This is a genomic window from Nocardioides sp. zg-1228 (genome assembly GCF_017086465.1).
Lineage (GTDB): Bacteria > Actinomycetota > Actinomycetes > Propionibacteriales > Nocardioidaceae > Nocardioides.
This window is the reverse complement of record NZ_CP070961.1, coordinates 3,905,266-4,016,506: the sequence shown is the minus strand read 5'-3', so window position 1 is coordinate 4,016,506 and position 111,241 is coordinate 3,905,266. Positions and strand designations below refer to the sequence as shown.

Sequence of the window (111,241 nt, the reverse complement as noted above, 5' to 3'; positions counted from 1 at the left end):
GACGTGCGGGTGCCGGACCCGCACCGCCTGCTCGCGCACGAAGCGCGCCAGCAGCGCGGAGCCGTGGCGCCCCAGCACCTTGAGCGCCACGTCGTGCCCGGTGCGCAGGTCACGCGCGCGCCACACCGAGCCCATCCCGCCGGCGCCGACCTGGTCGAGCAGCTGGTAGCGGCCCGCCACCACCGCGGGGGTGCGCGATCGGGTGCGGGAGGGGATGCGGGAGCGCGTCGGGACGGGCGTCATCGAGGAGGGGGTCGACGAGGGGGTCGCGGCCACCCGCCGACGCTAGCCCGGAGCGACGGCGCGTGGACCGTCCTCCACAGGCCGGTGCGACGATTCCAGCCGCCGGGGCGGTCGCTGATAATCTGCTCCGGTTGCCTTCGGGTGACCGTGCCGTGCGACCGATGTCGCCAGCCACGAACGCACAGTCCTCCTGCCACGGAGAGCCCGTGGCCGCTCTAGCCCAGAGGAGGTGGAGACCGCTATGCGTGCCTATGAAGTGATGGTCATCCTCGACCCGAGTCTCGACGAGCGCACCATCGAGCCGTCGCTCGACAAGTACCTCAACGTGATCCGCAAGGACGGTGGCTCGATCGAGTCGCTCGACGTGTGGGGTCGTCGCCGGATGGCGTACGAGATCAAGAAGAACGCCGAGGGCATCTACGCCGTCATCACGCTGACGGCCGAGCCCGCGACGGTCAAGGAGTTCGACCGCCAGCTCACGCTGAACGAGTCGATCCTGCGCACGAAGGTCATGCGTCCCGACGCCCACTGATCGCCCCGACGGGCGTCTGTGGATAGACCCTTCCCGCTGTCGGTGAGTGCCTGTTTGATGGGCGCAGCACCGGGAGCACCCGGATCAACCGGCACAGCAGCAGGACTTTCTGAGGAGACCTGACATGGCAGGCGAGACCACCATCACCGTGATCGGCAACCTCGTCGACGACCCGGAGCTGCGGTTCACCCCCTCGGGGGCCCCCGTGGCCAACTTCCGGATCGCGTCGACGCCGCGCACCTTCGACCGCCAGACCAACGAGTGGAAGGACGGCGACACGCTGTTCCTCTCCTGCGCGGTCTGGCGCCAGGCCGCGGAGAACGTCGCCGAGTCCCTCCAGCGGGGCATGCGTGTGATCGTCCAGGGTCGCCTCAAGTCCCGTCAGTACGAGACCCGCGAGGGTGAGAAGCGCACCGTCTTCGAGATCGACGTCGAGGAGGTCGGTCCGTCACTGCGCAGTGCATCGGCCAAGGTCACCAAGACGACGCGACAGGGCGGCGGTGGCGGCTACTCCGGCGGCGGCGGTGGCGGCGGCGGCTACTCGGGTGGTGGCGGGCAGCAGTCCGCGCCGGCCGACGACCCGTGGTCCACCCCGGCGCCCGCCCAGGGCGGCGGCGGTTGGGGCGGCCAGCCCCAGGGCGGGCAGCCCCAGGGTGGCCAGCCCCAGGGTGGTCAGTCCGCTCCGCCCAAGGACCCGTGGGCCACGCCCGGGGTCAGCGGCGGCAACGACGAGCCCCCGTTCTGAACCGGTTCCTGATCCGGACCACCTGCACCACGTTCACATTCCATTCCGTCCCTGATTGCCTTCAGGGCCGGGCTCACTGAAAGGGAGCACCACAATGGCCAAGGCAATTCTGCGCAAGCCCAAGAAGAAGGTCTGCCAGTTCTGCAAGGAGAAGGCGACCGGTGTCGACTACAAGGACACCACGCTGCTCCGCAAGTTCATCTCCGACCGCGGCAAGATCCGCGCCCGCCGCGTGACCGGCAACTGCGTCCAGCACCAGCGCGACGTGGCCATCGCCGTCAAGAACGCGCGCGAGCTCGCCCTGCTGCCCTACACGTCCACCGGTCGCTGAGAGGAGCACGGATCATGAAGCTCATCCTGACCCAGGAGGTCGACGGACTCGGCGCTCCCGGCGACGTGGTCGAGGTCAAGGACGGCTACGGCCGCAACTACCTCGTGCCCCGTGGTCTCGGCATCCGCTGGACCCGCGGTGGTGAGAAGACCATCGAGTCGATCAAGGCCGCCCGCACCGCCCGCGCGGTGCGCGACGAGGACCACGCCAAGGACGTCAAGGCCAAGCTCGAGGCCAACGCGGTCAACGTGAAGGTCCGCTCCGGTGAGGGTGGCCGCCTGTTCGGCGCCGTCACCACCACCGAGATCGCCGACGCGATCACGGCCGTCTCGGGCGAGAAGGTCGACCGCCGCACCATCGTGGTGGCCAACCCGATCAAGTCGCTCGGCGCCCACGAGGTGTCGGTCAAGCTGCACGACGAGGTGTCCGCCGCGGTGGCCCTCAACGTCGTTCCCGCCTGACCCGGCGCACGACACGACCACGGCCCGCCGCCCCTTCGGGGGTGGCGGGCCGTGGTGCGTCCGCGACCCGGGCGACGCGGGGCGCGGTGGGTCACTGCGTGGGGTGGTCGCAACGCGTGGGGCGTCCGCTCGTGCCTGCGTGGTAGGCGTAGGTCCGGGAGCCGACGCGCAGCGTGATGCGTGAGCCCTCGACCACCGCCTGCGTGTAGGCCATCTCGGGCTCGGCGCAGCCGCGACTGCCGTCTCGCCACGTCACGCCCTCGACCGCGACCACCTCGACCGTGTCGGGGTCGACGCCGAGGGAGGCGGCGAGGTCGGCGACCGCGTGCGTGACGGCCGCCCCGGCCGGCAGGGAGGACGAGGGGGAGGACGAGGGGGAGGACGAAGGGCTGGCCGAGGGGGCCGGGTCCACGGCTGTCTGCTCGGGATCGGGCGATCCGCCCGGCGTCCCGCACGCGGTGAGGACCCAGGCCGCCGCGAGCAGGGTGAGGCGTCGGGGCGCGGTTGTCATGGCGGTGTGACGGGCGACCCGCTGGGAGTGTTCCGCGTGACCCCAGACGTCACCGGGGGAAGGTGGAGGCGGTCTCGGAGGCCCGGGGCGGAGGTCGTCCGCCGGGGTCGCCGGCCCTCAGCGGGCGGCGGCGCCGGTGACGAGCCAGTGGTCGCCGCGGGCCCGCCAGCCGAGCAGCAGCCCGCGCGCGCCCATGAACACGACCGTCATCGCCACCCAGACGGCGACCAGGCCGTGGGGGAGGGTGGCCGCCCACAGCGCCGCGGGGGCGTACGCCGCCAGCACCACCAGGCCGGCCCACGCGAGGTAGGCGCCGTCGCCGGCCCCGATCAGGACGCCGTCGAGGACGAAGACCACGCCCGCGACCGGCTGGCCGAGCGCCGCCACGAGCAGCACGGGCACCAGCAGGTCGCGCACCGCCGGGTCGGGGGTGAAGAGGACGCCGACGAACGGGGCGAGCGCCGCGAGCGCCAGCCCGGCGACGACGCCGCTGCCCCAGCCCCACCGCACCATGCGCCGGGTGAGGCGGCGGGTGCTCTCGACGTCGCCGCTGCCGAGTGCCCGGCCGGTGAGGGCCTGGGCCGCGATCGCGATGGCGTCGAGGCCGAAGGCGAGGAAGGTCCACAGCGTGATGGCGATCTGGTGGGTGGCGACGTTGACGTCGCCCGCCCCGGTGCCCACCCGCGTGACCGCGTAGGTGCCGACGAGCAGGCACGCCCGCAGCGCCAGGGTGCGGACGACCAGCGCGACGGCGGCGTGCGCGGCCGCGAGGATGCCGGCGCGGTCGGGGGCCAGGGGCGCCTCGTGCTCGCGGGCGGCGCGGACGACGACGACCAGGAACCACGCCGCGCTGAGCACCTGCGCGAGCACCGAGCCGATCGCCGACCCGGCGATGCCGAGGTCGAGGCCGTAGACGAGGACGAGGTTGAGGACGATGTTGAGCCCGTTGCCGACGACGGCGACGAGCAGGGGCGTACGCGTGTCCTGCAGGCCGCGGAGCACCCCGGTCGCGGCCAGCATCACCAGCAGCGGCGTGGTGCCGAGGAAGGCGATGCGCAGGTAGGTCTCGGCGTGCCCGGCCACCTCGGCGCCGGTGTCGAAGGCGCCCACGAGGGCCGGGGTGAGCGCGACGCCCCCGACGGTGGCGAGCACCCCGATCAGCACCGCGAGCCAGATCCCGTCGACCCCCTGGGCGAGGGCGGCACGGAGGTCGCCGGCCCCGAGGTGGCGCGCGACGCTCGCGGTCGTGCCGTAGGCGAGGAAGACGCACAGCCCGACGACCGTCTGCAGGACCACCGCCGCGACGCCGAGCCCGGCGAGCTCGGGGGTGCCGAGGTGTCCCACGATCGCGGCGTCGGAGAGCAGGAACATCGGCTCGGCCACGAGCGCGAGGAAGGCGGGGACAGCGAGTCGCAGGATCTCCCGGTCGGTCCTGCGGGCGGTCTCCCGGGCGGTCTCCGGGGCCGTCTCCGGTGCCGCGCCGGGATCCGACCCGGGGGTGGGGTGGGTGGTCGACCCCGGGGCTGGGTCCGGGGCTGACTCCGGGGGGCGGGCCGTCACGGACCCAGCCTAGGAACCTCCCGGCGCGGTGGCGGGGCGGGGACCCGGGCACCTCGCGGTCGCGTCGTCCATAGTCCATTGGGACTACCTGTGCATGGCCGTGTGGATGACGGCCGGAGGCGGTCGTCGGGGTAGGGGGACGACCGGGCCGGCGGGCATCTTCCAGATGGCGGACAGATGAACGGTCCCGACGGCAACATATTTTCCCTCCACAGGGTGTGGGGCCCATCGGTGCAGGTCAGCGCGCTGAGCGGGGCTGATTCTCCACCTGTCTCCACAGCCTGTTCCACTGGCCGCCCGCGTGCTCACGCGTGTCGTCCACGGCGTTGCTCAGCTTGTCCACATGCCCTGTGGATAACTCGGCGTCGTCGGCTTCCCCCGGGACGCCGTGAGGACGTACGGTCCTGCGCGGGCCAGTGAGGAGACGACTGGTGGACCCGGGGGCGAGCGCGCCCTCGGCGACGAGGTCGTCGATGTCGGAGGTCGTCCCTACCGTCATGGTCGGCGGACCCGAGCGAGATGGAGGGAGCACCGGTGAGCGTCACCTTCGAGGGGGACACGGACGAGGCCTGGGGCGACGGCCCGGCGGCCTACGAGCCGGGCGCCTCGCCCCGCTCGCCGGGCAACCGGACGCCCCCGCAGGACAACGCCGCCGAGCAGAGCGTCCTCGGCTCGATGCTGCTGTCCAAGGACGCCATCGCCGACGTCGTCGACGTGATCAAGGGCGTCGACTACTACCGCCCCGCCCACGAGGTGATCCACGACGCGATCATCGACCTCTACGGCCGCGGCGAGCCGGCCGACCCGATCACCGTGGCGGCCGAGCTGGTCAAGCGCGGCGAGCTGCAGCGCATCGGCGGCGCCCCCTACCTCCACACCTTGTCGGCCAACGTGCCGATCGCGGCCAACGCCGGCTACTACGCCGAGATCGTGCGCGACAAGGCGATCCTGCGCCGCCTGGTCGAGGCCGGCACCCGCATCGCCGCCCTGGGCTACGCCGGCGAGGGGGAGATCGACGACGTCGTGGACCACGCGCAGGCCGAGGTCTACAAGGTCACCGACCGCCGGGCGAGCGTCGACTACGCCCCGCTGAGCGACATCATGAGCGGCGTCCTCGACGAGATCGAGGCCATCGGCAACCGCGAGGCCGGCCTCTACGGCGTGCCCACCGGCTTCGCCGACCTCGACGACCTGACCAACGGCCTGCACTCCGGCCAGATGATCATCGTCGCGGCCCGCCCGGCCATGGGCAAGTCGACCCTGGCCCTCGACTTCTGCCGTGCCGCGTCGATCCACAACAACCTGACCAGCTGCTTCTTCAGCCTCGAGATGACGCGCTCGGAGATCATGATGCGCCTGCTCTCAGCGGAGGCGAAGGTGCCGCTCAACCACATCCGCAACGGCACGATGCGCGACGACGACTGGGAGAAGCTCGCCCGCAAGATGGGCCAGGTCTCCGGTGCGCCGATGTTCATCGACGACAGCCCCAACATGACGATGATGGAGATCCGGGCCAAGGCGCGTCGGCTCAAGCAGCGCCACGACCTCAAGCTGATCGTGATCGACTACATGCAGCTGATGAGCTCGGGCAAGAAGGTCGAGTCGCGCCAGCTCGAGGTCTCGGAGTTCTCCCGCAACATCAAGCTCCTCGCCAAGGAGCTCGAGCTGCCGATCATCGCGCTGTCCCAGCTCAACCGTGGCCCCGAGCAGCGTGGTGACAAGCGCCCGATGATGAGCGACCTGCGTGAGTCGGGCTCGCTGGAGCAGGACGCCGACATGGTCATCCTGCTCCACCGCGACGACGTCTACGAGAAGGAGTCGACCCGCCCCGGCGAGGCCGACCTCATCGTGGCCAAGCACCGCAACGGCCCCACCCGCGACCTCACCGTCGCGTTCCAGGGCCACTACTCCCGCTTCGTGGACATGGCCCAGGGCTGATGCAGGCGCCGACGATGGTGTCACCGGGCGCGGACGGTCACCATCGACCGGCCCCGTCCCATGCGCGCGTCCCACGTCACGGAGGTTCCTCCGCGGTCGGCGTAGCGGCCGCGAACGCCCACGTCGGGTCGCCGCCCGCTCTCCGTCGCGTCATCGGGAGCGCGGCCGTGTCGCGCTCTGGGGCGCCCGTGCCCATGCACGCCGGCCACCGCGCGTAGTCCCTGCCGCCCGTCTCGACGGGTGTCTCGACCCGGATTGCGTGGAATCCCCCACGTCCGCGCTCTGAGTCCCCGTCGCGACCTGTGACCGGCCCCGTCCGCGGATCCGGAGGCCGGGCCCGATCCCATGTCCCTGCGGCCGCGACGGGAGGGTGGCTCGACGGGTCGTCGGGCGGGCGGAATCTCGCCCGAAAGAAAAGATGGCAATGAATGCATAGATGGCATAGTGTGACGTCCGTCGCTCGCGCCGCTCCAGACGATCGGCCCGCGCCGCTCACAGCCCCAGGGAGGCACCCATGAACCGCGTCAGGATCACTTCGCTCGCTCTCGCACCGTCACTCGCCCTCGCCCTCGCTGCCTGCGGAGGCACGGGGGGCGACGACGCGTCCGCCGACTTCCCCAGCAAGGAGATCACCTGGGTCGTCCCGTACGACGCGGGCGGCAACACCGACTCGATCACGCGCACCGTGGCGGAGGCGATGTCCAAGGAGCTGGGCGAGGACATCGTGGTCGAGAACCGTCCCGGCGGATCGGGCGCCATCGGCATGCAGCACGTCCAGAACGCCGACCCCGACGGGCACACCATCGGGCTCTACACGACCGGGACGATGGTCGTCACCCCGCTGGTCAGCGACCTCGGCTACAGCGAGGAGGACTTCGACAACGTCGGCCTCATGCTCACCCAGCCCGTCGTCTTCCTGGCCATGCCCGACTCGGACTACTCCTCGATCGACGACCTCGTCGCCGCCGCGAAGGACGCGCCCGGCGACATCTCGATCGGCGTTCCGGGAGCGACCACGCCGCAGGGCTACGAGCTCGCCCGCATGGCCGAGGACTACGGCGTCGAGTTCACGCCGGTCCCGTTCGACTCCAACGCCGAGGTCGTGGCCGCGCTGCGCGGCGACAACGTCGACGCCATCGCGCTCAACGCCTCGCAGGACGTGGTGACCCAGATCGAGGCCGGCGACCTGACGCCGCTGGCGGTCGGTGAGCCCGAGCGGGTCACCTGGCTGCCCGACGTGCCGACGCTGAAGGAGTCCGGCTTCGAGGACCTCACGGTCTCGGGCACCCTGATCGGCCTCACCGCGCCCGCCGGGCTCGACGAGGACGTCCTGGCGGCTCTCGAGGATGCCCTCGAGGTCGCGCTGGAGGACGAGGCCGTCCAGGAGTTCCTCGGTGCGGACAACGTCCCGGACGAGTTCGTCGGGTCCGAGGCCGTGACCGAGCAGCTGGGCGAGCGCCGCGCGATCTACGAAGCGCTGATCGACAACTGAGCACAGAGCCCGGCTGGGTGAGGGCGGACCTCACCCAGCCGTGCCCCTGGGAGGGAGCAGGTGATGGTCCAGTCCGACGATGCGCCCGGCGACACCGCCGCGGCGGCGCCCGGGGCGGACGCGGGCGCTCGCTCGCCCCGCTCGTGGCGGCGGGAGCAGGCACACCGCCTGGCTCCGCTCCTGCTGACGGTCCTGGGCGGGCTCTGGGTCTGGCAGGCCTCGACGCTCGCCTTCGGTGAGGTCACCCGACCCGGTCCGGGGATGTGGCCGATGATCAACGCGGTCATCTTCACCGCCATCTGCGCGGCGCTGGTCCTGGTGGACCGGCGAGCCGACTACGAGAAGTGGTCGAAGCGCAGCCTGCAGGTGCTGGCCATGCTCGGGAGCCTGGTCGTCTACGTGGTCCTCTTCCAGGTGCTCGGCTTCCTGCTCGCCTCCACCCTGATGCTCGCGGTCTGGCTGCGGGTCTTCGGCCGGGAGTCGTGGCGGTGGACGCTCACGCTCTCGGTCGGCGGAGCCGTCGTGTTCTGGATCATCTTCGACCGGCTCCTCGGGGTGCCCTTCCCCGCCGGTGTGTTGCTCGAACGGATCGGTGGCTGAGTCATGAGCGGTCTTCTCGACGGCTTCGCGCAGATGATGGACCCGCAGACGCTCCTCTTCGTCTTCGTCGGTGTCACGATCGGCACCCTGGTGGGCGTCCTGCCGGGGCTCGGGCCCACGGCCACGATCGCGCTGCTCCTCCCGCTGACCTACACGATGGAGCCCACGCAGGCGATCGTGATGCTCGCGGGGATCTACTACGGCTCGATGTACGGCGGGACCATCACGTCGGTCCTGCTCAGGCTCCCCGGCGAGGCGGCCTCGGTCGTGACCACGTTCGACGGGTATGCCATGACGCGTGCCGGCCGGGCCGGCCCCGCTCTCGGGATCGCCGCGATCGGGTCGTTCATCGGCGGGACCATCGCCGTGGTGGGGCTCACCCTGCTGGCACAGCCCATGGCCGAGCTGGCCGTGAAGTTCGGGCCGCCGGAGTACGTCGCCCTCACGGTCGTCGGCATCACGCTGGTCACCTACCTGGGCAGCTCCTCGACGTGGAAGGCCCTCGCCATGGCGGCGCTCGGCCTCCTGCTGGCCACCGTCGGCTCGGACTCCATCACAGGCAGCTCCCGTTTCACGTTCGGTGAGGTCTCGCTCCTCAGCGGACTGGACTTCGTGGCCATCGCCATGGGCCTGTTCGGCGTCAGCGAGATCCTCTACTCCCTGGAGCAGACCGAGACCGCGCAGACCGTGAAGGCGAAGGTCAAGGGCGTGTGGCCCAAGCGCCAGGACCTCCGCGACTCCAGCGGGGCCATCGCTCGCGGCTCCGTCCTGGGCTTCTTCATCGGCATCCTGCCCGGCGGCGGCGGAGTCATCTCCTCGATGGCGTCGTACGCCCTGGAGAAGCGCCGGGCCAAGGACCCGAGCAGGTTCGGCCGCGGGGCCATCGAGGGCGTCGCCGGACCGGAGACCGCGAACAACGCGTCGTCCACGTCGGCGTTCATCCCCCTGCTGACCCTCGGCCTGCCGCCGAACGTCGTCCTGGCGCTGATCTACGGCGCGCTGCTGATCCAGGGGGTCACGCCGAGTCCCCGCCTGATCGAGGAGCACCCCGACGTATTCTGGGCCGTCATCGCGTCGATGTACGTCGGCAACCTGATGCTGCTCCTGCTGAACATCCCCCTCGTCGGGGTGTTCATCCGCGTGCTCCAGGTGCGGCCCGGGATCCTTGCGGCGTTCACCCTGCTGGTGACGATGGCCGGCGTCTACTCGGTCAACAACGAGGTCTTCGACATGTGGGTCGTCATCGGCTTCGGCGTGCTCGGCTGGCTGATGAAGAAGACCGGCTTCGAACCGGGTCCGCTCGTGCTCGCCTTCGTGCTCGGCCCGATCATGGAGCAGGCCTTCCGCCAGTCGCTGCTGATGTCCGGGGGCGACCTGGGCATCTTCGTCAGCCGGCCGCTCTCCGGCGGCATCCTCGTGACGCTCGTCGTGGCCATGGTCGTCATGGGCGTCCTGCGCACCCGTCTCCTGCGGCGCGCCGAGGAAGACGTCGAGGAGATCCTCGCGAACGAGAACGAGGTGTCGTCCGTGACGCCCACGAAGGAGGGGTGACGGGCATGGCCACCGTGCCTTCCTTCGATCCGGCCGCGATCACCGTGGCCGACGAGCTGCTGACCACCACGCGCGCGGTCCGCAAGCGGCTGGACCTCGAGCACGACGTCGACGACGCCCTTCTCCGCGAAGCGCTGGCCGCTGCCCGCCAGGCCCCCAGCGGGGGTGCGGAGGAGCCGCTGCGCTGGCTCGTGGTGAAGGACCCCGGCACCCGGGCGGCGGTGGGCGAGCTCTACCAGGCGGCGTACGCCGAGCTCGATCGCGCCCGGCCGGCCCCGTCGGGGGAGGCGGCCGGTCAGCTGACCAAGGTCCGGCAGAGCTCGGCCCACCTGGCCCAGGTGATGGGGAAGGTGCCCCGGATCATCGTCGTCTGCTCGACCGCGCCCGCGCCGCAGGCGGCCGTCGGCGCCGAGGCGGCGAAGTTCTACGGCTCGGTGTACCCAGCGGTCTGGTCGTTCCAGCTCGCCGCCCGCGCCCGCGGTCTGGGCACCTGCCTGACCACGATCGGTCTGCGGAGGTCCGGCGAGCTCGCCGGGGTCCTCGGGCTGCCCGACGACTGGACCCTGTGCGCGCTGCTGCCCGTCGCGCGCATCACCGGCACCACCCTGGGGGCGGCCCCCCGGCGCAACGGCGAGGAGGTCGTTCGATGGATCTGAGGTACACCGACCAGGAGGATGCCTTCCGCGCGGAGGTGCGCGGCTGGCTCGCCGAGAACGTCCCCCGGACGCCCCTGCCCTCGGGTGACACCGAGGAGGGATTCGCCGCCCACGTGGGCTGGGAGCGGACGCTCTTCCAGGCGGGGTGGTCGGCCGTGTCGTGGCCGCGGGAGTACGGCGGACGCGACGCCTCGCTGTGGGAGTGGCTGATCTTCGAGGAGGAGTACGCCCGTGCCGACGCGCCGGCGCGCGTCACCCAGAACGGCATCTTCCTGCTCGCCCCGACCGTCTTCGAGTTCGGCACCCCCGAGCAGCAGCGGCGCATCCTGCCGCGGATGGCCGCGGCGGAGGACCTCTGGGCGCAGGGCTGGTCCGAGCCGGGCGCGGGCAGCGACCTGGCCTCCGTGCGGAGCCGGGCGGTCCGCGACGACGACGCCCAGGGCTGGCGGGTGAGCGGCCAGAAGACCTGGAGCACCCGCGGCGGCTTCTGCACGCACCTCTTCGGGTTGTTCCGCACGGACCCCGAGTCCGCCCGCCACCGCGGGCTGACCTACCTGCTGGTGCCGCTGGACGCGCCCGGTGTGACGGTCCGCCCCTTCCCGCGCCTGGACGGCGACCCCGGCTTCGCGGACGTCTTCTTCGACGACGTCCTCGTACCCGACCGCGACGTGCTGGGCGGCGTCGGGGAGGGGTGGCGCGTCGCGATGTCGACCACCGGCTCCGAGCGCGGCCTCACCCTGAGGTCGCCGGGACGGTTCCGGCGCACGGTCGCCCGGCTCCTCGAGCTGGCCGAGCAGCACCCCGAGCGGGTCTCCGGAAGCCTGCACGACCGCCTCGTCGAGGCGTGGATGGACGCCGAGGCCTACCAGCTGTTCACCCTCAGGCAGGTCACCCAGATCACGGAGGGCCACCAGGTGGGGGCCGAGTCGAGCCTGAACAAGGTCTTCTGGTCGGAGATGGACGTCCGGCTCCACGAGATCGCGATGGAGCTCCTCGGGGCCGAGGCGCAGGTCGACTCGGTGTGGCCGCGGGGCTTCCAGTTCGCGCTCGGCGGAACGATCTACGCGGGGACCAACGAGATCCAGCGCAACATCATCAGCGAACGCATCTTGAAGCTGCCACGGAAGTAGGAGCGGTGGGAAACACATGAGATTCGATCTGACCGAGGAGCACCGGGCGCTGGCCGAGGTGACCGCGTCCCTCCTCGCCGAGCTCTGCCCGCCCGAGCTGCTGGCGCGTGCGTGGGAGTCGGACCCGGGCGGATCCCCGGAGCCGGAGGTCGAGCGGCTCTGGGACGCCCTCGCCGAGCTCGGTGTCCACCGGCTCCTGCTCGACGAGGCGTCGGACGGGCTCGGCCTGGACGAGGTGGCGCTCGCCGTCGTGTGCGAGGAGCTGGGCCACAGCGCCGTTCCGCTCCCGGTCGCCGAGACCATCTGCGCCATGCCCGTCCTCGCCGCGGCCGGTCGCGACGACCTGGTCGATCCCGCACGCGACCGCGCGCCGCTCGTGGCGTGGTGGCCGGAGCCCGCCGCGCTCGCCGCGTGGGGTCACCAGGCCACCGTCGGGCTGGTCGGGGAGGACGGCGAGAGCCCCGCGCTCCGGCTGCTCGACCCGCCCGCGGCCCGCGTGGTCGACGTGCCGCTCGACAGGTGTCGGCCGCTCGCCCGGCTCGGAGACGATCCGACCGGCGGACAGCCGTTGGAGCTCGCCGCGTCCGACATCGCCGCCCTCCGCCTCCGCCTCCAGCTGGCCGCGGCGGCACAGCTGGTCGGCCTGGCGCGCCGGATGCTGGCGATGACCCTGGACTACGTCCGCGGTCGCGAGCAGTTCGGCGTCCCCGTCGGCAGCTTCCAGGCCATCAAGCACGCTCTCGCCGACGTCCACCTCCGCGTCGAGTTCGCGCGTCCCGCCGTGTGGCGGGCGGCGTGGTCGATGTCGAGCGGGGACTCGGCGGCCGAGTCGCACGTCTCGATGGCCGTGCTGGCCTCGGTGCGGGCGGCCAAGGAGGCGGCGCGGGTCACCATCCAGGCGCACGGCGCCATGGGCTACTCCGCGGAGTATCCGCTGCACATGTTCGCCAAACGCGTGTGGGCGCTGGAGGCCTCGGTGGCGCCCGCCGACCACCGCCGGATGCTCGGCCGAGCACTCGGCGTACCCACCACCACGAGAAGGGCAAGCGCCTGATGACTTCCGATGCGACCGTGCTGCACGAGCGGCTCGGGCAGGTCTCCATGATCACCATCAACCGCCCGGAACGGCGCAACGCGCTCGATCCCGCCACCCACCTGGAGCTGCGACGCGCGCTCCAGGAGGCGGACCTGGACCCGGCGACCAGGGTGATCGTGCTCACCGGCGCGGGCCAGGGCTTCTGCGCCGGGGGCGACGTCAAGGAGATGGCGGGCAAGGACAGCTACGGCTCCAAGGACCGGGTGCTGTCGGTGGGGCGGGACCTCATCGACATCCTGCTCCGGCTCGAGAAGCCGATCGTCGCGATGGTGAACGGCGCCGCCGTGGGACTCGGGGCGACGATCGCGCTGATGTGCGACATCGTCTACATGGCCGACGACGCGCGGATCGGCGACCGCCACGTCAACGTCGGGCTGGTCGCCGGCGACGGTGGCGCGGTCGTGTGGCCGCTGCTGATCGGTCCGGGCCGGGCCAAGGAGCACCTGCTCACCGGCCGCCTCATCGACGGGCGTGAGGCCGCGGCCATGGGCCTGGTCTCGCGCGCGGTCCCCGCCGCGGAGCTCCGTGCCGAGGTGCTCGCGCTCGCCGAGGAGCTCGCGGCCCAGCCCCCGTACGCCCTGCGCGCGACGAAGGCCTCCATCAACAAGGCCATCCAGGCCACGGCCAACCAGGTGCTGGACCTGTCCTTGGCCTACGAGCACCTCTCGATGCGCACGGCGGACCACCAGGAGGCGCTGAGCGCCCGTGCGGAAGGGCGTCCTGGTGTCTACACCGGTCAGTGAGGCACGCGAGGAGCTGGTGCCGCGCCTGTTCGACCCGCGCAGCATCGCGGTCGTCGGCGCGTCGTCGGACCCGGTGAAGGCGGCGGGGCGGACGCTGCGCTACCTCCAGCGGTACGGCTTCGCCGGACCGATCTACCCGATCAACCCCGCCCGCACGGAGGTGCAGGGCCTGCCGTGCTACCCCAGCCTCGAGGCCCTGCCGGAGGTCCCCGACCTGGCGGTGATCGTGCTCCCCAGCACGGCCGTCGTCGAGGCCGTCGAGAGGTGCGCCGTCGCCGGGGTAGCGGTGGCGGTGGTGTTCGCGTCCGGGTTCAGCGAGACCGGCGAGGAGGGCCGCCTGCTCGAGGAGCAGCTGGCTCGGGTCACCCGCGAGCACCCGATCCGGGTCGTCGGACCCAACTGCAACGGCGTCATCGGCGTGGCGTCGGGTGCGACGACCACCTTCATGTCCGGCATCGACGACCCCGACCTCACCCTGCGCGACGACGGGGTCGCCTTCGTCTCGCAGAGCGGTGCGATGGGTGCCTTCATCCTCACCGAGGCGCAGTACTCGGCCCTCGGTGTCGGGCGGTTCGTCAGCACCGGCAACGAGGTCGACGTGAGCCTGGCCGAGGTCGTCGGCGCCCTGGCGGAGGACCCCGCGACGCGCGTGGTCCTCGGCTACGTCGAGGGCGTCCGGGAGCCGGGACGGTTCCGCGACGCGCTGGCCACGGCGCAGCGCCGTGGCGTGCCGGTGTGCCTGATGAAGGTCGGCCGCTCCGCCGCAGGCGCGGAGGCGGCCGCCTCCCACACCGGCGCCCTCGCCGGTGAGGACGTCGTCTTCGACGGTCTCCTCACCCAGCACGGGGTCATCCGCGCGCACAGCGTCGACGAGCTGCTCGACCTCGGGAGGGTCTTCGCCTTCACCCCGCGCCCCGCGGGGCGGCGGCTGTCGATCCTGACCCTGTCGGGCGGAGCGGGAGTGCTGATGACCGACGCCGCCGCGGACCACGGACTGGAGGTCGCGCCCTGGACCGGCAGCTGGGCGCAGGACATGCGGGAGGTCCTCCCGGCGTTCGCCAGCGTGCGGAACCCGATCGACCTCACCGGGGCCCTGGTCAGCGACACCGAGCTGCTGCGCCCGGCGCTGGAGCTGGCGGTCGAGCACCCGGACACCGACGTCGTGATGGTGATGCTCGGCAACATGCAGAACCAGGAGGCGGACGCCTGCCGGCTGATCGCCGAGGTGGCCGCCACGACCCACAAGCCGGTCGTGACCGTCTGGGTCGGTGGCACCGGGAGTGCGGTACGCCGCCTCGCCGAGGCCGGGCTCCCCGCGTTCACCGACCCGGTCCGTGCCGTTCGCGCCGTGGCCCGGCTGGTGGACCACTTCTGCGAGCCGGCCACCTCGTCGACCCCGGTCGGTGGCGACGGGGACGGCGGGTCCGCGCACGCCGCCCCGGCGCCCAGCTCGGGCACGACCTCCTCGGCCCTCGACGAGGTCGCGGCCAAGGAGCTGGTCCGGCGGCACGGCGTGCAGACCGTCGCCGAGCGGGCGGTGCACACCTCGGCCGAGGCGGCCGAGGCGGCGGAGGCGCTCGGCTTCCCGGTCGTCGTCAAGCTGCTCTCCACCGAGGTCCCGCACAAGTCCGACCACGGACTGGTCGCGGTCGGCCTGCGCGACAGTGGGTCGGTGGCGACGACCGCCGAGGAGATCCTCGCCCGGGCCGGTGCCATGGGGGTGGCGGACCGGCGGCTGGTCGTCCAGGAGATGGTGGCGGGTGAGACTGAGCTGATCCTCGGAATGCGCCGGGACGCTATCTTTGGCCCCGTGGTGGTCCTCGGCGTCGGCGGCGTCCTCACCGAGCTGGCATCGGACGTCCAGGTCCGTCTCCCACCGCTCGAGGAGCGTGACGCGATCTCGATGATGGACGGCCTGCAGTACAGCGAGCTGCTCAAGGGCCCCCGCGGCCGGGTGCCGGTCGACCGCGACGCGCTCACCAGGACGATCCTGGCCTTCGGCGAGTTCGTCCTCCAGGAGGGCGACGCACTGGAGACCGCCGAGCTCAACCCACTGGTCGTCGACAGCGACGGGATCCCGGTCGCGGTGGATGCGCTGGTGGTGAGGGCGACCACCGACGTCCCGTGACGCCGCGCTGCGCCGGCCACCGGGGCCGAGAGAAGAGGATGAGGCATGGGCACGCGTAGACCTCGCATCCCCAAGGCCTCGGACATCGTGGTCTCGGCGGTCCGCGAGCGCATCATCGTCCACCGTCTCGCCGAGGGCACGGCGCTTCCCACGGAGACCGAGATGATGGCCGAGTACGGCGTGGGTCGGGTGACCGTTCGGGAGGCGCTCCGCCTGCTCGAGCACGACGGGCTCATCGAGGTCCGGCGGGGGGTGCACGGGGGTGTCTTCGTGCGCCACCCGCAGGTGCGGCAGGTGAGCGACGTGGTCTCGCTGGTCTTCGCGATGCGGAACACGACGCTGCGCGAGTTCGCCGAGTACCGCCAGCTCGTGGAGCCGGCGGCGGCCGAGCTGGCCGCACGCAACATCTCCGAGGAGCAGCGGACCGCCCTCCGCGGCCTGGTCGAGCAGGAGTCGGGCCTGGGGCAGGTGCAGGACCTGCACCAGCTGGTGGCCGAGGCCACGGGCAACGGTGTGCTCGGCACGGCGCTCAACGCCCTGCACCACCCGTTCCAGGAGCACTTCCGGCCCGGCAAGATCCACGCCAGCCACCTCGCCGAGACCGCGGCCTCCCACCGCAAGATCGCCGAGCGCATCCTGGCCGGCGACGGTGCGGCGGCCCGGCGCGCCATGGCTGTGCACCTGGAGGCCTACCGCGCCTACCTCGAGCGCGAGGACCTGCTCGAGGAGCCGATCATCCCTCGTGAGGTGTGGCGGGTCCCGGGGTAGGCAGGCCCGTCGGCACCCATCACGACCTCGAGACACAACCACCTGGTGGGGCGTCGATCTCGAACGCGGTCCAGCACCGCCCGAATCAGGTCGGCCGGCTCGGCTGCCTCCGGGTCACTGATCGTGGTGCGCTTGCCTGCATCGCCCCGTGCAGAACCGGAAGGACCGCCCATGGCGACCAGGCCATCCAGCACGATCCGGTCCGGCCCCATCAGGGGGCTCGCGCCGCTCGTGCCGCCGAACCCCACATCACCCGGGGCGCGGGGAACGTGGACTTCGCGTCGCGCACGGTGCCTGTTCCGGGGCGGCGTGACGGACCGGCCGTCGACCGGGCCCCGGTCGGCTCAGAGCTCGGCATCCCGGCCGAGCTGCGTGAGCGCGGCGAGCTTCGCCGGCAGTCACTCACCGACGTCGACGGAGCACGGTTCGACGAGCCGCTGTGCGGGTCGGGCAGGAGCGATCCGTTCACCGAGATCATCACGACTGTCGAGACGGGGCGCAGCGGTGCCTACATCGACCGCGTGGACGTGAGCTACGACGTCGGGGGTCGTCTGTTCACGCTCTCGACCAGCTGGTCCTACGTCGTGTGCGGAGATGCCATCACCGAGCAGGACATCTGCTGAGCGGGGTCGTCGCGCCGGCTCAGGCGGCGAGGTCGCGGCGGGTGACGGCGGCCAGGGCCGCGACGACAGCTGATGCGGCCACCGCGGCCAGCACCAGCTGGGCGGCGACTCCGGTGCTCGTTGCGAGGCCCGCCGAGGTATGGCCGAACATGCTCAGGTCGACCACCCCCGAGGGGAGCTGCAGCTGCTTGCCGAGCAGCGTCACCCCGCCGCCGACCAGGAGGGGCACCCAGGCGATCCAGCTGATCCGCGGCGCAGCGGCGACGGCGAGGGCGGCCAGCCCGATCACCACCGCCACGGCGGGCCACTGCTGGACTGCCTGCCAGAACGCGTCGCGCGTGACGTCGGGGCCGCTGACGATCGCGCGGGCGATCAATCCGGAAGCGACGCCGCACAGCAGCAGCGTGGCGAGCGAGGTGAGGGCTGCGACGCCCACGTACGCGCGCAGCAGAGCGGAGCGGGTGGCACCGGCGGCGCGTACGTGCTCGGCGAGGCCGGAGCGTTCGGCGGCGGCGACCTGGGTGATCAGGGTGATGCAGACGGCGGAGGCCACGAGGGCCGCGATCGTGCCGCTGAAGGCGAAGTACGCCTCTGCAGGGTCGCGCCCCGACAGCTGGGCGCCGAGGAAGCCGCCGTCGATGCGGCCCCGGCGCAGGTTGTCGATCACCCCAGCGCCGAGGACGGCGAACAGCGCTGCGCCAGCGGCGATGAGCAGGGTCGACCACAGCGCCCGCCGCCGGTCGAGCCGCCACGCCAGGCCGTGGGGGGAGTCGATCCGAAGCCGGGCGGACTGTCGTTGGGGCAGCCTGACGATGCTGGCGCCGAGCTCGTTGGCCGTGGCGAGGCGCACGAAGACCCCGCAGAGCACCGCCGCCTCGATGACTGCGGGCACCAGCCACAGCACCCGGTCGGAGGCGAACGGCAGCGCCAGCGCTCGCAGCGACATCGGTGCCACCCACTGCAGCGCCGGCGTCTGCCCGACGTCGGCGATCGCGCGGACGCCGATGGCGAGCGCGACCGCCAGGGCGCCCGCGGCCCGGGCGGCGCGTGCGGTCGGCAGGGCCATCGCCAGCACAGCGGTGACCAACCCGACCAGCAGGAAGGTGAGCACGACGACCAGCCCGAGCGTCGCGGCTCCGGCGACGTCGACGCCGTCGATGCGACCGGAGTACGCCGCGGTCGCCGTGAAGCAGACCAGCCCGAGCCCGACGGCGACAGCGCCGAGCAGGATCAGCGCCGCCCAGGCCGCGTCGCGGCGCTGCGGGCCGGTGGTGAGCAGCAGCTCGAGCGAGCCGTCCTCGTCCAGGGCGCGGCTGAGCCGGACGGCGAGCAGCACGGCCATGAACGCGGCGATCAGGGTCAGGAACGTCCCCATCTCCCACGCGTAGATCTGCGCCGGCGTCCCCAGCTCGCCGAGTCGGCCGTAGAGGAACTGTGTCGCCGGGTCGGCACGGGCCTCGTCGAGCGCGGCTCTGGCGGTGGCCGCGTCGGCATAGGTCGAGGAGTAGCCGGGCACCGTGGCCGCCGCGACCACGCCGGTCGCGCCGAGCCAGGCCAGCGTCCAGGCCCGGTTGTGCCGCCACAGCGGAGCGGCCACGGACAAGGGACCGATCATCGGGCGGCCACCTCGTAGTGGCGCAGGAAGAGCTCCTCGAGAGTGGCGGGTTCGCAGGTGATCGAGGTCGCGCCGACGTCCATCAGGGCGCGCAACACGTCGTTGACCTCGTGTCCGGCGACGCGTACGGAGACCCGGTCGCCGGCCCAGGCAGCCTCGACGCCGGAGATCGAGAGCCTGTGGCCAGCACCAGACGGGACCACCGCACTGACGGTCGAGGAGGCCAGATGGCGCATCTCGTCGACCCGCCCGGTCTCCACCAACCGACCGTCCTTGACGATCGTCACCCGCCCACACAGGCGCTCCACCTCGCTGAGGATGTGACTGGAGAGCAGCACTGTCCGCCCCGCCGCGGCGGCCTCGCGCACGCACGAGGCGAACACCTCCTCCATCAGCGGGTCGAGGCCGGAGGTCGGTTCGTCGAGGACGAGCAGGTCGGTTCGCGCGGCGAACGCGGCGACCAGCATCACCTTCTGCCGGTTGCCCTTGGAGTAGGTGCGCACCCGGCGCGACGGGTCGAGCGCGAAGGCGTCGACCAATCGGCGTTCGGCGTCCGCGTCGTACGCACCGCGGAGCCCGGCCAGCGCGTCCAGCACCTCCTGCCCCGTGAAGCTGGGCCACAGCGCCACCTCGCCCGGTACGTAGGACGCTCGCCGGCACACCGCGCCGGGGTCCATCTCAGGGTCCAGTCCGAGGACGCGGACCTGCCCCGCAGTCGGTCGATAGAGGCCGAGCAGGATCCGGATGGCGGTGCTCTTGCCGGCGCCGTTGGGGCCGAGGAACCCGTGCACCTCGCCCGTGGTGACCGTCAGGTCCAGGCCGTCCAGGGCGAGGAAGTCGCCGAAGGTCTTGACCAGTCCCTGGGCCAGAACTGCCGGCTCGCTCACTGCTTCCTCCCGGTCTCGATCTCGCGGGTCAGGTGTCGCTGCATGGCCGTGCCGAGCCGTCGGCCGCGCTCGTCGTTGGTCGCGTCGAAGAGCGCATAGAGTCGTGCCACGACGTCGAGGTCGATCGAGGCCGCGATCTCGGGAAACCGTTCGCCGACCCGCCGCTTCATCCGCTCGACGTTGGCCGAAGCGAACGCGTCGAGCTCCTCGTCGCTGAGCTCGTCGGCGGTGTGGAGAGCGGCGAACGCCGCCAGGCCCTCGCGGACCAGCTCCGGTGTCGAGCCGAGGAAGAGTGCCTCGGCCTCCGGCGGTACGTCCCCGCGGAAGTACGCCAGCTCGAGGAACTCCCGTTCCTCGCACATCGCCCGACGAGAGGACTCGTCGGGGGCGTGGGCCTCCAGCTCGTCGTAGAAGTCGACGACGACCTGCGGCAGGGGCGTCAGTGAGCCACCGGCGACGATCGAGTCGAGCAGCCGCGCGAGCCGCTCGCGCTGACCGGTGAGCTGGGCCAGACGCGCATCGAGCGTGGCCAGCGCCTCGCGCAGGTCGCTCGCCCCGGCGCCGTCGTGCTCGCCCGAGAGCAGCTCGGCGATATGGGTGAGGCTCAGCCCCGACTCGACCAGCCACCGGATCCGGATCAACCGCGCCACGTGGCTCAGCCCGTAGTCGCGCACGCCGGCCACCGTCGCAGGCACAGGTATCAGTCCGCGCGCGTGGTAGTGCCGCACGGTCCGCACGCTCACCCCGGCCAGATCGGCCGCGTCCTTGACCCGCATGGCACCAGCATGGCGGTGCGACGTGACGTCACGGCAAGTGTCGGCGCGGTTTCTCGGAGACGTACATCCCGGCTGCGCCCACGACGGCGAGTGCGCACCTCGTCGTGGACACCCACCTGTTCCTCGCCGATGACCTCAAGACCCTCCAGGAGCGCGCGCCGGGAATCGTCGACGACAGCGAGAGCGCCCGCCTGGCCGATGCCTCCCGCCGAGCCGCGTGCCCGGGGGGCTCAGGCGTTGTACCGGTCGGCCACCGCGTCGAAGCGCTCGCGCGACGTCTCCACGATCTCGTGGTAGGCGCGGTCGTCGAGCTGCAGGACCTGCAGCAGCGGCGCCACCTCGTGGTGCCGGGTCACCTGGCTCTCGAGCTCCTCCGGGTCCTCGTCGCGCGTGGTGATCTCGTGCGACATCGCACACGCCAGCGCCACGGCCGCACTCACGGCGGACAGGTCCTCGTGTGCCTCGTGGTGCTCGCGGATGCCGTCGACGATCGTCAGCGGGAGTCCCCACGCCTCGGCGACCGCGGCGCCGATGTCGGCGTGGGTGAGCCCGAGGACCCGCCGCTCGGTCTCGACCAGGTCGAGGCCGTCGGTGGCGGCGGCCAGGGCGAGCATGTCCAGGATCTGGTTGCCGAAGTGCCGGGCCAGCACGACCATGCCGAAGTCGTGCAGCAGCGCGGCGGTGCCTGCCTCCGCCGGGACCGGGACGCGGGCTCGGGAGCGGATCACCTCGGCCGCGATCGACGCGGCCACCGAGCGCTCCCAGAGCGCTCCCGGCTTGAGGCCGTACGCCGGCAGCGCCGCCAGCATCCTGCCGCCGACACGTGAGGCCATGGTCAGCGACAGCAGGGTGCTGGACCCGAGCCGGACGACGGCGTCGCGCACCGACGTGATGTTGGCGCGGTGGCCGAGCGCCACCGAGTTGGCCCGGCGCAGCACGTCCGCGGCCAGCGAGACGTCGAGGGCCACGGTCTCGCTGATCTCGCGGATGTCGGAGTCGGGGTCCGCGACCAGCGTGGCGAGTCGGGCGATGGTGTGGGGAAGGGGTTCGACGGACTCGGCGGCGGCCAACAGGTCCGCCTGGTCCACGAGCGGTGCGGTGGTCACGTCGTCCCGATCGGCACGACGGCGCGAGACCTGAGGGATTGGTGGGGTCGGGAGCCGGTCGGGCGCTCAGGGTCCCACCGGGCGGAACGGACGCACCTCCTCCACGCCGTCGCGCACCACCAGGAGCGTGGACTCCGGGACCTCCTGCCACATCCCGACCAGCGTGCCGAGCGGCTCGGAGGCCACGATCCGGGAGCCGGCGGAGAGGTCGTGGAGCACGGGGTGGTCGGGGTGCTGCCTCTTGATCGTGTCGACGTCGGTGCTGTGGAACAGCGACCGGGCGTGCCCGTCGCTGGCGTAGCGGAACGCCCACGTGGTCTCGCCGTCGGTGGTGGCCACCGTCATCTGGAGCGGGTGCTCGACGCCGTGGCGACGCCCCGTCTGCTCGATCAGCGCGACGGCCCGGGAGACCGCGGCGGGCGGATCGTCCTCGAGGCCGAAGGTCAGCGCGAGGTAGAAGAAGATCTCGCTGTCGCTCGACCCGGCGATCAGCGGGAAGAGGTCGGGAGCCACCGCCAGTGTCAGGTCGCGCTTGACCCGCGAGAAGGAGGCGATGGCGCCGTTGTGCATCCATAACCAGCGGTCGTGGCGGAAGGGATGGCAGTTCGTCTGCTGCACCGGGGTGCCCGAGGTCGCGCGGACATGAGCGAAGAACCGGTGCGACCGGACCTCCGCGGCGACCTCGCGCAGGTTGAGGTCGTTCCAGGCCGGCTCGGTGCTGCGGTAGCGACCGGGCGTGCCCGTCGCGCCAAACCAGCCGACGCCGAACCCGTCGCCGTTGACGGCCTCGGCACCCATCTCGGATCGCTTGCTCTGCACCACGAGGGAGTTGGTGGGCCTGAAGAGGAGGTCCTCCAGCAGCAACGGCGAGCCGGAGTAGGCGAGCCAGCGACACATGGGCCCCTCCTCCTCGTCCCTCTCCCGCACGATACGCCGGTGCCGCCGCGCCGCCCAGAGTCGTGGGGCCAGCCCTCCTGCGGTCGCCGTCCGCCTCGACGTACGACCCCGCGGCGCGCACCGGGCGCCCGCGTCACGTGCCCGGTGGCACCGCCCCGGTCGGCTCGGGGCTCCACGACTCCAGCCACGCAGGCCGCGGCCCGGGTGTCATCCCGGCGAGCAGGGTGGCGAGCAGTCGGGGGACCAGGTCGGGTGCCGCATCCCGGATGGCCTCCGGCAGCGGTCGGGTGACGAGCCCCAGGGCGAGCACCAGCTCCAGCGCTGCCACGTCGTCGCGGACCAGCCCGGCCCGCCGGCCCGCCGCGAGCACCCCCTCGACCCCGGCGAGCGTCTGCTCCTGGGCCTCTCGTACGGGGGCGGCGAGGTCGCGGGTCACGTGCTCGGTGAGGGCGGCGGAGACCGCGCCGAGGTCGAGGTCGGCGAGCCTGCCGACATAGCGCGTCCACGCCTGCGCCGGGTCGGTCTCGAGGTCGGCCAGGGCCTCGGCCGCGGCCGCGCGCATGTCGAGCAGGATCGCGAGGACCACCTCGTCGGCCAGCGCCGACCTGGACGCGAAGTTGCGGTAGAGCGTGGCGATCCCGACCCCGGCGGCGTCGGCGACGGCCTCCAGGGCGACCTCGCCGCCCTCGGCCGCGAAGAGGTGCCGGGCCGCTCGGATGATCCGGGCGCGCCGCTCGGCTGCGTCCGATCGCATGGGGGTCTCCTGGTGCCGGGCGGGTCGGTGATTTGACTCGACCAGCATAAGCGGAGGATTGTTCTCCACATAAGCGGAGGAAAAGCCTCCGGCCGGCTTCTCCGCGAGGACCCCCGTGACCACCCCCACGCCCGTCTCCATCCCCACCGCACCCACCGTTACCGGGGAGGGCGTGGACGACGACGGCTCACGGCCGAGCACGCCGGCACGCCGGACGCCTCCGCCGCTGGTGGCCGCCATCGGGATGACGGCCGGGCTGGGGGCGCTCCTGGTGCTCCTCCTCGCGCTCTTCATCCTCCCCTCGCTCAAGAGCGGCGCGCACGACCTGCCGGTCGGCGTGGTGGGATCCGCGGCGATGACCACGCAGGTCGAGCACGACCTCGCCGCGACGGCGCCCGAGGCCTACCGCCTCGAGCGCTTCGACTCCGCCCGCGCACTGGCCGACGCCGTGCGGGACCGGGAGGTGGCCGGCGGCTTCGTCGTCGGCAGCGGCGAGGTCCACGCCGTCGTCGCGAGCGCCGGCTCGGCCGCGATCTCCTCCGCCGTCACCGCCACGGCCCAGAGCCTCGGCCAGGCCCTCGGCGCCGAGGTCAGCACCAGCGACGTCGTCGCGCTGCCCGAGTCGGACCCCACGGGCATCGGCATCGGCGGGCTCGCGTTCCCGCTGGTCTTCGGCGGCATCGTCCCGGCGGTCGCCTTCCGCACGCTCTTCCCCCGCCGCCCGACGTGGCGGCTCGCCGGCGTCCTCGGCTTCTCCGTCGCGGGCGGCCTGATCGTCTCGGGGGTCCTGCGCTTCTGGTTCGGCAGCATCGAGACCGCGTTCTGGCCCGTCGCCGGCGCCATGGCACTGGGCATCGCAGCACTGGCGTTCCTGCTCAGCGGGCTCCAGCAGGCCTTCGGCGGCAAGGGCTTCACGATCGGCGCGATGACCATGATGTTCCTCGGCAACCCGCTCGCCGGCATCGCCACCACCGGGGCCTGGCTGCCCGCGGGCCTGGGCACCATCGGCCAGGTCCTCCCGCCCGGCGCCGCCGGCACCCTCGTGCGCTCCGCCGCCTACTTCGGCGGCGCGGGCGGACTGACCGCCGCTCTCACCCTCGCCGCCTGGGTGATCGCCGGCCTCGCTCTCCACGCGTACGGCGTCGCTCGCCAGGCGCCCGAGCCCGCCTGAGCCCGCCTGAGCCCGCCTGATCCCGCCTGATCCCGCCTGATCCGACGGGGGCAGCAGGCGTGCACCGCACCTGGCATGACCTGACCAGCTGACCAGACCAGCGACCAACGGCTTGCCCACCGGCAACCCACGCGAGGGTAAAACGGACACCCTGCTGCGGGGTGGCCGCAAGGGTGGACGTCTCGTCAGCTGATCCTCGTGGGGAGAACTCGATGGGCCAGATCCCGGTCGCACGCGCCCCGGCGCTGCCGGGTCGCGCGACCGCGCCTGCCCGGTGGTCCCCGTGGCGCTCGCTGGCGCACCTGGCCACGGAGCGTCCCCACGACGTCGCCTTCGTCCTGACGTCCGGGGCCGGCGCGACGCGCACCTGGGCTGAGGTGGCCGAGACGGTCGAGCGCGCCGCCGCGGGCCTGGTCCGCAGCGGGCTGCGGGTGGACCAGGTCGTCGTGTCGCTGCTGCCGGCGGACCACGCCCACCCCGAGCTCGACCTCGCGCTGCGGGTCGTCGGCGCCGTGGTGGTGCACGTCGCCCCCGGTGCCCCCGCGGGCGACCTCGCCCGCGAGCTCGGCGACGCCGACGTACGCCTCGTGGTGGCCGAGGACTCCGACGACCTGTCGCGCCTCGACGGGGTCACCCTCCCGCGGGCGGAGCTGTTCGCCGTCGACGGTGGCCGCGGGTGGGACCGCCTGCTCGAGCTCGGCGCGGAGCGCCTGGTGATGGACCCCACGCTGGTGGAGCGCTCGGACGACATCGTCGACCCGGACGACGCCGACCCCCGGATGATCTCGGAGCGGGCGCCCCTGGGCCGCGTCCCGGTGGCCGGGCTGCGCGACGGCCTGGTGGAGGCCCGGTCGAGTGCCCTCGTCGTCGCCGACGCCGCCGACGCGCTGCTCCAGGTGGTGCGGCGCACGCAGCTCGACCTCGGGTTCGCCCTCTGCGTGGTCGAGGACCCCGCTCGCCTGCCGGGCGTCATGGCCGCCGTGCGCCCCTCGGTCGTCGTCGTGCCCGAGCGGCACGCCGGGGCCGTCCTCGACTCCCTCGGCGACCTCGGTGGGGCGGTCGAGGTCGTCGAGCTCGCCGACCTGCGCGCCGCGGACCTGCCCCAGCCGCCGCCGCTCGTCCTCGGTGATGCCGCCGACCTGCCGCGTCGTTCGCGCCGGGCGCGCGGGGACGACTTCGACCTCCGGCTCCCCCCTGAGCCGGGCGCCTCGGCCTTCCTGCCGGCGTTGCCGACCCGGACGTGAACCTTCGACGACGCCCTCGGCATCGAGGGCCCGGTGGCCACGCTGCTCGTCGACCACCAGCCGCCGGCTGACTCGCCCGAGCAGTGCCGTGACCGGTGCCGTGACGGCGCCCCGTCCGGAGCCCGGACGCACGAGGGGCCGCCGGTGTCGCCACCGACGGCCCCTCGTCACTCACGATCGCGTCAGCTGGCGCGACCCCGGTCGACCACCGAGAACCGGATCGTCTTCGTGCCGGCCCGGACCTGGTCGTCGCCGCGGTAGCGCACGACGAGCCTGACCTTGCCGGTGCGCGCGAAGCGGGGCAGCTTCACGATGGCGCGGCCGCCGGCGTCGAGCGTCTTCGTCCAGGCCTTCGACCGGCCCGCGCCCTTCACCGTCACCGTCACCTTGCCCGACGGCGTGACGTCGTGGGCGGCCACGGCCACCCGCAGCTTCACCCGGCTGCCCAGCTCCACCGGCTTGACCATCTTGGTCGAGACCCGCGCCGCGACCTTGTCGGCACTCGGCGTGGTGGGGGTGGGGGTCGGCGTCGGGGTCGGGGTCGGCGTCGGGGTGGTGGTGCCACCATCACTCGGCACGTTGTCGGACAGGATCGTGATGTCCGCGTCGTTGACGTCGAAGAAGTAGTTCTCCACCGCCTCGACCTTGATCCGCGCCGTGGTGCTGGGCACGTCGGGCCACGTCACCTGGGCGTTGCCGTCGTTGGGCGTGCTCTCGGCGAGCACCGTCGGGAACGTCTTGCCACCGTCGAGCGAGAGGCTGATCCTCACGTTGGGCGACAGGGCCGCGGTGTTGGCGGTCCAGTAGACGGTCTCCGTGCGACCACCCACCGCGGCGGCGCTGGCGGCGCTCTTCGACGTCACGCGGAACGGGCCGGTGGTCTTGTCGATGAGCAGCTTGACGTCGCTGTAGGCGTAGCCGCCGCCCTCGGGGGCGAGGTCACGGGCGGTGAAGCGGAAGTTGAGCGACGGCTCGGCGTTGCCGTCCCACCCGACGCCGGGCTGCGCGGCGGAACCCACGTAGTCGGCGGTCGGCAGCCACTCCGCGAAGCACTCGGTGACGGGGACCGTCGGGAGCGGGACGGGGGTCGGGCTGCCCACCGGCGGCTTGGTCGGCATGGCCGGGCAGGTGCCGTCGATCGCGTTGGTGTTGTTGGCCAGGATCTGCGCCATGTCCGGGAACACCCGCGTGGGGCTGGACGTGGCGAGGTTCTCGCCGGGGGAGTTGATCTGCAGCGCGCCGGCCGGGGTCACCGGGGCGTGCACCCCGAAGATCCGGAACAGCGGGCCGTCGACCTTGGTCTGGTTGCCCAGCGCGGTGCCGGCGGCGCCGCCGCGGTCGTTCTGCTCCCAGATGTGGACCAGCGGGTCGCCGTCGGGGTCGCTGGCCTCGCCGGTCAGCGCGAACGGCGTCCGGATCGGGATCGTCTTCGTCACCGGGGCCTGCACCTCCGGAGCGTGGTTGCCCGACGGCGTGACGGTGAAGCCGCCGTTGCGCTGCGGGCCGCCCTGGGCGGTCTCGCCGACGAAGCCCGTGACGTCACCGGAGGCCGGCGCGAAGCCGAGCGCGGCGACGTCGGTGCCGGCGTACGGGGCACCGGTGAAGCGCACCTCGAAGCCGGTGTCGTCGAGCGTCGGGACGTTGCCGGGCGCGGGCGCAACCACCCGCAAGTCACCGAAACCTCGCACCTCCACGCTCCCGACGCCGGTCACGGCCTCGATGGCGGCGTCGATCCCGTCGAGGGTGTAGTTGGTGCCGCGCACGATCGGCGGGGTCTGCTGGGCGTTGAAGCTCAGCGTGAACGACTCGGCGTCGCTGAAGCCGCGCAGGGACACCGTCTGGACCTCGTTGATCGGCGCGCGGTTGGCGGTCATGGTGGTCGTCATGTCCGTGATGCTGCGCTGCGAGAAGTACGGGTCGCTGTGCGGCTGGAGGTTGTCCTGCTGGCAGATGCCGGCGTAGGCCATGACCGAGCTGCCCGAGCCCGGCTCGTACGGCGATCCGCCGCGGTTGCCGGAGCAGTTGAGCTCGGTGCCGTTGAAGGTGTGCGGACCGCCGAACTGGTGGCCGATCTCGTGGGCGACGTAGTCGACCGCGAAGTAGTCGCCCTCGGGGGCGGGGAGGCCGGTGCAGCCGCGGGCCTTGCCGTCGCCGCCGATGACGCCCAGGCCGGCGACGCCGCCCCCGTTGACGCCGAGCGCGATGTGGCCCACGTCGTAGGCCGACGCGCCGACGAGCTGGCCGAGCACGATGCGGTTGCGGTTGAGCAGACCGCCGGTGCAGCCGCCGGCGAGCGTGGCGGGCGGGAAGCACGGTGCCGAGCCACACGGGCCGTTGGCCTCGGTCGCCTTGGCGGCGGTGTCGAGGTTGAGCTTGTCGGTGTCGTTGATCAGCAGCATCCGCACGGCGAGGTCGTCGTTGTAGATCTGGTTGACCCGGTTCATCAGGGTGACCTTCTCGGCCAGCACGTTGGCGGTGCCGAAGTAGGTCGCGTAGGACGGGTCGGTCACCAGCGCGAGGCGGAAGGTCCGCAGCGAGACCTCGGTGCCGGGGGCCTCGCCCGCGGACTTGTCGCCGAGACTCTTGACGAGGTCGTCGTCGAGCTCGGGCTCGACGAGTCCCCGCTCGCTCGCGGGAAGGTCGCCGTGGCGGTAGGAGAGGTAGAGGCTGTCGTCGCCGTTCCAGGCGGGGTCGACGTACCAGGCGGCACGCTCACCGGAGCCGCGCACCGAGGCGTGGAAGCCCATCGGCGTGAGGTCGAGGCGGATGGTCGCGGTCGGGTCGCCGACGGCGCGGCCGGCGTAGGTCGCGATCTCGGGGTGACGGGCGGCGAGCTCGGCCTCCATGACGGCGACCTCGTGCACGCGGAAGTCGACCAGCTCGCCGTTGGGAGCCGGAACGCTCACCACGGTGCCGGTGCTGTCGGAGCGGGCGGCGTCCTCGGCGGGGGCCCGGTCGAGCGCGGCGCTGATGGCGTCGCGGTCGAGGGTGAAGGCGGCGTAGCGGGTGGGCTCGACGCGGCGTTCGGCGTCGCCGCGGTCACCGCCGGGACGCTGCTGGCTGGCGGTCCAGTAGCCGTCGTCGGGCGGTGGGGCGGCGGTGCCGGACAGGGCCAGGGCCTGGAGCCCGACGAGGGCGAGGGCGACGGAGACGAGCAGGGACAGGTAGCGGAGCGGACGGGACATGCAGCCTCTGATCTCACGGGGGGTGGAAGTCCGAAACGTAAGGCAGGTCGCCCCCGAAAGGGTGCACCCCGAGGGGGGTGTCCTCCCCCCTCCCGCATCGTGGGACGGCGCGCCCGGAGCGGCCGTCGTGTGCCGGGTGATGAGTTCCGGGTCCGGCAGCGGTCACACGGGTGTCAGGCAACGATGGACGAAAGGTTGGACGATGACGCTCGAGACGATCACCCAGGAGGTCGACATGGACGCGTGGCAGGCCATGGACCAGACGGAGTTCGCGGCGCTCGCCGAGCGGCACCGCCGCGAGCTCCACGTGCACTGCTACCGGATGCTCGGGTCGTTCCAGGACGCCGAGGACGCCGTGCAGGAGGCCTACCTCCGGGCCTGGCGCGCCCGGGCGACCTACGAGGGGCGCTCCCCGGTGCGGGCCTGGCTCTACCGGATCGCCACCAACGTGTGCCTCGACCTGCTCGCCCGGCGCCGCCCCGAGCCGGCCTCCGGGGGCGAGGTGCCGTGGCTGCAGCCCTACCCCGACCGGCTGCTCGACGAGCTGAGCGCCGACGGCGCCGACGAGCCCGAGGCGCTGGCCGTCGCCCGGGAGACCATCGAGCTCGCCTACCTCGTCGCGGTGCAGCACCTGGCTCCGCGTCCGCGGGCCGTGCTGATCCTCCGTGACGTGCTCGGCTGGCCCGCCAAGGAGGTCGCCGAGCTGCTCGGCGACTCGGTCAACTCCGTCAACAGCGCCCTCCAGCGTGCCCGCGCGGGCATGCGGCAGCACCTGCCGGCCGAGCGCCAGGACTGGACCGGCGAGGACGACGACACCGCGACGCGCGACCTGGTCCGACGCTTCACCGAGGCCAGCATCGCCACCGACATCGACGCGCTCGCCACGATGCTGCGCGACGACGTCCGGTTCGCGATGCCGCCCTCGCAGGGGCTGCTGGTGGGTCGCGAGGCGGTCGTGGCGGACTGGGTCGCCCAGGGCTACCCGCAGATGAGCGGCTTCCGCGCGCTGCCGACCGCGGTCAACCGGCAGCCGGCCGTCGCCCACTACCTGTGGAACGAGCAGGAGGCGGCCCATCTCCCGCTGACCCTCGACGTGCTCCGCATCTCCGGCGGGGCGGTGACCGAGGTGACCATCTTCGACGCCGACCGCTTCGCCTCCCTCGGCCTGCCCGACCGGCTCCCCGGCGAGGGAGTGCAGCGGTGAGCGGGCTCGCCCGGACCGCCCTGGTCGGGCTCGGGGCGGCCGCCGCGGCCGCGGCCGTCAACGCCGCAGTCGCCGCCGCCGCCCGCGGCGCGGGCGTCACCCTCGAGGTCGACGGGGGCGAGGCGATCCCGGTCTCGGGCATCGCCTTCGTCACCCTGGTCCTCGCTGCCGCCGGGGTGCCGATCGCGGCGGCACTGTCGCGGTGGAGCACCCGCCCGGTGGCGTGGTGGCTGCGTACGACGACCGCGCTGACCGCGTTGTCGCTCATCGCGCCGTTCGTGGCGGCCGCCGACGCCGCCACCGCGGTGACGCTCGTCGTGCTGCACCTGCTCGCCGCCGCGGTCGTCGTCCCGGTCGTCGCACGCACCCTGCGCACGCCGGCCCGCGCGGCCTCGGCCTGACGGGCGTCGGCCCCTGGCCTCCGGCAGCAGGCCGAGGTCCCGGCCCAGGGGCGTGGCGAGGGAGCGTGCGTAGACCGTCCCTCACTACCGCGCCGCCGCGCCCCGCTGCGGCCCCTCGAGCTCCTCGAGCTCCTCGAGCTCCTCGAGGCGCTCGGGCCCCGGCGGCTCACCCAGCGGCTCACCCAGCGGCTCACCCGGCGGCTCAGGCGGTCGACCGTAGGGTCGGGACATGAAGACGCGCACTCTCGGCAACCAGCAGGTCGGCGCCGTCGGCCTCGGCCTGATGACCTTCGACCAGACCGGCACGCAGCCGCGCCAGCAGCTGCTCGACACCGTCTCGGCGGCCCTCGACGCCGGTGTCACCCTCTTCGACAGCGCCGACGCCTACGGGCCCGGCGACGAGCTGGGTGCGGACGCCCAGGGTGAGAACGAGCGCCTGATCGCCTCGATCCTCGACGAGCTCGGCGTACGTGACCGCGTCCTCCTCGCCACCAAGGGCGGCCACGTCCGCACCGACGGCGGCGGCTGGGACACCGACAGCTCCGCGACCCACCTCCGCGAGGCTGTCGACGCCAGCCTGCAGCGCCTCGGCGTGGAGCAGATCGCGCTGTGGCAGCACCACCGCCCCGACCCGAAGGTCCCCTACGAGGAGGTCATCGGCACGCTCAAGGAGATCGCCGACAGCGGCAAGGTCGCGCACATCGGCCTCTCCAACGCCGACCCGCAGCAGATCCGCGACGCCCACGCCGTGCTGGGTGACGCGCTGGTGAGCGTGCAGAACCAGTTCAGCCCCAAGTTCCGCTCCAGCCGGCCCGAGATCGACGTCTGCGACGAGCTCGGCCTGGCCTTCCTCCCGTGGAGCCCGCTGGGCGGGCTGTCCGACGCCAAGGAGCTCGCCGACAAGCACCCCGCCTTCGCCGAGGTCGCCCGCGAGCGCGGCATCAGCGCGCAGCAGGTCGCGCTGGCCTGGGAGCTCGCCCAGTCGCCGGTCGTGATCCCCATCCCCGGAGCCAAGCGGCCCGCCTCGATCGTCGACTCCGCCGCCGCGGCAGACATCGAGCTCACCGCCGACGAGCTCGCGCGCCTCGACGCGAGCTGACCTGCGCGGGCCGGCCCGGCGCGCGCGAGGCGTCGCCGGGCGGCCCTAGGGTGGCGCGCGTGCTGAGCCTGCAGATCGACGACGCCCGCCTGTGTGACCTCGAGCCCTGGCACGCCGAGCAGCTCGCCGGCCTGTTCCGCGCGCACGGCGCCGACTTCTACGAGTGGCTGCCGTGGGAGGGCTTCGAGGACGTCGACGCCGCCCGCGGGTTCATCGAGGGCTTCGCCAAGGCCCGCGGGGAGGGCACCCGGCGTCTCCTCGGCATCTGGGTCGGGGACGAGCTCGTCGGCGGCACGCTGTTCCCGAGCATCAACGCCCGCTCCCGCACGGCCGAGGCGGGCGTCTTCCTCGCCTCGCCGGCGCGCGGGCGGGGCATCGTCACCCGGGCGGTCGCCGCGATGCTCGACTGGGCCTTCACCGAGCGGGGGATGCACCGCGTCGAGTGGCGCTGCGCCCCGGGCAACCACGCCAGCCGGCGGGTGGCGCAGCGGCTCGGATTCACCCACGAGGGCACCCTGCGCGAGGCGTTCTGGGTCCGCGACCAGCGCCAGGACCTCGAGGTCTGGTCGCTCCTGGCCCGCGAGTGGGCCGGCCCGCCCCCGCGCGACTGAGGCGTCGCCACAAACTTGACTCGTTCAAGAAAACGGGGCAGGGTGGGCGCGATGGACGACGTCGACTTCGAGCACCTCCTGCGCAGTGCTGACCTCCGGGTCACCCGGCCGCGTCTGGCCGTGCTCCGCGCCGTACGCCGTCACCCGCACGCCGACACCGGCAACCTGCTCGCCGCCGTGCGCACCGAGGAGCCGACCGTCTCCCACCAAGCGGTCTACGACGTCCTCGGCGCGCTCGCCGACTCCGGGCTGGTGCGCCGCATCCAGCCGGCCGGCTCCACCGCGCGCTACGAGCTGCGCGTCGGCGACAACCACCACCACGCCGTGTGCCGCTCGTGCGGCGTCGTCGCCGACGTCGACTGCGCGATCGGTGCCCGCCCCTGCCTCGACGCCTCCGGCACCGGCGGCTTCGTCGTCGACGAGGCCGAGGTCACCTACTGGGGCCTGTGCGCCGACTGCTCCACCGACCGGGCCGTCGTCACCTGACGCCTCCCCGCCGCATCCCCCGTCCCACCCCACGCCACGCACCGATCCCCTCTCGAAAGGTTTCACCATGACCGACAGCCAGGACACCACCCCCGAGAGCCCCCAGGGGGTCGACCGGAAGGCCGAGGCCGGGTGTCCGGTCATGCACGACTCCGCCACCGCCCAGGGCAGCGAGAGCGAGAACCCGGCGATCGACTCGCCGCAGCCCAAGACCGGCGGCCGTCCCCACAGCCTCCAGGACTGGTGGCCCGACATGCTCGACCTCTCGGTCCTGCACGCGCGCTCGCCGAAGGGCAACCCGCTCGGCGCCGACTTCGACTACAAGAGCGAGTTCGAGAAGCTCGACGTCGAGGCGCTCAAGGCCGACCTGGTCGAGCTGATGCACTCCTCGCAGGACTGGTGGCCCGCCGACTTCGGCCACTACGGCGGCCTGTTCGTGCGGATGAGCTGGCACGCCGCCGGCACCTACCGCATCTACGACGGCCGCGGGGGCGCGGGCGACGGCGGCCAGCGCTTCGCCCCGCTCAACTCCTGGCCCGACAACGCCAACCTCGACAAGGCGCGGCGCCTGCTGTGGCCGGTCAAGCAGAAGTACGGCCAGAAGATCTCCTGGGCCGACCTGATCGTCCTGGCCGGCACGGTCGCCATGGAGGACATGGGCTTCGAGAACTTCGGCTTCGCCTTCGGCCGCGAGGACGTCTGGGAGCCGGAGGAGATCTTCTGGGGCCCCGAGGACACCTGGCTCGGCGACGAGCGCTACTCCGGCGAGCGCGAGCTCGACGAGGTCCTCGGCGCGGTCCAGATGGGCCTGATCTACGTCAACCCCGAGGGCCCCAACGGCAACCCCGACCCGATCGCGTCCGCGCGCGACATCCGCACCACGTTCGCGCGGATGGCGATGAACGACGAGGAGACCGTCGCGCTGATCGCCGGCGGCCACACGTTCGGCAAGACCCACGGCGCCGGCGACGCCTCCCTCGTGGGCCCCGAGCCCGAGGGCGCGCCGCTCGAGCAGCAGGGCCTGGGCTGGAAGAGCGAGTTCGGCAGCGGCAAGGCCGGCGACACGATCACCTCCGGCCTCGAGGTCACCTGGACCTACCACCCGACCCGGTGGGACAACGAGTTCTTCCACATCCTCTACGCCTACGACTGGGAGCTGATGGAGTCCCCGTCGGGCGCCCACCAGTGGCGCCCGAAGAACGGCGCCGGCGCCGACATGGTGCCGGGTGCCCACGAGGGCGACCCGCGTCGCGAGCCCCGCATGCTCACCTCCGACCTGGCGCTGCGCATGGACCCCGAGTACGACAAGATCTCGCGTCGCTTCAAGGACAACCCCGAGGAGTTCCGCCTGGCCTTCGCCAAGGCCTGGTACAAGCTGCTCCACCGCGACATGGGCCCGGTCAGCCGCTTCCTCGGCCCCTGGGTGCCCGAGGCGCAGCTCTGGCAGGACCCGGTCCCGCCGGTCGAGGGCGAGCTCGTCGGCGACGCCGACATCGAGACCCTCAAGGCCGCCGTGCTCGACTCCGGCCTCTCGGTCTCCGAGCTGGTCTCGACCGCGTGGGCCTCGGCCGCGAGCTTCCGCTTCACCGACAAGCGCGGCGGCGCCAACGGCGCCCGCATCCGCCTCGAGCCGCAGCGCACCTGGGAGATCAACCAGCCCGAGCAGCTCTCCCGCGTGCTCGACACGCTCGAGTCCATCCGGTCCGACTTCAACGCCAAGGGCGGGGCGCAGGTCTCGCTCGCCGACCTGATCGTGCTCGCGGGCAACGCCGCGGTCGAGAAGGCCGCCCGCGACGCGGGCGTCGAGGTCACGGTGCCGTTCCACGCCGGTCGCACCGACGCGACCCAGGAGCAGACCGACGTCGACTCCTTCCGGGTGCTCGAGCCGCGCGCCGACGGGTTCCGCAACTACGTGCGTCCCGGCGCCAAGCTGCGGCCCGAGACGCTCCTGGTCGACCGCGCCTACATGCTCGACCTCACGGCGCCCGAGATGACCGTGCTCGTCGGCGGCCTGCGGGCCCTGGGCAACAACGTCGGCGGCGTCCAGCACGGCGTCCTCACCGACCGCCCGGGCGTGCTCACCAACGACTTCTTCGCCAACCTGCTCGCCCCCGGCGCGCAGTGGAAGGCCTCGGAGTCCGAGGAGGGCGTCTACGACATCCGCGACGCCGCGACCGGCGAGCTGAAGTGGACCGCCACCGCGGTCGACCTGATCTTCGGCTCCAACTCGCAGCTGCGGGCGCTGGCCGAGGTCTACGCGAGCGACGACGCCCGCGAGAAGTTCGTGGCCGACTTCGCCGCGGCCTGGGCCAAGGTCATGGAGCTGGACCGCTTCGACCTGCGCTGACCCGCCTGCGACGGCCCGGACCCCTCTGCGGGGTCCGGGCCGTCGTCGCGTCCGGGCGGCTCCCCGCCCGGAGAGCGGGGCCGGAAGTCGGAGGCGCGGTGTCGGTGGGGGCGCCTAGGGTCGCGGTGTGTCCAAGGACGACCTCGACCCGGTGCCGGCGGCCCCCGCGGCCCCGCTCGTCGAGGCACATCTCCCGCCGGGGGTGACCCGCGGCCAGGAGACCCTGCGCACGTTCCGCCACGTGCTCGTCAACACGCTGGTCGCCAACGTCACCTCGAGCTATCTCTGGTTCGCCCTCACGTTCTGGGCCTACCTCGAGACGCGCTCGGTCATGGCCACCGCGATCATCGGCGGCGGCTACATGCTGTTCACCGCCGTCTGCGGCACCTACTTCGGCACCCTGGTCGACCACCACCGCAAGAAGCGGGTGATGGTCGCCTCCTCGACGGTCACGCTCGTCGCCTACGCGGCGTCGGGCGGGCTGTGGGTGCTGCTGGGCGAGGAGCGCCTGGCCGACTGGGGCAGCGCGTGGTTCTGGCTGTTCGCCGCCGTCGTGCTGGTCGGCGGCGTCGTGGAGAGCCTGCGCAACATCGCCCTCTCCACCACCGTGACGCTCCTCGTCCCCGAGGACGGCCGCGACAAGGCCAACGGCCTGGTGGGCACCGTCCAGGGCGTCGCGTTCATGATCACCAGCGTCTTCAGCGGGCTCAGCGTCGGCCTGCTCGGCATGGGCTGGACGCTCGCCGTCGCGATCGCGCTCACCGCGGCCTCGCTGCTCCACCTGCTGCCGATCCCGATCCCCGAGCTCGACCCGGTGCCCGAGGCGGGTGCCTCCCGCTTCGACGTGCGCGGCGCGGTCGCCGCCATCCGAGCCGTGCCCGGACTGGTCGCGCTGATCCTCTTCTCGACGTTCAACAACCTCGTCAACGGCGTCTACATCGCGCTGATGGACCCCTACGGCCTCACGCTGTTCAGCGTGGAGGCCTGGGGCGTCGTGCTCGGGGTCACGGGCATCGGATTCGTCGTCGGCGGCGGTCTGGTCGCCCGCTTCGGTCTCGGCGCCAACCCCGTGCGCACCCTGCTGCTGGTCAACGTCGCCGTCGCCGTCCTCGGGATGACGTTCACGCTGCGGGAGTCGGCGTGGCTCTACGTCGTGGGCCTCTTCGTGTTCATGTGCATCATCCCGGCCGCCGAGTCGGCCGAGCAGACGATCCTCCAGCGCGTCGTCCCGTTCCGCACCCAGGGACGGGTGTTCGGGTTCGCCCAGAGCGTCGAGCTGGCCGCCAGCCCGATCTCGGCGTTCCTCATCGGTCCGGTCGCCGAGTTCGCCCTCATCCCCTACATGGAGTCGCCGGAGGGCCGCGACACCTGGCGGTGGCTGCTCGGCGACGGCGACGCGCGTGGGATCGCGCTGGTGTTCCTGATCGCCGGCGCGATCATGTTCGTCACCGTGCTCGCCGCGCTGGCCTCCGCGCCCTACCGACGCCTCTCGGACGCCTACGCCTCGGCGCCTCCCCAGGAGCTCGAGGCGCCCCCCATGCACTGACCGATCGGTCAGTTTCCCCAAGGTTGGCCCTGTTCAAGACCCCGCCTCCGCGCTTAGTGTCCGCAGGGCAGGGAGTTGTCGTGGCCGATCCCGCCCGCCTTCCTGCCTCTCGGAAAGGAAGTCTCGTGAGATCCACGACCCTTGGGCTGTCCCTGGCCCTGATCACCGGGGCCGGGGCACTGAGCCTCGCTCCCTCGTACGCCGCCCCGGCGGACGACCAGCGCAGCGCCGATGAGGCGCGTGCGGCCACCGCCGAGCACGTCCTGCCCAACCCGGCAGCGGAGAAGCAGGAGGCGCTCCGGCAGCAGGCCTGGGCCGACGTGCTGAGCGGCGAGGCCGCGCCGCAGACCATCAACGGCAACAGCGTGCTCAAGGTCGGCACGGAGCCGGCCGCCGCACGTTCCACCAACGCCCGTGGCCGCAAGGCCAAGGCCGCGGCCGCCACCCAGGACCAGTACGTCGAGCTGAGCAACGAGCGCACCGACAAGGTGTTCGTGTTCCTCGTCGACTACGGCACCCAGCGCCACCCCGACTTCCCCGACCGTGACACCGATCCACTGACGGCCGGGCCCACGCGCTTCGACGGACCGGGGTTCAACGAGATCCCCAAGCCGGGAGCCGACGACAACTCCACCCAGTGGCGCCCCAACTTCAACAAGCGCTACTACCGCGACCTCTACTTCGGTGAGGGCGAGGGCGTCGAGTCGCTCAAGACCTACTACGAGCGTCAGTCCTCGGGCCGCTACAGCGTCGAGGGCATGGTCACCGACGTCACGACGGTGCCCTACAACCAGGCGCGCTACGGCCGCAGCAACGGCTACCCCTGCGGCGGCACCAACTGCACCAACGTCTGGAACCTCGTCTCCGACGGCATGAACGCCTGGGTCGCCGACCAGAAGGCCGCCGGCAGGACCGACGCCCAGATCAAGCGCACGGTGTCGCAGTACGACATCCGTGACCGCAACGACTTCGACGGCGACGGCAACTTCGACGAGCCCGACGGCTACATCGACCGCTTCCAGATCATCCACGCCGGCGGCGACCAGGCCGACGGCGACCCGCTCTACGGCGAGGACGCGATCTGGAGCCACCGCTGGAAGGCCTTCCAGAACACCGGCCAGGGCCCGACCCCCGGCGGCGTCGCCAACCCCGACGGCGGCACGCAGATCGGCAACACCGGCATCTGGGTGGCCGACTACACCGTGCAGCCGGAGAACGGCGGCCTGTCCGTCGTCGCGCACGAGTACGGCCACGACCTCGGCCTGCCCGACCACTACGACACGGCCGCCTCGGGCGACAACCCCGTCAGCTGGTGGACCCTGATGGCCCAGAGCCGCGTGTCGGCCGCGGGCGACCAGGGCATCGGCACCCGCACCGCCGACCTCGGCGTGTGGGACAAGCTGCAGCTGGGCTGGCTCGACTACGAGACCGTGGTCGCGGGCCAGGACCGCACGATCGACCTCGGCCCCCACGAGTACAACTCCGCGAAGGCCCAGGGCGTCGCGGTCGTGCTCCCCGACAAGCAGATCCCGACCGCGCTGCTCACCCCGACCGAGGGCGCCAAGCAGTGGTACAGCGGTCGCGGCAACAACTACCGCTCGTCGATGTCCCGCGCCGACCTGGCCGTCCCGGCCGGCACGACGTCCCTGTCGCTGAAGGCCGCGTGGAACATCGAGGAGGACTACGACTACGCCTGGTTCGAGGTCGAGTCCCCCGCGGGCAGCGGCACCTGGACGGCGCTCGACACAGCGTCGATCGACCCGGACACCGACGGTGACGCCAACCCCGACAACGACCCGGTCAAGGAGCCGGGCATCGACGGGGTCAGCAACGGCTACGTCACGGCCACGTTCGACCTGTCGGCCTACGCCGGCACGACGATCGGGTTCCGCGCCCGCTACGCCACCGACGGTGCCGTCGAGGGACAGGACCCCGCCCTCGGCTGGTCCGGTCTGCTGGTCGACGACATCAAGGTGACCAACGGCACCACGACCGTGCTCGCCGACGGCGCCGAGACCTCGCCCAACGGGTGGGCCCTGGCCGGCTTCTCCTCGGTGGGAGCCAGCTACAACACCGCCTACGACCAGTTCTACCTGGCCAGCAACCGCCAGTACGTCTCCTACGACAAGTACCTCCAGACCGGTCCCTACAACTTCAGCTTCGCCGACCGGCCCGACTTCGTGGAGAAGTTCCCCTACCAGGACGGCCTGTTGGTCAACTACTGGGACTCGTCCTACACCGACAACAACACCAGCCAGCACCCCGGCAGTGGCCTGGTGCTGCCTGTCGACGCCAACCCGGAGCCGCACTACAACCTCCAGGGGGCCGCGTGGCGCGGACGCATCCAGACCTACGACGCGCCGTTCAGCCTGCAGACGTCCGACTCCTTCTACCTGACGGCCAACGGTCGGCGCAGCTACATCCGTGGACGAGCGGCCAACCCGCTCTTCGACGACAGCGACCCCAACCGCTACTTCGCGCCGTACGCGGCCGCGGGCCTGCCCCGGGTCGGCGTGAAGGTGGCCGGAGTGGGCGTGAAGATCCAGGTGCTCTCCCAGAGCGGCACCAGCATGCGGATCCGCGTGCGCTGATCCCCGTCGGGCCGACGCCGTCGGCCTGACGACCAGGTCGCAGCGAGGGCCGGGAGCCGCATGGCTCCCGGCCCTCGCTGCGTCACCCGGTGCGTCAACCCAGGACCCGGACCGCCGACGCCCGGACGACCGACCCGGCGCACCCGGTCGCCGCCAGGTCGGGCGCACCCGTCACCGCGACCCGGTCGCCGGGCACCAGGTCGGCGGCCGGACCGCCGGTGATCGTCCACGTGATCGCGTGGTCGTCGCGCACCGCGAGGCAGTCGCCGATCAGCACGACCTCGCCGACCACCCGCACCTTCTGCAGGGCCTCGCTCGGCGGGGTGGTGCTGCCGGTGGTCGGCGCCCCAGTGGGCTCCGAGCTGGGATCGGAACTGGGCTCGGTGCTGGGCTCGGTGCTGGGCTCGGTGGCGGTCGGCTTCGTGGTCGGGTCGGAGTCGCCCGGCTCGCGATCGCCGCACCCCGAGACGGACACCGTGAGCAGGAGGGCGAGGAGGGCGACGGTCCGAGAGCGCATGGTGGTGGGACGCCGGGAGGTGGTCGACGGCTCCGTCAGGCCGGCATCCGGGCGTCGAGGAAGCGCACCGTGCGATCCATCGCAGCGATGAACGCCGGGCCGAACGCGTGCCCGTCGTCGTACCACTCGAGGGTCGCGTCGACCCCGGCCCGCGTCATGGCGCGCTGGGTGGCTCGCGCCCACGCGGGCGGGCAGGTGTCGTCGAGGCGTCCGTGCACCATCAGCACCGGCTCGGTGACGTCGCCGAAGCGGGGTCGCGCCGAGATGCCGCGCCAGAACTCCGGATCGTCGGCCGGCAGGCCGTGCCGGCCGCGGAAGCCGGCCGCGAGCTGGGCGAGCGGCGCGTCGGGACGCTGGAACTGCGCGAAGTTGTCGGCCTCCAGGCTCGACACCGAGGCCCAGCCGACGCCGGCGGCGAACAGACCCGGCTCGGCGGCCAGCGCGCGCATCATCACCCCGCCCCCCATCGACCGCCCGAACAGCGCGATCCGGTCGCGGTCGACGCGCACGTCACGCGACTCCCGCAGCGCGTGCAGGGCGGCGATCGCGTCCGCGGCGTAGCCGAGCCGCACGGCCGTCTCGATGCGCGGGTCGTCGCTCGACTCGGCGTGGTTGCGGTAGTCGACGTGCAGCGCGACGTAGCCGCGCTGGGCCAGGAAGCCGCGTTCGCGGGTCATGCCCTGGCCGCGGACGTAGTAGGCGGGGTCGATGTAGCCGTGGGCCAGCACGACCGCCGGGAACGGCCCGCGCCCGCGCGGCACGTTGAGCACCCCGCTGATCCGCAGCGGCCGCGTGCCCTCGCCCGCCGTCGTGGAGGCGAAGGTGACGTCGTACGACGTGTAGGCGGCCGTCTGCTCGCGCACGGCGCCGAGCCGGAGCCCGCCACCGGTCAGCTCGGCCCGCGACAGGGCGGCCATCGAGATGGGATGGGCCGGCGCGAGCTCCTCGCTGGGCTCCTCGGACGGCTGCTCGGACGGCTGCGCGGTGGGCTCCTCGGACGGGTCCTGGGTGCGTTCCTCGGTGGGCTCGGCGGACGGCGTGCCGCTGGATCTCGGCGCCTCGCCGCCGCCCGCGTCGCCATCCGCGCCGCCGCCGTTGCAGCCGGTGAGCAGCACCAGGAGCGCGACGACGGTCGCCATCGGGGCCGCGGCCCGGAGCCGGAGAGCCTGCATGTCCTCCAGTGTGCAAGGCGGCCGGTCGCGCGGGTGTCACGTCCGCGGCCGCTGGTGCGTCGACTGGTCGAGACGTCGTGCACGCGCAAAGGTGGACCCATGGACCGGACGGAGGCCTTCGAGGCCGAGCGGCCACGGCTGCTCGTGCTCGCCGCGCGGGTGCTCGGCGACCACGCCGAGGGCGAGGACGTCGTCCAGCAGGCCTGGCTGCGGCTCGAGCGCGCCGCGGACCGCGACGGCACCGAGATCGACAACCTGGCCGCCTGGCTCACCACCGTCACCACCCGGCTGTGCCTCGACCGGCTCCGCGCGCGTACGCCCGTCCCCGTGGAGGACCCCGTGCTCGACGACGCGACGGGCGAGCTCTGGGTCGAGGCCCCGCCCGACCCGGCGGACGACGTCGCGCTCGCCGACACCGTCGGGATCGCCCTCCAGGCGGTGATCGACCGGTTGTCGCCGCGCGAGCGGGTCGCGTTCGTGCTGCACGACAGCTTCGGGTTCGACTTCGCGACCATCGGCGCCGTCCTCGACACCACCGAGGTCTCGGCCCGCAAGCTCGCCTCGCGGGCCCGCGCCAAGGTGTCCCAACCCGCCCCGGAGGACGCGCTGGCCGACTGGGAGGTGGTCGACGCGTTCATGGCCGCGGCCCGGGGCGGCGACTTCCAGCGGCTGCTGCGGCTGCTCGCGCCCGACGCGGTGGTCGGTGCCGACGAGGCGGCCGTCCTGATGGGCACGCCCGCGTCCATCGAGGGCCGCGACGAGGTGGCGACCTTCTTCAACGGCAGCGCCCAGGCGGCCCTGGCCGTCTTCGTCGGCGACCGTCCCGCCTCGGCGTGGTTCCACCGCGGGGCGGCTGCCGTCGTCTTCGACTTCGAGGTGGCCGACGGCCGGGTCCGGGCGATCACCTTCCGCGCCGATCCTGCCGTGCTGGAGCAGGTCGTGCGGCGCGAGGGCGACGCAGCGAGGTCGTGACGAGCGCCGTGGCGCGGACGGCCCGGTGGAGGCGGTCAGTGGTGGACGGGCGGCTTGTGGGGCACGGCGATCCGCTCGCGAGGCGTGCTGAGCGCGAGCCCGGCGATGAGCACCCCGGCGACCAGCAGCACCGCCCACACCCACCCGCCCATGTGGTCGAACGCCAGTGCGTCCGACGACGTCTGCGGTATGGCGAGGATCGAGCCGACGCCGGCGATGCCGATCAGCTGGCCGGTCTGCTTGGAGGTGGAGATGAGGCTGGACGCCAGCCCCGCCTCCGCGGTCGGCAGCTCGGAGAGCGCGGTGACGCTGACGGGATCGGCGATGAGGCCGAACCCGAGACCGAAGACGAAGTAGGGGACGACGACCGTCCACAGCGCCGCCGACTCGGTCGTCCACAGACCTCCGGCGCCGAGGGCGATGAGCACGCCGCTGGCGACCAGTGCCGCACGGGAGTGGCCGCCGGCCACGAGGCGCGCCGCCAGGAGGGCCGAGGCGGTGGCGCCCGCGGCCAGCGGGATCGTCATGAGACCGGCCTGCGTGGCGTCCAGCCCGCGCTCGGACTGCAGGTAGAACGTGTTGACGAACAGCAGGCCCGCGAGCGCGAGGTAGCCCGCCACCGCCATGGACAGCGCGGTGACGAACGGCCGGTCGCCCAGCAGGTGCAGCGGCAGCAGCGGGTCGGAGCGGCGCAGCTCGTAGGGCGCGAGGGCGACCAGTGAGGCGACGGCGACGAGGGCGGCAGCGAGCACCGGCGCGGACGTCCACCCGAGGTGCGACCCTTCGATGAGGGTGAACGCGACCGCGGCGAGGAGGAGGGTCAGCAGTACTTGGCCGACACCGTCGAACGGGGTCGGGCGCTCGGAACGCGACTCCTGCAGGAGCGCGACCGCGAGGACTGACGCGACCCCCCCCAGCGGCACCCCGGCCCAGAAGACCGATGTCCAGCCGAGGTCCTTGACGAGCAGACCGCCGAGGATCGGGCCCGCGGCGAGCGACGCGGTGCCGATCGTCGTCCACCACATCACCGCGACGGCGCGCCGGGCGGTCTCGGGGAACGCCGCCGCCAGCAGGGACAGGCCGGCCGGCGCGATCAGGGCGCTGCCGACACCCTGGACGACCCGCCCGACGACGAGCGATGGCACCGAGGTGCTGAGGGCGCAGACGATCGAGCCGACGACCATCACCACGTTGCCCAGCACGAGCACGCGCCGTCGGCCGATGCGGTCGGCGAGGTTGCCCGCGAAGACCAACAGGCTCGCCAGGCTCAGCACGTAGGCGCTCACCACCCACTGCAGGGAGCCCAGTCCGGCGCCGAGGTCGCGCGAGATGTCGGGCAGGGCGATGTTGGCGACGCTGCCGTAGACGGTGTGCAGGAACTGCGAGAGGCAGCAGACGACGACCAGCCACCCGCCCGCGACGCTGCGTGACCTCGCCATGTGCGCGCCCCCTGTCCGAGGCGTCGACTCTACCGGCGTGGTCGGCCATGCGCAGGGCACGCGAGGGCCCGCGCCGCGACGCCGCGTGTCACGTCCGTGGCGTCCCGCTCGTCGACCGGGCAGAGTCACCACCAACACGAAGGAGGAGGACGGCATGAAGACCATGACCTGCCGCCAGCTCGGCGGCCCGTGCGACCTCGCCCACCGCGGCGAGACCCACGACGACGTGATCGTCGCGCAGGACACGCACCTCAAGGAGGCCGAGAAGGAGGGCGACGAGGCCCACCTGCCGGCCCGCAAGGAGATGAAGGGCCGCTGGCGTCACCCCAAGCGGTCGCTCGGCTGGTACCGCGAGATGCAGGCCGCCTTCGCCGCACTCCCCGACGACTGACGGTTCATCAAGGTATGTCGCTGGACCCGCACTTCCCACGGCGAGTGGACCGTGGGAAGTGCGGGTTGCCCTACATACCTTGATGAACCATCACGGGCGGGCGGGGGGAGCGACCGTCAGGGGCGGGCGCGACGGTCGGCGAGCAGCCACGCCGCGCCGGAGGCCGCGGCGGTGACGCCGAGGACGGACGGCCAGGTGCCGACCTTCTTCGCGAGCGGGTGCGAGACGCCCATGGCGGTCCAGTAGGCCGCGCTCAGCCCGGCCACCAGCGGCGCGCCGCCGACGGCGTACCACTGGCGCGCGGCGAGCACGTTGGCGCCGAGCATCGCGGCCCCGCCGAGGGGTCGTACGCCGGTGCGCTGGGCGAGCGTGAAACCACCGACGAGGCCGGCGGCGAGCAGGGGGGCGGTCGGGACGCGGGAGAGGTCGGCCATCCCTCGACCCTAGCGAGACGGCGTACGCGACTCAGCCGCGCCCGACGCGGCCCTTCGACCCTGCCGCCCAGCACACCGTCGCGACGCACTCGATGGCGTGGTAGCCCAGCGTGCTGACGCGCTTCCACGTGGCCCCGCCGTCGGAGGTGATGCTCGATCCGGCCGAGCCGCCGTAGTCGCCGGTGGCGACGGCGTAGCGGGTGCCGCGCAGGAAGGACACGTCCTCGCCGACGTGCCTCAGGTCGGCGCCGACGGTCCACGTGCGACCGTCGCGGGTGAAGGCCGTCGTGTCCTCGGTGTCGTCGGCGTCGGCGAAGTCGCCACCGACCGCGATGCCGTGGCGGGGCGAGGCGAAGTCGCCGGCGAACCCGCCGGCGGCCTCACCGGCCGGGATGCCGGAGGGGGTGGCGGTCCAGGTCAGTCCACGGTCGTCGGAGCGCAGCACGCGCGAGCGCTTGCCGCCGGTGATCAGGAACGCCGACCGGCCGGCGGTGACCAGGCAGTCGCCGCTGGCGGCGAAGCCGAACTCGCCGTCCGAGGCCGGCATGCCCCTGCTGGGCAGCACCGACCAGCTCCGGCCGCGGTCCGCCGTGGACAGCATGCGGAGCTTGCCGTCGACGGGGTCGCTGACGGCCAGGCCGCGCTTGCCCCCGCCGTAGAAGGCCATGCAGTCGTAGAACGCATCCTCGTCGGTGTTGCGGAACGCCTCGGTCCAGCTGGCACCGCCGTCGGTGGAGCGGTAGATCCGCGAGGCCTCGCCGGGACCGATCGCCAGGACGTGGGCCACGCGACCGTGGACCTCGACGTCGCGGAACGACAGGTCCTCGGTGAGCTCGGGGCTCACGTCGACCCACGTCCGGCCGCGGTCGGTCGTGCGGAAGACCCGGGCGGGCCCACCGTCGGTCAGGCTCTCGCCCGTCACCCACGCCTCGCTGCGGCTCACGGCGGCCAGGCCGCGGAGGTTCTGGTCGGCGTCGACCACGGTCTCGGACCACCCGTCGCGGAACGGGTCGGGCCCACCGGGCCTGGCGTCGGGGGAAGCGCCGGGGGAAGCGCCGGGCGGCGCCGCGGTCGCCGGGAGGGCGAGCGCGAGGGCCAGCGCTGAGGTGAGGGCTGAGGTGAGGGCTGAGGTGAGGGTGACGCCGAGTCGTCGCATCCGCACACCATGGCGCGAGGCGCGCATCGGTGTCCACACCCCGTGCCCGGTGAACCGGTCGCGGAACGTCCGCAACCGGGTCTACGGTCCCGGCATGAGCACCGAGGACGACGAGCACGACACCTGGGTCCCGCCGCCGTGGGAGCCGCCGATCGACGGCACCGAGGCCGAGCACGTGGTCGGCGCGCTCGCCCGTCAGCGCGCGACGCTGCGGTGGAAGGCCGACGGTCTCGACGAGGCGGGCCTGCGGCATCGACTGCCGTCGTCCGCGCTCTCCCTCGGCGGCCTGCTGCTCCACCTGGCGATGGCCGAGGACTACTACCTGACGACCAAGCTCCGCGGCGAGGTGCTCGACGAGCCGTGGCGCTCGCTCGGCCACGACGGCACCGACGACTGGGAGTTCACCACCGACCGGCTGGGCGCCGCCGAGACGTACGCCGCCTACGACGACGCGGTCGTGCGCAACACCGCCCGGATCGAGGCGGCCCTCGCCGAGGGCGGCCTGGACCTCCTCGCCCACGTCGACGACGGGGACGGCCACCACCCGCGCCTGCGCCGCCTGCTCCTCGACCTGCTGGAGGAGTACGCCCGGCACACCGGCCACGCCGACCTGCTGCGCGAGGCCGTCGACCGGCGCGTCGGCGAGGACCCGCCCGACGGCTGGACGCCTCCCTGGGTCTCCTGAGTCGTCCACAGGCGCTGGTCGCCGCGGTTTGGCGCGCGGCGCGGCGGGGCATCCACTCTCCATGTCGACCTACCAGGTGGAGCCCGCCGAGCTCCGGAGCACCGCGAGCGACCTCCGCTCCGCGGCCAAGGACGCCCGGGCGGCGGACGCCTCGGACGCCGTCGCAACGCTCGGGGGTGCGCTCCCCGGCAGCAGCACCGCGAGCGTGATGCCGAAGTTCGCCACCGCGTGGGACGAGGGCATCGACGGATGGGCGTCGTCGGTCGACGACTTCGCCGACGGACTCGAGGCGGCAGCCACCGACGCGGAGGCCGCCGACGCGAAGGCCCAGGCGTTCCAGGAGTGGCTGCGCAGCTTCGTGGGAGGCAGGTGATGATCACCTTCGGCGACCTGAGGTCCTGGCGCGCCGCGGGCGTGAGGGCGGCGAGCGACGCGCTCCGCGTCGACATCCTGTCCCTGGAGAAGGCCCGCGACGCCGTGGAGTCCGACGCGGTCCCCGCCGGCTGGACGGGCCTCGCGCGGTTGTCCGCCCTGACCCGGCAGGTGGGGCTCGTGGCCCAGATGACGAGGCACATCGACGGCCTGGCCCGCTTCGAGCGCGAGGTCTACGCCCAGATCGGCCAGGTCACCCGGATCGAGCAGGCCGTGCAGGACATCCTCAGCGACGCGGCGGCGCAGGACCTGGCCGTCGACGCCGCCGGCACCGTCAGCGACGTCGGGCCGCGGCGCACCTTCGACAACCAGTTCGAGGCGCGCGAGCACCTTGCGATCCGCCAGAGCGCGGTGTCCGCCCTGGCGGCGCGGGTGGGCGACGCCCTCGACCAGGCCTACGCCGTCGACTCGGCGCTCGTGGCCGCCCGTCCGCAGGGGTCCTTCAGCGACGACGGCCCGGAGTACGTCGCCGACCCCGAGGTCGCGCGCGACTGGGCCTCGATGTCCGACGCCGAGCGCCGTCGGGTGCTGACGCACATCGCCGAGCAGCAGGCCCGCGACGCCGGCGTGGACGACTTCGAGGTGCGCATCGAGGACCTCGAGGACCGGAACGGCGACGGCAAGGACGACGACCCCTCCACCGACTCCCGCGGCAGCTGGAGCGAGAGCGACCGGGTGCTGCGCATCGACGAGGGCAACCTCGACGACCCCACCATCCTCGGCACGGTCGCCCACGAGGTCCGCCACGCCGAGCAGCACAAGGCGGTCGACGACCTGCCCTGGTGGTGGTGGGAGGACTACGACGGACCCCCCGGCGTCAGCCAGGAGGAGGTCGAGCAGTGGCGCGACAACTTCGACGACTACAAGACATCGAAGGTCGACGGCTTCGAGGCCTATCGTGACCAGCCCGTCGAGAGGGACGCCCGTGAGACCGGTGGCGACTACCTCGACGACCTCGACAAGGACGACCTCGACCGGATCAGGAAGGACGCACGATGAGCGCGCACACCGCGCACCCCCCGCCCGACGGGCCGGCACTGTCCGACCTCGCGCTGGTGTGGGCCCGCACCCGGTCGGCCGCCGACCTCGCGGCGCTGCGCGAGGCCGTACGCGGTTCGGCCGGGTTCGATCCGGGCCTCGACGTGGTCGCCCTCGCGGGCCCGGCCCTCGCTCGCGGTGACCATGCCGAGGCGGCCTCGCTCGTGCATGCCGCGATGCCGGGCGCGTTCTTCTCGCCGTCGGCGCACGCGGCGCTCGCCGCCGCACACGCCGGGCTCGGCGACGACGCCCGGGTGCGCGCCGAGCGCACCCTCCAGGCGCTGGCGCTCGAGTCGATCCGGAGCACCGGCGACGGCACCCGCGAGCGCCCGTGGAGCGTGCTGCGGGTCAGTGACGAGTACGACGTGCTGCGTGCCGACCGGCGGACCTCGCGGCAGCAGAGCCTCCTGACCGTCCACGGCCGCTCGCTCGACCGGCATGAGTGTGACGACGGCAGCGAGGCGTGGTTCGACGTCAGCGGCCTGGTGCGTGCATGAGGTCGGGCCTCCCCGTGGCGGCGGTGCTGACCGTGGCGGCCCTGGCGCTCGCCGGCTGCTCCTCCGGCGACGGGCCCGAGGCGGACCGCAGCGGGGGCGGTGACGGTGGTGACGCCGGGTCGGGTGACGTGGCGCAGGTGCCCGGCGTGGCGTTCACCGGCGACTCCGCGGCGCTGAGCCCCGACGGTGCGCGACTCGCGGTGCCGTGCGACGGCGAGCTGTGCGTGTGGTCCACCGGCGAGGGGACCCTCGACGGGCGGTGGGACGGGGGCGGCGTGGTCGCGTGGAGCACCGCCGGGCTCGTCGCGACCGACCGGATCGACGGCGGGACCGTGTCGGTGGTCCTCCTCGACGACACGACCGGCGAGGAGGTCGGCTCGGTCGAGGCCTACGACGCCGCCGTCGTCCAGGACGCCGCGGGCGGCAGTCTGCGCGACCTCGAGTTCTCACCGGACGGCGACACCCTCGCCGGGGCGGGAGCCGACGGCGTCGTACGCCTCTGGTCGGTCGCCGACCCGGCGGAGGTGGCCGCGGTCGAGCCCGGGATCGACGCCGGGGGCGACGCCGTGGCGGTCGCGTGGTCCCCGCGCTCGCCGACGCTGGCCGTGGCCGCGTCCGACGCTCCGGCGAGCCTCCACGACACCGTGACCGGCGAGCAGGTGGGCGAGCTGGACGCGCCGCCCCAGGGGCACGTGGCCTGGGCCCCGGACGGCACCACCCTCGCGACCTCGTCCTTCGCCCTCGACGACGGCGCCGCCGTCACCGTCTGGGACAGCGCCACGCGCCAGGAGGAGGCCGCGCTCCCCGCCGCCGGCGACCACCTGGCGTGGCTCGGCGCCGACACCGTCGTGGCGAGCGTCAAGGACGATCCGGAGGTGCAGCTCTGGGACTGGCGCGACGACGCCGTGCGGGCGCTCGTCGGTGCCGACGACACCCCGCGCGCGGTGCTGGTGTCGCCCGACGGCTCGCGCATCTACGCGATCAGCCCGCGCGACGGCATCCTCGCCTGGCGGGTGTCGGGCGACCCGGCGACCACGTTCGAGAAGCCGGGGGCCTGACTACTTGCTCGGCTCGGGGGTGTCGATGTCGACGTCGACGCAGTCGACCTTGGGGTTGAGGCCGGTGTAGTTGAGCGGCCCGGCGACGATGTTGAGCGCGATGTCGCTGGCCTCGGAGCAGTTGGTCTTCGTGTCGTCGAAGTAGCCGCGCTGGAACGCCGCGAACGCGCCGATCACCAGCCAGATCACCAGCAGAATGCCGATCAGTCGTCCCATGTGGTCCTCCTCGAGGATCGGGGGCGGGGTTGCCGGGAGGGAGTCTGGGCCGTCTCGGTGCCCACGTGCCACCCACTCAGGGGTAGGCGAGCCTAGGGTGGGTCGATGACGGTCCTCGCCGCCGTGCTCGCTGCCGCCGCACTCCTGCACGTCTACATCTGGGTGCTGGAGTCGTTCCGGTGGACCGAGCCGGCGACGCGTCGCGCGTTCGGGGTGGCGGAGGCCGATGCGCCGCTGCTGGCGCCGATGGCGTACAACCAGGGCTTCTACAACCTCTTCCTGGCGATCACGACAGGCGTGGGTGTCGTCCTGCTCGGCAGCAACGAGGACGTCGGCCGCGCCCTCGCGCTCGCCGGCACCGGCTCGATGCTGGCGGCGGCGCTCGTGCTGGTCACCCACGACCGCACCAAGGCCCGCGCCGCACTCATCCAGGGCACGCTTCCCGCGCTGGCGGTGGTCTTCCTGCTGCTGACGCTCTGAGCGGCTATCGGCCGAGCCAGGCATGGACCGAGGCCACCACCGAGGCCCCCTCGCCGGTCGCCGACGCCACCCGCTTCATCGAGCCCGCACGGATGTCACCGCCGGCGAAGACGCCCGGCAGCGTGGTGGCCAGCTCGGCGGGAGGAACGCCGTCGACCCAGTGCTCCGACCCGACGTCGCGACCGGTGAGGACGAACCCGCGGTCGTCGCGCAGCACGGTCGGGGGCAGCCAGCCGCACTCCGGTGACGCGCCCAGCAGGAGGAACAGCCCGCGCGCCTCGACCCGCTCCCGCGCGCCGCTGTCGACGTCCTCCACGTCGAGCCAGGCCAGCTGCCCGACGTCGTCGGGGCCTCCGTCGACGACGCGGGTGCACGTGCGCACGGTGACGCGGGGGTTCCACTCGATCTCGTCGATCAGGTAGGACGACATGGTCTCCCGGAGGTCGGGGCGCCGCACGACGAGCGTCACCGCGGAGGCGAACCGGGCGGCGTGGACCGCCGCCTGGCCGGCGGAGTTGCCGCCGCCCACGACCACCACGTGGTCGCCGGCCAGCTCGCGGGCCGCTGCCATCGCCGCGCCGTAGTAGACCCCACGCCCGACGAGGTCCTCCAGCGACTCCACGCCGAGGCGGCGGTAGTCGACGCCGGTCGAGACGAGCACCGTGCGGGCGTGCACGTCGCCGCCGTCGGTGTGGACGACGTGGTGGTCGCCGTCGGCGCACGGGGAGATGCCCGTCGCAGGCCAGCCGGTGAAGAACCGGGTGCCGAAGCGCAGCGCCTGGCCGCGGGCGCGCTGGGCCAGGCGCATGCCGGAGATGCCGCGCGGGAAGCCGAGGTAGTTGCGGATCATCGAGCTGGTGCCGGCCTGCCCGCCGATGGCCTCGGCCTCCAGGCAGACGGTGGACAGTCCCTCGCTGGAGGCGTAGACGCTCGCGGCGAGACCGGCCGGCCCGGCGCCGACGACCACGAGGTCGACCACCTGGTCGACGTCGATCTCGTCGGGGCGGCCGTAGAGCCGGATGGCGAGCGAGCGGACGTCGGGGCAGTGCCCCGACCAGCCGGCCAGCGAGGACACGACCGGCCAGTGGCCGACCTCGTCCGGGCAGGTCGCCATCACCCGGCGCCCGACCTCGCTGTCGGGGTGGTGCACCCCGGCCGGCATGCCGACCCGGGCGAGGTAGTCGAGGAGGTCGCGGGCGAGGGCGTCCTTCTCCGGGGTGATGATGCGCACGCTCTCGACGACCGGTGTCGCCACCGTCGCGTTCCACTCGTTGAGCAGCTCGCCGACGGCGAGGTGGAACTCCTCGTCGCGGGGGCCCTGCGGCATCAGCAGCAGCGCGTCGACCTTGCCGGCCGCGACGGCGTGGCGGAAGGTCTGGTTGTCCTCGCGGAAGCGGCTGACGTGGGTGACGATCAGCCGGCGCGAGGTGGGCACCGCCTGGCGGGTGCCGTTGATCAGTCCGACCAGCTTGTCGCGGTCGTGGTCGCTGTCGACGACGAAGAGGGCGACCTGGTGTCCGGAGTGGACCAGCTCCTTGGCCGTGGCCTTGGCCATCACCTCGTCGCTGACGTGGCGGACGTCGTACTCCCGCTCGTAGCGGGCGAACGCCTCACCCAGCTCGGCGGCGTGGTGGGTGGAGGCGATGACGATCGCGGGCGCTCCCATCCGCCGAGCGTAGTCGCGCCCGGACTGGGTAGTGAGGGACGGTTTGGTCGGTTTTCGGGCCCCGGAGCGACCAGTCCGTCCCTCACTACCCAGGACGAGGGGTCAGTCAGCCGGTGATGTCGTGCACGTAGCACCAGCGCCACGACTCGTCGGGCTCGGCCGACTGCACGACCGGGTGCAGGCTCTCGTGGAAGTGGCCCGTGGCGTGCCTGCCGACCGAGGAGTCGCAGCAGCCCACGTGCCCGCAGCTCAGGCACTGGCGCAGCGACACCCACCGGGTGCCCTCGACGAGGCACTCCGCGCAGGCCGGGTCGCTCGCGGTCCGCGTGACCGGGTGCTCCGCGAGATCGCGGCAGGAGCGGCCGCCGGTGGGGGCCAGGCTGCTGCGGCGTACGTCGGCGCGCGCCGAGGTGGCGGCGTCGAGCATCGACTCCTCGATGTCGAGCATGCCGAGCACCTGGCTCACGACCTCCGACGGCACGTGGCCCCTGCTCCGCACGCGCAGCACCTTGGCCCGCTCCGCCTCGATCATCTCGCCGCGGATGCGGGCGTAGAGCTCCGACGGCGTCTCCTCCCCGGACGCGGTGGCCAGCTGCTCCCACGCCGCGAAGGTCCGCTGGTCGACGCGCGCGCGGACCTGGGCGGCGACGCCGTGGTGGTCGTCGTACTCCAGCTCGTCGAGCCGGGCGAAGCCCGCGTCGGCGGCCTGCTGGAGCAGCGAGGCCCGGGCGAGGGCGTCCTCGGCGGGGTCGGGCGCGGGGACGTCGAGCAGCCGGGTCACCAGCGGCAGCGTGAGCCCCTGCACGAGCAGGGTGCCGGCCACGACGGTGAAGGCGATGAGGAGCAGCACCTCACGGTGGGGTGCGTCCTCGGGGATGACGAACGCGGCGGCGAGGGTGACCACGCCCCGCATGCCGGCCCAGCCGATGAGGAAGCTCCACGAGGCGGGGATGGGGTCGCGGCGCCGGAGGAAGCCGGTGGCCTGCATGTAGACGAGCCGGACGACCACGACGGTCAGGAGGGTCGCGCCGCACACGAGTGCGATGCGGGACCCGGGCAGGCTGGAGGCGCGGGCGCCCTCGAGGATCCAGTCGAGCTGGAGGCCGATGAGGAGGAAGACGGTGTTCTCCAGCACGAACGCGACGGTGCGCCAGGTGATCCGCTCGGTGATCCGGGACTGGGCGGTCTGGATGAGCGGCGCCTTGTGGCCCAGCAGCAGCCCGGCGACGACGACCGCGATGACGCCGGACGCGTGGATCTCCTCCGCAGCCACGAACGCCGCGAAGGGGGTCAGGAACGAGACGGCCGTGTCCATCAGCGGGTCGCGCAGGCGCGTGCGCAGGGGGGCGACGAGCAGGAAGGCCGCGGCCCCGATGAGCACGCCCCCGCCGGCCGCCAGCGCGAAGTCACCGGCCACCGCGGCGACCGTCACGCCGGCGGACAGCGCGGCGACGGCCGTGCGGAGGACCACGAGGGCGGTCGCGTCGTTGAAGAGGGACTCGCCCTCGAGGATCGTGACCACGCGGCGGGGGAGCCCGATGCGTCGCGCGACGGCGGTGGCCGCGACGGCGTCGGGCGGCGCGACGACGGCGCCGATCGCGATGGCAGCCGCCCAGCCCAGGCCGGGCACCAGTCGGTCCACGACGACGGCGACCGCCAGCGCCGTGACCACCACGAGCAGCACCGACAGCCGCAGGATGGCGCCTCTGTTGGCGTTGAAGTCGACCAGCGAGGTCTGGATCGCGGCGGCGTAGAGCAGCGGCGGCAGCAGTCCCAGCAGGACCACCTCGGACTCGAGGTGGATCGTGGGCACGCCCGGCACGTAGGCCGCGGCCGCGCCGACGACGACGAGCAGGAGCGGCGCCGGCACGTGCAGCCGCTCGCTGACGGCGGTCACCGCGAGGACGACGGCCGCCATCGAGACGAGCAGCAGGGCGAGCTCCACCGACACAGGGTCCGGCAGAACCGGACGTCGCGCCAGAGGATCAGTGCACGACGTCGTAGCGCTGCAGCAGGATGCCGTTGTCGTAGGCGGCGTGCTCGACGAGCTCGAGCCTGGTCTTGTCGCTCTCGCCGAAGAGCCGCTTGCCGCTGCCGAGCAGGAGCGGGTAGACGAGGAGGGTGTAGCGGTCGACCAGCCCGGCCTTCGCCAGGCCCTGGGCGAGCTGGGCGCTGCCGTGGACGTGGATCTCCCCGCCCTCGGTCTCCTTCAGCGCCGCGACGTCGTCGAGGGAGCGGAGCACGGAGACGGTGCCCTCGCCCCACGGGACCGTGTCGCCCTCGAGCGTGGTGGAGACGACGTACTTCGGCATCGCGTTGTAGGTGGTGAACTCCTTCATCGAGGGCCACACGGGAGCGAACTCGTCGTACGAGCGCCGGCCCAGGAGCAGGGCGCTGGCCTCCTCGGTCTCGCGGCCCTTGATGTCGTAGGCGGCCATGTCGGGCTCGACGTCCTTGAAGGTCCAGCCGGCGTGGGGGTGGTCGCCGCCGCCGGGCGCCTCCATGACGCCGTCGAGGGAGAGGAACGTGGTGATGACGATCGTGCGCATGGGTGGAGCCTCCTGTGCTCTGGGGCTGGCGGGGCCGGCTGGGCTGGCGGGGCCGGCTGGGCGGAGCGGCGTCAGGGGGCGAGCAGGCCGTCGATCTGGTTGATCGCCTGCGTGGAGCCCTCGACGACGCCCATGGCGAGCACCTTCTGGAGGGAGGCGGCGTCGGCGTAGGTCGAGACGAACGTCGCCCGCGTGCCGTCCGCGGTCTCGCTGAAGTCGTAGACCTGCTGGGACTCGGGCAGGTCGGGGTTGGCGGCGAACGTCTCGTCGACGGCGAAGCCGTCGGTGAACGTGAACCGGTGGGGCCGCTCGACGGTCGCGACGTCCCAGTAGGCGTAGAACCGGTCGCCGCCGGGGCTGGTCATGTAGTAGGTCATCCGCCCGCCCGGGACCAGGTCGTGGTCGACGAACGTGGCGGGGTAGCCGGGAGGTCCCCACACGCGCTCGAGCTGGCGCGGGTCGGCGTAGACCTGCCACACGCGCTCGGGAGGGGCGGCGAAGTCGGCGGTGATGGTGAGCGTGAGGGCGTCGAGGTCATGGGTGACGTCGGTGACGGGCATGGTCTGGTCCGTTCTTCAGGTGGTCCCCGTGCTGGTGGTCCGGCTGGGACGGGTTGGTGGTGCGGGGGCGGGCTCGGCGAGGAGCTCGTCCATGCGGGCGATGCGGCCGCGCCAGAGGCCCTCGAGCTCGGTGAGCATCGCGCCCACCGACCGCACGGCCTCGACGTCGCCGCTGGCCAGGGCCTCACGGCCCTGACGGCGCTTGGTCAGCAGTCCGGCGCGCTCGAGGACGGCGACGTGCTTCTGCACGGCGGCGAAGCTCATGTCGTAGCTGCGGGCCAGGGCGGAGACGGAGTGCTCGCCGGCCAGCACGCGTCGCAGGATGTCGCGCCGGGTGCGGTCGGAGAGCGCGTGGAACCAGGCGTCCGCGCGGTCTTCGTCGCTGTCCATGCCCACAACATACAACCGGTCGGTTGTATGTTGTCAAGGCACCCGTGGGGGTGGGAGCGCGGTCGTCGGCGCGGGAACGGGGTACCCAGCGGAGTAGCATCTGAAGCCTGGGCGCCCTCACGCGCCTCCTCCGAGGGAAGTGGGACACGCCCGTGCACAGGCTCGTGGAAGGACTCCGCCTCGGTGACCGCTACGTCCTGCAGGAGCGCATCGCCTCCGGCGGGATGGCGGACGTCTGGCGCGGCCTCGACGACGTCCTGCAGCGTGAGGTCGCCGTCAAGGTGATGCGGGCCGATCCCGACAACGAGGAGATCTTCGCCGAGCGCTTCCGCGACGAGGCGCTCCACTCCGCGGCTCTCCTGCACCCCAACATCACCACCGTCTTCGACTACGGCCACGACGACCACCTGACCTACCTCGTGATGGAGCTCGTGCCGGGACTGCCGCTCTCGGCGGTCATCCGCGAGCACGGGGCGATGCAGCCCGAGGCGGTGCGCTCGATCCTCGGCCAGGCCGCCCTCGCGCTCGGCACCGCCCACGAGGCCGGCGTGGTCCACCGCGACGTCAAGCCGGCCAACATCCTGGTCCGCGAGGACGGCCTGGTGAAGCTGACCGACTTCGGCATCGCCCGCGCGATCGACGCCATCGGCCACACGCGGGTGGGCGAGATGCTCGGCACGCCCAACTACATCAGCCCCGAGCAGGCGGTCGGGGAGCAGGCCACGGGCGCCAGCGACCTCTACGCCCTCGGCGTGGTGGGCCACGAGATGCTCACCGGCAAGCGTCCCTTCGACCGCGGCACCCCGATCGCGACGGCGCTGTGCCACGTCAACGAGCCGCCCCCGCCGCTGGGCGAGGACGTGCCGGAGGACCTGCGCGCCGTCGTCGCGTCGCTGCTCCAGAAGGACCCGGCGGACCGACCCGACAGCGCGGTCGCGGTGGCGGTGGCGCTGGGGATGGCCCCGGCGGAGCTCGTCGAGGTCGGCGTCGACCTCGCCTCGGGCGTGCACAGCGGCTACGTCGTGCTGCCGGTCACGCCGCTCACCCCGGCGACCCCGCTCGAGGCGGTGCAGCCCGCCGGCCGGGCGCCCGCCGACGTCCCGACGGTGGCGGCCGGGCCCGAGGAGCTGCTGCGCTGAGTCCCGCCGGGCCGACCCCGCTCAGCCGATCCGTGAGCGGGTGGCCGCGGCGTCGAGCAGCGCCGCCAGGGCGGCCGGCCGGGTGAACATCGGCCAGTGGCCGGAGTCGAGGTCGACCAGCTCGAGGGCCGTCGCGGCGGCGAGCTCGGGGACGTCGCCGCCGTCGATCCACTCCTGCGCCTGGGCGGGGCTGAACTCCGGGCAGACGAGGGTCAGCGGCACGCCGTGACGCCGCTCGTCGGTCCAGCGCACCACGCCCTTGGTCACCCCGACGGGCACCGGGTGGGTGCCTGCGGCGACCTCGGCCTTGAGCTCGGGGGACATGTCGTCGGAGTCGGGTCCGGCGAACGGCTCCCAGCCCGGGAACGCGACGGCGTCGCCGTCGGTCTCGAAGAAGTCGGCATAGGTCTCGCCGTCGGTCGTCGGGAAGCCGCCGATCAGCACGACGCCCGTCACGGCGTCGGGGCGCCGGTCCGCGGCCACCCACGCCAGCGTGGACGCGGCGGAGTGCCCCACCACGACGGGTGCGCCCTCGGCGGCGTCGACGGCGGCGAGCACCGCGTCGGCCTGGTCGTCGTACGTCGCGGTGGGGGCGCCGTCGCCCTGCCCGGGCAGCGTCACCGGTACGCCTCGGTGGCCGAGCGCCTCGAGCTCGGGCAGCACGTCGTCCCAGGCCGAGCCGTCGAGCCAGAGTCCGGGGATGAGCACGATGTCCATGGGTCCTCCTTGGTGGTGGGTGTCGACCCTCGACGCCCCACGCTAGGACCGGTTGCGGACGTTTTCCGTCCGGAACCGGTGCGAGGATGTCCGGGTGAGCGACATCAGCCCCACCGCCCGCGCGCTGCGGGCGCTCGACATCCTGCAGGCGCGGCCGGGCACGACCGCGGCCGACCTGGCGGCACGGCTCGGGGTCACCGAGCGGGCCGCGCGGCGCTACGTCGCGATCCTGCGCGAGGCCGACATCCCGGTCGAGTCCACCCGCGGTCCCTACGGCGGCTACACCCTCGGGCGCGGGCTGCGCCTGCCACCGCTGGTCTTCTCCGCCACCGAGGCGCTGGGTCTCGTGATGGCCGCCCTCGACTCCCACCACGCGGTGGCCGACTCAGGCGACCCGGTCGGCGCTGCGCTGGGCAAGATCCTGCGGGTGCTGCCCACCAACGTCGCCCGCCAGGCCGTCGCGGTGCGGGAGACGGCGCGAGCCGTCCCCGAGCGCACCCCGGTGCGTCCCGACCCCGAGGTCACCACCGAGCTGGTCGCGGCGGTGGCGGCCCAGCGGCAGGTCGAGGTGGGCTACCGCACCGCGGCCGGCAGCGAGCGCACGTTCGTCGTCGACCCCTGGTCGGTCGTGGTCCGCCACGGCCGGTGGTACCTGCTGTGCCACTCCCACCACGCCGACGCGCTGCGCACCTTCCGCGTCGACCGGATCACCGCCGTGGAGCTGCTCGACGGCACGTTCGAGGTGCCGGCCGACCTCGACCCGGCCGCGGCGCTGGAGGCCAACCTCGCCAAGGGGTGGGAGCACGACACGCACGTCGTCTTCGACGCGCCTCTCGACGAGGTACGCCCGTGGATCCGGCCGACCATCGGCGAGCTGCGCGAGCTGCCGGGCGGGCGCTGCGAGCTGCTCGGCAGCACCAGCAACCCCGAGGCCTACGCCGGGGAGTGGCTGGCCGGCGTCCCGTTCCCGTTCACGGTGGCCGGTGGGGCGGAGCTCCGGGCGGCGGTGGCGGTGGTGGCCGAGCGGCTCGGGCGCGCGGTCAGCGACTGACCGCGACCTCCGTGCCGAGCGTCCAGCCGGGCGCGACGGGCAGGTGGTCGCCGCTCCAGAACGTGCCCGGGTCGTACCAGGTGGCCCGCCGGTCGTCGCGCAGGATGCCCATCTCCATGTAGCAGGTCGCCACGACCTCGGCGCAGAACGCCGCCTCCGGGGTGACCCGCCGACCCCGCTCGCGGTGGGGGACGTAGGCGTCGCGGCCGCGCAGCCAGCGCGCTCCGAGCCGCGCCATGCTCGGGAAGGAGACCCCGTCGAGCCGGGCGACGGCGCGCAGCATGCCGTCCTCCTCCTCGGCACCGATCTCGGGCGCGAGCTGGCGCACCCAGGCGTCCTGGTCGTAGTCGGTGTGCCACCGCCCGACCGCCTCGCGCAGGTCGTGCAGCTGCACGCCGCGGTGGTGGGCGCCGGTCCACACGTCGAGCTGCGACCGGCCGAGCTCGGCGTGGAAGATCAGGGGCGGCAGGTCGTCGACGACGACCGCCATCCCGACGTGGTTGACCGGGGCGTTGGTGACGGCGCGGATGGCGCGGTCGGGCGCCCGCCGGCCGCGGAACAGCCAGATGTCGCCGCTGCGCGTCAGGTCGACCGCCTGGTCGAGGGTCAGGGCCGATGCCATGCGCGCAGTCTGCCGCAGGAACGGCGCTAGGCTCGCCGCATGCGCGTGTGGAAGTGGCTCGGCCTGGCGGGGATCCTCGCGGGCGTCGCCACGGGCGCCGCCGTCGCGCGTGACGAGCGGGCGCGCCGCCACTACGAGCCCGACGAGATCCGCGAGCGGCTGCGCGCGCGCCACGACGAGGCGCTCGCCCGGCAGGGCGGCGGGTCGGGCGACGGGTCGGGCACGACCGAGGTCTGAGGCGGCGCGGCCGCGCGGCTCAGGCCCCGAGGGCGAGGCGGACGGCGATCGCCAGCATGACCAGCCCGACGAGCACGTCGAGCACCTGCCACGCCCGCGGGCTCGCCAGGCGCGGCGCGAGCAGCCGGGCGCCGTACCCGAGCCCGGCGAACCATGCGAGGCTCGCCGCGCACGCCCCGAGCGCGAACCACCAGCGACCGGACGCACCGTGGGTGCCCGCGATCGAGCCGAGCAGGAGCACGGTGTCGAGGTAGACGTGGGGGTTGAGCCAGGTCAGCGCCACCGCCCGGACCACCACGCCCCGCCGGGCCTCGACCTCCCCGCCCGCCGCGTCGAGCGCCTGCGGCCGCCGAGCACGCAGCAGCGACGCCGCGCCGTAGCCGGTGAGGAACGCGACGCCGAGCCAGCGCACCACCTCGACGGCCCACGGCGCACGGTCGACGACGACCCCGATCCCGGCGACCCCGGCGACGATGAGCACGACGTCGGACAGCGCGCACACGCCCACCACCAGCCCGACGTGGCTGCGGCGCAGCCCCTGGCGCAGGACGAACGCGTTCTGCGCGCCGATCGCCACGATCAGCGCCAGACCGGTCAGCAGCCCTGCGACGACGTCTCCCACGCGTGCCAACCTAGGGCGCCGGACCCTCGCCGGCCCTCGCCGGCCCTCACCGGCCCTCACCGGACCCTTGCCCCGGCCCTGACACATGTCAGGGTCCGCTGCGGGTGTTATCCCATGGCCCTGCTGCGTGGCCCCCTGTCAGACTTCCTCACATGAGTGAGCAGCCCACGGGAGAGGCGCCGCAGGGCGTGGCGGCACGTGCACGTGACCTGGTGAAGGTCTACGGCTCGGCGGAGGCGCAGGTGCGGGCCCTCGACGGCGTGACCGTCGACCTGATGAAGGGGGAGTTCACCGCCATCATGGGTCCCTCGGGGTCCGGCAAGTCCACGTTGATGCACTGCCTGGCGGCACTCGACGCCCCGACGTCCGGCGAGGCGGTCGTCGACGGCACGTCGCTGGGAGCCCTCAAGGACAAGGCGCTCACCACGCTCCGCCGCGACCGGATCGGCTTCGTCTTCCAGGCGTTCAACCTCGTGCCGACCCTGACCGCGCGCGAGAACATCGTCCTCCCGCTCGACCTGGCCGGCAAGAAGGCCGACAAGGAGTGGTTCGACGCAGTCATCGACGCCGTCGGCCTGCGCCCGCGGCTGGGCCACCGGCCGAGCGAGATGTCGGGCGGGCAGCAGCAGCGCGTCGCCTGCGCACGCGCGCTGGTGAGCCGCCCGTCGATCGTCTTCGCCGACGAGCCCACCGGCAACCTCGACTCCACCAGCTCGGCCGAGGTGCTCGGCTTCCTGCGTCGCAGCGTCGACGAGTTCGCCCAGACGGTGGTCATGGTGACCCACGACCCGGTCGCGGCGGCCTACGCCGACCGGGTCCTGTTCCTCGCCGACGGCAAGCTCGTCGACGAGCTGCGCGACCCCGACCGCGACGCGATCCTCGAGCGCATGGGCCGCCTCGGCGACGCCGCGGCCCGCAAGGCGGGCTGAGCATGCTCCGCCTCACCTGGCGCAACCTGGTGGCCCGCAAGGTCCGCCTGGTGATGAGCACGCTGGCGATCGTGCTGGGCATCGGCTTCCTCGCCGGCGTCCTCACCTTCAGCCACGGCCTCGGCGCGACCTTCGACAACATCATCGAGGGCTCCACCTCCGACGCCGTCGTGCGCACCGAGGGCGAGGTGTCGTTCCAGGCCTCCGGCGCCGGCACCACCAGCCTGATCAAGCCGAAGGCCGTCGACCGGTTGGCCGCGCTGCCCGAGGTCGCCGCGGCCGACGGCTCGGTCGACGGGGTCGGCGCCTACCTGCTCGGGGAGGACGGCAAGCTCGTCGGCGGCACCGGCGCGCCCACCCTGGTCTTCAACCACAACGACGGCGTCAACATCGCGGGCGAGCCGATCCTGGTCCTCGAGTCGGGCGAGTGGCCGGACGCGCCCGGCCAGATCAACCTCGACGCGTCCTCGGCCGAGCGCGGCGGCTACGAGCTGGGCGACCAGGTCACCCTCCTGCTGCCCACCGGCCAGCTGCGCAAGGAGTTCGAGCTCGTCGGCACGTCCAACTTCAACGGCGGCGGCACGGCCGGCGCCACGCTCGCGCTGCTCGAGACGAGCGAGGCCCAGGACGTCTTCCTCGACGGCGAGGACGCCTACACCACGGTGGCCCTCACCGCCGCCGACGGGGCCAGCCAGACCGAGCTCGCCGACGCCGCGAAGACCGTCCTGCCCGACGGCTTCACCGCCGTCACCGGGCAGGAGGTGATCGACGAGTCCGACGAGCAGATCGGGCAGTTCCTCGACGTCATCGGCTACTTCCTGGTGGCCTTCGCGGTGATCGCGATCGTCGTGGGCGCGTTCATCATCTTCAACACCTTCTCGATCCTGGTCTCCCAGCGGGTGCGCGAGTCGGCGCTGCTGCGCGCGCTCGGGGCCAGCCGTCGGCAGGTGACGCGCTCGGTGCTCGTCGAGGCGTTCCTGATGGGGGTCCTGGGCTCCACCCTGGGCCTCCTGATCGGGCTCGGGCTCTCGCGCGGGCTCGCCGCGATCTTCCGCTCGCAGGGCCTCGACATCGCGTCCGAGGTGCTGGTGCTGACCCCGTCGACGGTGATCGCCGCCTACGTCGTCGGCATCGTGGTGACGATGGTCGCGGCGTTCGTGCCCGCCCGCCGCGCCGCGAAGGTGCCGCCGGTGGCGGCCCTCCGCGACGACCTCACCGTCCAGGAGAAGGCACTCGGTCGCCGGCGCCTCGTGCTGGGCACCCTCGCCCTCGTCGTCGGCGGCGCGCTCATGGTCGCGGGCCTGGTCGGCGCACCGGGCGCCGACCCGGGGTGGATCGGCGCGGGCGCGGTGATCTGGGTGATCACCGTCGCGGTGATGGCGCCGGTCCTCGGGCACCCGGTGCTCCTGGCCTGCCGCACCCTGTTCGACAAGCTCTTCGGCACCACCGGCAAGCTCGCCGGCGAGAACGCGCTGCGCAACCCACGGCGCACCGGGGCGACCGCCTCGGCGCTGATGATCGGCCTCGCCGTGGTCTCGGCCGTGGGCGTGCTGGCGTCGTCGTTGAGCGCGACCAACGACGAGCTGGTCGACCGCGAGTTCCGCAGCGACTTCCTCGTGCAGTCGCCGAGCTTCCAGGGCTTCCCCACCCAGGTGGGCGACGAGATGGCCGAGGTCGACGGCGTCGGCACGGTCTCCCGGATGCAGGGGTCGGTGGCCCTCGTCGACCAGGACCAGAGCTTCGTGGCGGGCGTCGACGACGCGTTCGGCGACATCTACGACCTCGACATGCGCGCCGGCACCCAGGACATGAGCGGCGACCAGACGATCCTCAGCGCGTCGACCGCGAGCGACCTCGGCGCCGACGTGGGCAGCACGATCCCGGCGTCCTTCCCCGGAGGTCGGACCGTCGCCCTCGAGGTCGTCGGGATCTTCGAGGACACGCCGATCACCAACGGCGTGACGATGCCCATCGGCGTCCTCGAGGACGCCGGGCTGCGGCGCAACGACAGCACGCTCAGCATCAACGTCACCGACGGCGCCGACGTCGACGCGGTGCACGACGCCCTCGACGAGGTGGTCGCGGACCTGCCGATCGTCACGGTGCAGGACAAGGAGGGCTTCTCCGAGCTGATCAAGCAGCAGGTCAACCAGCTGCTGTTCATGATCTACGGCCTGCTCGCGCTCGCGGTCGTCATCGCCGTCATCGGCATCGTCAACACCCTCGGCCTCAGCGTCATCGAGCGCACCCGCGAGGTGGGCCTGCTGCGCGCCGTGGGGCTCTCGAGGCGGCGCCTGCGGCTGATGATCACGCTCGAGTCGATCACCATCGCGGTGCTCGGGGCGGTCCTCGGGCTCGTGGTCGGACTCCTCATCGGGGTGGCGCTGCGCCAGTCGCTCTCCGAGGACCTGACCGTGCTGGCCCTGCCGCTCGGCTCGCTCGCGGTCTTCCTGGTGATCGCGGTGGTGTTCGGGGTGCTGGCCGCGATCGTGCCCGCAGTACGGGCGTCGCGGATGAAGGTGCTCGACGCGATCGCCACGGAGTAGCACGACGGAGTAGCACCTGGTCGTCCGCCGCTCCCACCGGCCCCGGGTGCTGACGCATCCGGGCGTCGGTGGCACCGTGGACAGGTGAGCGACTCACGCGACGCGCAGGGAACCCGTCTCGAGGACCGGTCCGACACCCGCTTCTTCGGCCAGCCGGGAGTGCTGGCCAACCTCTTCGGGGTCGAGCTGTGGGAGCGGTTCAGCTTCTACGGCATGCAGGGCATCCTGCTGATCTACCTCTACTACTCCGCGTCCCGGGGCGGGCTGGGCATCGACGAGGGCGTCGCGACCGGCATCGTGGGCGCCTACGGCGGCGGGGTCTACCTCTCGACCATCCTCGGCGCGTGGCTCGCCGACCGGGTGATCGGACCCGAGCGGACGCTCTTCTCCTCCGCGGTCTGCGTGATGGCCGGCCACCTCGCCCTCGCCCTGCTTCCCGGCCTGCTCGGCGTCGGCGTGGGCCTGGTGCTCATCGCCCTCGGCTCGGGCGGGGTGAAGGCGACGGCGACCTCCCTGGTCGGCTCGCTCTACGACGAGCACGACACCCGCCGTGACGCCGGCTTCTCGCTGTTCTACATGGGCATCAACATCGGTGCGCTGCTCGGGCCGTTGCTGACCGGCCTGCTGCAGAAGGAGGCCGGCTTCCACTGGGGCTTCGGGGCGGCGGCGGTCGGGATGGCGCTCGGCCTGGCGCAGTACGCCGCCACCCGCAGCAAGCTGCCCGAGAAGACGCACCGCGTCGCCAACCCACTGCCCCCGGGTCGGTGGCCGCGCTACGTCGCCGTCGCGGTGCTCGCCCTCGCCCTGGTCGCCGTCCTGGTGTGGGTCGACGTGATCACCGCCGCCCGCCTCTCCACCATCGTCATCGGCATCAGCCTGGTGGCCGCGATCGCCTACTTCGCGGTGATCCTCGCCGACCGGGAGGTGCAGGGTGCGGAGCGAAGCCGGATCTTCGCCTTCATGCCGCTGTTCGTGTGCAACGTGGTGTTCTGGTCGCTCTACCAGCAGCAGTTCACCGTGGTGACGATCTACGCCGACAAGCGCCTCGACCGCGACATCCTCGGGTGGGAGATGCCGGTCTCGTGGGTCACCAGCATCAACCCGGTCTTCATCATCGTGCTGGCCGGGGTGTTCGCGGCGCTGTGGACCCGGTGGGGGACACGGCAGCCGGCGACACCGCTCAAGTTCGGCGCGGGCACGGCGCTGATGGGCGTGGCGTTCTTCGGCTTCCTGCTGATGCCGAGCGGCCAGAACACCGCGCCGCTGCTCGGCCTCGCAGGCATCCTGCTCGTCTTCACCCTGGCCGAGCTGCTGATCTCGCCGGTGGGGCTCAGCGCCACGACCAAGCTCGCGCCGCGCAAGTTCGCGACGCAGATGATCGCGCTCTACTTCCTCTCGATCGCCCTCGGCACGGCGCTCGCCGGCACGCTCGCCGGCTTCTACGACGAGACCGACGAGGCCCCGTTCTTCCTCTGGGTCGGCCTCGCCTCGGTCGTCACCGGGGTCGTGGTGATGCTCGCCTCGAAGCCGATCCACCGGCTGATGGCGGGGGTCGACTGACCGTGCTCGCGGCACCGAGCGGTCAGTAGCCGCCCTCCGGCGCCACCATCTCCCCGCGCACCCCCAGCAGCCGCACCGGGCGCGCGTCGTCCAGGGCGAGGTAGAGCTCGTGGGCCGTCCGGGCGACCACCTCGACGTCGTACGTCGGCTCGGCGAGCTTGCGGATCCGGGTGACGGTGAAGAACGGGGCGAAGCGCACCTTCAGGTGCACCCGCATGACCGCCCGGCCCTCCTTGCGGACGTCCTCCACGACCCGCCCGGCGAGCTCGCGGAGGGCGGTGCGCACCTCCTCGGGCGTCGCGAGGTCGGACTGGAACGTCGTCTCGCGGCCGTGGGCGCGGGCCACCCACGGGGTGTCGTCGGGTCGCGAGCGGCCGCCGCCGCGCCCGAGCCGGCCGAGGTGGGGGCCGTTGGTCGGGCCGAACGCCGCGACCAGGGCCTCGTCGTCGGCACCGGCGAGGTCGGCGACGGTGCGGATCCCGATCGCCTCGAGCCGCGCGCCGATCCTGTTCCCGACGCCCCACAGCGCGGTGGTCGGGCGGTCGCCCATGACCTCCATCCAGTTGTCGCGGGTCAGCACGAACGTGCCCTGCGGCTTGCCGAAGTCGGTCGCGATCTTGGCCCGGACCAGCGTGTCGCCGATGCCGACCGAGCAGTGCAGCCCGGTCGCTGCGAGCACCGCGGCCTGCACGGTTCGCGCCGTCGCGACCGGGTCGTCGGTCTCGACCCCGACGAACGCCTCGTCCCAGCCGAGCACCTCCACGACCGCGCCGGGCGTCGCGCGCAGCGTCTCCATCACCCGCGCCGACGCCTCCTCGTAGACGGGGAAGTCGACCGGCAGGAAGACCGCGTCTGGCGAGCGCCGCTTGGCCAGCTTGAGCGCCAGCCCGCTGCGCACGCCGTGGGCGCGGGCCTCGTAGGACGCGGTGGAGACGACGGCCCGCTCGGTCGGGTCGCCCCGTCCGCCGACCACCACGGGCAGCCCGACCAGCTCGGGGCGCCTGAGCAGCTCGACGGCGACGAGGAACTGGTCCATGTCGACGTGGAGGACCCAGTGCTGTGGCACCTCGCCATTGTGGCCGCAAGCCCTTCGTCCGCGCGTCTGTGACCACCCGTCGGCGTACGGTGGAGACATGACGAGCGACGAGCAGACCGGGCGCGATCCCTACGCCGAGCACCCGGAGGAGTCGGTCTTCCCCGGAGCGGGCGAGCGGGTCAGCGACGCCGACCGCCAGCGCGCGCTCGACGCCCAGCCGCGCGGCAACGCGACCGTCGGCGACACGGTCGACACCGACGACGTCGACTCCGAGGCCCATGAGCACGGTCCCGGCGCCGCGGACGTCGCCGACCAGGCCGACGGCGGCCACATCAGCGACTGAGTCGGCCCTCAGCCGAGGGCGTCGGCCAGCCCGTCGAGGAGCCGGTCGACGTCGGAGTCGTCGTTGTAGGCGGCGAGACCGATCCGCAGGCCCGAGTCGACCGGGAGCCCGAGGGCCCGGAAGGTCTCGTGGGCGTAGAACGTCCCGGCCGGCACGAGCACGTCGCGGCGGGCGAGCCGCTCGAAGACCTCCCCGGGCGCGTGGTCGCGCAGGGTGAGGAACAGCGTCGAGGTGCGCGAGGCCGCCCGCGAGTGCAGGGTGAGCCGGTCGCCGAGGCCGACGAGCCCGTCCTCGATCCGCTCGCGCAGGCGCAGCTCGTGGGCGGCGATGCGGCCGGCCGCGTCGACCAGCCGCTCGCGACGCGTGTCGCCCGAGCCCAGCGAGGCGATCAGGTCGACGGCGGCGGTGACGCCGGCGAGCAGCTCGTAGGGCAGCGTGCCGAGCTCGAAGCGCTCGGGGACCACGTCGGTGGAGGGGAGCAGCTTGTCCGGCCGCAGCGTCTCCAGCAGCGCCGGGTCGGCGACCAGGGCGCCGCAGTGGGGACCGAAGAACTTGTAGGGCGAGCACACCAGGAGGTCAGCGCCCATCGCGGTGATGTCGGGGGCGGCGTGGGCCGTGTGGTGCACCGCGTCGACGTGGACGAGCGCCCCGACCTCGTGGGCGCGGGCGGCGACGGTGGCGACCGGCGGCCGGGTGCCGAGCAGGTTGGAGGCCGCGGTCAGCGCGACGAGGCGGGTCCGCTCGGTGATCTCCTCGAGCGAGGCGAGGTCGAGCTCGCCGGTCGCGGGATCGAGGCGCAGCCAGCGCACGGTGACGCCGGCCCGCTCGGCGGCCTGGAGCCACGGGCGCACGTTGGAGTCGTGGTCGAGCTCGCTGACCACGATGTCGTCGCCGGGCGACCAGGTGCGAGACAGGGTGCGCGAGACGTCGTAGGTCAGCGCGGTGGCGCTGCGCCCGTGGACCACGCCACCCGGTCGGCCCGCGACGAGGTCGGCGACGGCGGCGCGGAAGCCGACCACGGCGTCCTCGGCGTTGCGCTGGCTGACCAGCGCGGAGCCGCGCTGCGACAGCGGGCCGGTGAGGGTGCGCGCGATGGCGTCGCCGACGACGCGGGGCGTCTGCGTGCCGCCCGGGTTGTCGAAGTGGGCGATGCCCGACTCGAGCGAGGGGAACTCGGCACGGAAGGCGGCGACGTCGAGGACGGGCAGGTCGGCAGGCATGCTGCGCACTCAACCAGACGCCCCCGACCGGGCGCTCACCCGGCGATGTGCACCACCGCGTCCCCGGAGTTGACCAGGGGGGCCTCGGTGCGGCCGATCACGACGCCGTCACGGTTGGCGTAGACCGCGCGGAGCGTCTTGCCGAAGGAGTCGAAGAGGGTGCCGAGCCGCTCGCCGTCGCTCACCTTCTGGCCGAGGTGGGCGTCGAGGTGCAGGATGCCCGAGCGCCGCGCACGCACCCAGCCGCTGGAGCGGCACTCCAGGCTCGGCTCGACCGGCGGCTCCTCCACCGGCTCGGTCATCCCCAGCGCGGCGAGCACCCGGCGTACGCCGACCACGCCGGCCTCGACGGCGTAGTCGTCGAAGCGGAGGTTCTCCCCGGCCTCGTAGAGCAGCACCCGCGCGCCGTGCTCGCCCGCCGCGTGGCGCAGCGAGCCGTCACGGATCCGGGCGTGGAGCATGACCGGCGCACCGAAGGCGGCCGCCAGCTCGCGGGTGCGGGGGTCGTCGAGGTCGGCCCGCACCTGGGGCAGGTTGCTGCGCTGGTCGGAGCCGGTGTGCAGGTCGATGCCGACCTCGCAGCCGGCGACGATCTCGCGCATGAACAGGTGGGCGATGCGGCTGGCCAGCGAGCCGCGGGGCGAGCCGGGGAACGACCGGTTGAGGTCGCGGCGGTCGGGCAGGTAGCGGTCGCCCGTCATGAAGCCGAGCACGTTGACGATCGGCACCGCGACGAGCGTGCCGCGGAACGTCTTGGGGTCGAGTCCGGCCATCACCTGGCGCACCACCTCCACGCCGGCCACCTCGTCGCCGTGGATGGCGGCGTCGATCCAGATCCGCGGACCGTCCTCGCGCCCGTGCACCACGCGCACCGGCAGCGTGACCTCGGCGCCGGTGACGAGCCGGGTGATCGGCAGCTCGAGAGCACGCGCCGACCCGGCGCGGATCCGGACCCCGCCGATGGCGAAGGACTCGCGCGCCACCTACCTGCCCCAGTTCTTGCGGCGCACGGAGCGGCGCGGCCGCCCACCGGCGTACGACACCGACGCGTCGACGAGGAAGCCGCGCGCCAGCGCCTCGCGGCCGATCAGCATCCGGAAGCCCATCTCGTCGCGGTTGCTGAGCGTCATCTCGGTCGTGATGGTGCGTCCGGCGAGCGTGACGTCGAGCGCGACCGCGTAGCGCTGCTCGGCCTGACCGTTGCTGGAGCGCACCTCACGGCGGTCGAGGACGGGCAGGTCGAGCTCGACGAGGTCGTCGTCGGAGCGCTGCCAGGGGTGGATCGAGAAGCGCACCCGCTGCTGCCCGTCACGCTCGTGGGCCTCGAGGTCGAAGGCGTGCATCGACGACGATCGGGCGCCCGTGTCGATCTTGGCCTTGACCCACGGCACCCCGGCCTGGGGCAGCGCCACCCACTCGCGCCAGCCCAGCACGACCTTGTCGAGCGCGGGTGGCTGGGGGGCTGTGGACACCGGGCCATCTTGGCAGGTGGGCGCCGCGGAGGGGGTGGTTGGATGCTGCCCATGAAGCTCGCCATCCTCTCCCGGGCCCCGCGGTCCTACAGCACGCAGCGGCTGCGCACGGCCGCCGTGGACCGCGGTCACGACGTGAAGGTGCTCAACACCCTGCGCTTCGGCATCGACCTCTCCGGCGAGGAGCCCGACCTGCTGTTCCGCGGCAAGCAGCTCTCGACGTACGACGCCGTGCTGCCGCGCATCGGCAACTCGATCACCTACTTCGGCACCGCCGTCGTGCGCCAGTTCGAGCAGATGGACGTCTACACCCCCAACACGAGCTACGGCATCGCCAACAGCCGCGACAAGCTGCGCGCGACGCAGATCCTCTCGCGCCACAAGATCCCGATGCCGGCGACGACCTTCGTGCGCGACCGCGCCGACGTGATTCCGGCGATCGAGCGGGTCGGCGGCGCGCCGGTCGTGATCAAGCTGCTCGAGGGCACCCAGGGCATCGGCGTGATCCTGGCCCCGACCATCAAGGTGGCCGAGGCGATCATCGAGACCCTGCAGAGCACCCGGCAGAACGTCCTCATCCAGCGCTTCGTCAAGGAGAGCAAGGGCCGTGACATCCGCGCCCTCGTCGTCGGCGACCGGGTGGTCGCGGCGATGCGCCGGGTCGCGCAGGGCGACGAGTTCCGCTCCAACGTCCACCGTGGTGGCACCGTGGAGGCGGTCGACCTCGACGAGGAGTTCGAGCGCGTGGCGGTGCGGTCCGCGCAGATCATGGGCCTGCGGGTGGCGGGCGTCGACATGCTCGAGGGACGCAAGGGACCGCAGGTGATGGAGGTCAACTCCTCACCCGGCCTCGAGGGCATCGAGTCCGCGACCAAGCTCGACGTGGCGGGCGCGATCGTCGACTACATGGCCAACCAGGTCGCCTTCCCCGACATCGACGTGCGCCAGCGGCTGACCGTCTCGACCGGCTACGGGGTCGCCGAGATCGTCGTCCACCACGGCTCCGACATGGTCGGCAAGAAGCTCGGCGACTCCGGCCTCGACGACCGCGACATCACGGTCCTGACCCTGCACCGCGGCCCCCACGTCATCCCCAACCCGCGCAACAAGACGGTGCTGGAGGGCGAGGACCGGCTGCTGTGCTTCGGCAAGCTCGAGGAGATGCGCTCGATGATCCCCGACCGCAAGCAGAAGCGCGTGCGGCGGCTGATGAAGAAGCACCTGCCGCCGGAGAGCCTCTGACCTCCACCCGCGTCCCTGGCCGGGCATCCGCGCTGCACGGTGCCCTGGTGCGGTGTCGGTGGCCGGGCCTAGCGTGCCGGGCATGAAGCGGTTCGTGGACGAGGACCTGACGGGCGCGGAGCTCCGCGAGTGCGACCTGAGCGGGGCGCGCCTGGTCGGCGTGGTCATGCAGGGCGCCGTGATCGACGGGCTGGTGACCGACCTCGTCGTCAACGGCGTCGAGGTCATGGCCTACGTCGAGGCCGAGCTCGACCGTCGTCATCCGGTCCGACGGCTCATCCGCTCCGACGACGTGGCCGACCTCCGCCGGGCCAGCCGCGAGCTGCGCACCGACTGGGCGGCGACCGTGGCACGCATGCGCGAGTCGCCCGGCATCGAGCACGAGAGCGTCGACGACGAGTGGTCGGCCGTGCAGACGCTGCGTCACCTGGTCTTCGTCCACGACTCGTGGTTCCGGCGCTGCTGCCTCGGGTCGACCGACCTGTTCACCCCGATGGGCCTCGGCATCGAGTCCGTGCTCCACCGCGAGGAGCAGGGGCTCGACCCGTCGGCGGACCCGACGCTCGACGAGGTGCTGGCTGTCCGTGCAGCACAGGCCGCCGAGCTCGAGCGTTGGCTCGACGCGGTCACGTCCCGAGAGCTCCAGGAGCCGGCACCGGTCCCCGCCGACGACAGGTGGCCGACCTATGCCCGCGGACGGTCGCTGCGGCAGTGTCTGGGCACGGTGCTCCGCGAGGAGTTCGAGCATCGTCGGTTCTGCGTGCGCGACCTCGACCTCCTCGCGGGGCCGGACCGGCGCCTGTCGTCCTAGTCCCGCGCCCGCGTGTGCCAGAGCCACGCGATCCCCACGAACGGCAGCACCAGCGGCAACCAGCCATACCCCGCGCCGTAGTCCGACCACACGGTCGCGTCGGGGAACAGCTCGGGGTCGAGCACGGTGAGCGTGCCGACGGTGAGCACGCCGACCAGCTCGAACCCGACCGCGGCCCAGGCCAGCCGGCGGGCGGTCGCGGCGCGGAGTCGCTCAGGAGAAGCGCACGGCGATGCCGGGATAGTCGAGCACGAGCAGGTGGTCGTCGACGTGCAGCTCGGCCTCGAAGCCGCCCTCGGACGTGTAGTGAAACCGCTTGGCGTCGATGCGCCGGTAGGTCTGGTCGAGCCGCCTGACCTTCAGGTCGAGCGCTGGACGTAGACCGCCGAGGCCGTCACGGTCTCGCCGACAGGCAGGTCCAGGCGGTGCACGGGGAAGGTGTTGGTGCAGGCAGACGCCTCGAGGTCCACGTCCACGAGCCCGTCGAGGTCCGGTCGAGGCACGTCGTCGACCGTCCAACGACCGTCGCCGTTCACAGACAGGATGACGGTACGTCGGCCGTCGAGGGTGTCACTGCTGACGACGGCCGACGTGGTGCGCCACCCGCGAGAGAACGCGATGCGGTAGTCCACGGCATAGGGCATGCCACCCTCTACGGCGCTGGTGTGACCACGAAGCTCGCCGTCACTGGCGTAGACGACCTCGAACCCGGCGACGGCGTCGGCGAACCGCCAGGCGGCGAATCTGGGTAGCTGCGGCATACGTCCAGTCGTTCCGTGCGAGATCGCGAAGGGCCGGAGAGTCGAGACTGACACGCCGCAGGCGCGGGTGTCACCAGTCGAGCCCGCTCTGCGAGCGGGATCGTCAGTGGCTGCGCGGGGGTGGCTCGCGTCCCTCGCCCGAGCCGCCGCGACGCTCACCCGAGGCGCAGCCGCGCGAGCGCCTCGCCGTCGTCGTGCTCGCCGGTGGGCACGAACCCCGACGCGAGGTAGAACGCCTCCGGTCCGCCCGGCGCCTGCACCCAGCTCGTCTCCGCCTCGGCGTGCCCCCGCTCCCGCATCGCCCGCACCCACAGGTCGAGCGCGCGGCGGCCGATGCCGCGGCCCTGGTGGCGCCGGTCGACGAGGAAGCGCCAGAGGTAGGGCCGTGGCGGCGACTCGGACCACATGAGGAAGCCGGCGGGATCGCCGTCGGCCTCGATGCCGCGACAGTCCGCGACGAGCGGCACGCCGTCGCGGGTGCCGGGGAAGAGCGCGTCGACGAACGACTGCTGCACCGTCGCGACGAAGCGCTGCTGCGTGTGGTGGACACCGACCCGCGTCCACCTCCGGAACGTGTCGTCGGTGATCTCCACGAGCCGCACGTCGGTCGGCGGCGTACGCGGCCGGTCCCGCCAGGCGCGCCACTGCGCCGCGCTCATCGCGTAGACGAGGTTGTCGTCCCACCCGCCGCGCCACCAGAACGAGCGGTGGGTCTCCACCTCGAACGTCATCCCCAGCCGCTCGAGCAGCCGCGCCGACGCGAGATTGCGCGGCGACAGCTCGGCGACGACCCGGTGCACGCCGAGGCGTTCGACGAGGTCGGCGACGACGGCGCTCGCCGCCTCGGTGGCGATCCCCTGCCCCTGGGCCGCCCGCGCCAGGGTGAACCCGAGGTGGGCCACCCCGCCGTGCTCGTGCAGGCCGACGAAGAGGTCGCCGACGACCCGGCCGTCCTGCTCGATCAGGACCTGGTGGCGGCCGCCGTCGGCGAGGTCGGTGAGGCCGGCGTGCCGGGCGACGAGCTCGAGCGCCCGCTCCTCGCTCCACGGCAGCTCCCAGACCTGCAGCGCGGCCACCTCGGGGTCGTTGCGGTAGGCCGTCAGCGCCGGCACGTCCTCGGCGCGGGGCAAGCGCAGCGTCAGCCGCTCGGTGCGCATCGGGTAGGGCGACGGGATCACCCGTACAGGCTCCCGCCCGCCACCGCGACCGGGCAACGGGGTTTGCACCCGTCGTCAGTCCCGCGCCCGCGTGTGCCAGAGCCAGGCGATGCCCACGAACGGCAGCACGAGCGGGAGCCACCCGTAGCCCGCGCCGTAGTCCGACCACACGGTCGCGTCGGGGAACAGCTCGGGGTCGAGCACGGTCAGGGTGCCGACCGTGAGCACGCCGACCAGCTCGAACCCGACCGCCGCCCAGGCCAGCCGGCGGGGGCTGGGGCCGACCTCGGCGAGGCCGAGGGTGGCGGCGACGTAGACGAGCGCGGCCATGGCCGAGAGGGCGTACGCGAGGGGCGCCTCGTCGGCCTTGGTGGCCAGCTGGACGAGCGAGCGGGCGGTCGCGGCGAGCGCGAAGACGCCGTAGACGGCGACGAGCGTGCGGCCCAGGCCCGACGACGTCGAGGCGGCGCGGCTCACGCGGTCCACACCGCCACCGCGCGGACGACGATGAACGCCTGCGCCAGCGCGGCGATCATCAGCACGGCCGTGGCGCCGCGACTGCGCTCGGCGAGCGACCAGGCGAACCCGATCGGCAGCAGCACGAGCCCGGCGACGAGGTAGCCGAACACCGTGATCGCCGAGGGGCCGCTGAGGTCGGCGCCGCCGACCTGGAACGCGGCGACCACGATCAGCACCAGCGTCGCGGCCTCGATGACGGCGGCGAAGCCGAGCAGGCCCCAGTCGGGCGTGCGGTCGAGCGCGACGTAGACCAGCACCACCAGCGCGAGGAGCAGCGAGGCGGCGAGCAGCACGAGGGGCAGGGGTCCGTCCACGAGGGTCGATTGTCCCAGAGTGGCCCGCACGTCCCGCCGGAGGACCGAGTCAGCCCTCGACCGGGGGGAGCTCGCGCATGGCGTGGTCGGCGATCTTCTTCATCATCCACCCGTCGATGCCGCCGCCGACCAGTCCGCCGGCGACCGGGACGCCCCGGCCGAGGCGGGCCAGCGCCTTCTCGCTCACCCCGCGCACCAGGCGGAAGCCGACCGCCTTGTTGACCATCATCAGCGCCGCGGGCGGCAGGCCCTTGAGGGCGTAGGTCGTCACCCGGCTGCCGGCGGTCGACATGCCGGTCCTGCGGAGCACCTCGTCGGCGTCGGAGCCGACCAGCGTGAGCAGGATCGCCGTACGCACCTGCGGGTCGTCGATGTCGTGGCCGCGCAGCACCGCGATGCCGCCGACCATCCGCACGGCCTGGAGGTAGAACTCCGCGACGTTGACCGGCAGCGACACCGGCATCGTGACGAAGCCGCCGATCCCGGTGACGAAGCCGCCGACGCCGCCGGTGACGGTGCTCCGCCGAGCCAGCGCGGCGATCGCCTTCTCCCGGTCGCCGCCGGCCTTGCGGAGCGCCTCGCCCGCGACCGCGCGGACCGGGCTGAGCGGCCCCCGGCCGTCGAGGCCGACGTCGAGGAGCAGCGCGACCATCCGGTCGACCGCCCCCGGGTCGGGTCGCGGGTCACCGGCCGCGTCCAGCGCCGACGTCCTCGACGTCTCGGAGCCGCCACGGCGCACCAGGTCCTTGAGTCCCATGCTGGCCACCCTACGAAGCGGTCGGGCACCCGACCCCTGGTCCCGCTCAGGAGGTCGCGGAGCGGAAGCCGCGCAGGCGCAGGCTGTTGGTCACCACGAAGACGCTCGAGAACGCCATCGCGGCACCGGCGAGCATCGGGTTGAGGAGGCCGGCGGCGGCCAGCGGCAGGGCGGCGACGTTGTAGGCGAAGGCCCAGAACAGGTTGCCCTTGATCGTGGCGAGCGTGCGGCGCGCGAGCCGGATCGCGTCGACGGCGACCAGCAGGTCGCCGCGCACGAGGGTCAGGTCGCCGGCCTCGATGGCCACGTCGGTGCCGGTGCCCATCGCCAGGCCGAGGTCGGCCTGGGCGAGCGCGGCGGCGTCGTTGACGCCGTCGCCGACCATCGCCACGACCTTGCCGGCCGCCTGGAGCCGCTGCACCTCGGCGACCTTGTCGGCGGGCAGCACGTCGGCCACGACGGTGTCGATGCCGACCTGAGCGGCGACGTGGCGGGCGGCGGCCTCGTTGTCGCCGGTGAGCAGGACCGGCGTCAGGCCCAGCTCGCGCAGCGCGGCGACGGCTCGTGCGGACGTCGGCCTGACGGTGTCGCCGACGACGACGACGCCCCGGGCGCCGCCGTCCCAGCCGACCGCCACCGCGGTGCGGCCCTCGGCCTGCGCCCGCTCCACGGCAGCCTCCAGCGACGGCGGCAGGTGCTGTGCCCCGTCGGCCAGCAGGCTCGGTCGGCCGACCACGACGGCGTGTCCCTCGACGACGCCCTGCACGCCCAGGCCCTCCCGGTTGGCGAACTCCGCCACGGGGGGCAGCGGACCCTCCACGGCGGCGATGGCCCGGGCGATCGGGTGCTCGGACGCCGACTCGAGGGCCGCGGCGAGGCGGCGTACGTGGTCGGGCGACTCGCCTTCTGCGGCCACCACCTCGTGGACGGTCATCTCCCCGGTCGTCACGGTGCCGGTCTTGTCGAGCACGATCGTGTCGACGCGGCGGGTGGACTCCAGCACCTCGGGGCCCTTGATCAGGATGCCGAGCTGCGCGCCGCGGCCGGTGCCGACCATGAGGGCGGTCGGCGTCGCCAGGCCGAGGGCGCACGGGCAGGCGATGATCAGCACCGAGACGGCGGCGGTGAACGCCGCGGTGGCGCCGCCCCCGGCGCCGAGCCAGAAGCCGAGCGTGGCCACGGACAGCGCGATGACGACCGGCACGAAGACGCCGGACACGCGGTCGGCGAGGCGCTGCACCTCGGCCTTGCCGTTCTGGGCGTCCTCCACCAGCCGCGCCATCTGCGCGAGCTGGGTGTCGGCGCCCACGCGGGTGGCGCGCACGACGAGCCGCCCGCCCGCGTTGACGGTGGCCCCGACGACGGCGTCACCGGGGCCGACCTCCACCGGCACGGACTCGCCGGTGAGCATGGACGCGTCGACCGCCGACGTGCCCTCGACGACCTCGCCGTCGGTCGCGACCTTCTCGCCGGGGCGGACCACGAACAGGTCGCCGACCGCGAGCTGCTCGACCGGGATCCGGACCTCGGCGCCGTCGCGCAGGACGGCCACGTCTCGCACACCGAGCTCGAGCAGCGCCCGCAGCGCCGCGCCCGCGCGCCGCTTCGACCGGTGCTCCAGCCACCGCCCGGCGAGCAGGAACGTCGTCACGCCGGCGGCGGCCTCGAGGTAGATGTTGCCCGCGCCGTCGGTGCGGTCGATCGAGATGCGGAACGGGTGGGTCATGCCCGGCTCGCCGGCCGTGCCGAGGAACAGCGCCCACAGCGACCAGGCGAACGCGGCCAGCACCCCCACCGAGACGAGGGTGTCCATCGTCGTCGCGCCGTGGCGCAGGTTGGTCCAGGCGGCGCGGTGGAAGGGCAGCGCGCCCCAGACCACGACGGGAGCGGCGAGGGCGAGGGAGGCCCACTGCCAGTAGGTGAACTGCCATGCCGGCACCATCGCCATCGCGATCACCGGGACGGTGAGCACGGTGCTGACCAGCAGCCGCTGCAGGAGCGGGTCGCGCTCGGGGACGTCGTCGGGTGTGGGCGCACCGGGGGGCGTCGGCAGCGCGGCGGAGTAGCCGGCGGCCTCCACGGTGCGCAGCAGGTCGTCGGTGCTCACGGTGTCGGGGAAGGTGACCTTGGCCTTCTCGGTCGCGTAGTTGACCGTGGCCGTCACGCCGTCGAGCTTGTTGAGCTTGCGCTCGATGCGGTGGGCGCACGACGCGCAGGTCATGCCGGTGATGGCCAGCTCGACGTCGGCCCGGGGGCTCGTGGTGGTCTCAGTGCTCATGGTCGCCGCCCTCGGCGTGGTCGCCGGACGGTGCCCCGCCCGACTCGACGGTGAACGCGGCGGTGTGCACGGTGCCGCGGTGCTTGAAGTCCAGGAAGAGCCGGTAGGTCCCCGGCTCGGGGAACGCGGTCGCGAAGTCGATGCCCGGGCCCGCGGCGGCGCCGTCCTCGGGGTGCACGTGGAGGTAGCCCAGGTCGCCGGCGCGCATCGCGACGAGGTGGCCGTGGGCGCCGAGGTAGGGCTCGAGGTCCGTGACGGGCTCGCCGTCGAGCTCGATGCGTGTGGTCAGCACCGTCGACGCTCCCGGGGCCGTGTCGCCCTGGAGCGTGACGGCGTACGTGCCCTCGTCCGTGCGGATCCGGTCGGTGCGGTCGTCGGCGGGCAGCGGGCGCGGGGAGAAGTCGCCGGCCACCGCCACGTCGTCGGCCAGCGTGATGCCGTCCCAGTCCTCGGGCACCAGGTCGGCGACCACCCGCCACACCCCGGGGGTCAGGTCCACGTCCACCGACCAGGTGCCGCTCGCGCGGTCGAGGCGCGGGTGCACGTGCTGGAAGCCGGTCAGGTCGCGGCGTACGACGATGAGGTGCAGGTCCTTCTCGTGCTCACGGGTGTAGTCGAGGAGGGGCCGCCCGCTGGAGGTCAGCACCTGGAAGTCGAGACGGGTGCGCCCGGCGGGCAGCGTGCGATCGGCGATGGCCAGCGAGAAGCCGTCGGCTCGGGAGGTGAGCCCGGCGACGTCGGCGACCCCCGACGCGTGCTCCGCGTGCCCGTCGGCCTCCCCGGCTCCGTCCTCGGCAGGGTGGTCCGCGTCGTCCCCGGCACCGTGACCCGCGTCGTCCGTGTGGGCGCCGGCGGCCGGCTCGGTGTCGAGCGGGCCGACGAACCGGCCGCCGACCCAGGCCAGCGCGAAGGCGGTGGCGAGGGAGGCGACGAACGCGACGACGCGCAGGGGGGTGCTCATGCTCGGGTCCTCCGGGAGGTGAGGGGTGGAGGGTGCAGGCGCGCTCAGGCGAGCGCGTAGCCGGCCTCCTCGACGGCGGCCCGGACGGCCGACTCGTCGAGGGGGGCGGTGCTGGTGACGGTGACGGCTCCGGTCTCGACGACGACGTCGACGTCCTCGACGCCCGCGATCTCGGAGATCTCCTCGGTGACCGACGCGGCGCAGTGGCCGCAGGTCATGCCGGTGACGGTGAAGGTCTGGGTGCTCATGGGTGCTCCTCGGTGGTGGGGATCCGGACTGGTGGTGGCTGGTGGCTCAGGAACGCACGAGGCGCGCGATGGCCTCGGACGCCTCCTGGAGCTTCTGCTCCTGCTCGGGGCCGCCCTGGCGCGCCGCTTCGACGAGGCAGTGCGCCATGTGGTCGTCGAGGAGCGAGAGGGCGAGCGACTGGAGCGCCTTGGTGGCCGCGGAGACCTGGGTGAGGATGTCGATGCAGTACTTCTCCTCCTCGACCATCCGCTGGATCCCGCGGACCTGCCCCTCGATCCGGCGCAGGCGCTTGAGGTGGGCCTGGACGGCCGCGTCGTTGCCCTCGAGGTGTCCGTGCTGCTCGCTCATGCGTCCACCATACCCCTTGGGGGTATGCGCGGCTCCGCGAGGCTCGCCCGTAGGGGTGGAAACGCTCGTGCTGGCACCACCATGAACCGGTGCGGGGTACCGGCTCGGGCTACTGTCGCGGTGACGGTCGGGGGGTCGTCGGGGGTGGATCGTCCATCCCCCTCCGGACGACACCATCAGGAACACCATGGACATCCGAGTCGCACTTCTCGGCAGTGACGAGCTCGTCAAGCGAGGCCTCGACAGCATGCTCAAGACGCTCGGCGGCTTCGAGCTCGGCACCATCAAGGACCGCGCCCGCCAGCCCATCGACATCGCGCTCGTGGAGACGTTCGGGACGCCTCGCGGCGACACGTCCCTGCAGCGCGCGGTCGCCGATCCGCACATCCGCCGCGTGGCGGTCTACACGTGGAACCACCAGCCGGGGCTGGCGCACGAGCCGCTGGGCCAGGGCGTCACCGGCTACCTCGCCAAGAGCCTCAACGCCCCCCAGCTCGGGCGGGCGCTGCGCGCGATCCACCTCGGCGAGACGGTGGTCGCGCCGCTGCTGCCGGTGCTGCCGACCAAGGCCCTGCGCTCGACCACGCAGGCCGACCTGCTGACCGCCCGCGAGCGCGAGACGCTGTCGCACATCGCCACCGGCAAGAGCAACGACGACATCGCGCGACAGATGCAGATCTCGCTCAACTCGGTGAAGTCCTACATCCGCAGCGCCTACCGCAAGACCGGTGTGCAGAGTCGGAGCCAGGCCGTGCTGTGGGCCGTGTCCCACGGCCTGGCCGCGGAGGCCTTCGGCGGCGTCGACGACGCCCGTCAGCTCCGGTAGCCGCCCAGCAGCTCGGCCAGGCGCAGGTGCGGCTGGGCCTCCTGGCGCCGTCCCTGGCGCTGCAGGGCCCGCCCGAGCAGCAGGTGGGCGTAGGGCTCGTTGGGGTCGTGCTCGAGCAGCTCGGTCGCGACCCGGATCGTGCCCTCGAGCTGCGCGGAGTGGAACAGCGCACGCGCCAGCAGCAGGCGTACGTCGGTCAGCTCGTGCCGCACCTCGCCGGGGTCGTCGAGCAGCTCGGTCAGCAGGACCGCCGTCTCGCGGTAGGCGCGCTCCTCGAAGAGCGCCTGGGCACGCAGCCAGCGGTCGTGGGTGCTGTCCTCGAGCAGGCCGGCGTGCCCGCGGAGCAGGTCCTCGAACGGGGTGAAGTCGGTCATCGTCGCTCCTCTCGCGGCGCTCGACCCGGGTGTCGTCACCGGGTGCCGTCCTCCGAGCGTGCACCCGGGGACCGGTGCAACGCGCCATCCCGCCCGGCGATTCCGCAGGTCGAGGCGCGGACGTCAGCGGGCGACACGAAAGGGGCGCTTCAGGACACCACCTGTCCTGAAGTGCGGGGAGGCTGGTGCCCATGACGAACTCCCGCATCACCCAGCTGGCTGAGCAGCTCGACTGGCACTGGACGGCCCAGCTGCGTCCCCGGTTCGACGGGCTCACCGACGACGAGTACTTCTTCGAGCCGGTGCCCGGCTGCTGGACGATCCGCAGGCACGGCACACGCATGGTCCCCGACTTCGCCGATCCGCCCCCGCAGCCCGAGCCGCTGACGACGATCGCCTGGCGGATGGCCCACGTGATCGTCGGCGTCCTGGCGACGCGGGCGCACTCCCACTTCGGCGGTCCGCCGGCCGACTACGAGTCGTGGGACTACGCCGCCGACGCCGACACCGCGCTGCGGCAGCTCGACGACGCCTACCGGCTCTGGCGCGACGGGGTGCACGGCCTGGCCGACGCCGATCTCGACACGCCCGTCGGGCCGGCCGAGGGGCCGTGGGCGGCCGCACCGATGGCGACGCTGATCTTGCACATCAACCGCGAGGTCATCCACCACGGAGCCGAGATCGCCCTGCTCCGTGACCTGTACGCCCACACCCCGCCCACCGCCGCGTCCTGACCGGTTCCTCGGAATACTGGGGACGGCAGCCCGGTTGGAGGTGATACAACCTTCAACCAGCCGTTCCCATGTCCGGAGGACACCATGCAGTTCGGCATCTTCAGCGTCGGCGACGTCACCACGGACCCGACCACCGGACGCACCCCGTCCGAGGCCGAGCGCATCGCAGCGATGACGCAGTACGCCCTCAAGGCCGAGGAGGTCGGACTCGACGTCTTCGCGACTGGCGAGCACCACAACCCGCCGTTCGTCGTGTCGTCGCCGACCACGCACCTCGGCTTCATCGCGGCGCAGACCGAGCGGCTCCTGCTCTCGACGAGCACCACGCTCATCACCACGAACGACCCGGTGAAGATCGCCGAGGACTACGCGTTCCTCCAGCACCTCTCCGGCGGTCGCGTCGACCTGATGATGGGCCGCGGCAACACCGGGCCGGTCTACCCCTGGTTCGGCAAGGACATCCGCGACGGCATCAAGCTCGCGGTCGAGAACTACCACCTGCTCCGCACGCTGTGGCGCGAGCCCGTCGTCAACTGGCAGGGCCAGTTCCGCACCCCGTTGCAGGGCTACACCTCGACGCCGGCTCCGCTCGACGGCACGCCGCCGTTCGTCTGGCACGGCTCGATCCGGAGCACCGAGATCGCCGAGCAGGCGGCCTACTACGGTGACGGCTTCTTCCACAACCACATCTTCTGGAACAAGGAGCACACCGAGCAGATGGTGAGGCTCTACCGCCGCCGCTTCGAGCACTACGGCCACGGCTCCGCCGACCAGGCCTACGTCGGGCTCGGCGGCCAGGCGTTCATGGCCTCGACCGAGGCCGAGGCCAAGCGGGTGTTCCGGCCCCACTTCGACAACGCCCCGGTCTACGGCCACGGCCCGTCGCTGGAGGACTTCTCCGAGATGACCCCGCTGACCGTCGGCACCCCCGAGCAGGTCATCGAGCGCACGCTCGGCTTCGCCGACTACGCCGGCGACTACCAGCGCCAGCTCTTCCTGATGGACCACGCCGGTCTGCCCACCTCGCTGGTCCTCGAGCAGATCGAGATGCTCGGCACCGAGGTCGTGCCGGTGCTGCGCGCCGAGTTCGAGCGGCGCCGTCCCGCCCACGTGCCCAGCGACCCGCCCACCCACAGCTCGCTCGTGACGGCCGGTCCCGAGGCCCCCCACCACCTCGTCGAGCCCGCCCGGGCCCGCATCGAGGCGCAGCAGGCCGCGCAGGTCGACGCATGAGCCGACGCATCGTCGTCGTCACGGCCGGGGTGACGGTGCCGTCGTCGACCCGGCTGCTGGCCGACCAGCTCGCCGAGGCGACCCTCGCGCAGGTCACCGCGCGCGGCGAGGCCGCCGAGACCGAGTTCATCGAGGTGCGCGAGGTCGCGGGCGAGCTGGCGACGTTCATGGTCACCGGCGGCATCCCCACCCCGCGGCTCACCGAGCTGCGCGAGCTGGTGGCGTCCGCCGACGGCCTCATCGTGGTGACGCCGGTCTTCAACGGCAGCTACAGCGGGCTGTTCAAGATGTTCTTCGACGCCCTCGACAAGGATGCGCTGGTGGGCACGCCGGTGCTCATCGCCGCGGCCGCCGGCAGCTCGCGGCACTCGCTGGTGCTCGACCACGCGATGCGCCCGCTCTTCGCCTATCTCCGCGCGGTGGTCGTCCCCACCGGCGTCTTCGCCGCCACCGAGGACTTCGGCAGCCACGGTCTCTCCGACCGCATCACCCGCGCGGCCGCCGAGCTGGCCGCGCTGGTGCTGGGCCAGGGCGGCTACGCCGTCGGCGGGTTCGCCCCCGACCTCGCCGCCCGCCCGCGGCGTACGTCCGGCACGCAGGTGGAGGCCGACGTGACGCCGTTCGGCGACCTGCTGCGGGGCCACACCGGCACCGACTGACGGCCCGGACCGGGACACCGCCCCACGGGTGTGCTCTCCGCCGTCGGGCGGTGGTTGTGTCGGTGGGTGCGGACCGCCCGTGTCGAAGTCCCCGCCTGAGCGGGGACTCCGACGGGATCGGGGAGGATCCGAGCCACTGGGTGACGTGGATCTTCCACGATCGCGCCGGGACGCCGGATCCGGCTCCCCGGGGGCGTACGCGTGTGACGAGCCGGCACCACCGACCAGACCCCTCGGGAGGACACATGAGCGACACCGTCTGGAGCTACCGCGACAGCGAGTGGGCGCACGACCGCGACCTCGTCGGCTACGACGTCGAGGGCGAGGACGGCCCGATCGGCAAGGTCGACCGGGCCACCGCCGAGACCGACGGCTCCTGGCTCGTGGTCGACACGGGCTTCTGGATCTTCGGCAAGCAGCGGCTGATCCCGGCCGGCACCGTCGTGGGCATCGACCACGACGGCAGGCGGATCATCGTCAACGTCGGCAAGGAGCAGGTGAAGGCCGCGCCCGACTACGACGACGACACCTGGGACGAGCACGCCCGGGGCCGCCACGCCGCGCACTACGGCCGGCACGCCGGCCACGAGCACCGGGACGACCGCGAGCACTGAGACGACCACGAGCACCCGGTGCACCGCGAGGACCGCTAGGCCCGCAGGTGGGCCGCCAGCCGGGCGGCGAGGTCGACCGACGCCGCGATCTCGTCACGTCGGATGGAGACGCTCTCCACGTTGACGCCGATGGGCACCTCGAGGCGGCGGCAGAAGTCGATGAGCTCGACGGCCGTCGCCTGCGCCTGGGCGAGCGAGGCGGCCAACGGGTCGGTCGAGTGCCGCAGGTCGTTCTCGATCCACCGGGGGACGTCGACGCCGAGCCAGCGGAGGAACTCAAGGGTCTTCATCGAGCCGCACACGGAGAACGTGAACACCATCGGGACCGGAGCCAGGCCACGGGCCGCGCACTCGTAGCGGTAGTCGGAGACGAGGTTCTTGGCGGCGTTGAGGTCGTAGACGACCTGGGACACGAAGAACCGGCAGCCGGCCTCCTGCTTGGCGATCAGGCGCAGGTGCTCGTTGTGGCGTCGGCTGTGCCGCTCGGGGATCGCCACCCCTCCGCACAGCAGGTCGGGGTTGAGCTCGGTCCGCAGCGCCTGGGCGTCGGCGAGGGACACCGGCGCGGCCAGGCCGCTGGAGGCGGCACCGACCAGCACGGTCAACGTCCGGCGGGGATCCTGCGCGCTGAGCCAGGTCTGCAGCTCGTCGCGCTGGTACTTGCCGACCGCGCGGTAGACGATCGTCGGAGTCCGCCAGCCCCCGAGGTGCTCGGAGCGGTAGTCGGACGGGTCGACGGTCGGGCTGAAGGGGAACGGGCGCTCCGCGGGGTTGCGCGACCGCTCGTCGTCGATGTCGTAGAGGACCAGCCCGTCGAGGTCGAGGTGGTCGAGGCGCTCCATGGTGGCGCGCGCGATCTCCGGGAGCCGCTCGGCGGGCGTCGACCGCCGCGGCGGGGTGATCGCGAAGAGGATGAAGTCACCGTGGCCGGCGCCGATGCGCGTGGTGATCTCCACGCCGCCACGGTAGCGGTGGCGGCGCCCCACCTCCGAATGCGAGGGCTGCGGACGGCCGGGCCCGCGCTCGGGTCGGCCGCGTCTCGACCGTGCTCCTAGGGTGTGCGGAGCCGTCCCACCACCGAGGGAGCCCTGTGCCCGAGACCGAGCTCGTCCCGTGGCGCGCCGAGCCCGCGGTGCCTCGCGTCCACGCCGGCACCGTGCGCGCCGACCGGCTGCGGGTCCGCGCGGACTACCCGGTCACCGGCGTCGCCCTCGTGCTGCTGGTGCTGCAGGCGGTGTTCCTCCTCCCGCTCGTCTGGCAGCTCGACGTGACCGCGGTCGCGGTGCCGGCCCTGCTGGGGCTCGACGCGCTGGGCTTCGGCGGGCTGTGGCTGCTGCGCGAGCGGGCCCGCCGCGACGTCGGCCGGCTCGAGTCGTCGTACGCCGACAGCGAGCGCGACGGCGTCACCCGCGACCGGTCGCTGGCCGGGCTGCTCGCGGTCTCGCGCGAGCGGCACGAGGCGATCCGCGAGGAGTGGACCCGCGCGCTCACCGACCCGCTCGCGTCGCTCGCCCCGGCGGCCGCGACCGACGTCGCCGACCCCGACACCGCGGCGTTCCTCGAGTCCTACGCCGCGTTGGAGGACTTCCTGGCCGCCCACCCCCGCGGCGTGCCGCCCGGGCTGGTCGCGGTCTACGGCGAGGACGTCCGCGAGTGCCGGCGGCGCTGGGACGCGGCCCGGGCGCGCTCGGGCTGAGCGCTCCTCACCGCTCCCACGCCGGCCCGTCGCCGCCCAGGCGCTCGACCAGCCGCCGCCCGACGTGAGCGGCGTTGGCGAGGCGTACGTCCTCGGGGACCTCCGGGAGGTTCTCCTCCCAGTCGAGCAGGCACGACCCGCGCAGCTGCGCCATCCGGGCCGGGCGGCCGAAGAAGAAGGGGTGGGCGTGCGCGCCGCCGTCGCCGTAGCGACCGATGTGGCAGCGACCCACGCTCGGCAGCTCCTCGACCGCGGCGGTGATCCGGGCCATCAGCACGCCCATCTCGGCGGCCAGCTCGTCGGGCAGGTCGGCGACGTCGTGGTGCTCGACCGGGCGCAGGATGAAGGAGACCGGCAGCCTCATGTCGAGGGTGACGAGCAGCCAGCGCTCGTTGCGCCACGCCACCAGCGCGGCGCGCTCGGGCGGCATCGGCTGACGGCAGGAGCAGTCGGCCGGGTCCTCGCCGTCCCGCGGCGGCTCGGCGTCCTGCAGCGCCTCGAGCGGCTTGATCCGCAGCCCGTCGAGCTCGAACGGGAAGACGTCCCACCCCGGCATCGCCTCGATGGCGACCGGAAGCCTGCCCTCGGCGTCGGTGGCCGCGGCGACGCGGGCGTGGAACTGCTCGGCGGTCTCGAGGCTCATGCCGCGCAGTCAACCAGCCGGACCGGCCGGACGGGAGGCCGCGACGCGCCGGGTCGGCAGCGGGTGGGCGCCGACCCGGCACCTCGGGGGGACGCCGTCACGCAGCGGGGGTGAGCTCGGGCTCGGACTCGGGCCCCGCGACGAGGTCGCCGGTCGGCCGGGCGGGGCGACGCGGCCACCAGACGCGATCGCCGAGCAGCACCAGGGCGGCGGGCAGCATCACCAGCCGGATCAGGGTCGCGTCGAGCAGGATCGCCACCGCCAGCGCGACCCCCATCATCTTCATCTCGAGCATGCTCAGCGTCGCGAAGATGGCGAACACCGAGACCATCACCGCTGCGGCGCTGGTGACGACGGACGCGCTGTCGCGGATGCCCTGCTCGACGGCCAGCCGGGTCGGCAGCCCGCGCCCCACCAGCTCGCGGATCCGCCCGGTGACGAACACGTGGTAGTCCATCGACAGCCCGACCAGCACGACGAGCACGAACAGCGGGATCCAGTCGATCACGAAGCCCGGGCTGGTGAAGCCGAGCGCCCCCTCCAGCCAGCCGTGCTGGAACACCAGGGTCAGCACGCCGAAGGCCACGCCGACCGAGACCAGGTTGAGCGCGGTCGAGACCAGCGCCAGCGGCACGCTGCGGAAGGCGACCCCCATCATCACCAGCGTCAGCAGCAGGACGAACCCGATCACCACAGGCATCCACGTGGTGAGGTGCTCGTCGAAGTCGAGGTTGGACGCCGCGTCCCCGCCCACCGCCCACTCCAGGCCGTCGGCGTCGAGCGCCGCGGGTGCGATCTTCTCGCGCAGGTCGGTGATGGCCTCTGTGGTCCGCTCGTCGGAGTCGGGCCACGGCAGCGCCAGGGTGAGGGACGAGGTGTCGCCCTCGTCGGAGGTGGCCAGCCCGCCGGGCACCTCGCTGAACGCGCCGGCTCCGGTCGCGGTGGACGCCAGCTCGCCCAGGGCCGTCGCCGACCCCGGGCCATCGGCCAGCACCGTCACGGTGGTGCCCTCGCCGGGGAAGTCCGCTGCCACGTCGCGCATGGTCTGCACCGCCGCGATCTCGCCCGGCAGCGTCTCCAGGGTGGCGGCGTGCATCGTCATGCCGAGCGCCGGCAGGGCGAGGGCGGCGCACACCGCGAGCGACCCGCCGAGCGCGAGCGCGGGTCGGCGTACGACCGGGGCCAGGATGCGGCGACTGATCCCGCCGGCGCCGATGCGGCGGTTGAGGCGCCACAGCAGCGGCACGCGGGGCCGGTCGACCCACCGGCCGAGCTTGACCAGCAGCGCGGGCAGCACGGTGATCGAGCCGACGACCGCGACCACGACGACGATGATCGCGCCGAGCGCGAGCGAGGTGAAGGTGACGAAGCCGACGAGGAAGAGTCCCGACATGGCCGCCGCCACGGCGAAGCCGGAGACGAGGATCGAGTGTCCGGAGGTCTGTGCCGCGATCTCGACCGCGTCGAGCGTGCTGCGCCCGCGAGCCCGCTCCTCACGCTCGCGCTTGAGGTAGAACAGCGAGTAGTCGACGCCGACGGCCATGCCGATCAGCACGATCATCGAGCCGACGGTCGGCTCCGCCGGCACGAGGTGGGACACCGCCGCTGAGATGCCCATCGTCGCCGTCACGCTGCCCAGGGCCAGCAGCACCGGGATGCCGGCGGCGATCAGGGCTCCGAAGGCCAGCAGCATCAGCACGAGCGTCACCGGGATGCTGATCCCCTCGGCCGAGGCGAGGTCGTCGGCGACCTGGTCGTTGATCGCCTCGTCGAGGCTCGGTCCGCCGGTCTGGCGCAGCGTCAGGTCGGGGTGCGCGGCGGCGACGGCGTCCGTCACCTCCTGGAGCGGGCCGGCGTCGTCGACGCCCTCGGCCAGCGAGGCCGACACCAGCATCGCGGAGCGGTCGTCGTCCCACACCGGCGGAGCGACGTCGCTGACCCCCTCGGCGCGGGCCATCTGCTGGGCGAGGTCGCGAGCCCCCTCCGGCACCCGGGCCGGATCGCCGCTGATGAGGACGACCTCGGACTCGGGTGCGGCCAGTCCCGCCCGCTCGGCCATCGCGTCCGCGCGACCCGACTCGCCCATGCGGTAGTCGGCCGGCTCCGCCTCGTGCGTCGGTACGAGGACGGCGAGGCTGGTCGCCGCCGCCACCAGCGCCAGCCAGGTGAGGATCGCGCGCCACGGGTGCTCGGCGCTCCAGCGCGCGGCGCGCTGGGGGATCCGGGTGATCAGGTCGGCTGCCATCGACGTGCTCCATTCCGTGTGCGTCCGGGCGGGTGGTGCCCGTGGATCGGTCGATCCCCACGCTCCCGGCGATCGCCGCGTCCGGCAGGGGTGGCACCTCCCGGCGCGAGGTGGGGAAAACCCCACCGACCGGGGCCTCGCGATCGGTGAGGATGGGGACATGGCGCACCGACCCGGCCCCCTCCGGCTGACCGGCTTCGCGCTCGCGCAGGTGGCGCTGGCCGTGCCGACGCTGGTCGCCGCCACGCTCGTCGCCCTCGGCGCCGGCACCGCGGTCGTCGTCGTCGGGATCCCGGTCCTGCTCGTCGGCCTGCCCCTGCTGCGCTGGATCGCCGACCGGCACCGCGCGATGGCGGCCGCCACCCTCGCCCACCCCGTACCGGCCGACCGCCTGCCGGACGACGACCTGCCCCTGCCGGCCCGGCTCGCCACCTGGGGTCGCGACCCGATGACCTGGCGCGAGCTGGTGTGGGCCGTGGTGTCGGCGAGCGTCGGGCTCGCGCTCTCGCTGGCCGTGGTGGTGCTGATGCTCGGCGTGGTCACCCTGGTGCTGTGGTGGTTCGCGACCCCGCACCTGATGCGGCTGCGCTCGGTCCTCGACGCCCGCCTGCTGAGCCGGGGCAGCCACGAGCTCCTCGCGGAGCGGGTGCAGGTGCTCACCGAGACCCGTGCCGAGACGGTGGAGGACTCGGCGGCGGAGCTGCGCCGCATCGAGCGTGACCTCCACGACGGGGCACAGGCCCGCCTCGTCGCCCTCCAGATGAGCCTCGGGCTGGCGCGCCAGCTGATCGACACCGACCCCGTCGCCGCCCGCCACCTGCTCGCCGAGGCGTCGACCACGACGGGGGCGGCGCTCGGCGACATCCGCGACGTCGTACGCGGCATCCACCCGCCCGTGCTCGCCGACCGCGGCCTCGCCGGCGCGGTGCAGGCGCTCGCTCTCGACCTGACCGTCCCGGTCGCGGTGGCCGGCGACCTGCCCGACCGGCCCTCGGCCCCCGTCGAGACCGCGGCCTACTTCGCGGTGCTGGAGTGCCTGGCCAACGTCGCCAAGCACGCCGGGGCGCAGCAGGCCTGGGTCGAGCTGGAGCGCCGCGGCGACCTGCTGGTCGTGGTGGTGGGCGACGACGGGCGGGGCGGCGCCGACCCGTCGGGCGGCACCGGGCTGCGGGGGGTGGCGCGGCGGCTGGCGGCGCTCGACGGCAGCGTGAGAGTCTCGAGCCCTGCGGGTGGTCCCACCCTGGTGACGCTGGAGGTGCCGTGCGAGTCGTCCTCGCCGAGGACAACGCCCTCCTCCGCGACGGGCTGACCCGGATCCTCACGGCGCACGGCTTCACGATCGTCCACTCGGTCGACAACGCACCCGCTCTCGCCGAGGCGCTCGCCGACCCCGACGTCGAGGCGGGGATCCTCGACGTACGCCTCCCGCCGACGCTCACCGACGAGGGCCTGCGCGCCGCGATCGCCTGCCGCGCGGCCCGCCCGGGCTTCCCCGTCGTGGTCCTCTCGCAGTGGGTGGAGCACCTCTACGCCCGCGAGCTGCTCGCCGGTGGCGGGGGCGGCATCGGCTACCTGCTCAAGGACCGGGTCGGCGACATCGGTGAGTTCGTCGACGCCGTGCGCCGGGTGGCCGCCGGCGGCACCGTGCTCGACGCGGAGGTGGTCTCCACGATCATGGCGCGGCCGCGGGCGCGCGCGGTCGACCGGCTGTCCGAGCGCGAGCGCGAGGTGCTGGGGCTGATGGCCGAGGGGCGCTCCAACGCCGCCATCGCGGCTCGGCTCCACATCACGCCCAAGGCCGTCGACAAGCACGCCAACAGCATCTTCACCAAGCTCGACCTGCCCGTCGCCCCCGACGACAACCGGCGGGTGCTCGCGGTGCTGGCCTGGCTCGAGTCCTGAGCCTGTCCCGAGCCGGCCCTGAGCCCGCCCCGGCCCACCAGGGGCTCACCGGAGTCTCACCAGGGGGAGGGCTGGTAGTCCTTGACGAAGCAGCCGAAGAGGTCGGTGCCGGCCTCGCCGAGCACGATCGGGTCGTAGACCCGCGCGGCGCCGTCGACGAGGTCGAGCGGGGCGTGCCAGCCCTCGGCAGCGATCCGCAGCTTCTCGTGGTGCGGGCGCTCGTCGGTGATCCACCCGGTGTCGACGGCCGTCATCAGGATCCGGTCGGTCTCGAACATCTCGCCCGCCGACGTGCGGGTCAGCATGTTGAGCGCGGCCTTGGCCATGTTGGTGTGGGGGTGCCCCGCGCCCTTGTAGCGCCGCGAGAACTGCCCCTCCATGGCGGAGACGTTGACGACGTACGCCCGCCCGGAGGTCGCGGCCGCCGCGGCGGTCGCCATCGCCGGGCGCAGCCGCGAGACCAGCAGGAACGGCGCGATCGAGTTGCACAGCTGCACCTCGAGCAGCTCGAGCGGGTCGACCTCGCCGACGGTCTGGGTCCACGAGTTGGAGACCTGCACGTCGGGCAGCAGCCCGCCGGCGTCGACCGCCGTGCCCGCCAGGTGCGCGTCGAGGGAGGCCTGCCCCGCCTTGAGCGCCAGCGCGGTCAGGGTGGCGGCGTTGTGCACGGCCATCGCGTGCTCGGCCGACTCGCCCTCGTGGTGGGCCACGGCGGTGCCGCGCAGCGCGCCCGCGATCGCGGCGGGGTGGGCCTCGGAGATCCGGTCGAAGGTCACCAGCTCGGGCACGGAGTCGTCGGGCAGCGGCAGCGACTCGGCCTCGACGAGCGGCGCGTAGGCGCCCGGCGTGCGGCGCACCGTCTGGCACGCGTTGTTGATGAGGATGTCCAGCGGGCCGGCCGCGGCGACGTCGTCGGCGAGGGAGATGACCTGGGTGGGGTCGCGCAGGTCGATGCCGACGACCTTGAGCCGGTGGATCCACTCGTCGCTGTCGGGCAGGGAGCCGAACCGGCGCACCGCGTCCTTGGGGAACCGGGTGGTGATCGTGGTGTGGGCCCCGTCGCGCAGCAGGCGCAGCGCGATGTACATCCCGATCTTGGCGCGCCCTCCGGTCAGCAGCGCCCGCCGGCCGGTGAGGTCGGTGCGTTGGTCGCGCTTGGCGTGGCTCATCGCCGCGCACGTGGGGCACAGCCAGTGGTAGAACGCGTCGACGAGGGTGAAGTCCTGCTTGCAGATGTAGCAGCCGCGCGGGTTGATCAGCTCGCCGGCGAACGCGCCGGGCGCGGAGGAGACGAGCGGGATCCCGGACGTCTCGTCGTCGATGCGCTCGGGCGAGCCGGTGGCGGTGAGCTCGGTGACCGCACGGTCGTGCGCCAGCTCCTCGGCGCGCTTGGCCATCCGGCGCTCGGCCTTGATCGCCTTGTACATGTGCGAGGCCGCGCGCTTGACGGTGATGTGGTCGGGGTGGTCGCCCGGCACTCGGTGCAGCTGCTCGAGGACGCGGACGGTCGTCGCCAGGTCGGCCGGGTCGATGCCGTCGTGCTGCTCGTTCACCGGAGCAGGGTACGGGCGGCGGGCGCCGTCGCCCCAAAGCGCGGGCGGCGTCCGGGCGGCGGGTGTGACTCGTCAGACCTCGCGCGCCGGTGAGCCGTTGATCCGCACCCGGTCGGCCCGCATGCCGTGCTCGACGCCCCACAGCACCGCTCGGGAGCGGGAGTCGACGTCGATCTTGCGGTAGGCCGAGCGGATGTAGGACTTGATCGAGTTGAGGGAGAGCAGGGTCCGCTCGGCGATCTCCTGGTTGCTCAGGCCCATCGTGATCAGCGACAGCACCTCGGCCTCGCGGGCGGTCAGGCCCTCCTCGCGGCCGGGCCAGTCGCCCCCGACCAGCGGCGAGCGCCCCCGCGACGGCGAGACGACGAGCTGGCCCCCGGCGATCGAGATCAGGGCCTCGACCAGCCGCGCTGCCGGCAGGCTCTTGGAGAGGTAGCCGCGCACGCCCTGCCCGAGGGTGTCGCGGGTCAGCCACGGCTGGAAGTTCCAGGTGTAGACCGCGACCGAGCGCACCTGGGGGCTCTCGATGAGCTGGCGCACGGCCGGGCCGTTGCCCTGCCCCATCCCGAACGTGTCGTAGAGCGCGACGTCGACGGGCTGGGCGACGGGCTTGCCCGCCGCGAGCTCGACCACGTCGACGCGGTGGCCGTAGCTGCGCATCATCGCGTCGAGGCCCCGGACGACCACCTCGTCGTCGTTGACGAGCGCAACTCGGATCACCATGCATTCAACGTACTGCGGTTTATGTATGTTGAACCTCTTTACAGAGAGTTGAGGGCATCGTGCGGGACAGCGCGGCCGTGGTCGAGGAGACCCGCACCGGGGGCCTCGGCGTCCGTTGTGAGGGGGTCGTCCACCTCTACAAGACCTTTGGCGGACACGACGTCGTCGCCCTGCGGGGCGTCGACCTCACCATCCGGCCCGGCGAGCGGGTCGCGTTCCTCGGCCCGAGCGGGTCGGGCAAGTCGACCCTCCTCGCGCTCCTCGGCGGCATCCAGAAGCCGAGTGCCGGCAAGATCTACCTCGGCGACGAGGAGGTCTCGCGGATGGGCGAGCGCTACCTCGCCCGGATCCGCTCGCGGCAGGTATCCACGATGCTCCAGGGCGCCACCCGCAACCTGCTGCCCTACGCCACCGCCCGACAGAACATCGCGTTCGCCCGGCTCTCGCTCTCGGGCGGCGACCGCGACCACGCGCTGGCCGACACCGAGCTGCTCGACCGCGTGGGGCTCCTCGACCAGGCAGAGCAGGTGGTCTCCACGATGTCCGGCGGCCAGCGCCAGCGGCTCGCGCTGGCCTGCGCCGTGTCGACGTCGCCGCGCCTGCTCCTCGCCGACGAGCCGACCAGCCAGCTCAGCCACGCCGACCGCGACCACGTGCTCCACCTGATCCACTCGCTCGGCGACGACTTCGGCACCACCATCGTCGTGGTCACCCACCAGCCCGAGGTGGCCGCCACCTTCCCGCGCACGGTGACGATGAAGGGCGGCCGCGTCGGCGCCGAGGGCCACGGCGGCTCGGAGTACGCCGTGGTGGGCGAGGACGGCGTCCTCCACCTCCCCGGCCACATCGCCGCCGAGTGGCCCCCCGGCACGCTCGTCCGCTTCGAGGACGACGAGCAGGGCCGCATCATCGTCACCCGCGCCAGCAGTGAAGGATCCCAGGCATGAGCCAGCCGCGCGAGCTGCGGCTCGACGCCATCACCTACGTCAGCGGGCGCACCCTCCTCGACGACGTGAGCGTCACCTTCCCCGCGGGCAAGGTGACCGCGCTGTCGGGTCCGAGCGGGTCCGGCAAGACCACCCTGCTCTCCATCGCCGGCGGGCTGCTCGAGCCCACCTCGGGCTCCGCCGAGCTCGACGGACGCGAGATGTGGACGGGCAGCGGCGACCCGCTGCCCGAGGTGGCGTTCGTCCTCCAGGTCTACGGCCTGGTGCCGATCCTGTCGGCCCGGGAGAACGTCTCCATCGCCCTGCGCGCACGCGGGGTGGCGCCCGCCGACGCCGACGAGGCGGCCGAGGCCGCGCTCGCGCGGTTCGGGATCGCCGACCTGGGCGAGCGGCAGGTCGAGGAGCTCTCCGGCGGCCAGATGCAGCGCGTCGCCTGCGCCCGCGGCTTCGTGGTCGGCGCCGACGTGCTGCTCGCCGACGAGCCGACGTCCGAGCTCGACGAGGGCAACCGCGGTGTCGTCCTGGCCGAGCTGCGCGAGGAGGCCGCCCGCGGCGCCGTCGTCGTGGTGGCCACCCACGACCCCGCCGTCGTGGAGGCGTGCGACCTGCACATCGCGCTCGACGAGGGCCGGGTCGTTCGGTGACCGCCCGTCCGTCCGCGGCACCGGAGAGGCCGGGTCGTTGAGCCGAGTCCTGCGCGGCGCCTGGAGCCGCCGCGGTGCCCTGACCACGCTGGTGCTGATGTCGCTGGTGGTCGTCGGCGGTGCCGTGACCGTGCTGCAGTTCGCCGAGGCGGCCGGCACCTCGCGCTGGCTGAGCGCCCCGCTGCTCCTGCTCGGGGCGGTCGCGGTGCCGAGCATCGGCGCGGAGCTCGCCGTGGCCCGCCGCGAGGAGGTGGGCCTGGCCCGGCTGCGGGGCGTCCACGGGGTGCGGCTGTGGCGCTTCCTGCTGGTCGAGCCGCTGCTCGCGATCGTGCTCGGCACCCTGCTCGGCCTCGCGGTCGGCGCGGCCGGCACCGTCTGGGCGAGCGCCACCTGGCTCGGCGAGGCCGCCCCGGCGCTCGGGCGTACGGCGCTGCTCGCGGCCGCCGCCATCGCCGGCGTGGGCCTGCTGATCGTCGCGCTGTCCGCGGCCTCGGCCGTGCGCGAGCCGCTCGCCGCCCAGGTCTCGACGCGGCGTCGGCCGCGCCGGGCGACGACGCTGGCGATCTTCCTCAGCGTGCTCGTCCTCGTCGGCGCAGCGGTCGCGGCCTACCGCAGCCGGGAGGGCGACGGCGATCCCGACCTGGTCGTCCTGCTCGGCCCGGCGCTGGTGGGCCTGGCGCTCGGGCAGGTCGCGGTGTGGGTGGTGCGGATCGCGGCCCGAGTGCTGACCCCGGCGACCGAGAGGCGCGGCCTGGGCGCGTTCCTGGCCGCGCGACGGCTCGCGCGCGCCGACGACCTGGTCACCCCCGTCCGGCTGGTCGTGGCCGCCGGCGTCGTCGGGGCCCTGGCGCTGAGCGGCGCGGTGGCGGTCAGCGGCTGGACCGACGAGCAGGCCGCCGTCGAGGTGCCGGGCGAGCGCACGATCGACGCGACCGCGCTCGGCGCGATGGGAGCCGTCGCCCTCACCGAGCAGACCGACCCCGAGGGCGAGCACCTCGTCGCCACCGCGATCGTGCGCAACGAGAACCGGCTGGCCGAGCGCCGCGCCTACGTCGACGCCGCGCGCTGGGAGCGGGTGGTCGGCGACTTCTACGACGACACCCCCGCCCGGGCGGCGTCCGACGCCGTCGGGCGCCTCGCCACCGGCCTCGCCCCGGTGCGCGTCGCCGGCGACCGCCTCACGGTGGCGGTCTCGGGGATCGAGCTGCCGCCCGTGCGCACCCTCCGCGGCCCCGACGGCCAGGAGACCGAGGTCGGCGGCGCGCGCGCCGTGCTGACGCTGTCCTACGTCACCGCGGCCAACAGCTCGGGCGCCGTCACCGTCACCCTCGACGTGCCCACCGACGGCACCCCCGCCCGCCGCGCCGTGCGGGTGGACGAGTGCACCGACGGCTGCGTCGTGACCGGGCTCTCGCTCGACCGAGACAGCCGCGGCCTCATCGACGGCAACGACTTCGTGGTGCTGGTGGAGCAGCTCACCCTCGGTGGCACCGACCTGCTCGCCCAGCCGTGGGTGCCCGACCCGTCGTCGGTGGAGGCAGCTCTCTCCAACCAGTTCTTCCGCAACTACGAGCCCCCGGCGGTGCTCGTGGTCAACCGCCCCGACGGTCTCCAGGTGGCGATGCTGCCGGCCACCGCGCTCGAGCTCGACCTCGACCTGGGCGCTAACGAGGTGCCCGTGCTGGTCGCCGACGAGGCCGCGCCGCAGGCGCTCGACCTCGGCGGCGACGACCGGGTGACCGAGGTGGTCGGCGTCGCCCGGTCGCTGCCGCTGCTCGGCAGCATCGGCACGCTCGCCGACATCCGCACCTCGGCGGTCGGGTCGGGGCCGACCGTCCCCTCGGCCGAGGTGCAGGTGGTGGCCCGCGCGGGCGCCCCCCAGGAGGTCCTCGACCGGGTCGCCGAGGCGACCGGCACCCGCTGGCGCTCCCGGACGGCCGTGCGCGAGTCGCTCGGCGAGCGCTTCGGCGGTGCCCAGTCGGTGGCGTACGCCCTCACCGCCCTGGCCTGCGCGCTGGTCGCGCTGCTCGCGCTGGGCGCGGGCGTGGCGCGCCACCTGCGCGACTACCGCCGCGACGTGGCGTCGCTGCGGGTGCTCGGCATCTCCACCGGCACCGCCCGGCGCGCCGGGCGCACCGAGCTGGCCAGCCTGACCGTGCTCGCGCTGGCCGCGGTGGTCGCGGGCGGCTGGCTGGCGGTGCGGCTGCTGCTCGACGGGCTCCCGCTGCTCGCGGTCCCGGTGGCCGGGCTGCCCCTCGACACCGCGCCCCACGCCTGGCCGCTCGTCGTCCCCGCCCTGATCGCGGCGCTGGCGGTCGTGGTGGTGGGCGGCCGTGCGCGGGCCGTGCGCGCCGCCACGACCCGCCCCAGCCTGCTGCGCGAGGAGGAGGGCCAGTGAACCCACCCCACGACGTCCCTCGCCCCCGCTGCGCTCCTCCGACCGACGCCGAGGGGACCCCGCAATGATCCAGCTGTTCGGTGCGATCGTCCGCGGACTGCGGGCCCGGGCGCTGCTGTCCGCGGGCTCGGTGCTGCTGAGCGCCCTCGCCGTCGGCTCGGCCGTGCTCGGCCCGGTCTTCTCCGAGGCGGTGACCAACTCCTACGTCGTGACCCGCCTGCAGGAGACCCCGGCCGGCCTCACCGGCCTGAGCCGCGTCTTCACCCCCGACCCCGGGACCCCCCTCGGCGAGGCGCGCACCGACGCCGTCAACGCCTCGGAGGAGCTCACGACCGGCCCCTGGCAGGAGCCGGTGCCGATCGTGCAGTCCGAGCGGTTCAGCGCCCTGCGCGGCGTGGTCACCTTCTGGGCGCGCACCGACGCCTGCGAGACGCTCGAGGTCGAGGGACGCTGTCCCCAGGCACGCGGCGAGGTGCTGATGCTGGCCTCCGACCTCGAGAAGACCGGTGCCGAGATCGGCCGGCCGCTGGACCTCGCGATCTTCCAGCCCAACGGCGTGGCGGCCCTCGGGCTGCCGCGTCCCGGCATCGACGAGGTCGTCGTGGTCGGCACCTACCTCACCCCGCGCACGAGCGAGGACTGGCTCATCCCGGGACGGCTCACCAGCACCAACGAGCAGGAGAGCATCCGCGGCGGCTACCAGCCGTTCGCCCCCGCCCCGCTGATCACCACCGACGACACGATCACCGCGGCCGGCTCCTGGACGGTGCGCGTCGACACCCACCTGGCCGTCCCCGCCGACCTCACCCCCGAGCAGCTCGACGAGGCCGCGGCATCCGCCTCGGCCGTGCCCAGCGAGGGTGGCGTGGAGGTCGTCGGCGGCATCCTGCGCTCCGACGACACCAACTCGCTGGCCGACGTCGTCGAGGAGGTCCGCTTCCAGCAGTCGACCGCGCGCAGCTCGATCGCGCCGGCCGTGCTGTCGCTGGTGCTGGTCGCACTGGCGCTGCTGATGCGCCTGCTCAACGCCGCCAGCGAGCTGCGGGTGCCCGAGCTGGCGCTGGCGTCGCTGCGCGGGGTCACGTCCCGCAGGCTGTGGGGCCTCGGGCTCGCCGAGCCGCTCACCCTGCTGCTGGTCGCGACCCCGCTCGGCGTCGCCTTCGGGCTGGGCCTGGCGGTCGTGCTCGTGCGGAGCTGGCTGGTGCCCGGCCTGCCGCTGCCCCTGCCGGCGGCCAGCTGGGTCGCGGCCGCGCTCGTGCTCGCCGCGGCCGTGGCGGTCGCCTGCGTGGCCGTGGGCCTGGTGGTCCGCGAGTCGCTCGCCTCCCAGCTCTCGGGCGTACGCCGCCCGGTGGCGGCGCGCCGCTGGTCGGTGATCGCCCAGCTCACCCTCCTCGCCCTCGCCGTCGCGACGCTGGCGAGCAAGCTGTCGGCCAGCGGCCCCGCCGAGCCCGACGCGACCGACCTCGTCCTGCCGGTGCTGCTCGCCGTCGTGGCCGGGCTCGCGGCGACGCGGCTGACCGCCATGCTCGCGACGTGGTGGACCCACCGTTCGCGCGGGCGCTCGCTCAGCGGCTTCGTGTCCTCGCGCGCGATCTCGCGCCGCCAGGAGGGCACGCTCGTCATCCTGCCGATCACCGCCGCCATCGCGGTCGCCGTCTTCGGCGCGGGCGTCTACGACTCCGCCGCGACCTGGCGCACCAGCGTCGCCGCCACCGCCTCGCCGGCCGCCACGACGTGGTCGACCAACCTCACCATCTCCGAGGCCGTCGACCTGACCCGCCGGGTCGACCCCGACGGGGAGTGGATCATGGCCGCGGCCAGCGTCTCCAACCCCGGGGCCAACTTCTCGGTCGTCGACAGCAGCCGGCTGGCGCGCGTGGCGACCTGGCCGCCCACGTGGAGCCCGGGCCGCGACGTCGAGCAGGTCGCCGACACCATCGCGCCCGGTGGCCGGGTGCCGACGCTCGAGGGCCGGCGGATCACGCTCACCGTCGACAACCGGGCCGACCTCGACGACGGCCTGTCCGTCGAGCTCCGCTTCGGCAGCCGCGGAGGGGTGCCGCTCAAGGCCTACCTCGGGCCGTTCCCGCCGGGCGAGAGCAGCCGCTCGGCCCGGGTGTCGTTCTGCCGGGAGGGCTGCACGCTCGAGGGGATGACCCTCGGCGGGGGCGCCGGCACCAACGCCCGCATGTCGGGGACGATCCGTCTGGAGGAGGTCGCGGTCGACGGCACGCCCGTGCCCGACGCCATCGCCGGCGCGGGCTGGACGCCGACCCCCGACCCCGCCGTGCGCACCTCGATCACCGGCATGCGGGAGGTCGACGGCACCCTCGACCTCGACGTCGACACCGGCGACTCCGTCGGCATGGCGCGGCTCACCGCCGGCGGCATCACCCGCGACCGGCCGGCGCTGGCCGGGCCGGGCGTCCAGGCGCGGGCCATCGCCAAGCTCGACGAGGGCTTCGGACTGATCCCCGTCGACCCGATCGGCGGCATCGGCGCCATCGAGGGGATGCCCTTCACCGGCCCGTCGGGGCTGCTGGTCGACTACAGCTCGTTCGTCACCGACCGCCCCGTCTACGACAACCTGGTCACCACCCACGTGCTGGCGCGTGAGGGCACGCCGTCCTCGATCACCGAGGCGCTCTCGAGCGCCGGGCTGACCGTCGGCACCACCCTCCAGCAGGAGCGCGAGGTGCTCGACCAGAGCGCCTACGCCCTCGCGCTGCGCCTCTATGGCGTGGTCGCGGCGCTGGTGCTGCTGATGGCGCTCGCCGGCCTGTTCGTCAGCGCGGCGGTCCAGCTGCCGGCCCGCCGCCGCGACGCCGCGGCGCTGCGCGTGGTCGGCGTACCCCGCTCCGCGGTGATGGTGGCCGTGGTGCGCGAGCTCGCCGTCGTGCTCGGCAGCGCCGCGCTGGCGGGCATCCTGGCCGGCTCCCTGGCGCAGTGGGTGGTGCTGCGCACGATCACGCTCGGCTACGCCGACGATCCGGCGACGCCCGCGCTGGTGGCCGCCATCTCGCCGCTGCGCCTGGCCGTGCTGGCACTGCTCGCCGCGGCCGTCCTCGGCGCCGTCGCCCTGGCCAGCGCGTCGATGACCGTGCGCGGCGCCCGCGGCGCGACCCTGCGCGAGTCGGCCCGCTGAGGCGTCCGACGCCCGGGGGTCAGTCGCAGCAGGGGTCGAAGCGGAACCCGACCCCGCGGATGGTGCGGATCCACTGGTTGCCGGTGGCGGCGGCGCGGAGCTTGCGGCGCAGGTTGGCCAGGTGGACGTCGACCACGTGGGTGCTGTCGGGGACGAAGTCGCTGTCCCAGACCGCGCGCATCAGCTCCTCGCGGGGCACGACCACGCCCGGGTTGGCCACGAGGTGGGCGAGCAGGTCGAACTCGGTGCGGGTGAGGCCGACCTCGCGGCCCTCCACGAGGACCTCGCGGGCGTCGCGGTTGATGCTGAGGTCGCGGCACCCCTCCTGCCGCGTCGCCGGCGGGTCGGGCACCGCGACCAGGGTGGGCGCGGGCTCCGGTCCGGCCTCCGTGGTGCGCGGGCGCCGGAAGAGCGCCGCGACGCGAGCCTGGAGCTCGCGCATCGAGAACGGCTTGACGACGTAGTCGTCGGCGCCCACCTCGAGACCGATGAGCCGGTCGAGCTCGGCGGTGCGGCCGCTGATCACGATCACGTAGCAGTCGCTGACCGCGCGGATCCGGCGGCAGACCTCGACCCCGTCGATGTCGGGGAGCGTGAGGTCGAGGGTGACGAGATCGGGGCGCCGCTCGGCGATGTGCGCGAGGGCGTCGGCGCCGGTGGTCGCGACGGTGACGTCGAAGCCGGCCTGGTCGAGCAGCTGGCTGATGGCGTCGCCGACGTCGCGGTCGTCCTCGACCACGACGGCCGTGCGTGCATCCATGATCAGTCCACTCCCCTGGTTGACCGTTCACCTACCCCGCGCGCGGACGGCTCAAACCGGTCGGCGTGCGAGACCCCCTGCACCGATGCTAGGCGGCGACCGGTGGGTCATGTGGTGAATCGGCCCCACGCGCACCCGCCGGACGGCACCGGCGGGTGGGGGAGCGGACGGCTCAGAAGTCCAGGCCTCGGGCCCGGTCGTCGGAGTCGATGCGTGCCACGAGGAAGGGTCCTCCCCCGGAGCGCCGCTCCTGGTCGTCGTCCTCCTCGCGGTCCATCCGGTAGCCGATGCCACGGATCGTGTGGATCCAGGTGGCGTCGGAGTGCCGGCGCAGCTTGCCGCGCAGGTTGGCCACGTGCACGTCCACGAGGTGGTGGTCGTGGGTCAGGGCGCTGCTCCAGATCGCCAGCACCATCTCCTCGCGGGTGCAGACCCGGGACAGGTGGACGGCGAGGTACTCCAGGACGTCGTACTCGATGCGGGTCAGATCGACGATCGCGCCGTTGACCTGCACCTCGCGGCGGGCCGAGTTGATGACGAGCCCCGCCCCGGCGGAGATCGTGGTCGGCTCCTCGACCGGCTGCGCGGGGCTCGGCACCTGCGGACCGCGACCGGACGCCGACTCGTCGGCCCCCGCCGCAGTCCGGGGCCGGCGGAACAGCGCAGCCACCCGGGCGCGCAGCTCGCGCGGCGAGAACGGCTTGAGCACGAAGTCGTCGGCCCCGACCTCGAGGCCGATCAGCTTGTCGACCTCGTCGGAGCGCGCGGACACGATCACGATGTAGCAGTCGCTGGTCTCGCGGATGCGACGGCACACCTCGATGCCGTCCATGTGCGGGAGCGTCAGGTCGAGGGTGACCAGGTCGGGCGGGTCGCTGGCCGCCACGCTCACCGCTTGTCGTCCGTCCGGCGCCGAGGTCACCCGGAAACCGGCCCCCTCGAGGGTCTCCACCAGCGCTGACGAGATGTCAGGATCGTCCTCGACCACCAAAGCATGAAGTTCTTGCACGTCAAACCCCCACAGATGCGAAGACAAGGGCCCCACGCCCTCGCCGTGCGCCGCCCGAGCGGCGTCGCTCGATGCTAATGCCATCCCCGGGCCAGACATAGGGACGGTCTGACGGGGCGACGGCCTGTCTAGACCGGGGATGGACGCGGCCGCGCCGGGCGTCCCCTGTCGCCCTGTCACCCGTCACCGTCGGCTCAGCGCAGGTCGATCGCCCGGTTGACCCAGACCTGCTCCACCGCCATCCCGACCCGCTCGTACATCGGCAGCGCGCCGGTCCGCGAGTCGGTGCCCAGCTCGAAGGTGCGCGTGCCGTGCTCGCGACCGCGGGCGAAGGAGTCGACGAGGAGCGCCTGCGCGATCCCCCGGCGGCGCTGGTCGCGCCGCACCGCGAGCCGGTCGACGTACGCCGTGGTGCCCTCGTCGGAGACGAGCACGAGCGAGACCCCCACGACCGTGCCGTCCGGGTCGAGCGCCACGCGCAGGTTCCACGGCTCGAAGCCGGGGCGGCCGGTCGTGGCCGCCTCGAAGTCCTCGAACGGCTCGCGCTCGCGTACCGACCACTCGAGGAACGCGTCCTCCAGCACGTCGTGGGCGGCGCGGACCTCGCCGGCGGCGGCCGTGCGCACGACGTAGCCCTCGGGCAGCGGTCGCGCGGGCACGGTGGCGCCCTCGGGCAGCCGGAGCACCCAGCTCGTCCACCGCACGCGGAAGCCGAGCGACTCCAGCAGGCGGTCGCCGGGCGAGCCCTGAGGGACTGGCATCCCGACGGCCGGCGAGCCCAGGTCGCGGCCGAGGTCGACGAGCCACCGGGCCAGCCAGGTGCCGATGCCGCGGCCGCGGTGGGAGGGGAGCACCGCGGTGTCGGCGCGGTCGGCGCCCGTCAGCTCGGCGTACGCGACGAGGGTGTCGCCGTCGAGGACGCCCACCGAGCGTGCGGCGAGGTCGTGGCTGGGCCGCGCCCAGTCGCTGACGATGTCGGCCTCCTCGATCGCGACCTGCCCGATGTCCTCGAGCTCCTGGGCGACCATCAGCCGGTGGACGGCGCCCGCGTCGGACCTCCGGAGCGGACGGGTGGTGAGGCCCTCGGGGAGGGTGGCGGCGCGAGTCGACATGCAGGGGAGTGTGCTGCCTCACGTTGCCTGCTGTCGCGCGCTTATCGCCGTCCACGGGGGCGGGCGCGAAATCCCACTTTGCCGCCTGAGGCCCTACCGTGGTGAGCGTGAACGACGAGCAGCCCGCAGCGCCCGAGCAGACCTTCTCCGACCTCGGCCTCTCCGCCGAGGTGCTCAAGGCCCTCGCGGACGTGGGCTACGAGTCCCCCTCGCCGATCCAGGCGCGCACGATCCCGCAGCTGCTCGAGGGCCGCGACGTCGTCGGGCTCGCCCAGACCGGCACCGGCAAGACCGCCGCGTTCGCGCTGCCGATCCTCTCTCGCCTCGACCGCTCGCAGAAGACCCCGCAGGCCCTCGTGCTGGCACCCACCCGCGAGCTCGCGCTGCAGGTCTCGGAGGCGTTCGAGCGCTACGCCGCCCATATCAAGGGCGTCAGCGTGCTGCCGATCTACGGCGGCCAGGGCTACGGCGTGCAGCTCTCGGCGCTGCGTCGCGGCGTCCACGTCGTCGTCGGCACCCCGGGCCGGGTCATGGACCACCTCGAGAAGGGCACGCTCGACCTCAGCGAGCTGCGGTTCCTGGTCCTCGACGAGGCCGACGAGATGCTCAACATGGGCTTCGCGGAGGACGTCGAGACGATCCTGGCCGACACCCCGGCCGACAAGGACGTCGCGCTCTTCTCCGCCACGATGCCCAAGGCGATCCGCCGCATCGCGGAGAAGTACCTCAACGACCCCGTCGAGATCTCGGTCAAGGGCAAGACGTCGACGGCCTCCAACATCACCCAGCGCTACCTCATCGTCTCCTACCCCCAGAAGGTCGACGCGCTCACGCGCATCCTCGAGGTGGAGAACTTCGAGGCGATGATCGTCTTCGTCCGCACCAAGAACGAGACCGAGACGCTCGCCGAGAAGCTGCGCGCCCGCGGCTACTCCGCGATGGCGATCAACGGCGACGTCGCGCAGGTGCAGCGCGAGCGCACCGTCAACCAGCTCAAGGCCGGCAAGCTCGACATCCTCGTCGCCACCGACGTCGCGGCCCGCGGCCTCGACGTCGAGCGGATCAGCCACGTCGTCAACTACGACATCCCGACCGACACCGAGTCCTACGTCCACCGCATCGGTCGCACCGGCCGCGCCGGTCGCAGCGGCGACTCGATCGCGTTCGTCACCCCGCGCGAGCGGCACCTGCTCCGCGCGATCGAGAAGGCCACCAAGCAGCCGCTGACGCAGATGCAGCTGCCGAGCGTCGACGACGTCAACGCCACGCGGCTCTCGCGGTTCGACGACCAGATCACCGAGGCGCTGACCCAGCCGGAGCGGATCGACTTCTTCCGCGACGTGGTCTCGCACTACGTCAGCGAGTACGGCGTCGCCGAGGTCGACGTGGCCGCCGCCCTCGCCGCGGTGATGCACGGCGAGCAGCCGCTGCTCCTCGACCCCGAGCCCGAGCCGCGCACCCGCTCGTTCGAGGAGCGCTCGAGCCACGGCGGCAAGGCCGACCGCAGCCCGCGCGAGTCGCGCAGCGGCCAGCCGATGGCGGCCTACCGCATCGAGGTCGGCAAGCGGCACAAGGTCGAGCCGCGCCAGATCGTCGGCGCCCTGGCCAACGAGGGCGGCCTGTCGCGCGGCGACTTCGGCTACATCTCGATCAAGCCCGAGTTCTCCGTCGTCGAGCTCCCCGCCGACCTCCCGCCCGGCACCCTCGAGCGCCTCGCCGGCACCCGGATCTCCGGCAAGCTGATCGAGATCAAGCCCGACAACGGCCCCTTCCGCGGCCGCTCGGGCGGTGGCCACCGCAAGGGCGGCGGCTACCAGGGCAAGAACCCCCGCTGACGGCATAGGTGTCGAGTGGGCGCGTCCTGACCGAGTAGGCCCGTCGAGTCGGCGCGTCCTGACCGCGTAGGCACGTCGAGTGGGCGCGTCCTGACCGCGTAGGCACGTCGAGTGGGCGCGTCCTGACCGAGTAGGCCCGTCGAGTCGGCGCGTTCGAGCTGCCTCGAAATGCGTCGAGTCGGCGCCTCCGCACCATGAACTGGTGAGGAAGCGCCGACTCGATGCCATTTCGTGCGTCAGGACGCGCCGACTCGAGGGGTTCAGCGCGTCAGGACGCGCCCACTCGACCGGATGGGGGCGTCAGGACGCGCCCACTCGACAACTCAGGCGTTGCGGATCGCGGAGACGTCGAACTCGAGCTTGATCTTGTCGGAGACGAGGACGCCGCCGGTCTCGAGGCCGGCGTTCCAGGTGAGGCCCCACTCCTTGCGGTTGACGGTGGTCTCGCCCTCGAAGCCGACGCGCACGTTGCCGAAGGGGTCGCGGGCCGAACCGGTCTGCTCGAAGGCGATCGTGACCGGCTTGGTGACGTCCTTGATCGTCAGGTCGCCGGTGATGGTCCACGTGGTGCGGTCGCGCGTGACGTCGGTGGAGGAGAAGGTGAGCTTGGGGTAGGTCTCGACGTCGAAGAAGTCCCCGGAGCGGAGGTGGCCGTCGCGGTCCGCGGTGCCGCTGTCGATGGAGGCGACGTCGATGGAGATGTCGACCTTGGACGCGGACGGGTCGGCCTCGTCGATGTGGGCGGTGCCGTCGAACGAGCCGAACTGGCCGCGAACCTTGGTCACCATGGCGTGACGGGCCACGAAGCCGAGGCGGCTGTGGGTCACGTCGATCGTGTAGTCGCCCGAGATGTCGTCGATGGCGGTGGTGGAGGCGTCGAATCCGGTGCTCATGAGGGCTCCCTCGTCAGGTAGTTGGTAGAACTTTCAACCATCCTAACGACCCATGCCTTGGGTTCATTCCCGAACAGCCAGAGATTCCTCCCCGGACGTGATCGGCGTCCGGACATGACACGAGCCACGCCCCCGCGTGGGGACGTGGCTCGGATGCGGACCGCGTCAGGCGACCTGGGCGGAGAACACCGAGGAGGTCGACCAGCGCGCCTCCATGCGGGTGCGACCCGACGCGTCGGTCACCGGGGTCCATGTGCAGACCGGGCGGTCGGTCATCGTCTGCGTGCTCATCGGACACCTCTCGTTCACCTGCTGTTCACCCAACCTAGCAGGTCTCCACCCGAGGGGACTCCGAACGACCTGACGCGCATCCGCGCCCCACCCGAGCGGCCAGAAGCATGCGTGGGCCGGGCTCATGCTCCACCGAGGCGACAGGCCGACACGAACCGCCGGGGGGATCCCGCGCCAACAGACGACTTTCTGCCCGATTTCGGGCAGGAACTGGTCGCGCGACCGATCTCGCAGGCATGATCGCCCGGTGCCGGACCCCGACCTCGTCGCCCACGTCGTCGCCACCACGCCCCTGACGCCGGGCGAGGCGGCGCGGGTGATCGACGACGTGATCGCCTTCCACGCCCAGCCGGTGGAGGCCTACGTCAGGGCGCGCCACGCGCACCTCAAGACCTACGGCGCCAAGAACCACGAGATCTTCGCGCGCATCGCCGAGGAGCTCACCCATCGCGTCGTCGCTGCTCCGGAGCTCACCGAGCGCCAGCTGCGGCGCATCATCTACGGATAGGACCCCGTCCCCATGTGTGGAATCGTCGGTTACATCGGCCGCCAGGAGGCCGCCCCGATCGTCCTGGAGGGGCTCACCCGCCTCGAGCACCGCGGGTACGACTCCGCCGGGGTCGCGGTGCTCGGCCCCCGGGGCGTCCGGGTGGCCAAGGGGGCCGGGCGGGTGCGCGACCTCGGCGACGCGCTGCCGAAGCGCTTCGCCGGCACCACCGGCATCGGCCACACCCGGTGGGCGACCCACGGCCCCGCGACCGACGCCAACGCCCACCCGCACACCGACGAGGCCGGCCGCGTCGCGGTCGTGCACAACGGCATTCTCGACAACTCCGCCGCGCTGCGCGCCGAGCTGACCGACGCCGGCGTCACGCTCGCCAGCGACACCGACACCGAGGTGCTCGCCCACCTCGTCGCACGCAGCGACGCCGACACGCTCGAGGGCAAGGTCCGCGACGCCCTCGGCGCGGTCGTCGGGACGTACGGGCTCGCGGTGCTGCACGCCGACTTCCCCGACCGCATCGTCGTGGCGCGCAACGGCAGCCCGCTCGTGGTCGGTGTCGGCGACAAGGAGATGTACGTCGCCTCCGACCTCGCCGCGATCGTGCGCCACACCACCACCGTGGCCGTGCTCGACGACGGCGAGATGGCGACCGTCACGGCTGCCGGGTTCAGCACGATGCGCCACCGCGACCTCGTCGCCACCGGCAAGACCGCGGCGGTGCTCGACGTCGACGCGGCGTCGTACGACGCGGGCGAGCACGAGTCCTACATGCGCAAGGAGATCCTCGAGCAGCCCACCACCGCCCAGGCCGTGCTGCGGGGCCGGCTCGACGAGCGCTTCGGCACCGCCCACCTCGGCGGGCTCGACATGGACGCCCGCGAGCTGCGGGCGGTGCGCCGGGTGAAGATCCTCGGGTGCGGCTCGGCCTACTACGTCGGCCAGATGGGCGCGGCGCTGATCGAGGAGCTGGCCAGGATCCCGGCCGACGCCGAGGCGGCCAGCGAGTTCCGCTACCGCGACCCGGTGATCGAGCCCGACACCCTCTACGTCGCGGTCAGCCAGTCGGGCGAGACGATCGACACCCTGCTGGCGGTGCAGGAGGTGCGCCGCAAGGGCGGGCGCTGCGTCGGGCTGGTCAACGTCGTCGGATCGGCGATCGCGCGTGAGTGCGACGGCGGGATCTACCTGCACGCCGGTCCGGAGGTGGCCGTCGCCAGCACCAAGGCGCTGACCAACATGTTCCTGGGCTTCGCGCTGCTCGCCCTCCAGCTCGGCCGCGTGAGGGACCTCTCCATCGCCGACGGCAAGCGCCTGGTCGCGGGGCTCGAGCGGCTGCCCGGGCAGATCGAGGAGATCCTCGCCGGCGAGGCCGACCTGGTCGAGGTCGCCCACGACCTCGCCGAGGCGCGCAGCCTGTTCTTCATCGGCCGGGTGCGCGGCTTCCCGGTGGCCCGCGAGGGGGCCCAGAAGTTCAAGGAGATCAGCTATCGCCACGCCGAGGCCTACCAGACCTCCGAGCTCAAGCATGGCCCGTTGGCCCTGATCGACCCCGAGGTGCCGACCGTCGCGCTCGTGCCCCATGACGAGCTCACCGAGCGCAACGTCGGCGCGCTGCACGAGATCGAGGCGCGCAAGGGGGCCCTGGTCGTCATCACGCACGAGGACGTCGACCTCGGGGAGGTCGGCGCGCGCCGGATCGTGGTACCCCGCAACGAGCCCGAGCTCGACCCGATCCTGCTGACGATCCCGCTGCAGCTGCTCGCCTACCACGCCGCGCGGCACCTCGGACACGACATCGACAAGCCGCGCAACCTGGCCAAGTCGGTCACCGTCGAGTGACCCGGGAGCCCGCAACCCGGGCCTGAGATGGACTGGCCGCCCCTTGCCGCATGGGGTCGGCAAGGGGCGCGCCGTGGAGAACCTTCCCACCCGCTCCACGTCCTGTCCGAGGTTCCCCCGAAGTGGCCCGCGGATTTTGCTGTCGCGAAGATCACGCCCCGGATCAGGGCCGCGAACGCCCCGTCGAGACCCCCCTCGAGACCGGGCGCGACGAGGCGGAGACCAGCTGCAGCGCCCGACGGGCCAGCGGCTCGGCCGCTGCCCGGTCCTCGGCGACGAGGCCGACGCGGGTACGCCGCCCGAGCAGGTCGTCGACGTCGTGCGCGCCCTCGTGGGTGATCGCGAAGACCAGCTCGGCGAGGGTCACGTGGACGTCGTCGGACACCGGCGCGAGCAGCTCGTCGTCGGCCAGGCCGGTCACCTCGCGGGCGACGGCGAGCACGAGCTCGGCGTCGGTGCCGAAGCGTCGGACGAGCCGGGCGGGCGCCGTCGTCCGACGCAGGTCGTCGGGGGCGGCGGCGCCGAGCAGGGGGAGCGACGCCGTGCGGCACGAGCCGGCCTCGAGCCGACCGGCGGCGACGAGCGTGTCGAGGGTGTCCTGCGCCATCCGCCGGTAGGTGGTGAGCTTGCCGCCCACGACCGTCGTCACGCCGGTGGGCGCGGTGAGGATGGCGTGGCGGCGCGACAGGTCGGCCGTGGCATCGGTGCCGGCGACCTCGAGCAACGGTCGAAGGCCGGCGAAGGTGCCCACGACGTCGGCCCGCGTCGGCGGGACGGTGAAGGTGGGCGCCACCAACGCCAGCAGGAAGTCGATCTCGCCCTCGCTCGGCACGGGCACGTCGGGCACCGGCCCGGGCGCGGGCTCGTCGGTGAGGCCGACGTAGATCGTGCCGTCCGGCTGCGGGAGCACCATCGCGAAGCGCGCGCTCGTGCCGGGGATCGGCACCATCACCGCCACCCGGGTGCGGGGCAGCGCCGACCCGCGCAGGACGAGGTGGGTGCCCCGGCTCGGGCGCAGCCGCACCCGCTCGTCGAGGTCGCCGGCCCAGACGCCCGTGGCGTTGACGACGGCGCGCGCGCGGACGTCGTACGTCGTGCCGGTCAGCTCGTCGCGCAGCGTCACGGCGGTGCCGGTCGCGGACGTGACGCGAGCCCGGGTGCGCACGTGGGCGCCGTACGACGCCGCCGTGCGCGCGACGGTGACCACCAGCCGCGCGTCGTCCTCGAGCTGGCCGTCCCAGGCGAGCAGGCCGCCGCGGAGGCCCTCGCGACGCAGCGTGGGCGCGAGGGCGAGGGCCTCGGTCGCATTGAGCCGGCGCGGCCGGGGGAGGGTGCGGGTGGTGGTGCCGGCGGAGCGCCGGAGCGCGTCGCCGGCCCGCAGGCCCGCCCACGTGAGGGCTGCTCGGCGGCGCGGCATCGCGTCGTCGAGCGGGGTCAGCATCGGCAGCGCCCGGACGAGGTGGGGAGCCGTGCGGTGCATCAGGATCCCGCGCTCGACGGCGCTCTCCCGCGCGATGGCGAGCTGGCCCTGGGCGAGGTAGCGCAGCCCGCCGTGGACCAGCTTGGACGACCACCGCGACGTCCCGAACGCGACGTCGTGGGCGTCGACGGCGAGCACCGACAGCCCTCGGGTGACGGCGTCGAGGGCGACGCCCGCACCGGTGATGCCCAGCCCGACGACGACGACGTCGACCTCCGCGGGGATGGCGTCGAGGCCGGGGACGATCCGGCGGGCCGGGGACATCACGGCTCCAGCGCGCGGGTGACGGCGCGGACGTACTCCGCGTCGAGGTCGGCCAGCGAGACGCGGTCGTCGGTCATGGTGAGGGCGGAGAAGACGAACCCGTGCGCGCCCAGCGTCAGCGCCCGTGCCATCGGCACGGCGTCGCCCTGACGGATCGCGCCGGAGGCCTGGCCGCTCTCGATCTCGGCGGCGAGGATCTCCACCAGCGCCTCCTGCGAGCGGCCGCGGCGGTGGAGGAGGTAGGGCAGCATCAGGTCGGGGTCGAGCTCGACGATCCTGACGAAGAGCCCGTTGTCGCGCAGCGCCCGCACGGTGGCGAGCGCCGCCTCGGCGATCCCGGCGGGGGTCGTGGTGTCGGCGGCCGCGCGGCCGATGGCGGCGGCGATGCCGACCCACTCGCGGGTCATCAGGTCGCCGAGCAGCGCGCCCATGTCGGGCCAGGCGCGGTAGATGGTCATGCGGGAGACGTCCGCGCGCCGGGCGACCTCGGTGAGCGTCGTACGCCGCCAGCCCAGGTCGAGGATGCACTCTCGGGCCACGTCGAGGTAGCCGTCGAGGCGCGGGTCCGCGGTGTGACGAAGTGACGACATCTGTCACACTGTAACGCATGTCTTCCGCCTCGCCCGTCCCCGAGATGCACCCCCAGCGCTGGGGCGACCCGGCCTCGGCCACCGTCCTGCCCGACTCGGCGCTCGGCCTGGTCGAGCTGGCCTTCGGCCTGCAGGACCGCCGTCCGGTGAGCGGGGCTCGACCCCCGGCGTGTGCGCTCGACGCGGCCCTGCTCGACGACCTTCGCCGCGTCGTCGGCGCCGAGCACGTGCTGGTCGACGACGCCACCCGCACGGTGCGTACGCGCGGCAAGTCGACCCCCGACCTGCTGCGGGCCCGGGCCGGCGACCTCGCCGACGCGCCCGACGCGGTCGTGCGGCCCGACGGGCACGCCGAGGTCGAGGCCGTGCTGCGGTGGGCCGACGAGCACCGGGTCGCGGTGGTGCCCTTCGGTGGCGGCACCTGCGTGACCGGAGGCCTGGCGGCCCGTCGCGACGGCTTCGCCGGCGTCATCAGCCTCGACCTGGGCCGGATGAGGCGCCTCCTCGCCGTCGACGAGGTCTCCATGACCGCGACCCTCGAGCCCGGGCTGCGCGGACCGGAGGCCGAGGCGCTCCTCGCCGAGCGGGGCCTGACCCTCGGGCACTATCCCCAGTCGTTCCGCCACGCCTCGATCGGCGGCTTCGCCGCGACCCGCTCCAGCGGCCAGTCGAGCGCCGGCTACGGCCGCTTCGACGCGATGGTCGTCGGGCTCACGGCCGCCACGCCCACCGGCTCGCTCGACCTCGGCGCGGCGCCCGCCAGCGCCGCCGGACCCGACCTGCGCCAGCTGCTGCTCGGCTCGGAGGGCGCGTTCGGCGTCATCACGTCGGTGACGCTCCGGGTGCGGCGCGCGCCCGCCGTGACGGCGTACGAGGGCTGGCGCTGGCCGTCGTTCGGCGCCGGCTCCGACGCCATGCGCGTCCTGGCGCAGTCCGGGCTGCTGCCGACGGTGCTGCGGCTCTCCGACGAGGCCGAGACGGCGATCAACCTGGCCGACCCGTCCGCCATCGGCGCCACCGACGACCCCGGCTGCCTGATGGTGACCGGCTACGAGGGCACCGAGGCGTTGGTGGAGGCCAGGCGCGCGGCCGTCACCGCGGCGCTGACCGACCTCGGCGGGACGCCGCTCGGCACCGAGCCGGGGGAGAGGTGGGCGCACGGGCGCTTCGACGGGCCCTACCTCCGCGACGCGCTGCTCGACCACGGCGTCCTCGTCGAGACGCTCGAGACGGCCTGCTTCTGGTCGGACCGCGCGCGGCTGCACGCCGACGTCTCGACGGCCCTCACCTCGTCGCTCGGGGAGGGCACGCTCGTGCTGTGCCACGTGTCGCACGTCTACGAGACCGGCTGCTCGCTCTACTTCACCGTCGCCGCCCGCCAGGGCGACGACCCGCTCACGCAGTGGCAGGCCGCCAAGGCCGCGGCCAGCGACGCGATCGTCGCCGCCGGCGCCACGATCAGCCACCACCACGCCATCGGCACCGACCACCGGCCGTGGCTCGCCGCGGAGATCGGCGAGGTCGGGGTGCGGGTGCTCCGCGCGGTCAAGGCCGAGCTCGACCCCCGCGGGGTCCTCAACCCGGGCGTCCTCATCCCGTAACCCCGGCCGGGGGGGTAGTGAGGGACACACCGGTTGGTGGGCGGGTCGAAAACCGACCAGACCGTCCCTGACTACGCGGACGAGACTAGCCCGGGCGAGCACCTACCCGGGGAAGGACCAGACCAGCAGCTCGGTCGCCTCGGCCGCGCTCAGGACGCGGCCGGGCTCGTCGGTGAGGCGTACGGCGTCACCGGAGCGCAGGTCGAGACCGTCGAGCGTGGCAGCGCCCGTCGCCGCGAAGACGTGCTGGCGCGGGTCGTCGGGCAGGGCCACCGACTCGCCGGCGGCCAGGCGCGCGACGAGCAGCCGGGCGCCGGCGGTGCCGACCGGCAGGCCGTCGCCGCCGGCGACCTCCACCAGTCCGGACGAGGGCTGCGGCGCCTCGCCGAGGACGTACGACGGAGTGGTGCCGGGGGTCGACGGGGTGAGCCAGGCCTGGACGAACCGGCAGCGCCCCGAGTGCCGGTCGGCGACCTCGCTGTGGCGCACGCCGGTGCCGGCGGACAGCACCTGGGCCCGCCCGGCCTCCACGACGTGGCTGGCACCGGAGGAGTCGGTGTGCACGAGCGCGCCCTCGAGCACCCAGGTGACGATCTCGAGGTCGGTGTGCGGGTGCTCGGGGTAGCCCGCGACCCCCGCGACCCCCGCGGCCCCCGCGGCAGAGGGGTCGAGCAGGTCGTCGTTGTGGCACACCAGCGGCCCGAAGCCGAGGTTGGCCGGGTCGTAGTGGGGGCCGAAGGAGAAGGAGTGGCGCGTGACCCGGCCCGCGTCGGTCTCGGTCGACCTCCGCGAACCCGCGTACACGGCGATGCCCATGGCGATATCTTCGCCGGTGTGGCTTCCCCGCACGACCTCCCCCTGCTCCCGCCCGGTTTCCGCTTCGGCACGAGCACGGCGAGCTACCAGATCGAGGGTGCGGTGGCCGAGGACGGCCGGGGACCGAGCATCTGGGACACCTTCGCCGCGGAGCCGGGTCGGGTCGCCGACGGCACCACCGGAGCGGTCGCCTGCGACCACTACCACCGCGTCGACGAGGACGTCGCGCTGATGAAGGAGCTCGGCACGGGCGGCTACCGCTTCTCGATCGCCTGGCCGCGGATCCAGCCGACCGGGCGCGGTGCGCCCAACGAGAAGGGCCTCGCGTTCTACGACCGG

Annotated in this window: 113 protein-coding genes and 1 pseudogene (2 of these 114 running past the window's edge); 61 read left to right on the top strand and 53 right to left on the bottom strand. The window is 73.2% G+C overall.

The annotated features are described in order from the left end of the window. A protein-coding gene (locus JX575_RS19355; RefSeq protein ID WP_186339659.1) for a serine/threonine-protein kinase crosses the window boundary here: on the bottom strand, positions 1 to 276 show its 5' portion. It extends 723 nt beyond the left edge of the window; the window shows 276 of its 999 coding nt (coding positions 1–276); the start codon lies at positions 274 to 276; its stop codon lies beyond the left edge, outside the window. Positions 277 to 484: 208 nt separating this feature from the next. Here JX575_RS19355 and rpsF point away from each other — a divergent pair, with 208 nt between their 5' ends. The 4 genes from rpsF to rplI all read left to right on the top strand — a co-directional run bounded on the left by rpsF (position 485) and on the right by rplI (position 2,312). Then, entirely contained in the window at positions 485 to 775 is a 291-nt protein-coding gene (gene rpsF, locus JX575_RS19350; RefSeq protein ID WP_186339658.1) for a 30S ribosomal protein S6, read from the top strand. A 124-nt stretch (positions 776 to 899) separates the two neighbouring features. After that, positions 900 to 1,520: a single-stranded DNA-binding protein gene (locus JX575_RS19345; RefSeq protein ID WP_186339657.1), complete on the top strand. Its 621-nt coding sequence runs from the start codon at positions 900 to 902 to the stop codon at positions 1,518 to 1,520. A gap of 94 nt (positions 1,521 to 1,614) precedes the next feature. Further along, the gene (rpsR, locus tag JX575_RS19340) at positions 1,615 to 1,851 is read left to right on the top strand and encodes a 30S ribosomal protein S18 (RefSeq protein WP_056603689.1); all 237 of its coding nucleotides are present in this window, start codon (positions 1,615 to 1,617) and stop codon (positions 1,849 to 1,851) included. Between the two features lie 14 nt (positions 1,852 to 1,865). Further along, on the top strand, positions 1,866 to 2,312 hold the full coding sequence (rplI, locus tag JX575_RS19335; protein WP_186339656.1) for a 50S ribosomal protein L9: 447 nt from the start codon (positions 1,866 to 1,868) through the stop codon (positions 2,310 to 2,312). 91 nt (positions 2,313 to 2,403) lie between these two features. On the opposite strand, the gene JX575_RS19330 is transcribed toward rplI, so the two are convergent. Both JX575_RS19330 and JX575_RS19325 read right to left on the bottom strand, forming a co-directional pair. After that, positions 2,404 to 2,724 carry a hypothetical protein gene (locus JX575_RS19330; RefSeq protein WP_186339655.1) on the bottom strand — a complete coding sequence of 107 codons (321 nt, stop codon included), beginning with the start codon at positions 2,722 to 2,724 and terminating at the stop codon, positions 2,404 to 2,406. A 216-nt stretch (positions 2,725 to 2,940) separates the two neighbouring features. Beyond that, positions 2,941 to 4,242 (bottom strand): MATE family efflux transporter, encoded by a 1,302-nt coding sequence (locus JX575_RS19325; RefSeq protein ID WP_241005463.1) that lies wholly within the window; start codon positions 4,240 to 4,242, stop codon positions 2,941 to 2,943. Positions 4,243 to 4,917: 675 nt separating this feature from the next. Here JX575_RS19325 and dnaB point away from each other — a divergent pair. The 11 genes from dnaB (at position 4,918) to JX575_RS19270 (ending at position 17,108) form a co-directional block, all read left to right on the top strand. Continuing rightward, positions 4,918 to 6,321, top strand: a complete 1,404-nt coding sequence (gene dnaB / locus JX575_RS19320; protein WP_241005264.1) for a replicative DNA helicase — start codon at positions 4,918 to 4,920, stop codon at positions 6,319 to 6,321. 514 nt (positions 6,322 to 6,835) lie between these two features. Further along, positions 6,836 to 7,813 carry a tripartite tricarboxylate transporter substrate binding protein gene (locus tag JX575_RS19315; protein ID WP_186339652.1) on the top strand — a complete coding sequence of 326 codons (978 nt, stop codon included), beginning with the start codon at positions 6,836 to 6,838 and terminating at the stop codon, positions 7,811 to 7,813. Between the two features lie 63 nt (positions 7,814 to 7,876). Then, positions 7,877 to 8,413 (top strand): tripartite tricarboxylate transporter TctB family protein, encoded by a 537-nt coding sequence (locus tag JX575_RS19310; protein ID WP_186339651.1) that lies wholly within the window; start codon positions 7,877 to 7,879, stop codon positions 8,411 to 8,413. A gap of 3 nt (positions 8,414 to 8,416) precedes the next feature. Then, positions 8,417 to 9,964: a tripartite tricarboxylate transporter permease gene (locus tag JX575_RS19305; protein WP_186339650.1), complete on the top strand. Its 1,548-nt coding sequence runs from the start codon at positions 8,417 to 8,419 to the stop codon at positions 9,962 to 9,964. Between the two features lie 5 nt (positions 9,965 to 9,969). Next, entirely contained in the window at positions 9,970 to 10,620 is a 651-nt protein-coding gene (locus JX575_RS19300; protein ID WP_186339649.1) for a nitroreductase family protein, read from the top strand. Beyond that, positions 10,611 to 11,750: an acyl-CoA dehydrogenase family protein gene (locus tag JX575_RS19295; RefSeq protein ID WP_186339648.1), complete on the top strand. Its 1,140-nt coding sequence runs from the start codon at positions 10,611 to 10,613 to the stop codon at positions 11,748 to 11,750. Before JX575_RS19300 ends, JX575_RS19295 begins: the two co-directional genes overlap by 10 nt. 16 nt (positions 11,751 to 11,766) lie before the next feature. Then, entirely contained in the window at positions 11,767 to 12,804 is a 1,038-nt protein-coding gene (locus tag JX575_RS19290) for an acyl-CoA dehydrogenase family protein (protein WP_186339647.1), read from the top strand. Further along, positions 12,804 to 13,589, top strand: a complete 786-nt coding sequence (locus JX575_RS19285) for an enoyl-CoA hydratase/isomerase family protein (RefSeq protein WP_186339646.1) — start codon at positions 12,804 to 12,806, stop codon at positions 13,587 to 13,589. The genes JX575_RS19290 and JX575_RS19285 overlap by 1 nt, the downstream gene beginning before the upstream one ends. Continuing rightward, positions 13,570 to 15,717 (top strand): acetate--CoA ligase, encoded by a 2,148-nt coding sequence (locus tag JX575_RS19280; RefSeq protein ID WP_186339645.1) that lies wholly within the window; start codon positions 13,570 to 13,572, stop codon positions 15,715 to 15,717. The genes JX575_RS19285 and JX575_RS19280 overlap by 20 nt, the downstream gene beginning before the upstream one ends. Positions 15,718 to 15,762: 45 nt before the next feature. Next, positions 15,763 to 16,485, top strand: a complete 723-nt coding sequence (locus JX575_RS19275) for a GntR family transcriptional regulator (RefSeq protein WP_186339644.1) — start codon at positions 15,763 to 15,765, stop codon at positions 16,483 to 16,485. Positions 16,486 to 16,775: 290 nt separating this feature from the next. Continuing rightward, a complete protein-coding gene (locus JX575_RS19270) occupies positions 16,776 to 17,108 on the top strand; it encodes a hypothetical protein (RefSeq protein ID WP_186339643.1) in 333 nt (110 codons plus the stop codon). A 19-nt stretch (positions 17,109 to 17,127) separates the two neighbouring features. Here JX575_RS19270 and JX575_RS19265 read toward each other — a convergent pair whose 3' ends face one another. The 6 genes from JX575_RS19265 to JX575_RS19240 all read right to left on the bottom strand — a co-directional run bounded on the left by JX575_RS19265 (position 17,128) and on the right by JX575_RS19240 (position 23,143). Beyond that, the gene (locus tag JX575_RS19265; RefSeq protein ID WP_186339642.1) at positions 17,128 to 18,723 is read right to left on the bottom strand and encodes a hypothetical protein; all 1,596 of its coding nucleotides are present in this window, start codon (positions 18,721 to 18,723) and stop codon (positions 17,128 to 17,130) included. After that, a complete protein-coding gene (locus JX575_RS19260; RefSeq protein ID WP_186339641.1) occupies positions 18,720 to 19,610 on the bottom strand; it encodes an ABC transporter ATP-binding protein in 891 nt (296 codons plus the stop codon). Before JX575_RS19260 ends, JX575_RS19265 begins: the two co-directional genes overlap by 4 nt. Then, positions 19,607 to 20,386 (bottom strand): MerR family transcriptional regulator, encoded by a 780-nt coding sequence (locus JX575_RS19255; protein ID WP_186339640.1) that lies wholly within the window; start codon positions 20,384 to 20,386, stop codon positions 19,607 to 19,609. Before JX575_RS19255 ends, JX575_RS19260 begins: the two co-directional genes overlap by 4 nt. 230 nt (positions 20,387 to 20,616) lie before the next feature. Beyond that, positions 20,617 to 21,492, bottom strand: a complete 876-nt coding sequence (locus tag JX575_RS19250; protein WP_186339639.1) for an HDOD domain-containing protein — start codon at positions 21,490 to 21,492, stop codon at positions 20,617 to 20,619. 66 nt (positions 21,493 to 21,558) lie between these two features. Continuing rightward, on the bottom strand, positions 21,559 to 22,389 hold the full coding sequence (locus tag JX575_RS19245; RefSeq protein ID WP_186339638.1) for a class II glutamine amidotransferase: 831 nt from the start codon (positions 22,387 to 22,389) through the stop codon (positions 21,559 to 21,561). Positions 22,390 to 22,522: 133 nt separating this feature from the next. After that, entirely contained in the window at positions 22,523 to 23,143 is a 621-nt protein-coding gene (locus tag JX575_RS19240) for a TetR/AcrR family transcriptional regulator (protein ID WP_186339637.1), read from the bottom strand. Positions 23,144 to 23,258: 115 nt separating this feature from the next. Between JX575_RS19240 and JX575_RS19235 the strand changes: the two genes are divergently transcribed. Beyond that, on the top strand, positions 23,259 to 24,314 hold the full coding sequence (locus JX575_RS19235; protein WP_206054460.1) for a hypothetical protein: 1,056 nt from the start codon (positions 23,259 to 23,261) through the stop codon (positions 24,312 to 24,314). A gap of 212 nt (positions 24,315 to 24,526) precedes the next feature. Continuing rightward, positions 24,527 to 25,558, top strand: coding sequence for an AMP-binding protein (locus tag JX575_RS19230; RefSeq protein WP_186339636.1), 1,032 nt, complete (start codon positions 24,527 to 24,529; stop codon positions 25,556 to 25,558). A gap of 182 nt (positions 25,559 to 25,740) precedes the next feature. On the opposite strand, the gene JX575_RS19225 is transcribed toward JX575_RS19230, so the two are convergent. Beyond that, entirely contained in the window at positions 25,741 to 28,743 is a 3,003-nt protein-coding gene (locus JX575_RS19225; RefSeq protein ID WP_206054459.1) for a M12 family metallo-peptidase, read from the bottom strand. A gap of 202 nt (positions 28,744 to 28,945) precedes the next feature. Between JX575_RS19225 and JX575_RS19220 the strand changes: the two genes are divergently transcribed. Further along, positions 28,946 to 29,947: an RNA polymerase subunit sigma-70 gene (locus JX575_RS19220; RefSeq protein WP_186339635.1), complete on the top strand. Its 1,002-nt coding sequence runs from the start codon at positions 28,946 to 28,948 to the stop codon at positions 29,945 to 29,947. Then, positions 29,944 to 30,348 (top strand): DUF6069 family protein, encoded by a 405-nt coding sequence (locus JX575_RS19215; RefSeq protein WP_186339634.1) that lies wholly within the window; start codon positions 29,944 to 29,946, stop codon positions 30,346 to 30,348. Before JX575_RS19220 ends, JX575_RS19215 begins: the two co-directional genes overlap by 4 nt. Before the next feature lie 84 nt (positions 30,349 to 30,432). Here JX575_RS19215 and JX575_RS19210 read toward each other — a convergent pair whose 3' ends face one another. Beyond that, the gene (locus tag JX575_RS19210; RefSeq protein WP_186339633.1) at positions 30,433 to 30,579 is read right to left on the bottom strand and encodes a hypothetical protein; all 147 of its coding nucleotides are present in this window, start codon (positions 30,577 to 30,579) and stop codon (positions 30,433 to 30,435) included. Here JX575_RS19210 and JX575_RS19205 point away from each other — a divergent pair. From JX575_RS19205 to JX575_RS19180, 6 genes are all read left to right on the top strand, one after another. Next, positions 30,578 to 31,447, top strand: coding sequence for an aldo/keto reductase (locus tag JX575_RS19205; RefSeq protein ID WP_186339632.1), 870 nt, complete (start codon positions 30,578 to 30,580; stop codon positions 31,445 to 31,447). The genes JX575_RS19210 and JX575_RS19205 overlap by 2 nt on opposite strands. Positions 31,448 to 31,506: 59 nt before the next feature. Continuing rightward, positions 31,507 to 32,058 (top strand): GNAT family protein, encoded by a 552-nt coding sequence (locus tag JX575_RS19200; RefSeq protein WP_186339631.1) that lies wholly within the window; start codon positions 31,507 to 31,509, stop codon positions 32,056 to 32,058. 51 nt (positions 32,059 to 32,109) lie between these two features. Continuing rightward, positions 32,110 to 32,544 (top strand): Fur family transcriptional regulator, encoded by a 435-nt coding sequence (locus JX575_RS19195; RefSeq protein WP_186339630.1) that lies wholly within the window; start codon positions 32,110 to 32,112, stop codon positions 32,542 to 32,544. Positions 32,545 to 32,611: 67 nt separating this feature from the next. Continuing rightward, positions 32,612 to 34,891 (top strand): catalase/peroxidase HPI, encoded by a 2,280-nt coding sequence (gene katG, locus JX575_RS19190; RefSeq protein ID WP_186339629.1) that lies wholly within the window; start codon positions 32,612 to 32,614, stop codon positions 34,889 to 34,891. Positions 34,892 to 35,018: 127 nt separating this feature from the next. Further along, positions 35,019 to 36,437 (top strand): MFS transporter, encoded by a 1,419-nt coding sequence (locus JX575_RS19185; RefSeq protein ID WP_241005263.1) that lies wholly within the window; start codon positions 35,019 to 35,021, stop codon positions 36,435 to 36,437. Positions 36,438 to 36,562: 125 nt separating this feature from the next. Beyond that, entirely contained in the window at positions 36,563 to 39,028 is a 2,466-nt protein-coding gene (locus JX575_RS19180; protein ID WP_186339628.1) for an immune inhibitor A domain-containing protein, read from the top strand. Between the two features lie 94 nt (positions 39,029 to 39,122). Here JX575_RS19180 and JX575_RS19175 read toward each other — a convergent pair whose 3' ends face one another. Together JX575_RS19175 and JX575_RS19170 are read right to left on the bottom strand one after the other, a co-directional pair. Next, entirely contained in the window at positions 39,123 to 39,545 is a 423-nt protein-coding gene (locus JX575_RS19175) for a hypothetical protein (RefSeq protein WP_186339627.1), read from the bottom strand. Between the two features lie 35 nt (positions 39,546 to 39,580). Next, the gene (locus tag JX575_RS19170; RefSeq protein WP_241005262.1) at positions 39,581 to 40,717 is read right to left on the bottom strand and encodes a prolyl oligopeptidase family serine peptidase; all 1,137 of its coding nucleotides are present in this window, start codon (positions 40,715 to 40,717) and stop codon (positions 39,581 to 39,583) included. A 99-nt stretch (positions 40,718 to 40,816) separates the two neighbouring features. Between JX575_RS19170 and JX575_RS19165 the strand changes: the two genes are divergently transcribed. Next, entirely contained in the window at positions 40,817 to 41,689 is an 873-nt protein-coding gene (locus tag JX575_RS19165; RefSeq protein WP_186339626.1) for a sigma-70 family RNA polymerase sigma factor, read from the top strand. A gap of 35 nt (positions 41,690 to 41,724) precedes the next feature. On the opposite strand, the gene JX575_RS19160 is transcribed toward JX575_RS19165, so the two are convergent. Continuing rightward, positions 41,725 to 43,128, bottom strand: coding sequence for an MFS transporter (locus JX575_RS19160; RefSeq protein WP_186339625.1), 1,404 nt, complete (start codon positions 43,126 to 43,128; stop codon positions 41,725 to 41,727). 154 nt (positions 43,129 to 43,282) lie between these two features. Here JX575_RS19160 and JX575_RS19155 point away from each other — a divergent pair, with 154 nt between their 5' ends. Continuing rightward, the gene (locus tag JX575_RS19155) at positions 43,283 to 43,519 is read left to right on the top strand and encodes a hypothetical protein (RefSeq protein ID WP_186339624.1); all 237 of its coding nucleotides are present in this window, start codon (positions 43,283 to 43,285) and stop codon (positions 43,517 to 43,519) included. Positions 43,520 to 43,635: 116 nt separating this feature from the next. On the opposite strand, the gene JX575_RS19150 is transcribed toward JX575_RS19155, so the two are convergent. Both JX575_RS19150 and JX575_RS19145 read right to left on the bottom strand, forming a co-directional pair. After that, entirely contained in the window at positions 43,636 to 43,953 is a 318-nt protein-coding gene (locus JX575_RS19150; protein WP_186339623.1) for a hypothetical protein, read from the bottom strand. 31 nt (positions 43,954 to 43,984) lie between these two features. After that, complete coding sequence (locus JX575_RS19145; RefSeq protein WP_186339622.1) at positions 43,985 to 45,109, bottom strand: oxidoreductase; 1,125 nt, start codon at positions 45,107 to 45,109, stop codon at positions 43,985 to 43,987. A gap of 94 nt (positions 45,110 to 45,203) precedes the next feature. Between JX575_RS19145 and JX575_RS19140 the strand changes: the two genes are divergently transcribed. From JX575_RS19140 to JX575_RS19120, 5 genes are all read left to right on the top strand, one after another. After that, positions 45,204 to 45,794 carry a DUF664 domain-containing protein gene (locus JX575_RS19140; protein WP_186339621.1) on the top strand — a complete coding sequence of 197 codons (591 nt, stop codon included), beginning with the start codon at positions 45,204 to 45,206 and terminating at the stop codon, positions 45,792 to 45,794. A gap of 61 nt (positions 45,795 to 45,855) precedes the next feature. Further along, positions 45,856 to 46,167: a hypothetical protein gene (locus JX575_RS19135; protein WP_186339620.1), complete on the top strand. Its 312-nt coding sequence runs from the start codon at positions 45,856 to 45,858 to the stop codon at positions 46,165 to 46,167. Further along, on the top strand, positions 46,167 to 47,225 hold the full coding sequence (locus tag JX575_RS19130; RefSeq protein ID WP_186339619.1) for a hypothetical protein: 1,059 nt from the start codon (positions 46,167 to 46,169) through the stop codon (positions 47,223 to 47,225). Before JX575_RS19135 ends, JX575_RS19130 begins: the two co-directional genes overlap by 1 nt. Beyond that, the gene (locus tag JX575_RS19125) at positions 47,222 to 47,761 is read left to right on the top strand and encodes a DUF4919 domain-containing protein (RefSeq protein WP_186339618.1); all 540 of its coding nucleotides are present in this window, start codon (positions 47,222 to 47,224) and stop codon (positions 47,759 to 47,761) included. The genes JX575_RS19130 and JX575_RS19125 overlap by 4 nt, the downstream gene beginning before the upstream one ends. Continuing rightward, the gene (locus JX575_RS19120; protein WP_186339617.1) at positions 47,758 to 48,819 is read left to right on the top strand and encodes a hypothetical protein; all 1,062 of its coding nucleotides are present in this window, start codon (positions 47,758 to 47,760) and stop codon (positions 48,817 to 48,819) included. Before JX575_RS19125 ends, JX575_RS19120 begins: the two co-directional genes overlap by 4 nt. On the opposite strand, the gene JX575_RS19115 is transcribed toward JX575_RS19120, so the two are convergent. Further along, on the bottom strand, positions 48,820 to 49,035 hold the full coding sequence (locus JX575_RS19115) for a hypothetical protein (RefSeq protein ID WP_186339616.1): 216 nt from the start codon (positions 49,033 to 49,035) through the stop codon (positions 48,820 to 48,822). A 105-nt stretch (positions 49,036 to 49,140) separates the two neighbouring features. On the opposite strand from JX575_RS19115, the gene JX575_RS19110 reads away from it, so the two are divergent. After that, entirely contained in the window at positions 49,141 to 49,515 is a 375-nt protein-coding gene (locus tag JX575_RS19110; protein WP_186339615.1) for a DUF1304 domain-containing protein, read from the top strand. 4 nt (positions 49,516 to 49,519) lie between these two features. On the opposite strand, the gene JX575_RS19105 is transcribed toward JX575_RS19110, so the two are convergent. The 5 genes from JX575_RS19105 to JX575_RS19085 form a co-directional block, all read right to left on the bottom strand. Continuing rightward, positions 49,520 to 51,181 carry an FAD-dependent oxidoreductase gene (locus tag JX575_RS19105; protein ID WP_186339614.1) on the bottom strand — a complete coding sequence of 554 codons (1,662 nt, stop codon included), beginning with the start codon at positions 51,179 to 51,181 and terminating at the stop codon, positions 49,520 to 49,522. Between the two features lie 106 nt (positions 51,182 to 51,287). Continuing rightward, entirely contained in the window at positions 51,288 to 53,126 is a 1,839-nt protein-coding gene (locus JX575_RS19100) for a Na+/H+ antiporter (RefSeq protein ID WP_186339613.1), read from the bottom strand. Positions 53,127 to 53,166: 40 nt separating this feature from the next. Next, entirely contained in the window at positions 53,167 to 53,730 is a 564-nt protein-coding gene (locus JX575_RS19095) for a dihydrofolate reductase family protein (protein ID WP_186339612.1), read from the bottom strand. Between the two features lie 71 nt (positions 53,731 to 53,801). After that, positions 53,802 to 54,290, bottom strand: a complete 489-nt coding sequence (locus tag JX575_RS19090; protein WP_186339611.1) for an SRPBCC domain-containing protein — start codon at positions 54,288 to 54,290, stop codon at positions 53,802 to 53,804. 15 nt (positions 54,291 to 54,305) lie between these two features. Further along, complete coding sequence (locus tag JX575_RS19085) at positions 54,306 to 54,680, bottom strand: metalloregulator ArsR/SmtB family transcription factor (RefSeq protein WP_186339610.1); 375 nt, start codon at positions 54,678 to 54,680, stop codon at positions 54,306 to 54,308. Between the two features lie 152 nt (positions 54,681 to 54,832). Here JX575_RS19085 and JX575_RS19080 point away from each other — a divergent pair, with 152 nt between their 5' ends. Then, entirely contained in the window at positions 54,833 to 55,819 is a 987-nt protein-coding gene (locus JX575_RS19080; protein ID WP_206054458.1) for a protein kinase, read from the top strand. A 21-nt stretch (positions 55,820 to 55,840) separates the two neighbouring features. Here the strand turns inward: JX575_RS19080 and JX575_RS19075 are convergent, their stop codons facing one another. Further along, entirely contained in the window at positions 55,841 to 56,536 is a 696-nt protein-coding gene (locus JX575_RS19075; protein ID WP_186339609.1) for an alpha/beta hydrolase, read from the bottom strand. 94 nt (positions 56,537 to 56,630) lie between these two features. Here JX575_RS19075 and JX575_RS19070 point away from each other — a divergent pair, with 94 nt between their 5' ends. Then, a complete protein-coding gene (locus tag JX575_RS19070) occupies positions 56,631 to 57,587 on the top strand; it encodes a WYL domain-containing protein (RefSeq protein WP_186339608.1) in 957 nt (318 codons plus the stop codon). Here JX575_RS19070 and JX575_RS19065 read toward each other — a convergent pair. Further along, positions 57,577 to 58,209 (bottom strand): hypothetical protein, encoded by a 633-nt coding sequence (locus JX575_RS19065; RefSeq protein WP_186339607.1) that lies wholly within the window; start codon positions 58,207 to 58,209, stop codon positions 57,577 to 57,579. The two genes, JX575_RS19070 and JX575_RS19065, sit on opposite strands and share 11 nt — an antisense overlap. Positions 58,210 to 58,248: 39 nt before the next feature. On the opposite strand from JX575_RS19065, the gene JX575_RS19060 reads away from it, so the two are divergent. Then, the gene (locus JX575_RS19060; RefSeq protein WP_186339606.1) at positions 58,249 to 58,446 is read left to right on the top strand and encodes a hypothetical protein; all 198 of its coding nucleotides are present in this window, start codon (positions 58,249 to 58,251) and stop codon (positions 58,444 to 58,446) included. A 19-nt stretch (positions 58,447 to 58,465) separates the two neighbouring features. On the opposite strand, the gene JX575_RS19055 is transcribed toward JX575_RS19060, so the two are convergent. Next, positions 58,466 to 59,068, bottom strand: coding sequence for a LysE/ArgO family amino acid transporter (locus JX575_RS19055; RefSeq protein WP_241005261.1), 603 nt, complete (start codon positions 59,066 to 59,068; stop codon positions 58,466 to 58,468). Positions 59,069 to 59,220: 152 nt separating this feature from the next. Here JX575_RS19055 and JX575_RS19050 point away from each other — a divergent pair, with 152 nt between their 5' ends. From JX575_RS19050 to JX575_RS19040, 3 genes are all read left to right on the top strand, one after another. After that, complete coding sequence (locus tag JX575_RS19050) at positions 59,221 to 59,997, top strand: ABC transporter ATP-binding protein (RefSeq protein ID WP_186339604.1); 777 nt, start codon at positions 59,221 to 59,223, stop codon at positions 59,995 to 59,997. 2 nt (positions 59,998 to 59,999) lie between these two features. Then, on the top strand, positions 60,000 to 62,543 hold the full coding sequence (locus JX575_RS19045) for an ABC transporter permease (protein WP_186339603.1): 2,544 nt from the start codon (positions 60,000 to 60,002) through the stop codon (positions 62,541 to 62,543). Between the two features lie 84 nt (positions 62,544 to 62,627). Then, positions 62,628 to 64,103: an oligopeptide:H+ symporter gene (locus JX575_RS19040; protein ID WP_186339602.1), complete on the top strand. Its 1,476-nt coding sequence runs from the start codon at positions 62,628 to 62,630 to the stop codon at positions 64,101 to 64,103. A gap of 22 nt (positions 64,104 to 64,125) precedes the next feature. On the opposite strand, the gene JX575_RS19035 is transcribed toward JX575_RS19040, so the two are convergent. Next, the gene (locus tag JX575_RS19035) at positions 64,126 to 65,169 is read right to left on the bottom strand and encodes a DNA polymerase IV (protein ID WP_241005260.1); all 1,044 of its coding nucleotides are present in this window, start codon (positions 65,167 to 65,169) and stop codon (positions 64,126 to 64,128) included. Between the two features lie 67 nt (positions 65,170 to 65,236). Between JX575_RS19035 and JX575_RS19030 the strand changes: the two genes are divergently transcribed. Beyond that, a complete protein-coding gene (locus JX575_RS19030; RefSeq protein ID WP_186339600.1) occupies positions 65,237 to 65,482 on the top strand; it encodes a hypothetical protein in 246 nt (81 codons plus the stop codon). An 8-nt stretch (positions 65,483 to 65,490) separates the two neighbouring features. Here the strand turns inward: JX575_RS19030 and JX575_RS19025 are convergent, their stop codons facing one another. From JX575_RS19025 to JX575_RS19015, 3 genes are read right to left on the bottom strand one after another with little or no spacing between them, the layout of a single operon-like run. Next, on the bottom strand, positions 65,491 to 66,702 hold the full coding sequence (locus JX575_RS19025) for a cysteine desulfurase-like protein (protein WP_186339599.1): 1,212 nt from the start codon (positions 66,700 to 66,702) through the stop codon (positions 65,491 to 65,493). A 35-nt stretch (positions 66,703 to 66,737) separates the two neighbouring features. After that, positions 66,738 to 67,685: a succinylglutamate desuccinylase/aspartoacylase family protein gene (locus tag JX575_RS19020; RefSeq protein ID WP_186339598.1), complete on the bottom strand. Its 948-nt coding sequence runs from the start codon at positions 67,683 to 67,685 to the stop codon at positions 66,738 to 66,740. Then, on the bottom strand, positions 67,686 to 68,174 hold the full coding sequence (locus tag JX575_RS19015) for a RimK/LysX family protein (protein ID WP_186339597.1): 489 nt from the start codon (positions 68,172 to 68,174) through the stop codon (positions 67,686 to 67,688). It abuts the gene before it with no gap. 51 nt (positions 68,175 to 68,225) lie between these two features. On the opposite strand from JX575_RS19015, the pseudogene JX575_RS19010 reads away from it, so the two are divergent. The 3 genes and pseudogenes from JX575_RS19010 to JX575_RS19005 form a co-directional block, all read left to right on the top strand. Next, positions 68,226 to 69,083, top strand: a pseudogene (locus JX575_RS19010) (RimK family alpha-L-glutamate ligase); the annotation flags it as partial. Next, entirely contained in the window at positions 69,081 to 69,416 is a 336-nt protein-coding gene (locus JX575_RS19905; protein ID WP_346776148.1) for a TrkA C-terminal domain-containing protein, read from the top strand. The pseudogene JX575_RS19010 and the gene JX575_RS19905, both read left to right, overlap by 3 nt. A gap of 82 nt (positions 69,417 to 69,498) precedes the next feature. Then, complete coding sequence (locus JX575_RS19005; RefSeq protein ID WP_186339595.1) at positions 69,499 to 70,227, top strand: DinB family protein; 729 nt, start codon at positions 69,499 to 69,501, stop codon at positions 70,225 to 70,227. Here JX575_RS19005 and JX575_RS19000 read toward each other — a convergent pair. After that, positions 70,224 to 70,376, bottom strand: coding sequence for a hypothetical protein (locus tag JX575_RS19000; RefSeq protein WP_206054456.1), 153 nt, complete (start codon positions 70,374 to 70,376; stop codon positions 70,224 to 70,226). The two genes, JX575_RS19005 and JX575_RS19000, sit on opposite strands and share 4 nt — an antisense overlap. Between JX575_RS19000 and JX575_RS18995 the strand changes: the two genes are divergently transcribed. After that, on the top strand, positions 70,369 to 70,608 hold the full coding sequence (locus JX575_RS18995; RefSeq protein WP_186340439.1) for a hypothetical protein: 240 nt from the start codon (positions 70,369 to 70,371) through the stop codon (positions 70,606 to 70,608). The genes JX575_RS19000 and JX575_RS18995 overlap by 8 nt on opposite strands. Here the strand turns inward: JX575_RS18995 and JX575_RS18990 are convergent. The 9 genes from JX575_RS18990 to JX575_RS18950 form a co-directional block, all read right to left on the bottom strand. Then, complete coding sequence (locus JX575_RS18990; RefSeq protein WP_186339594.1) at positions 70,587 to 70,988, bottom strand: putative glycolipid-binding domain-containing protein; 402 nt, start codon at positions 70,986 to 70,988, stop codon at positions 70,587 to 70,589. The genes JX575_RS18995 and JX575_RS18990 overlap by 22 nt on opposite strands. Before the next feature lie 155 nt (positions 70,989 to 71,143). After that, positions 71,144 to 72,166 (bottom strand): GNAT family N-acetyltransferase, encoded by a 1,023-nt coding sequence (locus JX575_RS18985; RefSeq protein ID WP_186339593.1) that lies wholly within the window; start codon positions 72,164 to 72,166, stop codon positions 71,144 to 71,146. A 54-nt stretch (positions 72,167 to 72,220) separates the two neighbouring features. Beyond that, positions 72,221 to 72,622, bottom strand: a complete 402-nt coding sequence (locus JX575_RS18980; RefSeq protein WP_206054455.1) for a hypothetical protein — start codon at positions 72,620 to 72,622, stop codon at positions 72,221 to 72,223. After that, positions 72,619 to 72,978, bottom strand: a complete 360-nt coding sequence (locus tag JX575_RS18975) for a hypothetical protein (protein ID WP_186339591.1) — start codon at positions 72,976 to 72,978, stop codon at positions 72,619 to 72,621. Before JX575_RS18975 ends, JX575_RS18980 begins: the two co-directional genes overlap by 4 nt. A 49-nt stretch (positions 72,979 to 73,027) precedes the next feature. Beyond that, a complete protein-coding gene (locus JX575_RS18970; protein ID WP_186339590.1) occupies positions 73,028 to 73,735 on the bottom strand; it encodes an EcsC family protein in 708 nt (235 codons plus the stop codon). 46 nt (positions 73,736 to 73,781) lie between these two features. Then, a complete protein-coding gene (locus JX575_RS18965; RefSeq protein ID WP_186339589.1) occupies positions 73,782 to 76,013 on the bottom strand; it encodes a heavy metal translocating P-type ATPase in 2,232 nt (743 codons plus the stop codon). Continuing rightward, a complete protein-coding gene (locus tag JX575_RS18960) occupies positions 76,003 to 76,974 on the bottom strand; it encodes a hypothetical protein (protein WP_186339588.1) in 972 nt (323 codons plus the stop codon). Before JX575_RS18960 ends, JX575_RS18965 begins: the two co-directional genes overlap by 11 nt. 44 nt (positions 76,975 to 77,018) lie before the next feature. Beyond that, the gene (locus JX575_RS18955) at positions 77,019 to 77,222 is read right to left on the bottom strand and encodes a heavy-metal-associated domain-containing protein (protein WP_186339587.1); all 204 of its coding nucleotides are present in this window, start codon (positions 77,220 to 77,222) and stop codon (positions 77,019 to 77,021) included. A gap of 46 nt (positions 77,223 to 77,268) precedes the next feature. Next, on the bottom strand, positions 77,269 to 77,571 hold the full coding sequence (locus JX575_RS18950) for a metal-sensitive transcriptional regulator (protein ID WP_186339586.1): 303 nt from the start codon (positions 77,569 to 77,571) through the stop codon (positions 77,269 to 77,271). Between the two features lie 187 nt (positions 77,572 to 77,758). Between JX575_RS18950 and JX575_RS18945 the strand changes: the two genes are divergently transcribed. After that, complete coding sequence (locus JX575_RS18945; RefSeq protein ID WP_186339585.1) at positions 77,759 to 78,397, top strand: response regulator transcription factor; 639 nt, start codon at positions 77,759 to 77,761, stop codon at positions 78,395 to 78,397. Here the strand turns inward: JX575_RS18945 and JX575_RS18940 are convergent. Continuing rightward, positions 78,385 to 78,771 carry a hypothetical protein gene (locus JX575_RS18940; protein ID WP_206054454.1) on the bottom strand — a complete coding sequence of 129 codons (387 nt, stop codon included), beginning with the start codon at positions 78,769 to 78,771 and terminating at the stop codon, positions 78,385 to 78,387. The two genes, JX575_RS18945 and JX575_RS18940, sit on opposite strands and share 13 nt — an antisense overlap. Before the next feature lie 191 nt (positions 78,772 to 78,962). Here JX575_RS18940 and JX575_RS18935 point away from each other — a divergent pair, with 191 nt between their 5' ends. The 4 genes from JX575_RS18935 (at position 78,963) to JX575_RS18920 (ending at position 82,011) form a co-directional block, all read left to right on the top strand. Then, positions 78,963 to 79,505 carry a DinB family protein gene (locus tag JX575_RS18935; protein WP_186339584.1) on the top strand — a complete coding sequence of 181 codons (543 nt, stop codon included), beginning with the start codon at positions 78,963 to 78,965 and terminating at the stop codon, positions 79,503 to 79,505. A gap of 84 nt (positions 79,506 to 79,589) precedes the next feature. Then, a complete protein-coding gene (locus tag JX575_RS18930; protein ID WP_186339583.1) occupies positions 79,590 to 80,738 on the top strand; it encodes an LLM class flavin-dependent oxidoreductase in 1,149 nt (382 codons plus the stop codon). Then, entirely contained in the window at positions 80,735 to 81,397 is a 663-nt protein-coding gene (locus JX575_RS18925; RefSeq protein ID WP_186339582.1) for an FMN reductase, read from the top strand. The genes JX575_RS18930 and JX575_RS18925 overlap by 4 nt, the downstream gene beginning before the upstream one ends. 245 nt (positions 81,398 to 81,642) lie before the next feature. After that, a complete protein-coding gene (locus JX575_RS18920) occupies positions 81,643 to 82,011 on the top strand; it encodes a PRC-barrel domain-containing protein (RefSeq protein WP_186339581.1) in 369 nt (122 codons plus the stop codon). Between the two features lie 35 nt (positions 82,012 to 82,046). Here the strand turns inward: JX575_RS18920 and JX575_RS18915 are convergent, their stop codons facing one another. Beyond that, the gene (locus tag JX575_RS18915; protein ID WP_241005259.1) at positions 82,047 to 82,967 is read right to left on the bottom strand and encodes a methylenetetrahydrofolate reductase; all 921 of its coding nucleotides are present in this window, start codon (positions 82,965 to 82,967) and stop codon (positions 82,047 to 82,049) included. A 134-nt stretch (positions 82,968 to 83,101) separates the two neighbouring features. Here JX575_RS18915 and JX575_RS18910 point away from each other — a divergent pair, with 134 nt between their 5' ends. After that, positions 83,102 to 83,707, top strand: coding sequence for a hypothetical protein (locus JX575_RS18910; RefSeq protein WP_186339580.1), 606 nt, complete (start codon positions 83,102 to 83,104; stop codon positions 83,705 to 83,707). Positions 83,708 to 83,714: 7 nt separating this feature from the next. On the opposite strand, the gene JX575_RS18905 is transcribed toward JX575_RS18910, so the two are convergent. Further along, the gene (locus tag JX575_RS18905; protein WP_186339579.1) at positions 83,715 to 84,350 is read right to left on the bottom strand and encodes a hypothetical protein; all 636 of its coding nucleotides are present in this window, start codon (positions 84,348 to 84,350) and stop codon (positions 83,715 to 83,717) included. A gap of 97 nt (positions 84,351 to 84,447) precedes the next feature. Beyond that, entirely contained in the window at positions 84,448 to 86,595 is a 2,148-nt protein-coding gene (locus JX575_RS18900) for an MMPL family transporter (RefSeq protein WP_186339578.1), read from the bottom strand. A 160-nt stretch (positions 86,596 to 86,755) separates the two neighbouring features. Between JX575_RS18900 and JX575_RS18895 the strand changes: the two genes are divergently transcribed. Both JX575_RS18895 and JX575_RS18890 read left to right on the top strand, forming a co-directional pair. After that, entirely contained in the window at positions 86,756 to 87,904 is a 1,149-nt protein-coding gene (locus JX575_RS18895) for a sensor domain-containing protein (RefSeq protein ID WP_186339577.1), read from the top strand. Continuing rightward, positions 87,856 to 88,497, top strand: a complete 642-nt coding sequence (locus JX575_RS18890; RefSeq protein ID WP_186339576.1) for a response regulator transcription factor — start codon at positions 87,856 to 87,858, stop codon at positions 88,495 to 88,497. The genes JX575_RS18895 and JX575_RS18890 overlap by 49 nt, the downstream gene beginning before the upstream one ends. A 56-nt stretch (positions 88,498 to 88,553) precedes the next feature. Here the strand turns inward: JX575_RS18890 and JX575_RS18885 are convergent, their stop codons facing one another. Continuing rightward, a complete protein-coding gene (locus JX575_RS18885) occupies positions 88,554 to 90,050 on the bottom strand; it encodes an SDR family NAD(P)-dependent oxidoreductase (protein ID WP_186339575.1) in 1,497 nt (498 codons plus the stop codon). A 72-nt stretch (positions 90,051 to 90,122) separates the two neighbouring features. Continuing rightward, the gene (locus tag JX575_RS18880) at positions 90,123 to 90,773 is read right to left on the bottom strand and encodes a response regulator transcription factor (RefSeq protein WP_186339574.1); all 651 of its coding nucleotides are present in this window, start codon (positions 90,771 to 90,773) and stop codon (positions 90,123 to 90,125) included. Between the two features lie 59 nt (positions 90,774 to 90,832). On the opposite strand from JX575_RS18880, the gene JX575_RS18875 reads away from it, so the two are divergent. The 4 genes from JX575_RS18875 to JX575_RS18860 all read left to right on the top strand — a co-directional run bounded on the left by JX575_RS18875 (position 90,833) and on the right by JX575_RS18860 (position 97,907). Next, on the top strand, positions 90,833 to 91,720 hold the full coding sequence (locus JX575_RS18875) for an ABC transporter ATP-binding protein (protein WP_241005258.1): 888 nt from the start codon (positions 90,833 to 90,835) through the stop codon (positions 91,718 to 91,720). Beyond that, entirely contained in the window at positions 91,717 to 92,364 is a 648-nt protein-coding gene (locus tag JX575_RS18870; RefSeq protein ID WP_186339573.1) for an ABC transporter ATP-binding protein, read from the top strand. Before JX575_RS18875 ends, JX575_RS18870 begins: the two co-directional genes overlap by 4 nt. Positions 92,365 to 92,401: 37 nt before the next feature. Further along, positions 92,402 to 94,762 carry a hypothetical protein gene (locus JX575_RS18865; protein ID WP_186339572.1) on the top strand — a complete coding sequence of 787 codons (2,361 nt, stop codon included), beginning with the start codon at positions 92,402 to 92,404 and terminating at the stop codon, positions 94,760 to 94,762. 64 nt (positions 94,763 to 94,826) lie between these two features. Next, positions 94,827 to 97,907, top strand: coding sequence for an FtsX-like permease family protein (locus tag JX575_RS18860; protein ID WP_186339571.1), 3,081 nt, complete (start codon positions 94,827 to 94,829; stop codon positions 97,905 to 97,907). A 19-nt stretch (positions 97,908 to 97,926) separates the two neighbouring features. Here the strand turns inward: JX575_RS18860 and JX575_RS18855 are convergent, their stop codons facing one another. The 3 genes from JX575_RS18855 to JX575_RS18845 all read right to left on the bottom strand — a co-directional run bounded on the left by JX575_RS18855 (position 97,927) and on the right by JX575_RS18845 (position 100,788). Continuing rightward, positions 97,927 to 98,667, bottom strand: coding sequence for a response regulator transcription factor (locus tag JX575_RS18855; protein ID WP_186339570.1), 741 nt, complete (start codon positions 98,665 to 98,667; stop codon positions 97,927 to 97,929). A 172-nt stretch (positions 98,668 to 98,839) separates the two neighbouring features. Beyond that, complete coding sequence (locus JX575_RS18850) at positions 98,840 to 99,760, bottom strand: response regulator transcription factor (protein ID WP_186340347.1); 921 nt, start codon at positions 99,758 to 99,760, stop codon at positions 98,840 to 98,842. 110 nt (positions 99,761 to 99,870) lie between these two features. After that, on the bottom strand, positions 99,871 to 100,788 hold the full coding sequence (locus JX575_RS18845; protein WP_186339569.1) for a GNAT family N-acetyltransferase: 918 nt from the start codon (positions 100,786 to 100,788) through the stop codon (positions 99,871 to 99,873). 107 nt (positions 100,789 to 100,895) lie between these two features. Here JX575_RS18845 and JX575_RS18840 point away from each other — a divergent pair, with 107 nt between their 5' ends. Continuing rightward, entirely contained in the window at positions 100,896 to 102,623 is a 1,728-nt protein-coding gene (locus JX575_RS18840) for a DEAD/DEAH box helicase (RefSeq protein WP_241005257.1), read from the top strand. A gap of 323 nt (positions 102,624 to 102,946) precedes the next feature. Here the strand turns inward: JX575_RS18840 and JX575_RS18835 are convergent, their stop codons facing one another. Both JX575_RS18835 and JX575_RS19870 read right to left on the bottom strand, forming a co-directional pair. Then, positions 102,947 to 103,516 (bottom strand): YceI family protein, encoded by a 570-nt coding sequence (locus JX575_RS18835; RefSeq protein ID WP_186339567.1) that lies wholly within the window; start codon positions 103,514 to 103,516, stop codon positions 102,947 to 102,949. A gap of 165 nt (positions 103,517 to 103,681) precedes the next feature. Beyond that, positions 103,682 to 103,807 (bottom strand): hypothetical protein, encoded by a 126-nt coding sequence (locus tag JX575_RS19870; RefSeq protein ID WP_260988503.1) that lies wholly within the window; start codon positions 103,805 to 103,807, stop codon positions 103,682 to 103,684. 247 nt (positions 103,808 to 104,054) lie between these two features. On the opposite strand from JX575_RS19870, the gene JX575_RS18830 reads away from it, so the two are divergent. After that, positions 104,055 to 104,315, top strand: a complete 261-nt coding sequence (locus JX575_RS18830; protein ID WP_186339566.1) for a hypothetical protein — start codon at positions 104,055 to 104,057, stop codon at positions 104,313 to 104,315. A gap of 12 nt (positions 104,316 to 104,327) precedes the next feature. Then, a complete protein-coding gene (glmS, locus tag JX575_RS18825; protein ID WP_186339565.1) occupies positions 104,328 to 106,151 on the top strand; it encodes a glutamine--fructose-6-phosphate transaminase (isomerizing) in 1,824 nt (607 codons plus the stop codon). Positions 106,152 to 106,314: 163 nt separating this feature from the next. Here the strand turns inward: glmS and JX575_RS18820 are convergent, their stop codons facing one another. Together JX575_RS18820 and JX575_RS18815 are read right to left on the bottom strand one after the other, a co-directional pair. Then, on the bottom strand, positions 106,315 to 107,895 hold the full coding sequence (locus tag JX575_RS18820; RefSeq protein ID WP_186339564.1) for a glycerol-3-phosphate dehydrogenase/oxidase: 1,581 nt from the start codon (positions 107,893 to 107,895) through the stop codon (positions 106,315 to 106,317). Continuing rightward, positions 107,895 to 108,485, bottom strand: coding sequence for a TetR/AcrR family transcriptional regulator (locus JX575_RS18815; RefSeq protein WP_186339563.1), 591 nt, complete (start codon positions 108,483 to 108,485; stop codon positions 107,895 to 107,897). Before JX575_RS18815 ends, JX575_RS18820 begins: the two co-directional genes overlap by 1 nt. Before the next feature lie 17 nt (positions 108,486 to 108,502). Between JX575_RS18815 and JX575_RS18810 the strand changes: the two genes are divergently transcribed. Further along, the gene (locus JX575_RS18810; RefSeq protein ID WP_241005256.1) at positions 108,503 to 110,086 is read left to right on the top strand and encodes an FAD-binding oxidoreductase; all 1,584 of its coding nucleotides are present in this window, start codon (positions 108,503 to 108,505) and stop codon (positions 110,084 to 110,086) included. Between the two features lie 102 nt (positions 110,087 to 110,188). Here JX575_RS18810 and JX575_RS18805 read toward each other — a convergent pair whose 3' ends face one another. Then, positions 110,189 to 110,902, bottom strand: a complete 714-nt coding sequence (locus tag JX575_RS18805) for a pirin family protein (protein WP_186339562.1) — start codon at positions 110,900 to 110,902, stop codon at positions 110,189 to 110,191. Between the two features lie 18 nt (positions 110,903 to 110,920). Here JX575_RS18805 and JX575_RS18800 point away from each other — a divergent pair, with 18 nt between their 5' ends. Beyond that, positions 110,921 to 111,241, top strand: the beginning of a protein-coding gene (locus JX575_RS18800) for a GH1 family beta-glucosidase (protein WP_186339561.1). It continues 1,029 nt past the right edge of the window; the window shows 321 of its 1,350 coding nt (coding positions 1–321); it begins with the start codon at positions 110,921 to 110,923; its stop codon lies beyond the right edge, outside the window.

Bases quoted from the DNA above. Each gene is read 5' to 3' on its own strand.
- rpsF (WP_186339658.1), top strand. From the start codon at position 485: ATGCGTGCCTATGAAGTGATGGTCATCCTCGACCCGAGTCTCGACGAG.
- JX575_RS19345 (WP_186339657.1), top strand. From the start codon at position 900: ATGGCAGGCGAGACCACCATCACCGTGATCGGCAACCTCGTCGACGAC.
- rpsR (WP_056603689.1), top strand. From the start codon at position 1,615: ATGGCCAAGGCAATTCTGCGCAAGCCCAAGAAGAAGGTCTGCCAGTTC.
- rplI (WP_186339656.1), top strand. From the start codon at position 1,866: ATGAAGCTCATCCTGACCCAGGAGGTCGACGGACTCGGCGCTCCCGGC.
- JX575_RS19315 (WP_186339652.1), top strand. From the start codon at position 6,836: ATGAACCGCGTCAGGATCACTTCGCTCGCTCTCGCACCGTCACTCGCC.
- JX575_RS19310 (WP_186339651.1), top strand. From the start codon at position 7,877: ATGGTCCAGTCCGACGATGCGCCCGGCGACACCGCCGCGGCGGCGCCC.
- JX575_RS19305 (WP_186339650.1), top strand. From the start codon at position 8,417: ATGAGCGGTCTTCTCGACGGCTTCGCGCAGATGATGGACCCGCAGACG.
- JX575_RS19300 (WP_186339649.1), top strand. From the start codon at position 9,970: ATGGCCACCGTGCCTTCCTTCGATCCGGCCGCGATCACCGTGGCCGAC.
- JX575_RS19295 (WP_186339648.1), top strand. From the start codon at position 10,611: ATGGATCTGAGGTACACCGACCAGGAGGATGCCTTCCGCGCGGAGGTG.
- JX575_RS19290 (WP_186339647.1), top strand. From the start codon at position 11,767: ATGAGATTCGATCTGACCGAGGAGCACCGGGCGCTGGCCGAGGTGACC.
- JX575_RS19285 (WP_186339646.1), top strand. From the start codon at position 12,804: ATGACTTCCGATGCGACCGTGCTGCACGAGCGGCTCGGGCAGGTCTCC.
- JX575_RS19275 (WP_186339644.1), top strand. From the start codon at position 15,763: ATGGGCACGCGTAGACCTCGCATCCCCAAGGCCTCGGACATCGTGGTC.
- JX575_RS19265 (WP_186339642.1), bottom strand. From the start codon at position 18,723: ATGATCGGTCCCTTGTCCGTGGCCGCTCCGCTGTGGCGGCACAACCGG.
- JX575_RS19255 (WP_186339640.1), bottom strand. From the start codon at position 20,386: ATGCGGGTCAAGGACGCGGCCGATCTGGCCGGGGTGAGCGTGCGGACC.
- JX575_RS19245 (WP_186339638.1), bottom strand. From the start codon at position 22,389: ATGTGTCGCTGGCTCGCCTACTCCGGCTCGCCGTTGCTGCTGGAGGAC.
- JX575_RS19240 (WP_186339637.1), bottom strand. From the start codon at position 23,143: ATGCGATCGGACGCAGCCGAGCGGCGCGCCCGGATCATCCGAGCGGCC.
- JX575_RS19230 (WP_186339636.1), top strand. From the start codon at position 24,527: ATGGGCCAGATCCCGGTCGCACGCGCCCCGGCGCTGCCGGGTCGCGCG.
- JX575_RS19225 (WP_206054459.1), bottom strand. From the start codon at position 28,743: ATGTCCCGTCCGCTCCGCTACCTGTCCCTGCTCGTCTCCGTCGCCCTC.
- JX575_RS19220 (WP_186339635.1), top strand. From the start codon at position 28,946: ATGACGCTCGAGACGATCACCCAGGAGGTCGACATGGACGCGTGGCAG.
- JX575_RS19205 (WP_186339632.1), top strand. From the start codon at position 30,578: ATGAAGACGCGCACTCTCGGCAACCAGCAGGTCGGCGCCGTCGGCCTC.
- JX575_RS19210 (WP_186339633.1), bottom strand. From the start codon at position 30,579: ATGTCCCGACCCTACGGTCGACCGCCTGAGCCGCCGGGTGAGCCGCTG.
- JX575_RS19195 (WP_186339630.1), top strand. From the start codon at position 32,110: ATGGACGACGTCGACTTCGAGCACCTCCTGCGCAGTGCTGACCTCCGG.
- katG (WP_186339629.1), top strand. From the start codon at position 32,612: ATGACCGACAGCCAGGACACCACCCCCGAGAGCCCCCAGGGGGTCGAC.
- JX575_RS19175 (WP_186339627.1), bottom strand. From the start codon at position 39,545: ATGCGCTCTCGGACCGTCGCCCTCCTCGCCCTCCTGCTCACGGTGTCC.
- JX575_RS19170 (WP_241005262.1), bottom strand. From the start codon at position 40,717: ATGCAGGCTCTCCGGCTCCGGGCCGCGGCCCCGATGGCGACCGTCGTC.
- JX575_RS19165 (WP_186339626.1), top strand. From the start codon at position 40,817: ATGGACCGGACGGAGGCCTTCGAGGCCGAGCGGCCACGGCTGCTCGTG.
- JX575_RS19160 (WP_186339625.1), bottom strand. From the start codon at position 43,128: ATGGCGAGGTCACGCAGCGTCGCGGGCGGGTGGCTGGTCGTCGTCTGC.
- JX575_RS19155 (WP_186339624.1), top strand. From the start codon at position 43,283: ATGAAGACCATGACCTGCCGCCAGCTCGGCGGCCCGTGCGACCTCGCC.
- JX575_RS19150 (WP_186339623.1), bottom strand. From the start codon at position 43,953: ATGGCCGACCTCTCCCGCGTCCCGACCGCCCCCCTGCTCGCCGCCGGC.
- JX575_RS19145 (WP_186339622.1), bottom strand. From the start codon at position 45,109: ATGCGACGACTCGGCGTCACCCTCACCTCAGCCCTCACCTCAGCCCTC.
- JX575_RS19140 (WP_186339621.1), top strand. From the start codon at position 45,204: ATGAGCACCGAGGACGACGAGCACGACACCTGGGTCCCGCCGCCGTGG.
- JX575_RS19135 (WP_186339620.1), top strand. From the start codon at position 45,856: ATGTCGACCTACCAGGTGGAGCCCGCCGAGCTCCGGAGCACCGCGAGC.
- JX575_RS19130 (WP_186339619.1), top strand. From the start codon at position 46,167: ATGATCACCTTCGGCGACCTGAGGTCCTGGCGCGCCGCGGGCGTGAGG.
- JX575_RS19125 (WP_186339618.1), top strand. From the start codon at position 47,222: ATGAGCGCGCACACCGCGCACCCCCCGCCCGACGGGCCGGCACTGTCC.
- JX575_RS19120 (WP_186339617.1), top strand. From the start codon at position 47,758: ATGAGGTCGGGCCTCCCCGTGGCGGCGGTGCTGACCGTGGCGGCCCTG.
- JX575_RS19115 (WP_186339616.1), bottom strand. From the start codon at position 49,035: ATGGGACGACTGATCGGCATTCTGCTGGTGATCTGGCTGGTGATCGGC.
- JX575_RS19110 (WP_186339615.1), top strand. From the start codon at position 49,141: ATGACGGTCCTCGCCGCCGTGCTCGCTGCCGCCGCACTCCTGCACGTC.
- JX575_RS19105 (WP_186339614.1), bottom strand. From the start codon at position 51,181: ATGGGAGCGCCCGCGATCGTCATCGCCTCCACCCACCACGCCGCCGAG.
- JX575_RS19095 (WP_186339612.1), bottom strand. From the start codon at position 53,730: ATGCGCACGATCGTCATCACCACGTTCCTCTCCCTCGACGGCGTCATG.
- JX575_RS19090 (WP_186339611.1), bottom strand. From the start codon at position 54,290: ATGCCCGTCACCGACGTCACCCATGACCTCGACGCCCTCACGCTCACC.
- JX575_RS19085 (WP_186339610.1), bottom strand. From the start codon at position 54,680: ATGGACAGCGACGAAGACCGCGCGGACGCCTGGTTCCACGCGCTCTCC.
- JX575_RS19075 (WP_186339609.1), bottom strand. From the start codon at position 56,536: ATGGACATCGTGCTCATCCCCGGACTCTGGCTCGACGGCTCGGCCTGG.
- JX575_RS19065 (WP_186339607.1), bottom strand. From the start codon at position 58,209: ATGGCATCGGCCCTGACCCTCGACCAGGCGGTCGACCTGACGCGCAGC.
- JX575_RS19060 (WP_186339606.1), top strand. From the start codon at position 58,249: ATGCGCGTGTGGAAGTGGCTCGGCCTGGCGGGGATCCTCGCGGGCGTC.
- JX575_RS19050 (WP_186339604.1), top strand. From the start codon at position 59,221: ATGAGTGAGCAGCCCACGGGAGAGGCGCCGCAGGGCGTGGCGGCACGT.
- JX575_RS19045 (WP_186339603.1), top strand. From the start codon at position 60,000: ATGCTCCGCCTCACCTGGCGCAACCTGGTGGCCCGCAAGGTCCGCCTG.
- JX575_RS19030 (WP_186339600.1), top strand. From the start codon at position 65,237: ATGACGAGCGACGAGCAGACCGGGCGCGATCCCTACGCCGAGCACCCG.
- JX575_RS19025 (WP_186339599.1), bottom strand. From the start codon at position 66,702: ATGCCTGCCGACCTGCCCGTCCTCGACGTCGCCGCCTTCCGTGCCGAG.
- JX575_RS19905 (WP_346776148.1), top strand. From the start codon at position 69,081: ATGGCCAACCAGGTCGCCTTCCCCGACATCGACGTGCGCCAGCGGCTG.
- JX575_RS19005 (WP_186339595.1), top strand. From the start codon at position 69,499: ATGAAGCGGTTCGTGGACGAGGACCTGACGGGCGCGGAGCTCCGCGAG.
- JX575_RS18990 (WP_186339594.1), bottom strand. From the start codon at position 70,988: ATGCCGCAGCTACCCAGATTCGCCGCCTGGCGGTTCGCCGACGCCGTC.
- JX575_RS18970 (WP_186339590.1), bottom strand. From the start codon at position 73,735: ATGGGACTCAAGGACCTGGTGCGCCGTGGCGGCTCCGAGACGTCGAGG.
- JX575_RS18965 (WP_186339589.1), bottom strand. From the start codon at position 76,013: ATGAGCACTGAGACCACCACGAGCCCCCGGGCCGACGTCGAGCTGGCC.
- JX575_RS18960 (WP_186339588.1), bottom strand. From the start codon at position 76,974: ATGAGCACCCCCCTGCGCGTCGTCGCGTTCGTCGCCTCCCTCGCCACC.
- JX575_RS18955 (WP_186339587.1), bottom strand. From the start codon at position 77,222: ATGAGCACCCAGACCTTCACCGTCACCGGCATGACCTGCGGCCACTGC.
- JX575_RS18950 (WP_186339586.1), bottom strand. From the start codon at position 77,571: ATGAGCGAGCAGCACGGACACCTCGAGGGCAACGACGCGGCCGTCCAG.
- JX575_RS18945 (WP_186339585.1), top strand. From the start codon at position 77,759: ATGGACATCCGAGTCGCACTTCTCGGCAGTGACGAGCTCGTCAAGCGA.
- JX575_RS18940 (WP_206054454.1), bottom strand. From the start codon at position 78,771: ATGACCGACTTCACCCCGTTCGAGGACCTGCTCCGCGGGCACGCCGGC.
- JX575_RS18935 (WP_186339584.1), top strand. From the start codon at position 78,963: ATGACGAACTCCCGCATCACCCAGCTGGCTGAGCAGCTCGACTGGCAC.
- JX575_RS18930 (WP_186339583.1), top strand. From the start codon at position 79,590: ATGCAGTTCGGCATCTTCAGCGTCGGCGACGTCACCACGGACCCGACC.
- JX575_RS18925 (WP_186339582.1), top strand. From the start codon at position 80,735: ATGAGCCGACGCATCGTCGTCGTCACGGCCGGGGTGACGGTGCCGTCG.
- JX575_RS18920 (WP_186339581.1), top strand. From the start codon at position 81,643: ATGAGCGACACCGTCTGGAGCTACCGCGACAGCGAGTGGGCGCACGAC.
- JX575_RS18905 (WP_186339579.1), bottom strand. From the start codon at position 84,350: ATGAGCCTCGAGACCGCCGAGCAGTTCCACGCCCGCGTCGCCGCGGCC.
- JX575_RS18900 (WP_186339578.1), bottom strand. From the start codon at position 86,595: ATGGCAGCCGACCTGATCACCCGGATCCCCCAGCGCGCCGCGCGCTGG.
- JX575_RS18895 (WP_186339577.1), top strand. From the start codon at position 86,756: ATGGCGCACCGACCCGGCCCCCTCCGGCTGACCGGCTTCGCGCTCGCG.
- JX575_RS18880 (WP_186339574.1), bottom strand. From the start codon at position 90,773: ATGGTGATCCGAGTTGCGCTCGTCAACGACGACGAGGTGGTCGTCCGG.
- JX575_RS18870 (WP_186339573.1), top strand. From the start codon at position 91,717: ATGAGCCAGCCGCGCGAGCTGCGGCTCGACGCCATCACCTACGTCAGC.
- JX575_RS18860 (WP_186339571.1), top strand. From the start codon at position 94,827: ATGATCCAGCTGTTCGGTGCGATCGTCCGCGGACTGCGGGCCCGGGCG.
- JX575_RS18855 (WP_186339570.1), bottom strand. From the start codon at position 98,667: ATGGATGCACGCACGGCCGTCGTGGTCGAGGACGACCGCGACGTCGGC.
- JX575_RS18850 (WP_186340347.1), bottom strand. From the start codon at position 99,760: ATGGCATTAGCATCGAGCGACGCCGCTCGGGCGGCGCACGGCGAGGGC.
- JX575_RS18845 (WP_186339569.1), bottom strand. From the start codon at position 100,788: ATGTCGACTCGCGCCGCCACCCTCCCCGAGGGCCTCACCACCCGTCCG.
- JX575_RS18835 (WP_186339567.1), bottom strand. From the start codon at position 103,516: ATGAGCACCGGATTCGACGCCTCCACCACCGCCATCGACGACATCTCG.
- JX575_RS19870 (WP_260988503.1), bottom strand. From the start codon at position 103,807: ATGAGCACGCAGACGATGACCGACCGCCCGGTCTGCACATGGACCCCG.
- glmS (WP_186339565.1), top strand. From the start codon at position 104,328: ATGTGTGGAATCGTCGGTTACATCGGCCGCCAGGAGGCCGCCCCGATC.
- JX575_RS18820 (WP_186339564.1), bottom strand. From the start codon at position 107,895: ATGTCCCCGGCCCGCCGGATCGTCCCCGGCCTCGACGCCATCCCCGCG.
- JX575_RS18815 (WP_186339563.1), bottom strand. From the start codon at position 108,485: ATGTCGTCACTTCGTCACACCGCGGACCCGCGCCTCGACGGCTACCTC.
- JX575_RS18810 (WP_241005256.1), top strand. From the start codon at position 108,503: ATGTCTTCCGCCTCGCCCGTCCCCGAGATGCACCCCCAGCGCTGGGGC.
- JX575_RS18805 (WP_186339562.1), bottom strand. From the start codon at position 110,902: ATGGGCATCGCCGTGTACGCGGGTTCGCGGAGGTCGACCGAGACCGAC.